The organism is Peribacillus sp. NPDC094092 (genome assembly GCF_050279365.1).
GTDB lineage: Bacteria > Bacillota > Bacilli > Bacillales > DSM-1321 > Peribacillus.
Window position 1 is genome coordinate 343,670 of the sequence record NZ_JBNNUC010000004.1, and the last position, 115,343, is coordinate 459,012.

Sequence of the window (115,343 nt, forward strand, 5' to 3'; positions counted from 1 at the left end):
ATATAGACAGGGAAGAGTAGCTGCAAATAATGCAGTATTTAATGCTCGAAAACTCGGAATACCAAAAGGTGTCCCATTATTTGCGAATGTCGAGCGATTTTTTCAAGTTGATAATGAATGGATTCAAGGTTGGACGGAAGCAATGTTTACAAGTGGATATAAAAGTGGTATTTACAATGATCCAGTGGTAGGTGGTTTTAATAAAGCGTTTTGTAATGCAGCAAAAGAAAATGCAAAGGTAAAAATACAAAATATATTATGGAGTGCTGAACCAGAGTTGGACCCAAGTGGTCCTCGTAATCCCCCAAATTATAAACCGAAGGCCCCTAATTGTGGTGGAAACGTATGGGCTTGGCAATACAGTCGAAAAGTAACACAGTGTCCAATTGATACTAATTTAGCTAACAGCAGCTTAGTAAATATTCTATGGTCATAAAAATACCCCGTTTTTTCAACAGGGTATTTTACATTTCATATTTATCAATTTCACAATACAAAAAAGTAAATGTCGTCACTTCATTCATTCACTCTGCAGTTCAACAAGCGAGCCCGATTGTTGAATAACAATACTGATATCTAGGGAGTTCAGGTGGGAGTTCCGTACTTTCTTCTAAGTGAATTTCAGCACCAGTTCCTCCTTCACCAGTTTCAAATACTTAATGGTCTAGCTGGTCCGTTACTTGAGATGGATATTGTCCTATTTACGGAATACCACTACCTAAATCAAGAGGTTATGATGAATAACAACACTATCTCAATCGAAACTCATATAATAATCTAATCGAAAGCCCGTATAGATGTGGAACCCTTTCTGCCCATAAGTAAATTAAGCAAGCTCTCTGGTCTGGTTGTCACAACTCAACTTGTTTGCAAAACATCGTGATCCATGTATCTTTCTCCGTTTAATTCACTGATCACATTAACACAGACAATCATAGGCACCAGGTGAAGTAAACAACGAACCAGGCTTAGAATGTCTAAACGTACACTAACGATCCGGCATTCAGGGTCATGTAGGTACATATAGATTAAGTGTTATCCAAGCCATTGAAACATCTTAACTTTAATAAAGCAAAAGTAGATTTTTTTTTATAATAACTAGACTTTCAAGCGGAACTTAGTATAAATCGGCTAAGTGTTAAGATCCATATCCCTCTCAAAACTTATGTGTTCGTGATTAAATAATAATCAAGTCGACACCTATTTCCTGTAATCTTTGCAATATGTATCATTCATTGAAAGCTTTCCTTTTAAATTTCTTTAACGATATAACAAAAGAACCTGTTATTGAACAAGATTGTTCGACAGCAGGTTCTTTTTTTAAAGAAATGATCCTTATTAAAATGATATCTTGCTAAAGGTGTTTTCTAAGTCACTAAGAAATTCCCCTAAAGATCTTTTTCATCAATTAGGGGCACCCGTCTTAATTCATCATGGTGATATACCCTTGCCTTTGTGTCCATCCTGGAGTACCCTTCAAAACGCTAATTGCCAACAAAGCCGCCATAAAACTGTCTTGTATTATCATTTATAGTTATCACACCCCACCCCCTAGACTGGGAACTATAACATAAATAACCAAAAATATTCCCGGTTCTTTTTTTACGTTTAAATCACTCTTCTTCGCCTCAGAAATTCATTTACTAAATATGCCGATTGAGGGAAGTGTAACCCTACTTGCCAGGCTCCTATCCCCCTTAATCGATAATCTACAACCAATTGCAGCTTGTGGGCACGGGCTCTCGAGTCTTCGAACCAAACGATATGCCTTGCCCCCGCTTCGTCCCGATAGCTAAAGAAAGGCTGCTGGTCTGGAATGGAATGTTGAATTGGAACTTGATATTTCATAGCTGTCTCAATGGCATTAGAGACGGAAACAGCACGTGCACTTAAAGCCGTTCCATTTGACATCGTCCAGTCATATCCGTAACGTGGAACACCAAGTATAATTTTATTCCCTCTCATAAATTTTTGAGCATACTCGATGGTTTTCCTTACTTCTTGGATAGGAGCGACAGGACCCGGCGGACCGCTCGCCTCATGCCAGTCATAGGCCATGATAAAAACAAAGTCAACAGCAGACCCAATGCCTCCGTAATCATATCCCTTTAACCAAGGGATGTCATCACTTGTTTTCGCTGGGATGGCTACAGAAGTATAATATCCTTCAGGCTTTAATCGATCTCGTATAGCTCGCAAGAATCCACTATATAAATCTCTTTCTCCTTCACGGATTCTTTCAAAGTCAATATTCACCCCGGCATAATTTTTTGTCTTCACCAAATTGTAAATATTATTAATAACTCGTTCCCTTATCTCCGGATTATTTAATATTTGCCTTGTTAATTCAGGACTGAATCCAGTCTCGGTTAAATTTGTAATCACTGCAAGCGGGGCAACGTTATTTTCCCATGATAGATTGATAAGTTGTTGATCATCAAGTGTACTTAAACTTCCATCTCCAAGGATATGATATTCAAATATACCAAAATAGGTATTAATAGAAGCAAAGCCTTCAACATTGGCGATATTTTTTTCAGGGCTAGAAGGCGTGATATAACTCAGGTTCTCTGCTTCATACTTAAGTCGGGGCGGCAAATAGATATTCATGCCAACCATCAATAAATCGGAGTGTAATCCATTATATAACCGAATCGTTTCAATAGGGAGGAAGGCCATTTGAGAAATGGAGTATAGCGAATCTCCAGGTTGTACAATATATACATCTGTCGTAATGAGCAAATCCTGTCCTGGTACTAATCGATCTGTTTTTAAGCCGTTCATGATTCTTATACTATCCATAGTAATTCGGTATTTTGTCGCGATGGAATATAAGGTGTCTCCCGTTTTAACAATGTAAATAAACATATGGCACCTCTTTCATCTTTCTTTATCTCAAATTAAAAACCTCATAATTCCCTCCTTATGTCTTTAAGAAAATCACAAAAGAATGACCATTCACTTTATAACAAAAATTATATGCAGATGTTTTTTTAAAAATGATAATAAGCAGCTTTCGGAAGCAATTCACAGAAAAGTTCTTTTGGATCTAGCCATCGGTTTAAAAAAGTATAATTATGGACAACAACAATGGAAATGACTTTTCGCAAACACGCTATTAATACATAAAAAAATATTGAAAGAAACCTAATTAACTAGGCTAATAATTGGAATTCGCTTCTTGATCAAGCGAATACAAATTTATTAATTTGGGGAAAATATGTCTGTCTTATATTTACTTGTTGAAGGAGGAATACAAAATGACTGATCTCTATTCCCGTATTTCGAAGGAGGATGCCGCCGTTCTTTTTGTTGACCATCAGACCGGCCTTATCTCTGGACTCGTGCGTGACTACGGTGTTGATGAGTTTAAGAACAATGTCCTGGCTCTGGCTAATACTGCCAAATTTTTCAATCTCCCCGTTATTCTTACCACGAGCTTCGAGAATGGCCCGAACGGTCCAATAATGCAGGAGCTCGTCGATCTCTTCCCAAATGCGCCAAAGATCTCTCGTCCAGGGCAAATTAATGCCTGGGACAACGAGGATTTTGTCAAGGCTATCGAAGCGACTGGCAAGAAGCAACTTATCATTGCCGGTGTGGTTACTGATGTCTGCGTTGCTTTCCCAGCACTTTCGGCATTGAAAGCGGGTTATGAAGCATTTGTCGTTACCGATGCTTCCGGAACATTCAGCCAACAGGTTGCGAACGCCGCGCTGATGCGAATGGCACATGCTGGCGCGCAACTTATGAACTGGTTTAGCGTGGCGTCCGAATTACAACGCGATTGGCGTAACGATAGCGAAGGTTTTGGCGCTTTACTTGCCAGCCAACTTCCGGGCTATCAAAATGTAATCGGGAGTTATAAGGGAGCTCAGAACGATCTTAACAAGTAGAAAAATTAAATTCTCAATTTTTTCATATGACACTAAAAAAGCTGGCCGGTAAGGTTACCGGTTAGCACTTCCAATTCTATTGCCTTTTTACAGATTTCGAAATCATTACTTTAAGTTTTGCTGCACTTGCTACATCCTCCACTTTTTTGCCCTTCTGCCCAACTGTTACGGATTGCCGTAAGGGTTTCTATCAGCCCCAAAGAAAGATTGGTCTATGAAGGCTGGTGCAAATCCATCACACATTCAATAGATTTTATCTATATCATTAGCAATGTTGTAATTGCGAAGAAAATACTAGAAGGAATAAAAATCACTATAAACTTAGTATTAAATCTGACAATAAAAAAAGTACGATTATTTTTAATGAAAAGCTCTTTTTTCTTGCTAAGTATGTGAGAACCGGGAGAGACAGTAACAAAGAAGTTCGACAGCCATTTCTTGGACTCTTCAACATCGCTTTAAAATCGATATTCTGAGTTTGGAAGAAAACATATGTGAAGCCTATGTGTTAAAGATCAAGAATAGCAAAAAACTCGTCAGATCAACCAGTTATTCACAATAAATTATTGTACTTAGCATCCGAATTTTCTCCCGATAATGACTGCAGAAAACTCCCGAATTGCCGCTGGTCCAAGGCCAGCTGACTAAATTCAGCATATATATAAGTGAACAATTAACATCAAAGATAAGCTACTCATCCACTCGCTCCTTTAGAGTGGGTTTTTAATAAACGAATCGCACATTTATAAACCACCAAAATGGTGGATTTCTTATACTTCTAACACGGAAATCAGAGATAAATTAAATGTTATTAACAATGTCACCAGGGGGCTCAACCGCAATAACATCATTTATCTTGCGGGTTTCTTTATTCAAAGCATTCAATTCTTTGTAGTTTCAACTTCAGCTTTTCTGCAACTTTTTTATATTTCACTTAAAAAACAAAAGATGATGAATTACTTGAAAACCGACTATGACGAATATATTTGTTAAGTAAAAAGGCCAAATAAAGCAAAAACTATTCAAAAAAAGATAAGAGCATATAAGTGCTCTTACCTCCCTTAAATTTTTCCCTGCTATTCTTCCTTGCTTGCTGCCATATTCATGTTCGCTTCGACATTCTCCTGACTGATGGTTGTAAATGGTAAACTCCTCTTGCCAGAGAAGTTCTCAAGCAAGTCTTTAACATCAATTCCCGAAGATGCCTTTAATGACTCCTGCAATGTGGCCATTAAATCCGTTGCATACCCAGTCACCTTATTGGCCCCGCCATTCGCACCGCTTCCACCTGTATCCACTACAGTAATTTTGTCGATATTACTAAGCGGACTTGCCACTTGTTTGGCATACTCCGGAAGCATTTTCAAGATCATATCCATGACGGCTGCCTGGCCGAACTGTTCAAATGCTTCGGCAATCTTCTGCTTGGCTTCTGCCTCTGCCACCCCTTTTAACCGGATGATTTCCGCTTCTGTCGTACCCTGTGCCCTTTGTGCGTCCGCTTTAGCAAGACCATCCATACGAACACGTTCCGCTTCCGCCTTCGCCATGGCTTCGATTTTATACTTATCGGCATCCGCTTCCGTTATTTGTTTCATTTTATTTGCGGAAGCCGCCTGCTCTACCGCATAACGGTCGGCATCCGCCTTTTTCTTCACTTCTGAATCATATTGCTTTTCACGGCGAAGGATTTCTTTTTCCTCCAGCTCAATTTGCTTTTGCCGTTCGATGATCCTGATTTGCATTTCCTGTTCGGTTACATCCTGTTTGGAGCGGGCTGTTTCCAGATCATAAGCTTGGTCAGCACGGGCTTTGGCAATATCCTGCTCGCGACGGAATTCCGCAACCTTCAGCTTGTTGATTTTCTCGGCTTCGGCTATTTCGGTTGCCCTTTCAAGTTCGGCACGCTGTGCCTCCTTCGAAGCTTCGGCGCGCTTGATTCGCGTTTCTTTCTCTGCTTCTGCGGTAGCTATATCGGCATCCCTCTTCACTTGTGCAATCCTTGGCTTACCAAGGGATTCAAGGTACCCATTTTTGTCCCGAACATCTTTAATGGTGAATGATACGATGATGAGCCCCATTTTAGCTAAATCCTGTGAGGCTACCCTTTGTACTTCCTGGGAAAACTTTTCGCGGTTTTTATAAATTTCCTCGACTGTCATCGACCCAAGGATGGAACGAAGATGTCCTTCCAAAACTTCCCGCGCTTCCTGTTCACGGTCATCTTTGGATTTACCAAGGAATTGCTCCGCCGCTGTGGCAATATCGGTGATTGAACCGCCAATCTTGATTATCGATACACCATCAGCCATGACTGGCACACCCTGTTCTGTGTATACTTCAGGAGTTGAAACCTCAAGTTTGCTTGACAACAAGCTCAATGGTTCTGCTTGCTGGAACACCGGCAGAACGAAGGCGCCTCCGCCTCGAACAATCTTGATTTTATTTCCTGATTCGTCGGTGTGAACATTTTTGTTTCCCAAGTAGCTTCCGGTCACGATCAATGCCTCATCAGGACCGGCCGTGCGGTATTTCGTAATAAAGACAGCAATAAGTGCGATAAGTAAAAATGCAACAATGGCGACGACAACCCAAATCAAATTAAACATAAACTACCCCCTACCTTTTTTTAATCCTGATGGGGCAATACATAGACAACCCCATTTTTAACTTCGATGATCAAGACTTTTGTATCCGAAACAATTCCTTCATTTTTATAACTGGCTGCAGTTTTTGCAATGCTTCCACTGATGCTTTCAATCAGGACTTCCCCAAATCCGTCAACCGGGATTGATGTCAGAACTCTGCCGACCCTCCCCCTCAAATCATTGTCATGAAATGTCAAACTTTCTTCCGCTGATGAGATGGGAAGCAAAACAAATACATTCAGTAAAGTGACGATGGTAAATGAAATGATCAGGGAAATGCCTGCAGTCAATCCAGCATGTAGTCCTGAAAGGGATTCAAGCAAAAAACCACTCGCAAAAAACACGGTCAAAAAGCTAAAAATGAGTGTAGGGTTAAATATATCCGGTAATTCAAGGCCGGAAAATATATCATTAAACAAGATAAATAAGAATGTTAGCCCCCCGAATATAATTAATCCATATAAATAGACTGTTTCTAATGGAACCCCAAATAACTCCATCTCTTTCATCCTTTAAATTCGATTTTTCCAAGCCGCTTACTATTTTAAGGGCCCGGGATAAGCGTTTTACCAACATTGATAGTCTATAGTTATAATCCCCTCCATTAACTTCGCTTACCATTCATACGAATGATGCATTAAAAAAGTTTCATTTATTTTCCAAGTTTTGAATTTTACTCTTATTTTTTACAAACATTGTCGTCTAATAAATCATTAATGAATTAAAATCCAGAATATCATTGACAGTGTTTAGTTAACATATTAAAATTCTTTATATGTTAACTCGCCATATAAATAGGTTTACATTAGGGGGAAGCACAATGAATGAACGTCATGAGAAGATAAGAATGATGATGATTACAGCTTTATTTGCAGCAATTATAGGAATACTTGCCCAAATTACAATTCCACTGCCCTTGGTCCCGATTACAGGACAAACTCTTGCGGTTGGACTGGCAGCAACGATACTCGGTTCACGTTATGGAACTTCTTCCGTTTTATTATACTTGTTCATAGGGGCAGCGGGAGTGCCCGTATTCGCTGAAATGTCTGGAGGATTAGCTAAGATATTCGGTCCGACAGGCGGTTATTTATTATCCTATATCCCAACAGTATATATTACGGGTCTGATATTGGAAAAAACCCGTTTCTCGGTTGCAATGGCTTTCCTTGCAAATACAATCGGGATGATAATTACTTTGGTCATCGGTACGGTTTGGTTAAAATATATGAGTTCATTATCTTGGCCAGTGGCATTTGCCAGCGGTTTTGCTCCATTTATAATCGTAGGCGTTTTAAAGGCATTCCTTGCATCATGGCTTGGCATTACAATCCGTTCAAGGTTAGCTTCGGCTAATATGCTGCCCAAAAAAAATGCACCACTTTCCCAATGATGGGTAAATGAAAGAGAGGGTACCGCTTGTGGTACCCTCTCTTTCATTTATATTCAACTTCCCGAAAACATGCCCAAAAAAAAGACTCTTAAATAAGAATCTTTTTTGCAAGTATTTATTGCGGTCCTATCCCCATAAGTCCGAATATGAATAGCAAATGTATAGTATCCCCTTTGCTAACCGTAACCATTTTACTATAGGAACAGTAATTTGACAACTATTGAGGACAACATGAACTAGCTGAGCCTTTATGATGAATATAGTAACGACTTTAGTTACTTATTATTCACTTTATATTCTTTTTTTGTACCATCTTCGAAAACGACCTCTAAATCAAATTCTTGATAGCCATCTTTCAAATTAAAAGCTTTTGTCACTTCTTGAATGACTTCCTCCTCTGATGAATCTTTGTTGAATGTCAATTTCTCTAGAATCGGGGTCAATTCTTTCATGGCTTCATCACCGTGTACTTCATGTTTGTTTTGTTTGTCCTCAATCGAAGCTTCTGTTTGAGCTCCCATGGTATCATATTCAGCTTCGTATTCGTTATCATTGCCTGTATAATCCACTTCCAATTGAAAATCCTTATAAGTGAAAGGCAGTTTTTCATTATTATCCGTTTCTGTTTCAGGATTATTTTCCGCTTGATTTTCATTTTCCTGTACCGGCGGATTTTTCACTTCATCGTTTTCTTCTCCGCATCCAGCCAAAACAAGCATAGCGGCAAAAGGCACTGATAATATTTTGATTGATCCTCTCATTGTTTTTTCCTCCTCTAGTCTGTATACCTTATTTATTTCCTAATAGAGGTCAATTGAAACTCCAGAATCCCTCACATACACCAATTCGACCAAGTGATCATAGTGGAAGGACATAAAACAATACCGCAAAAAAGTGTGTGACAGATCCCCCAAGCACGAATACATGCCAAACCGCGTGATGAAACGGAAAACCGCGCCAAACATAAAATATGGCTCCAAACGTATAAAGCAATCCACCTGCAATCAGTAACTGGATACCAGCTGAAGGCATCGTTGCTGTAAGTGGTCCCCAAACGATAACTATCATCCACCCCATTGCAATATAGAGAATCGTCGAAAGGAAGAGGAATTTTTTCACATAGAAAGCTTTGAAGACGACCCCGATTATGGCAACTCCCCAAATTATACCCAGCAGTGTCCAGCCTAGTGACCCTTGGATCACAAGAAGCATGATGGGGGTGTATGTCCCTGCAATGAAAATATAGATGGCCGAATGATCAAAGATTTCAAATATATCCTTTGTTTTGCCCTCTGGAAAACTATGCACTAAAGTGGAAGAGAGGTATAAAAGTAGCATGGAAACACCATAAATGACTGAAATGACTATATGCCAAGCCGATCCTGTTTGGGCTGAGAATATGATTAAAAACACTAGTGCTGCAATACTTAACAAAACGCCGACACCATGGGTTATCGCATTGACCACTTCTTCTTTTTTTGTATAAACATGTGTATTAGCCATGTTACAGCTCCTTATTTCCGGATTAGTTTTTGTATTCACTAAGTATACATCAGATTCTCCAAGCAATATAGAAAAGTGAATATTAACTTGATTAACACCTCTTAATTAGATTACCATCTAATTAGATGACAATCTAATTAAAGGAGGGATAAAATTGCAATTAGAAAAATTGGTCGCTTTCCATAAAACGATTGGTGATGTAACAAGGATTAGAATTATATCCATTCTGGCAAATGGTCCAAAACACGGACAGGCACTTGCCGGAATATTAAAATTGACAGCCCCGACCATCTCACACCATTTAACTAAATTGAAGGACATTAATTTAGTGAAGGATCGAAGGGAAAAAAATACGGTATATTATTTTTTGAATGAAGATGTCCTGAAGCAGTATTCGTCTGCATTACCTAAAATGGTTTCAACTAAGGGGGATTCCAATAAAATGGATAATCAAAAGATGAATTTTGAACACAAAAAGATCCTTGAAAACTTTTTGATGCCAGATGGTCGATTAAAAACCATACCTGCACAGAGAAAAAAGAAAATGATCGTTCTTCATCATATAGCCAGCCTTTTGGAAAAGGGACGTAAATATCCAGAAAAAGAATTGAATGAATTCATCCAGTCTTTCCATGATGATTATGCAACAATAAGGCGTGAACTCATTATCGGGAGTATCATGTACCGTGAAAACAGCATTTATGAATTGAATCCCCGCGAGATGTGGGCTGATATCGTTTAACGGAAGGTCTCAAAAATAAAAAACCGGCCTCCTATTTGGAAAGCCGGTTGTGGTGGTATAGTTTATATGGCAAAATGATGGCCGCCGATAATTTTTATTACTTCTAATTGTTTCATCCATTCGCTGTCCGAAATACTAGGATTCCAAAAATACAGGGCATCATTTGTATACCCATGAATCGCCAATGCTTCATTGACAGCTTTCTTGGCATCTTCTCCTGCCGGTTTATTTATACTGCCATCACCAACAGGCGAGAATTGGTTTTTTTGATAAATTACTTCCCGTACCGTATCAGGAAATTCATCGCTATCAAGGCGATTCAACACAACTCCTGCCACCTCGACCTTACCTCTGTATGGCTCCCCTTTAGCTTCTGCATGCACAAGCCTTGCTAATAATTCTTTATCTTTTTCATTCATTACATGTGGAATAATCAATGTTTTACCGGGCTCGGCAACATTATTTACATTATGATTTACTTCTTTCAACTTTCCGATTGGAACTCCGTGCTGCTTCGCAATATCCCATATCGATTCACCTTGTTTAATGACATGTTTGGTTGCTCCATCCGAAGCTTTACTGGTCGTTCCCTTAGGAAAAGTTATCCCAAGTATGATGACACTTAGAGTCATTATCATGGTTATTATAACTGATAATTTCATCCTGTAACCTCCTCGTTAAGCATCTTCCTAGGATAACAGACCATTTGGGAGAAAACAGTGCTAAATTTTTTCCAAGGAAATGAAGGAAAAATTTTCACGGGTCTATTAACTTCGAAATTTTAATGATTCCCATTCTTCCCGTATCATTCCCATCCTGATTGAATCATAATAATAACCATCATGATAACGGCATTTTCTCATCCTTCCCTCTACTTGCATGCCTACCTTTTCTCCAACTACGATCATGCGTTCATTACCGGACCATGTCGTAAGCCCAACCCGCTGAATCTCCATTTTTTCGAATAAATAGCCTATGAATAACCTTAACGCTTCTGTTCCATAACCGCCATTCCAATACTTTGGCTCAAATATCGTAATTCCAATTTCAAGCCAACGTGAAGGTTCATGTTCCCAGTAATATACAATAGATCCTATTATTTGATCGTTTTTTTCCATTAATAGCTCAGAGTAAGCCCCCATTTTTTCATCATAGGTCCTGTGCTTCGCTTCTTTATCGATATACGTTTGGAAATCAATGAGTTCAAGAGGATGATAAGGTGCATCCCACTTTTTCCATTCTGGATCGGCTTCTCCAAATTTGAGGCTCCATAAACGTTTTAAATCGGCTTGTTTTACATTCCTCAATATTACTTTTCTTCCTTCAATCCAAACATCGTCCAATCCGCTTCCTCCCACTTCAACCTTGCCGTACTTTCCATTTTATTTGTCGACACATAATTTAATAAAATATTGCCTTTCTCTGGGACCATCGAATTCACAAAAATATACACCTTGCCAAGTACCAAGGATCAAGCTCCCTTTATGGATGATCACCTGCTGTGAAGAACCAACCGTACTTGATTTTAAATGGGCTGCCGTGTTTCCTTCCATATGTAAATCCAATGTATGATTCCATGGGTATTGCTCATCCAGTCTTCTTAGCATATCCTTTTTGACATCAGGATCGGCATTTTCATTAATCGTGATCCCTGCTGTCGTATGTGGACAATATATAAGAGCTATCCCCTCTTGAACTCCATTTTCCTGGATGAATGCCTGTATTTCAGTCGTAACATCAATCATATCATCCCTTTTCGTCGTTTTTAAGGTATTTTTCTTCAGCATGTACGTTCACTCCTTTTGTTCGTTTTAATACTCCTTTACCCCTAAACCTTACATTCATGCGTTCAAAAACGGTTCAAGAATTAAAACATTAGAAAATTTCATCGTCGATACTCACCTATTCTTAATGATTTTTTTCTGTGAAATTGGATATATAAGCAGTTATTGGCGAGGTGGCAAGCTGAGCTTCATTATTTAGTCAATCAATCATTACCAATTAGCATCCCCCAAAAATACCGAGGATCGATCAAAATATGCCGGAACGGAGGATCATTTCATATATTTATCCGATTCCTTCGGCAACCGGATCCGAAATTTTGGAATGGAAATGATAAAAAGCGGGTCCATTAATCGGACCCGCTTTTGTATGTGCATCATTTTTGTTTCTTTTTCCAAAATCCCAATATTAAAGCGGTAATGAGAGCTCCTATTAAAATCGCCAGCAAATAGCGGAAAGGATGGTTGACTAGGGGGATGACAAATATTCCTCCATGTGGTGCTGGTAAAGTTACACTAAAAGCCATTGACAGGGCACCAGCCGTCGCTGCCCCAACAACACTGCTGACGATTACACGCAATGGATCTGCCGCGGCAAACGGAATGGCTCCTTCTGTAATGAACGAAGCACCCATGAAGTAATTAGTGAATCCTGATTTCCTTTCCATTTCAGTGAATTTGCTTTTAAAGAATGTAGTTGCAAATGCGATTCCAAGAGGAGGAACCATTCCACCAGCCATTACAGCTGCATGCGGTCCGAAACTTTGAGCTTCAATCGCTGCAAGTCCAAAAGTGAATGCCGCTTTATTTAAGGGGCCACCCATATCCACAGCCATCATCCCCCCTAGAATCAATCCAAGGAATATTGCGTTCGTACCAGATAAACCTTGCAGCCAATTGGTCAGGCCCATGTTAATAGCGGTTACTGGTTCATTTACGAGAAATATCATGATAAACCCTGTAATTAACATACCGAATACAGGATAGAGTAAAACCGGTTTAATGCCATCAAGTGTTTGCGGTAAACCGGAAAACAATTTTCTTAAAAGTAAGACGACATAACCTGCAAGGAAACCGGCGATCAGTCCGCCAAGAAAACCGGCATTAGCCTGTGCTGCCAATAATCCCCCTACCATACCAGGAGCAAAACCCGGACGGTCGGCAATACTTGAAGCAATGAATCCAGCCAGGACAGGGACAAGTAAGAAGAAGGCCCCATTTCCCCCGCCAATATCACTTAATGCTTTAGCAATGGGATTATAATCCGGATTTGCCGGATCGGCTGCCTCGATTCCAAAAAAGAAAGAAAGCGCAATCAAGATTCCGCCGCCGACGACAAATGGAAGCATATTACTTACACCATTCATTAGGTGCTTGTAAATCCCCAATCCTCCTTTTGCTGAATCACCTTCATCACTTTTATCGTTACCTGCTCCTTTGTATATAGGGGCATCCTGATTCAAGGCTCTGGTTAACAGCTCCTCGGTCTTGCGGATACCATGGGCCACAGGGACAATTATGACATGTTTTCCATTAAAACGATCCATTTCCACCTGCTTATCAGCTGCAACGATTATCGCATCCGCCTCATCAATATCTGCGGCGGTTAAGCCATTTTTGATTCCCGTGGAACCATTTGTTTCGACTTTGAAATCGATTCCCATTTCCTTAGCTTTAGCCTTTAGGGCATCTGCAGCCATATAAGTATGGGCAATTCCTGTTGGGCAAGCTGTAACGGCAAGGATTTTACCCTTTTTATTGTTTCCACTCGCATCATTACTTGATTGCTGCCCTACTTTTTCTTCTTCATTGGTGTCCATTTCTTTTTGATTGATTATCTGCAACACTTCCTCACCAGTAGAAGCAGCAATCAATTGGGCTCTGAATTTATCATCCATCAGTAATGAAGAAAGCCGGGAAAGGGTTTCCAAGTGATCTGCATTCGCTCCTTCACTTGCTGCAATCATAAAGAACAAATGAGCTGGCTGCCCATCAAGCGATTCATAATCCACGCCACTGACAGATTTGCCGAAACAGATGGCAGGTACCCTTACAGCACTTGTTTTTGCGTGTGGAATGGCTATCCCTTCACCAATCCCTGTTGTGCTTTGCTCTTCACGTTTTAAGATGGCAGCTTTGAAACCCTCCACATCGTTTAACCTGTCTGCCTCGGCCAGCTTACCTGATAGTTCATCAATGACTGCTTGCTTTGTAACGCTTTGCAGATCGATGATGATTGTATCCAATTTTAACAAGTCTGTAATTTTCATAGAGTCAGCCTCCTGTTAGATGATTGATAGCAATTTGCGGTAATAACTCTTCCATTTTATCCAATGTACCGAGATCGGATGAAAAGGCTGTAGCACTACCTGCTGCAAGACTGAAGCGGAAAGCAGATAGAATATCCCCAGTACTTTCATATGTCCCGATGAAACCTGCGACCATGGAATCACCGGCACCGACTGAATTGATGACGTTCCCTTTTGGAACATTCGCGGAATATGACTCTCCACCGGAGCAAAGCACGGCCCCCTGTCCCGCCATTGAAACAATAACGTTTTGTGCTCCTGCTTCAACCAATTTAGCGCCATATTCCCTAGCATCATCAACCGTTCTTATTTCGGTTGAAAAAAGCTCACCCAGTTCATGGTGATTTGGTTTTATTAAAAATGGCCGGTGTGGGAGGACATTCAGTAATTCCTTGCCACTCGTATCCACAACCACTTTAATGCCGTTACGGGAACAAGACCTTGCCATGGCTTCATATACATCCGAAGGAACGCTTGCAGGGATGCTTCCTGATAAAATGATGATATCAGTATTATTCAACTGCTCGATCTGACTAAATAATTGTTGATAATTCCCTTTTGAAATGGTTGGCCCTTGGCTATTTATTTCTGTCTCCATCCCCGTTTTCAATTTAACATTTATTCTTGTATCTCCAGCTATCTCTGTAAAGTCCGTGAAAATTTCTTCTTGTCTTAAAAACCTTTTTACAAATTCACCAGTTTGTCCACCGATGAATCCTAACGCTGTCGTACTATTTCCCAGCCTTTTAAGCACTCGGGAAACATTGATCCCTTTCCCTCCAGGGAATTTTGCATCATAACTGGTTCGATTCACCTTGCCCATTTGAAAACTCTCTACCTCGACCAGGTAATCGATGGATGGGTTCAGTGTCACTGTATAAATCATTAAATGGTCACGACCTTTATCTTTGGATTTTTATGGAGTTGAGCAATGGCCTCTTCATCATTGCTGTCAGTAAGGATTATGGCATCGCTTACATCTGCCACCTTAGCGAAAGTAGCTTCATTCAGTTTTGAACTGTCAGCAAGCACATATGTCTCGTTAGAAAGACGTAATGCCGTCTTCTTCAGCAGAGCTTCTTCCGGGTCAGGTGTTGTGAAACCCAGGTCTGGATGGATGCCGTTCATCCCCAAGAAACATTTATCAAAACGGTATTCATTCAAAAACTGTACAGCATTGCTTCCAATAACGGCGTTTGTTGAAAATTTTATCGTTCCGCCCACTAATACTGTTTTGATTTCCATTTCGATGAGTTTTGGAATATGCATAAGACCATTCGTGAGCACCGTTATATTTTTATCCTTTAAATATGGAATCATTTCCGCAGTTGTCGTGCCTGCATCAAGATATATACAATCATTTTTCTCTATGAATGAAGTCGCCAGCTTGGCAATAAGTTGTTTTTCAGCTCTTGCTTTGTATTGCTTTTCCATGGTTGTTGGTTCAAGGCCTTTTCTTTGAAGTAAAGAGGCCCCGCCATGTACGCGTTTTAAGAGCTTCATTTCTTCGAGTTGCACTAAATCTCTCCGAATGGTCGACTCCGAGGCTTGTAAATGATCTACAAGCTCTTGCAGCTTTACCGTTCCTTGTTCTTTAAGGATCGATAGTATGAACTGGTGCCTTTCAGTTGTCAACAATTCGCCCACCTCACTTTAATATCATCATCATATATGAAAACGGAGTAATAATCAATCAAAAACATTTAAAAATAATCAAATCCATTCAAAAATACTTTCAAAAACATTCATTTAGTTTGAGGTGACCTTTCTTGAATCCATTATCTTTTTTTCTATGAAAATACCCTTCCAGATCTTAACAAAAAAAACCCCATGTCATGATGACATGGGGGTTCGAATGATTTTATTAGCCTTGAAGTAAAAGTTGTTCTGGATCTTCCAGCATATCTTTGATAGCCACTAAGAAACCAACAGCTTCTTTTCCATCAACGATACGGTGATCATAAGATAATGCAAGGTACATCATTGGTCTGTTTTCGATTTGATCTCTAACAGCGATTGGACGAGTCTTGATTGTATGCATGCCCAAGATTCCAACTTGAGGGGCATTCAAGATTGGTGTAGATAATAGGGAACCGAAAGTACCACCGTTTGTGATAGTAAAAGTACCACCTGATAAATCTGAAAGTCCCAGTTTGTTGTTACGCGCTTTAACAGCTAAATCCGAAATGTTCTTCTCGATTTCAGCAAAACTTTTGCGGTCAGCATCCCTTACTACCGGAACGACAAGACCTTCATCAGTGGATACAGCTACACCGATATCATAGAAGTTCTTTTTCAGGATATGGTCGCCTTGGATTTCAGCATTCAATAACGGATATTTTTTCAGTGCGCCAATGACCGCTTTAGTGAAGAATGACATGAAACCAAGTTTAACATCATTTGTTTTCACGAAAGAATCCTTATGGCGGCTACGCAATTCCATGACTGCAGAAAGATCGACTTCGTTAAAAGTAGTAAGCATGGCTGCTTCGGATTGTACTTGAACTAGACGTTTGGCAATGGTTTGACGACGGCGTGTCATCTTAACCACTTCAATGCGGTCATCATTCACTTCAACAGGAGCTGCTGCTTTTTTAGCTGCAGGAGCTTGTTTAGGTGCTGCTGCAGGTGCTGCCGGAGCATTGCTTGCTGCTTCTACGTCTTGTACACGTACACGGCCTAGTGGATCGGCTACAGGCACTTGAGTCAAGTCAATTCCTTTTTCGCGAGCCAATTTTCTTGCAGCTGGTGATGCAATAACTTGTTGAGTGGATGATGCTTCCTTCGCTTCTGCTTTCGGAGCTTCTTTTGCAGGAGCCGCTTGTTCTGTCTTAGCTGGTTCTGCTTTAGCTTCCTCAACCTTAGGAGCTTCTGCTTTTGGAGCCGCTGCAGCAGATCCATTTTCATCAACGATGGCGATAGCCTGTCCAACTTGGACAGTATCGCCTTCTTCTGCTAAATGTTCCGAAAGTGTACCGGTATAATCTGAAATGATTTCTACGTTCACTTTATCCGTTTCAAGTTCAAGGACATATTCTCCTTTTTCAACGTGATCACCGGGTTGTTTTAACCATTGCGCAATAGATCCTTCAGAAATTGATTCTGCTAATTCAGGTACTTTTACTTCAGCCATTTTATTTCTCCCCCTCATTATTGCGTGTAATTGCTTGAGTCATAATCCGTTGTTGTTCATTTTTATGGACAAGTGGATCTCCCTCAGCCGGGCTTGATCTGCGCTTCCTTCCTATATATGTTACTGAAAGATTGCCAGGAGCCGCTGCATTTAGGCGTGGTTCAACAAATGTCCAAGCACCCATGTTTTTAGGTTCTTCTTGTGCCCAGAAGATTTCTTTAAGATTTGTATATTTTTTCAGGGCTTCTTGAACTCCAGTGAATGGGAATGGATAAATTTCTTCGATACTGATGATTTGCAACCAATCTGTATTTTTTTCAGTTGCCGCTTTTTCACGAAGTTCAACCGCCAATTTACCTGTTGCAAAAACAATGCGTTCAACCGATTTAGGTTTTTTGCCCAAAGCTTTGGTTTCTACGAATGATTCAAAAGAGCCTTCACTGAATTCTTCAGCTGTAGAAGCCATCACTTGATTACGAAGCATACTCTTCGGTGTCATGATGACAAGCGGACGTACTTGTTCTTGATCCAAAATCTTAGCTTGTCTTCTAAGGATATGGAAGTATTGAGCTGCCGAGCTTAAGTTGGCAACTGTCCAGTTGTTTTCAGCCGCTAATTGAAGGAAACGCTCAAGGCGTGCACTTGAGTGCTCTGGTCCTTGTCCTTCATAACCGTGTGGAAGCAGCATGACAAGACCTGATTTTTGACCCCATTTTGCACGGCCTGCCGCGATGAATTGGTCAAAGATGACTTGTGCTGTATTAGCGAAGTCACCGAATTGTCCTTCCCATAAAACAAGTGTCTCAGGTGCAAAAACATTATAACCATATTCATAAGCCAGAACTGCCGTTTCAGTAAGCGGGCTGTTATGAACAGCGAATGATGCTTTGGCAGATTCTAGTGTGTGAAGTGGTGAATATGTTTTTCCGTTAACACTATCATGTAACATGATATTACGTTGTGCGAATGTTCCACGCTCTGAATCTTGTCCAGTCAAACGGATTGGCGTGCCGTCACTCAATATGGATGCAAATGCCAATGTCTCAGCATGAGCCCAATCGATTTTTCCGTCAGCACCAAAGGAATCCAAGCGACGTGATAAGATCTTTCCTAATTTTTTATTAGGAGTGAATCCTTCAGGCCACTTAACCAGTTCTTCGTTTATTGTAACAAGTTCTTGTTTCGAAACTGCCGTATCAATGGCTGGAAGTCCTTTTTCAATAATCCCAGGAGGATTACATTCTTTAGAAGCTTCCGGTTTATTTCCGGAAATTTTCGCATATGCATCCGCAAGCCTTGTATCCACTTGCTCACCAATCGCTTTAACTTCAGCTTCAGTGAACGCGCCAGATTGAATCAGTTTTTTTCCATAAAGTTCTTTAACGGTTGGGTGCTTATGAATTAATGCATACATTTCAGGTTGAGTCACCAATGGCTCATCCATTTCGTTATGGCCGAAACGTCTGTAACCGATTAGGTCGATCAAGAAATCCTTATTGTATTTTTCACGATATAGGTTAGCAAGGTTCACGGCAGCCATACATGCTTCCGGATCATCTGCATTCACATGCACGATCGGCACTTCAAAGCCTTTGGCCAAATCACTAGCATATAATGTTGACCGTGAATCTTCACTTTCCGTTGTAAACCCGATCATGTTATTGGCGATGATATGGATGGCGCCTCCAACTTGATAACCGCGTAAACGGCTTAAGTTAAACGTTTCAGGTACAATTCCTTCACCCGGGAATGCTGCATCACCATGAATCAGGATTGCAAGAGATTTGGAAATGTCCTGAACCGGGAATCCTTTTTCTGAACGGTCTTCTTGTGCCGCACGAGAATACCCTTCCACGATTGGACCGACTACTTCCAAGTGACTTGGGTTATTGGCAAGTGTAATCCTTGCTTTTTGTATATTTGATTTAGTTATCTGTTTATCCAGACCTAAATGGTATTTAACATCACCGGTCCATCCATTGTTAATGCCTGTTGAACCTTCGGAAGGAACCAAATCTTTATTCGGTGAATGTTGGAATTCAGAGAAAATGACCTCATATGGCTTTCCTAATACATGTGCAAGCACATTCAAACGTCCTCGGTGAGCCATGGCAATATTCACATTCCCAGTTCCGTTTTGAACAGTTTGTGAAATCATTTCATCTAAAATCGGAACCAAAGCATCCAGTCCTTCAATAGAGAAACGTTTTTGCCCTACATATGTGCGGTGAAGGAATTTCTCGAAACCTTCGACTTCATTCAATCGTTTAAGTAATAGTTCCCTTTTCTCTTTAGTCACTTCCGGGAACATGTTTCCGGATTCGACCATATCAGTAAGCCATTGCTTTTCATCCAAGTCATTAACATGGTGAAATTCAAAGGCTATCGTTTTTGTATAGAGTTGTTTTAGGTATTGTACGGCTTCGTAACCGTCTTTCACGTCTTCAGGTGATTCCGGGCAAATAAAGTCAGCCGGTATTTTCCTTAAATCATCTGCAGTCAGGCCATATTTTTCAAAGTGAATTTGTTCAGTGTCAAGAGCTTCTTCTTTTAAAGGATAAATATTTGCAGCAAGATGTCCGTAATGACGGATATTTTCAGCTAACGTTACTGCAGACATAATTTTCTTCATTGGAAGAACTTCTCCAGCTTGTACAGTTGGTGCACTTCCAACCGTTGTTTCTGCCGATACATCGAATGAAGGAGGACCTGCTACTTCAAAAAAGTTTTTCAGTTCCGGATCCACTTCTTCCGGGTTGGCTAGAAATAGATCGTATTGCTCCATGACATACCCAAGGTTTGGACCTGAAAAAGCTTTCCAGTGGTCTAATACCTTAGAATCATTGATGGTCATTTTGTAAACCCCCAAATTTTTCTCATAATTTTTTTCATTACGTTTTATCCATCCCCAAATTTCTTTCTTCTAAATTTTCCCCAAATATATGATATATATAAGATATATAATAAATAACTTTGGTCATTGAATAATAAAATTTTAAAGGATAAAACGTTTTCAGATGTTATATTAACATGTTTTTGTCGAAATATCCAAAGGTTAAACAACTTTATGCAACCTTTTTGAAACTATATTTCTGTTTAATTCGTCAAAATACGCTTTTAATAGACTTTTTTGCTCATTTAAGTCTTTTTTTCGCTAAAAAAAGATTTTTGTATTTTTGTATAATGATTATTTTTCAGGTAAATTTAACTAGTATGAAAGCCCTTTCAGCTCAATCAAACTTCCAAGCTGTTAAACTTAGATTGCCATATTGAAAGCTCCTGTGCAGGAGAGATGCGTTTTTTTTGTCATCCCCTGCCCCCATTGCGATGACCAATGGAATGAAATGCTCTCTGGAAGGCACGGCCTCTGTGCTATAAGGTGCGATCTTTTCATACTCAAACAAGGATTGCAAATCCCATTTCAAGATTTTCTCTTCGACCCAGTTCTCAAACTCGATTGCCCATCCTTCTGCAACATGCATATCCTCCTGTATTTGGGTGAAATTATGGACAATTCCACCGCTCCCGATGATCAGGACATTACTTTCCTTTAATTCCCTCAATGTTTTCCCGATTTCATACTGCTTGTCCAATGGCAGCGCAGGACAAATGGACATAGATACGGTCGGAATGCCAGCATCGGGATACATGATATGCAAAAGCCCCCATGATCCATGATCCAGGGGGCGCCTTTCATCAAGTTCCCCCAATACACCTATCCTGGACAATAAGGTTAAAATTCGATCCGACAGCTCAAGGCATCCCCTAGCAGGATAAGTTATCTGAAATATTTCTTCAGGATACCCTGCAAAATCATAAATGACTTCGTGCTTCCCTACTGCTGAAATCATTTGATCTTCACTTTCCCAATGTGCTGACAAAATAACGATGGCAGCAGGTTTCTTCATAGTTTGCATATAATCCTTCAAAAAAGAAGTGTAGCCATTCTTTTCCAAGGCTAGTAGCGGTGTTCCATGTGATAAAAACAATGATGGCATCATAGAAACGATAAATCCTTTCACATTGTAATCTCAATACCCTATACCTTAATTTACTATAGATAAACATTGTGTTCATCAATTAAATTGCAATTTCGGGGTTGTCTCATCAATAGTATCAAAGGTATACCCTTCTTTTTTAAGAAATTCAATTATATCAGGCAATGCTTTCACTGTATTCTTCATACTATTGATATCATGCAATAAGATATTAACATGCTTTTGATTTTTCGTCCCTTTTTGCACAGCCGTAATGATTTGTTGTTCACTTATTGACGGACTGAAGCCATCTGTCGAGTCAATGGACCAATCAAAGTAAATATACCCTTTTTCCTTCAGTTGTTGAAGGATTCCATTAATGATGGGTTTCGTTGCAGCCTGATGACGCAGTCGATTATTTGAGCCGCCAGGAAGGCGCACAATACGGCTTTTTATCCCATACTCCTTTTGCAGCATGGTTTCAAGCCTATTCAAATCTTGAAAGAAACTCTCAGTAGATCGATAAACGATGGAATAATCATGTGTATAAGAATGAAGGGCAATCGCATGACCCCGAGAAACCATTTCCTGATAACTTTCCTTTGCGTATGGTTCATCATTCCCTTTAACGAAAAATGTGGCCTTAACATGATAGCGGTCCAAAATATCCAAGATCTTCATGGTATTCAAAGATGGTCCATCATCGAAAGTCAAATAAGCGATTTTCTGATTTTCCTTACTTTTTAGAAGCGGTGTCATCTCTTCAGGAACCATTGCATGTACTTGAATGTTCTGGACTTCCGCAACCAACAAAATAATAATGAAAGAACCCGCCATGGAAAGAAATAATTTCATGATATTCTTCATAGGTGCTGCATCCCCTTCCTTTTGACCATTAAGATGTACCAATTAAGGGGTTTCATGCACAATAAGACAGCGGTAAAAAATACCGCTGCCTTAATTAAATGAGTTATCGATCGACATTAAAGTAACGGGCTTCAGGGTGTGCAAAAACAATGGCTGACACGGAAGCCTCTGGTTCCATCATGAATCCTTCTGTCAATTCCACGCCAATATCCTGAGGTTGTAACAGGCGGAATAGCTTCGCCTGGTCTTCCAGATTAGGACAAGCAGGATAACCAAATGAAAACCTTTGCCCGGTGTACTTAGCGGCAAACCGCTCTTTCATGGACATTTCAATCGGATCGCTTATACCTAAATCATCCCGCATTAATTGATGAATTCTTTCCGCAAAACCTTCAGCAGTTTCGAGAGCTAGTGATTGAAGGGCGTGATTTTTCAAGAAATCACCTTCAAGTTTTAGTTTTTCTGCCCATTTTCTGATCCCTTTTCCGGCAGTGACCAGGAAGAAACCAACATAATCCATTTGCCCGGAGGAGATTGGTTTCGCAAAGTCCGCTAAACAAAGATGCGGGTTCGTATCTTGCCGGGGGAAGTCGAAAGTTTCCAAAACCTCATTATGATTGTCCGGGTTGTATACCAATAGCTTATTTCCTTCACTTTGAGCAGGGAAAAATTGATAAACCGCATGCAAGCCATAATCCGGTTCCGTCTTTAGGAATTCAATCAATTCATCAACGAGATCATTAAGCTGCACCGCTTTTTCATTCCCTTGCTTAAGCAATTCGGAAACTTTACCTTTTAACCCCAAATGATGACCAATCAGCATTTGCCTATTAATATACGGTTGGATGACATCCAATGGATAGTTTTTCAAGACGTGACGCTTGATGTCACGCGGTTTTTGAACAGGAGCATCGCTTAAAGGGGCAGCCGCGGACTGCTTCCGAACAGGTTTTTCTATCGTGGCAGCAATGGCGGCATTCGCTTTCGCTCTTTCTCGTTTCTCGACTAACTCTTCCAAGTACACCAATTTTTTGTCAGAGTCATGTAAAATATTCGTTACAGCCAAACCATCCATCGCATCTTTGGAATATAAAACCGGCCCTTCGTATTCAGGTGATATTTTAAAATCGGTGAATTTACGGGATAATGCTGCCCCTCCAACTAAAATTGGGGTATCTATTCCCGCTTGCCTTAAATCCTGTGCTGTTAAAACCATTTGCTGTGCAGATTTGACAAGTAACCCAGATAGGCCAATGATGGTTGGCTCATGTTTTCGAACCTCTTCTATGATTTGCTGCGGTGCGACTTTTATTCCCAAGTCAATCACTTCATAGCCATTATTGGATAGGATGATATCCACTAGGTTTTTCCCGATATCATGCACATCTCCCTTTACAGTCGCCAAAAGGATCTTCCCTTTCTTAGCACTATCTTCAGAGCTTTCCATTAGCGGTTCAAGGTGGGATACAGCGGCCTTCATCGCTTCGGCACTCTGAAGCACCTCTGCGACAATAAGTTGGTTGTCATTAAACAGTCTCCCCACCTCACTCATGCCATCCATCAATGGTCCATTGATGATTTCCAATGGGGTATCACCGCGCTCAATCGCTTCATTTAAATCATCGACCAATCCTTCTTTCGTTCCTTCGATAATATAGTTCCCTAAACGTTCATCCAATGGCAGGATCACACCATTATCCTTCTTCTCCGCTTTTTTCCCACGATAAAACTCGGTAAAAATCGCTAAAGTTTCGGTTGATGTCTCAAACAGGAGTGCCTCGGCCAATTTCACTTCCTCTTCAGGTATCATAGCGAAACGTTCAAGTTTTTCTGTATTCACGATAGCATAATCGAGACCCGCTTTTGTACAATGGTAGAGGAAAACTGCATTCAATATTTCCCTTCCCCTCGCTGGCAGACCGAATGAAACGTTAGAAATGCCAAGTATCGTTAGGCATTCCGGAAACTTTTCTTTAATCGCCTTTATGCCATTCACCGTTTCCAATGCAGATCCAATATATTGTTCATCCCCTGTGCCTACAGGAAATACAAGCGGATCAAAAATGATGTCACTTTTGTTTAGTCCATACTTATTAACGAGCAAATCCACAGAACGTGTAGCCACTTCCAATTTCCGTACAGCATCGACGGCCATCCCTGTTTCATCAATGGTTCCTACGACAACGGCAGCACCATATTGATGGACTAAGGGTACTATTTTTTCAAAGCGTTCTTCACCATCTTCTAGGTTAATGGAATTAATGATCGATTTTCCTTGTGAATGTTTCAGTGCTTGTTCAAGTACGGCTTCATCCGTAGTATCGATGACCAGCGGGACTTTCACTTTTTTGACGACCTCTTCCACAAATTCCTTCATATCACCAAGCTCATCCCCATCAGGATCAGCAAGACAGATATCAATGACATGGGCGCCTTTTTTTACCTGGGTACGTGCAATTTCGGCAGCTGGCTCGTAATGCTTGCCGCGTATCAACTCCTTGAATTTTCGGGAACCGATAACATTCGTTCTTTCACCTACGAATAATGGCCGCATTGAATCATCATAAATGAGCGGCTCTATGCCCGATACGGCATGACCATGGGCAGTTTCCGTAATTGTACGGGGCTTCATTCCTTCGAGGACCCTGGAAAGTTCTTTAATATGTTCTGGTGTCGTCCCACAACATCCGCCAATGATATTGACCCATCCCTTTTCAGCAAATTGCTTCATCTTCTCTGCCAGGGAAGTAGGTGACTCATGATAGTGGCCTTCTTCATCAGGGAGCCCCGCATTTGGATAACAGCTGATGGCACTATTTGATATATCTGCAAGTGTCCTGATATGGTCTATCATGAATTCCGGCCCTGTTGCACAATTAAGGCCGACGGCGACGGGTTTCATATGTTCAACCGATAAATAAAAAGCTTCTATGGATTGGCCAGCAAGTGTAGTGCCCATCGGTTCGATTGTTCCTGATATGATGACAGGCACATCCTTTCCTGATTTAGCGAAGGCTGCTTTGATTCCAGAAAAGGCTGCCTTGACATTAAGCATATCCTGACAGGTTTCCACCAATAGCAAGTCTACCCCGCCATCCAAGAGGCCCAGTGCCTGTTCTTCATAAGAATCGGTTAAAATATCAAAAGTCGTTCCGCCCGTTACGGAAAGCGTTTTAGTAGTTGGGCCCATCGAGCCGGCTACATACCTTGGCCATTTATCATTGGAGTACTTTTCACAAGCTTTAACGGCAAGCTCAGCTGAAATCTTATTTAGCTTGTAAGCGATAGTGCTTATTTGGTATTCCTCAAGAACGATGCTGGTCGCTCCGAAGGTATTTGTTTCAATGATGTCTGCACCCGCTGCTAAATATTTTTCATGAATGGATTGGATGATTTCCGGTTGCGTCAATGATAAATACTCATTGCAGCCCTCGAATTGTTCCCCGCCAAAATCATCCGCCGTCAAATTCTCCGCTTGAAGCATGGTTCCCATCGCCCCATCAAGTAGGAGAATCTTAGAATTTAACTGATCTTGAATCGCTTTTTTATTCATGTACTGCCACCTCAGATGTATGTTTACTATCGACTTTTCTAATATATTTCGTAAGTTCCGCCGTCATTTCATACCGAAGGAACGGAGTGATTAAATATATGCCCTTGAATTTTTCCCTTGCCGCGTCCACTAGTTCTCGCGCAATATTCACTCCTTCAATCCTTGACTTTACAGGATCATCCCCCGCTAACGCCATGGCCCTTCTAACATTATCAGGCAATTTGATGCCCGGGATCTCATTATGGATGAATTCGGCGTTCCTGGTGCTTGTCAAAGGCATGATACCGATGAAAATTGGGGTTTCTAAATGTTTTGTGGCTTCATATACTTCCTCGATCTGATCAACGGAATAGATTGGCTGTGTCAAGAAGGATTGAGCACCGCAGGCAATCTTCTTTTCCATTCTCTGTACGGCTTTATCCAGATATTTCACATTGGGATTAAACGCTGCCGCAATTTTGAAATTTGCCCTTTGGCCCAAACTTTGACCGGAATAGGAAAGACCTTCATTAAATTGTTTGACCATGCTTATTAGGTCAAAGGAAGATAAATCATAAACCGAAGTGGCCCCCGGAAAATCCCCAATTTTCGAAGGGTCTCCGGTGATGATCAATATTTCGTTCAGCCCCACCGTCTGCAGGCCCATTAAATGCGACTGCAGGCCAATCAAATTTCGATCACGGCATGTTATATGCACCATCGGCTCTATATTCAATTGATTCTTCAGTAAATTAGCAAGTGCATCATTCGATATCCTTGGTGAGGCGAGCGAATTATCCGCTAATGTAATGGAATCGACCCCGGCTTTTTTCAAAGCCTCGGCACCAGTCATGAAGCTCTCTATACCTAACTTTTTCGGTGGATCAAGTTCAACTAGAATCGTCCTTTCAGTTTTGGCCTTTTCGAACAGGGGACGTTCCAATTCTCTATCATTCACTTCAATTATTTCTATTTCACGGGATTTCGTGAATTTCTCTTTCACAGGAGCCAAACTTCCAATCGCATTCTTTACGGCTTGAATATGCAGCGGAGTCGTTCCACAGCACCCTCCTATGATTGCGGCACCCTGCTCACGAAGTTCTAGGGCACTTGAACCGAAGTACTCCGGCACAGCCTTATAGACGAGCCTTCCATCCACATAATCCGGGAGGCTGGCATTTGGGTAGATGGCAATTGATGCGTGCTTTGGCAAACTCACTTCTTCCAAGGCCCGAATCATATGATGTGGACCGAGACGGCAATTCACCCCAACCACATCCGCACCCAATTGCTCAAGTTTTAGAAAGGCTTCATTTAAATGGATTCCATTTTGGAGATTTCCCAGTTCATGCATCGAAACATTTGCGATGATCGGCAGTCCAGTTTCATTTTTTACGATTTGCAGGACGGTTTCCAGTTCTTCCAGGTCATAAAATGTTTCCAATAGAATCCCATCAGGGTTTTCCATCAAAAGACTGTATAGCTGTTCCCGAAAACCCCGTTTTATCTCTTCCATGCTTAAGTCCGATTTCCTGATGCTGCGTTGTGCCCCGATGGTACCGAAGACGTATGCCTTTCCTTTCGCCGCTTTTTTAGCAAGAATGACTCCCTGGCGATTGATTCTGCTTACCTCATCCTCAAGTCCATACCGTTTCAATTTATTGAAATTGGCTCCGTATGTATTCGATTGAAGGATATCTGCACCAGCTTCCAGATAGGCACGGTGGATGGATTCTATTTGATTTGGGTCCGTGCAGTTTAATTCCTCATAACATTGATCGATGCCATTTGAATACAATAAGGTCCCCATTGCCCCTTCCCCAACCAGTATTCTTTCTTTCACGTCTTTACGAAAATTCATCATTACATCCTCTCTCAAAAACAATCCTGTTTTTGTCGTATTCTATGAGTATGAGAGAAAAGGAAAAAAACCTTCTCAAAGAAGAAGGTTTTTTGAAACATTCTCCTCATCTATCAAGCTCTGCTTGCTGGATTTAGCACCTTTGCCTAAGCTGGTTGCTGAGGTTTCTTCGGGCCAGTCCCTCCACCTCTCTCGATAAGATCCATTTATATAATTTTCACAAGATTTCAAAATTTGATTATACTTAATTTACATTAATAATCTGTCAATTTCAATACCTGATCGACATTTTTTTCACTTTTGCAAAAATCATTCAATCTTTTGCAGCTTGAACCCTCTTCAAGATCCTTTGTTTCCAGTCTTCCGCTAACGAGTCTAGTGTAAGTAAAGCCTTTGCGCCTTCCAGCCCATCTCGTTTATGAAGGATTACCTCTGCTGCATAATGAACTGAAATCTTTTCTTGCAAACGATCTATCAGCACAATCTCGTTTTGTTTATTTATCGTTCCTTCTTGAAGTACTCTTGCAAAATAACCAGTGAAACTCGTTTTCAACACGAGTTCCAAAAACTTAGGTTCTTGATTGAAGTGGGAAATGGTCGAACAAGGTATCCTCCCCTGGTTAATTTGTACAATCACTTCGCCTATTTGATAAATATCGCCGATATACGTTGTTTCTTCCCTCATCCCCGCTATGGTTAAATTTTCACCGAATGCAGGGATTTCCAGCTTTTTAGAGAATTTTTCATTCCATAATGTATAATGCTCAATGGGGTAAAAGCACAAAGCGCGATCAGGACCTCCATGGAACTTTACATTACCTACCCCATCACCAATTATACCTGATTTAGTCACTGTCACATTATCCTGTGCTTGTTTATCCATTGCTGAAAAGATATCGATATTCGAAAAAATTTCATGCTTTGGCTTCCCGGCATGAAGTGCTTTGATTTTCCCATTTTCCATTTTGCATCTTCCATTCTTATTTAATTTATACCATCCTGTATGTATAAATTATACTAAAAATCCATTTTATTCTGTAGTTTTTTATAAGGATATGAAAATGCAATAGCCATATGCGCAGTTAAGTGGGCAAAATATCATTGATTTCCAGAAAAATTCATAGGGTTGTTTCAGTAATTTTGTTGCTATTTCAGAATTAAATATGGTAGAATATGAACACAATATATAGTCGAAAACTACAACCGTTCGCCTATATGTTGATTTTCACGATTGAATTCCTCATTGTCGCTCTTTAGGGAGCGAATTTTTTTGCCTTCATTTTCAACCATCATTTTCTTATAAATCCATTCTGCCCCTTACATCGTGATCCACTTACATATTTGCATTTTCCTTACCTATGTATTTCATTTGCTGTTCATTCACTATCATTACCTTATTTGAAGGCAAATCCCTTGCTAAAACAAGCAGAAAGCCGAGCGACATCATTCGTCTTCCGCTCAGCTTCCTGTTTAAGCTTGTTTCTTTTTTTTCGGTGCCACTTTCTTTCGGGTCGTCTTTTTCATTTCCGGTTCATCATGTTTCGTACGGTCAATGGATGCCTGTAAGGCCTCCATTAAATCGGTTACATTGTTGGAAACTGGTTCTTTTGTTTTGGCTGCAATCGTCGTCTGCCCAGCTTTCTTTGATTCAATCAATTCAAGTAACGCGGTTCGATAGTCATCGGTGTATTTTGTCGGATCGAATGTAGTCGTTAATTGATCTATCAGTAATACGGCAGTATCGATTTCTTTTTTTACAATGGTATCATTGGCAGGGATATTCGGAACATCTGCTGTGGAGCGGACTTCATCCGGATAATGAATCGTTTCCATCACCAAGGTATTATCAACGACGCGGATTACCGCCATTTGTTCTTTAGAGCGAATGATGATTTTCGCTAACCCTACCTTATTCGACTCCTTGAGGGCCTGCCTCAAAAGGGAATAAGCTTTTATCCCTCCGTCATTAGGGGACATGTAATAACTCCGGTTAAAATAAATGGGATCTATTTCTTCGATTTTAACGAAATCCACGATTTCCACGGCTTTTTCTTCGTTTTGTTTTTTCAGTTGTTCTAGTTCATTGTCATCCAATACAACGTACTTTCCCTTTGTATACTCAAAAGCGCGGACTATATCATCCTTCCCCACTTCTTTCTGGCATACCGGACAAACCTTTTCATATTTAATCGGTGAATGACATTCCTTATGCAACGTCCTCAAAGAAATATCCTTATCCTCCGTTGCAGCATGAAGTTTGATCGGAATGTTCACCAAACCGAATGATATGCTCCCCTTCCACATCGTATGCATATTCGTCACCTCATAACTTATTTTTAAAAGAGAAGAACAATTTTATTATTCCCCTTTGATCAAAAAAAACCGAAAAAACAATTGCCAACTCTAACACTTCGCTTTTTTGGCAAAATAATGTTAATCAATTATTTGCGGAGGTAAATACAAAAATGAAACCGATGCTGCCAACCTATTACCCCGAAGCCCCCAACTCCAAGGATTGGCGTTATGAAGTCAAATATGACGGGTTTAGGGCTATTTTAACGATAGACTCCGATACAATAAGCATTTCGAGCCGGAATGAAAAGGAATTATCACCACAATTCCCGGAAATCACTGCTTACATCAAAGCTCTGGACCTGGAAGATTATCTTCCGCTTCAGTTAGATGGAGAATTGGTCTGGCTTACCAATCAGGCGAAAGCCGATTTTTTTCAAATACAGTGGCGAGGCCGTCTTGGGAAACAATCCTTAATTTCAGAAAAAGCCCGTATTTCCCCTTGCCGGTTCATAGCGTTTGACCTTCTTAGCATCAGAGGAAGAAATGTAGGAGCTAAACCTATGGAAGAACGAAGGGAATTGATGTTGAATATGGGGGGGAATTTTGGCTTTCCTATGCCCCCTGATCCCAATGATAAGGCATTGATACAATTAATAGAGAGTTTTGACGTATTGGATACTGCCTTGAATAAGGTCATCCTATTAGATGGCGAAGGGGTTGTCGCCAAGGAAATTCGTGGTACTTGGCAAGAAGGGAAACGTACTACCTCATGGATCAAGGTGAAAAATTGGAAGACCGTTGCCTGTTTCATTACAGCCTTGCACAAAGAAAATGGTTACGTTTCCCTCGCAGTTTTCAAAGAAGGTGCCGTAATCAAAATCGGTAGTGTTAAAAATGGACTGAGTGCTCAAGATAAAAGGATATTGCATGAACTGATCAAACAAAATGCATCAGACGAAGACGCACAATTTTTTTATATCCATCCATCCATTTGCATCGAAGTTCAATTTTTACATGTGTATGAGGAAAATGAATTACGTGAGCCACAGTTTTCACAATGGCTTTTACAAACGGCTCCCGAAGAATGTACTTGGGAGAAATTCGTGCTAGGTCAATATACATTTCCAGATACTGTACAAATAACTTCCAGGGATAAACCGCTTTGGATAACAGGAGATGAAAAGGTGGTAAAAGTTGAATACCTTCATTATTTACGGGAGGTTTCAGCTTTCTTCCTACCCTTCTTGAAGGATAAACTGCTTACGACGATCCGCTATCCTCATGGCACTTTGGATAAAGAAAGGTTTTTCCAGAAAAACAAACCTGATTATGCCCCGACCTTTATAAAAACGTTCATTAATGAGGATATCGAGTATATGCTATGTAACGATATTGAAACGCTTCTTTGGTTTGGCAATCAACTTGCATTGGAATTCCATGCTCCATTTCAGAAAGCGGGTAAAACACGACCAGACGAAATCGTCCTGGACTTGGATCCCCCTTCCATCGAATTTTTCTCCTTAGCGATTAAGGCCGCACAGGAAATAAAAAAGGTGATGGAATCATTAAGGATAAAAGCTTTTGTAAAAACTTCAGGTAACAAAGGACTGCAAATTCACATCCCACTGCCTGAAGACAGATTTACTTATCAGGAGACACGCATATTCACTGACTTTCTCGGTGACTACTTATCAAGTTCCAACCCTAATGAATTTACAACGGAAAGAATGAAAATAAATCGGCATAATCGGCTATATTTGGACTTTGTGCAGCATAGTGAAGGAAAAACCATCATCCTTCCTTATTCCCCGCGGGGAAATTCTTTCGCCGGTGTGGCCACTCCTTTGTTTTGGGAGGAAGTGGACGAAAGTCTCCAGTTAAAGGACTTTACGATTGAAACCATACCAAGCAGAATAAAAAGGGAAGGGTGTGCATTTATGGATTACAGAATGGTCGATAACGGACCAGCCTTTTTGGAAGTATTGTCGTTCCTAAAACAAAAAAAGCCCAACAACTGATTGGTCTTAGGGCGTATAAAATGATCGTGGATTCCCTCTCCAGGGTACTTCGCTTTCCCCTGGCGTTCTTTGCGCCTGTTGGGTCTTCCTGGGACCTAAGCAGGTGTCCCGTGACTTCACTGGAGGTTTTTTAATGAGAAAACTGCAGGCAACCTCGCTTTTCTTCGAGTTTGCCTGCAGTCTGATAATTTCTTTATACTTTTGTTTTCAAATAACTTTGAACTTCATCCTGAAGCTTGGAATATAAGCTTGTTTCCAATTCAAAATCCTCTTTCTCAAGAATTTTAAATTTTTCAGGCTGATCTAAGTCTATTTCAAACAATACTTTGAATTCATAGGTTGCGTTCCCGATTAAATCAATTGAATACTTTTGGCTTTCTTCATCATGGTGGACCACGCATTTAACTTTTCCGCCGTTATTGTAGACGGATATTTCACTTTCCAACGCGTTTAAACCAACAGAGCATGTCACTAGGCTTGAAGCAGACATCGCCGTTCCACATGCATTCGTGAAGCCTACCCCCCGTTCGAATGTCCGCACATAAATGCTCCCGGGTTCCAGCTCTTTCACAAAGCTGACATTGACACCATCAGGGAAAAGCTCATTCGGTTGATTGACCTTTGTTGAAAGTTCGTCCTGCAAATCACTTCGCAAAACATCGCTATCGACGAGTGTGATCAAATGTGGATTAGGAACCGCCAACGCCGAAAATAATAGAGTATCATGAAGTTCCGGCAATAATTCGTTTTGCAATTGTTCTTTAGCCAATACAAGAGGCAGATCCTTCACATTGAAACTTACCGGGGAAATTTCCACCTTGAAAGTCGGAATTCCCTCATAAATATCTTCCGTTTTTTCCACGAGTAGATTTGCCTTCATGGTTTCCACGATCATTTTATCGAGCCCTAGAACGTCGTTCGCATAACGTGCAACACAGCGAAGTCCATTGCCGCACATCGACGCTTCCGATCCATCTGCATTAAAGACACGCATCCGGCAATCAGCATGTTCACTTTTCATTACGAACAAAATACCATCCGCCCCAAGCCTCTCCCTATTGCATAGTGCCTTCGCGAAATTTTTCCGCTCTTCTTCTGTAAACGTCAGGGTCGTAGTCAATTCATCAACGATTAAGAAATCATTTCCTGAACCATGGCTTTTTAAACCTTCAATAATCATCCTGTCACATCCTCTAATATGCTGCTTGTCATTTATCAATTTTTTAATATTCTATATCATAGCATTTTCAAGATGGATGTGTCATCGCGTAAATCACAATAAATCCATTTTTTCCGTCGAAAAAACCAATAAGAAGAGCGGTTGGAATAAGAATTAACTCATTCCAACCGCTCTTTTTAATTATTAACCGATCATACCAATGATGAAATAGACGATAAACATTCCGGCACTTACATACATCGGGGCTGATACGTCTCTCGCTTTTCCTGTTACAAGCTTCAAGAATGGGTACAGGATGAAACCGAATGCCATTCCATCTGCAATACTGTAAGTGAAAGGAATGATCGTGATGATCATGATTGCAGGTATGCTCTCGGTTAAATCGCTGAAATCCAGCTCTTTTATATTTCCTAGCATCAAAATGCCAATGATAATTAAGATGGGGGCAATGGCGCTATCAGGGATTACTTTAATCACCGGTATAAATAGAAGTGATAGTATGAATAGCACGCCTGTCACCACTGAAGTAAAACCAGTTCTGCCTCCTGATGCGATTCCAGCTGCCGTTTCAACTGTAGCAACGGTAGGACTCGAACCGAATATGCCGGAAAACAGAACGGACACACTTGTCGCCTGCAGCGACTTTTTATAGGCATCCTGGCGGTTTATGCTATCTACATGCCCGTGTACAAGGCCAATATTTTCAAAAACAAGAACCATCGTCATTGCAAACACACTTATCCAGAATTCAATCCGGTTCGCTTCCAAGAACGACAATGAAAAGAAGAGATCACTGTAAGAAGCTGTGTCAATGCCTGAAAAATGGATTTTTGATAGTTGAACCGTCCCGAACCAATATGCAATGAGGCTGCCTGCCAGGATGATAATCATGAAATTACCGGGGACATTCTTGATGAACAGAGTGATTGCGAGCAAAAAGGTCAATACCGTTGCACACACCGCTGGATCGCTTAAATCTCCCAGTGCGACGATAGATGATGAACCTCGCGTGATTATTCCGCCCTTCTCGAGACCGATTAGCATCAAGAATAAGCCAAGACCGACAGATATGGCTTCTTTTATCGACCTTGGAATCGAATCACTGATTAACTTAGAGTATTTTGTAAAAGCGATGACTACAAAAATAACCCCTGAGATAAATACAGCACCAAGTGCCGATTGCCAAGATAGACCCATTCCTTGAACCATCGTATAAGCAAATAGGGCATTTACGCCCATTCCTGGAACGAGGAGGATTGGGACATTCGCCCAAAGTCCTATCATGACACAGCTTAAAGCAGATAAAAGAATCGTCGCAATCACTGCACCATTAATTGGAATGCCCGCTTCCGATAAAATCAGGGAATTCACGATGAGAATATAGACTATTGTAAAATAGCCGACCACTCCAGCAAGGATTTCACGTTTTCCATTCGTTCCATATTCGGAAAAATGAAAAAACGTTTCCAAGTTTAATTTCTTCATGTTGTATCCTTATTAAATTTGTCCCTCGCCCACCCGTTTGTATTAGTGACAAACTACACTTGGCGATTTTAACAAAAAAAAGGATAAAAATAAATAGTATTGATCAAAATTTGAAAAAAACTGTCGGAAATAATCCCGACAGCCCCGTTGAATATATTATTTTTGTCCTTCCGCATACCCATCGACTACCAATTCCAGCTTCCCTGTATCAGGGGAAATGATAAGACCATGTACGGGAATATTTTTTGGGATCAAAGGGTGCCCTTTAATCACTTCCACACTTTTCTTGCAACTTTCATAAACATCATCAAATCCGCGAAGCCAACTCCGAATATCTATTCCTGAAGCTCCAAGGGTATCTATGGTGCTCTGTGGAATATCACGTTCGAGCATCTTCCCTACTACAGAATCAGCATCGACTGATGCCATCCCGCAGTCATGGTGAGGAATGACCAATACTTCATCCGCCTTCAGCTCATAAACGGCAACAAGGATACTCCTCATGACACTACCGAATGGATGGGAGACGATTGCCCCTGCAGTCTTCAGGATTTTGACATCGCCATTTTTGACATTCAAGGATTTTGGCAATAGTTCGACGAGCCGAGTGTCCATACAGCTTATGATGACCATGCGTTTTTCAGGGAACTTATCAGTTCTATACTTAACATACTCACCTTTTTCAACAAACTGTTCATTAAAATCTAGAATCTCATTAAGTAAAGTCATATTTACCACCTTTTTAATTTTGTATTTAATCTATGTATTCCACTATGATTATATCAAATATTTAAAGGATTTGCTAAAGGGTAACCCTGGTCAATTTGAACGATGATTTAGCGTGGCTGCACAGAACCCAAAAACGATGATTTTAGGAATTTCATCAACATTTGATGAAAAAGAAAGTATGGGTGTATTTGTCTTGAATCGTTTTCCCCATTCCAAAGGCATCCAGCCTTCTTGGTATGAAACGATCTTCCCCCCTTCTTTTGTGGCAATCTCGAATGAATTCACACTTCCCGGCGTTTCAATGGGCATCCATTCCGTACCATCTTCCTTATATATCATTCCGTTAATCTTCACGAATGACCGATTCTCTTGATACGATCCAATGATGCCGCCCTGTTCGTCCATGATCGTCATTTTATTGAAAAGTCCCATTTTGATATGGTACTTAGCCAGCAAACGTCCCTCATGGTCCACCAGTTCATACCGCTTGGCCAGGAGCATCGACAAGAAATTGGGGATCATCCACATGAACCACTTCATATTCAAATCCCTTACTTCGCCAATTAGAGACCCATCCGGCGCAAAGAGAAGAAGGCGCAATGTGGGTGCTGGCATAAAAGTCAATAAAACATGTTCATTTTTGAATAATCCAGCATTTGTCCCGATATGTTCATCAGGCAATTCCTTCATTCTATTTTCATATATACGATGACTGACAAATTGGGCAATGCTAAAGAAAATAAAAGGAAACGTTATCAATAATATATTGCCCGGTATCATTTTAAAAATATGGCAAATGAAAAATAAAATGGCCAAAAGAAGTGATATCCAAGATGCATGAAAATTTGAATTGCTCGTTTTCTGATAATATTCACGTATATTCATATCCCTCTCTGCTCCTCACTCCTTACAAGAAAAATTGCCGCATTAAAAGTAAATTTATTAGCAGTATCATAAGACGCCCGGCATCCGCTTCTTAAAAGTGCATTGAAGTAGTTATCATAATACTTTATTCGATTTAATGTGATCTATTCCCTTTTTAATGCAGGGCAATTCCCAACTTGGTTCATATAAAAAAGGACTCCGAATTGAACGGAATCCTTTTGCATCATTACTACAATATCCTGAAAACCAACGGGAACCTATAATCCGTTCCTTCATAAGCCCTAACGGCAGCAATGATGGTGAATACGACTAAAGCTATCCCGATAACCGGCAATAGCAAGAACCCAACCAATACTATAGTGAGTATCCCTGCAACTATTGAATATACGGTGTAGGAAATGAAAAAATTCAGGTATTCCCTTCCGTGATAATCCACAAATTGTGACGAATCCTTTTTCAATAACCAAATCACCAAAGGACCGATAAATGCTGTAAAAAAACTGATCACATAAATAAGGGCAGCAAACACTCTTTCATCTTTAGTAGGCATAGTGTCTTCTCCTCCTTTCTCATATGAATAAATACGAATCAAATGCAAAATAGTTTCATTTTTCCTCTCATTATATTCGAAAAAGGTAAAATAGGACTGCCTTTTCTTCATAAAAACCAGTTGGCAATACATATGACAAAAAATCCGAATATGTTCATCCGTCTTGTGCATACAGTTTAATTAATGGATGTCCCATACCTTCTAGAATGGAGTGATGTTTTTTTGCTAAACGAATTTCAAGCCTTCATCCTAGGGATCATTCAAGGCCTGACTGAGTTTTTACCTATTTCAAGCACTGGGCATTTATATTTAGGACGGCATATTTTCCATCTTGACGAAGCAGGCATTTTTCTGGATACCATGCTCCATATCGGAACCTTACTGGCGTTATTGGTCGTCTATAAGAATGACATTATTGCCATTTTGAAAAAACCCTTCTCCAAAATGACTCTGCTTCTCATTGCCGGGACAATCCCAGCAGTGATTGCCGGCATTTTACTCGGGGATTGGTTTGATGGCCTTTCAAAAACAGGCGTGACGATAGGCTGGGAGTTTTTAGCGACCGGGCTGATTTTATGGGTGGCGGACGGAGTAAGAAAAGGCGGCAAATCCCTTAATGAAATTTCGATTAAAGATGCCTTGATCATCGGTACCTTCCAAGCTGCTGCCATCATGCCTGCCCTTTCGCGTTCCGGCCTGACGATAGCCGCTGGACTATTCTGCAGGTTGGATAGGGCCACTGCAGCCTATTTTTCCTTTTTGCTATCAATTCCTGCCATAACCGGGGGCATCGTATTTCAGATGAAACCGATTTTCACAGGAGAAGTTGAACGGCTGCCACTCACTGCGCTATTCGTCGGAACCCTTGCCGCAGCAATCTTTGGTTATATAGCCGTTGTATGGATGATCGACTTCTTAAAAAAGCGTTCACTGAAAATATTCTCCATTTATGTATGGGCCCTCGGCGCAATCATTTTGTTCATGCAATTCACAGGTGAATTTTAAAGAAAAAAGCAGGCGAAAAAAACAGTTTTTCTTGGAAAAATGCATACGTTTGCCTTTCAAATTCACCCTTGTTGAAAAAGTTGAAATTTGACGAAAAAAAAAGGCAAAAAACCTATTCCCAAACCGTTTTTTTTTTAGTATTATACCTTCGTAAGGTTCTTTTGATTTGCATATTTTCTGACAATAAAAATAGGGAAGGCAAATGGTGCGCCACCGGTTTCCGGTTCTAGTGGGTTCGATTCCCACCCCGAAATTTTTTGATGAGCGACTTAAAAAATTTCGAGGGTGGGCAGCGACTACGCATAAGAACTGCCCTCAAACGGAGGGACGGAAATGTTAAAAAAGAGAGATTTCACAGATTGTTTTTCTCTTTATGAACAAATGACGCATCCAGATGTCTTCCCTTTCGTGCGCCATAAGGTAGATTCATATGAAGAATATGTTTTCATTACTAAGCAAACGATCGAAGCCGAAGATGCTGGGCAACTCATTTCACGAACAATCTTGGATGAATGGGAAAATCCCATCGGTTGTATTTCTTTATACGATATTGAAAATGGTGCAGGTTTCTTAGGCACATGGCTTGGCAAGCCTTATCATGGAAAAGGGTATAATGCCATTGCAAAAGACGCTTTCTTTAAAGAGCTTTTTTTCGAGCTCGGTTTGGAAACGGTCTTCATGCGTATTCGCAAAAAAAATATCCGCTCTATAAAAGCCGCAGAAAAGCTTCCCTATGCCGTCAATGCCAACGAAACAAGAAAATCCCTTTATGATCAGATCAATCATGAAGGAGATATCTACGATTTGTATGAAATCCCTAAAGATTTATACACCTTTCATATCCTTAGACAGCATGATGATGACGAACAGCAGTTACTTGAAGCATAGAGTGAAGAACTTTTCAACAATGACTTTGTTTATATTTTCATATTATGGCCGGAGCTTCCAAACCTGGAAAGCTCTTTTTTCCATTTTCACAGGATGTTTAAGATAGATTGCTGCAAATCCCTATTCTTTTTAGGGATATTTTTTTATAATGAATACAATTGACCAAATTAACAATTTATTCAAAGTGTCATTGAAAGGACTTAATCATGAAAAAAACATTTGCTTTTATCGTGCAGCTCATCTTCCTGCTCATCATTTGCAAGGTCGGCTATTATTTAGCCAATTTACTTCATTTACCCATACCAGGCAACGTCATCGGCATGATTCTTTTATTCGGCTTATTACAGACGAAGATTATAAAGGTCGAGTGGATTGAACTTACATCAGGTTTTTTGGTAAAGCACCTAGCCTTTTTCTTCATTCCCATTTCAATCAGTTTAATGACCATGGGATGGCTATTCATTGAATTCGGTTTGCCATTGGCACTTACATTGGGAGTCAGCCTGATATTTGGATTCATCGTTTCAGCTTGGACCGTTCAGAAGCTATCCCATAGAGGAGAGGTTAAGCAACATGACAGCGTTCATCACAACTTATAGCATCTTGATAACCATCCTTGCCTATTTCATTGGAAGGAAAATATATGCTAAACATCCATCACCTTTTACGACGCCCGTATTTTTCAGTACGGTTACAATTATTCTCGTACTGTTGATCAGCGGTTTGGATTTCGAAGATTATTCGCCAGGAAAAGACATCATCACCTATTTCCTGGGACCAGCTACCGTAGCTTTGGCCGTACCGCTTTATAAAAATAGAAATATAATCGTTAAATATGCATTGCCTGCAATTGGCGGGATGATTTTTGGTCTTCTGGTCACATTGACGATTGCCATCGCCATCGCTAAAACATTTTCACTTCCGCAATTCATAATTCAAGGATTGGCGGTTAAATCTATTACAGTGCCCATTGCCGTAGAAATCACCGAGCTTTATGGCGGAAATTCCAATATATCAGCAGCTTTCGTCATTTTAACTGGCGTATTGGGTACGATGATCGCTCCAAAAATGATGGATAAACTGAACATTACGATGCCCTTCGCACGAGGTATCGCTTATGGTACGATCGCGCATGGTCTGGGAACGGCTCAAGCCGCCCAGGAAAGTGAGTTTACCGGGGCCGTCGCAGGTGCGGCAATGGCTATCGCAGGTATTCTTATTTCCTGTTTCTTTCCTTTTATAAGTAATTTCCTATAAAAAGAACCGCAACGTCAACGACGTTGCGGTTCTTTTTATGATTTATTTTTTTGCAAATCGTCGTATAAACGCCTTAGAATATAGGTTTTATACAGCTCCAGCTTTTTTTTCTCAATTGGATGATGGCTAATCCCTGCGGCTTTCAGCTGCTGAATGAACCATCCTTTTGAATATTCATAAGCCATACTACCCCCTCCTCTGTTCGAAAAAGATATGCTACAAAGAGGGGAATGATACTTATTTTTTTGCACCCATTACTTTAAGTAGTAATTCATACATTTCAGCTGCCGTTTTGAATGGGCGTTTTTGCCGCATTTTCTCCTGATATTCACCCGATTGTTTCACTAAATCCGATAATGTAGCATTAAAAATCCTGTCATTTAGCTCTTCTTCTTGGATGACTTTACAAAAACCCTGTTTTTCAAAGCTTGACGCATTCAAGATTTGATCTCCACGGGATGCATTGGCACTTAGTGGGATAAGCAACATCGGCTTTTGCAATGCAAGGAATTCAAAAATTGAATTTGAACCTGCCCTTGACACAACAACATCAGCAGCAGCCAAAAGATCGAATAATTCTTCGTGTACGAATTCAAAAGGAGCATATCCCCTTTGTTTCAATTCCGGTTTCACATTTCCCTTCCCGCAAATGTGAATAATCTGATAATCCTTTAATAAGGCATCAAGGTTATCTGTAATTAAATTATTGATTTTAACGGCTCCAAGGCTTCCGCCCATAACGAGTAACACCGGTTTGTTATTCGTGAATCCACAAAACGCCTTTCCAGCAGAAGCGTTTCCCGTAAAAATCCCATCTCGCAATACAGCCCCAAGATACATGGCCTTCTCTTTCGGAAGATCCTTTTCCGTTTCCTGGAAGGTAGTGAAAATTTTCGATGCAAGCGGCATGGCAATTTTATTAGCCAGACCAGGCGTATAATCCGATTCATGGATCGCAATCGGTATTCCCAGCATCCTGCCTGCCAAAACGACTGGAACCGAAACGAATCCACCCTTAGAAAAAATGAAATCCGGCTTGGTCTTTTTTAATATTTTACGTGCATCAAAAATCCCTTTTAAAACCCGGAAAGGGTCTTTCATATTTTCAACAGAGAGATATCGTCGGAATTTCCCTACGGAAATCGTTTCATAGCGTACTTCGGGAAATTCCGTTTCGATGATATTTTTTTCAATGCCTTTTTTTGAACCAATATAAGTAACATCCCAATCATGCTTTAAAAATTCCGGGATGATTGCTGCATTAACAGATACATGACCGGCAGAGCCGCCTCCGGTAAATACTATTTTCTTAGTCAATATTTCCACCTTCCAAACTTAAAAAATCACTTTGCATCCATATTACCATATATCCTTGCTATTAATAACTTGAAAAAGTATTCAGTGAATCGCAAAATTCCCATGATGAATGTAATCATCGAATATTTTTCCTTTTTCAGCATGAATATATTATAATCTTAGTATTCTACAATACTACAAGATACATTGGAGGAGTAATACATTGCAAGAAGTTTCTGAATCACTCGATCAATTTGATGGAATCGAAGCCTGGACCAAATTAGGAATTTCCATTGGCATTTTTCTAATCTTCATTTTGCTTCGGAAAGTATTTACTACATATATATTCAAGTTCTTTCTACGAATTGCCGAAAAACGCAAAGTGGAATTTGCCGCCAACTTAATGCTCGCTATAGAACAACCTGTAAGGTGGTTAATCGTTTTGATCGGTGTCATTATATCCATGCACTATTTTCCGATCGACACACCTTCGATTGAATTCAGATCGAAAATATACAGATCGTTTTTTGTATTCTTATTCTTTTGGACGATTTTTAATATCAGTTCAAGCTTTACTATATTATTTCCGAAACTGGTAAGTAAATTCGGTCTTGAAGTCGATCAAATCGTCCTGCCGTTCTTTACGAAAATCATAAAATTAATCATCATTGCTTTTGGTGCCTCCATCATTGCGGAAGAATGGGGATTTAATGTCGATGGATTTGTTGCAGGGCTTGGTTTGGGTGGATTGGCTTTCGCTCTTGCCGCTAAAGATACCGTCAGCAATTTCTTTGGGGGTATCGTCATCGTTACCGAAAAACCTTTTACCATAGGAGATTGGGTGAAAACTCCAAGTGTGGAGGGAACCATCGAAGACATCACTTTCCGAAGCACCAAAGTTCGGACTTTTGCCCAAGCTTTAGTTACAGTCCCAAATGCGACCCTTTCGAATGAGCCGATCATCAACTGGTCCAAGATGGGAAAAAGACAGATTGCCTTTCATTTGGGTGTGAATGTCACGACACCAAAAGAAAAATTGGAAAATGTCATCAAAGGCATTGAAAAGATGCTCATTGATCATCCTGAAGTACATCCGGAAACGATTTTGGTTAAATTTGATGAGTTCAGTCATTCCGGTTTCAACCTTTACCTTTATTTCTTCACGAAAGCGACTGACTTTGGAGGATATTTATCTATCAAAGAAGATGTGAACTTTAAAATAATGGGGATATTGGAACAGGAAGATGTCCAAATTGCCATTCCTTCACAGGCATTCATTCTGCAAAAAGACTCAAATATGGAAGCCATGAATGATTTTGAATCCATGCGCGACTGACAAAAAGACTTGCCCAAAACGGCAAGTCTTTTTTAGCTTCAAATAAAAACTCTTAAACCAGCACATGCTTATATGATATAATTCTTTCATTGTGTTGAAAATTCCAAATATTGATATTGAGGTACTTTGATGAATCAGACTTATTCAAAATCACAAAAGATCCGCCTGTTATTTTATATATTGATACCTATCCTGATCACCCAAATCAGCATGTATGCCATGACCTTTTTTGATGTGATGATGTCGGGGCAATACAGCACGCAGGACGTTGCTGGCGTCTCCATCGGCAGTTCCCTATGGACACCCGTGTATACGGGGCTGAGCGGGATATTGATTGCCTTGACGCCGGTGGTTTCACAGCTGGTAGGTTCCAGGCAGTCTAAATCCGTTTCCTTTTCCGTGATGCAGGCCATTTATTTAGCAGTCGCTTTAGCCATGATCATTTTAATCATTGGGGCGTTTTCTTTGAATCCCGTATTGAATGCCATGGACCTTGAAGATGGTGTCCGCATTGTGGCTCATGATTATTTGATCGCCCTTTCACTCGGTATCATCCCTTTATTCGTTTATAATGCGTTGAGGGCTTTCATCGATGCTCTGGGACAGACTAGGATTTCCATGATCATCACCTTATGTGCACTCCCGGTAAACGTACTTTTTAACTACCTGTTAATATACGGGAAGTTTGGATTCCCTGAACTTGGCGGTGTCGGTTCGGGTTACGCCACTGCCATTACGTATTGGTTAATCGCCCTTGTAGCCATCCTTGTTGTGATTAAAATCAACCCATTTTCGACATATGAGGTTTTCAGTGAATTTTTCCGGGTTTCCTGGAAAGAATGGAAGGCCTTATTATTGATTGGGGTACCCATCGGACTGGCTATTTTTTTTGAAACAAGCATTTTTTCGGCCGTAACCCTTTTGATGAGTAAATTCGATACCGTGACAATTGCATCGCATCAGATTGCCATGAATTTTGCGTCACTGCTTTATATGATCCCGCTAAGCATATCCATGGCATTGACGATCGTCATTGGATTTGAAATTGGTGCAGCCCGTTATAAAGATGCCAAAGAGTATAGCTGGATTGGCATTTCGATGGCATTGACGATGTCGCTCGTTTTGTCGACCATCCTATTCCTCTTCCGCGAACCTGTGGCCTCTTTATACACAAAAGACCATGAGGTAATGATGCTGACATCACATTTCTTGATATATGCCATCTTCTTTCAGATATCGGATGCCCTGCAGGCACCTATCCAAGGGATTTTGCGTGGGTATAAAGATGTAAATGTCACATTTGCGATGTCACTTGTCTCCTACTGGATTCTCGGGCTTCCGATTGGCTATTTCTTTGCAAAATATACGGATATGGGGGCCTTTGGGTATTGGATCGGCTTAATTTCCGGCTTGGCTCTTGGAGCTATAGGCTTGGCGGTTCGTTTACGTTTCATACAGCAAGTGAAATATAAAAAAATGACGTAAAAAAAGAGTGAGGCTGGATCATACCGGCCTCACCCTTTTTTCATTCTGAATTCAAACACTAAACCACTAGGCTTTATATATTTTCCCAAGAACATCCTTACCTCCTGTTACCGGTATGATGCTGCCGGTAATGAAATCTGATTTTTCATCACAAAGGAACGAGATGACCCTTGCTATATCTTCCCCTGTACCTGGCCTGCCGACTGGAACCGTATCATCCTTTTCCGCTCTCGCGGCCCTAATTTCCCCCTCTTTCCAGTCACCTATGATATCACCGGGACAGACCATATTCACGGTGATGCCATATGTAGCTTCTTCGACAGCTAAAGTTCTTGTCAAGGAGGTCAAGCCGCTCTTTGCAGCAGCAAAAACAGATCGATAGATCCAACCTGGTGCAGTTTCACACCGTTCAAACCCTAACGTAATGACTCTACCCCAGTTTCTACTGCGCATATGTGGAATAAGTTCCTTCGCAAAATAGAAAAAACCATTTAAATTCCCATCCAAGATGTACTTCCATTCATCACTGCCATATTCAGTCATGGGCTTACGGTCATGCATATATGGCCCTGCGTTATGAATGAAAATATCAACATGGCCAAATGTCTCCGAAATCTTTTGCAAAATATTCAGGCAATCCTCCTCGCTTGACGAGTCACCTTGAATCGCAATTGCCTTAACATGGTACTTATCCTGTAATTCATCCACTAATGCTAAAGCTGCCTTTTTACTTTTTCGATAAGTAATGATAATGGACATTCCATTATCCGCGAGTGAAAATGCCATCCTTTTGCCGATTCCGGTTGCTCCACCAGTAATAAAAGCTACTTTTTCATCCACAGGCTTTACCCTCTTTATCTAATGGATTTTACTTAATTATACATAAGTTTATTCTATTTTCTATAATTTAGTAATTATAAAAAAGAACCTATGGGCTTTAGCTGCATAAAATATAATAAATAAACCTGTCAGACTAAAAGCAGGAGAGAGGAATTCAAAATGTTTCCCTGGAATTCACTTTTTTCTTTTAAGAATAACCCGAACCAGAAGGACTTCATGAAAAATATGCAGCAAAGTGATGTACAATCGTTCATCGAAAAAGTATTTTCACAAGTCATCCCTGACAATATGCAAGGCATGATGAACCAAAATGATGGCGGCTCACAAATAGTAAATGCCAGATCTGAACATCCTTTGCATGCCGAAGTATTTGAAACCCACTTATATGTTTTCGTAAGGATTCCCATAGAAGATGAATCTTGGCTAAAAAAAATGAAACTTTACCATACATCTAACCAATCCATCATCGAGGGGATTCCTGGAGAATCAGATCGGCATGTCATTACACTCCCCGCACTTGTTAAGAAAAAAGGGGCATCGGCCCAATATAAAGAATCAACATTGGAAATACGTCTTCAGAAAAGTTTCAATACCCAGTATTCAGAAATCGATGTATCCGAGATATAAGTTGCAACACACCGGGACCTCGCTGATAATAAGGTGCGGTTCCTGTTATTTTCATGGTGACAACCTTTTTTAGATTTCGATGTATCTTATTACATGGAATGACCCATTCTTGCAAAAAAAAAGCGCACCCCATGTTTATGGGATGCACTTTTCTATTAAACTATTATTTTCCGATGAATTGTTGAGTCCAGTAGTTACCAGATTCTACGTAACCTACTCCGATATGAGTAAAGCTAGGGTTCATGATGTTTTCACGGTGTCCTTGGCTATTCATCCAAGCTTGTACCACTTCTTCTGGTGTTTGTTGACCTTGTGCGATGTTTTCGCCAGCTGTTTTATAGCTGATTCCGAATTGTTTCATCATATCGAATGGTGAGCCGTAAGTTGGGCTATTGTGATCAAAGTAGTTTTTATCTTTCATGTCTTGAGACTTGATACGTGCAACTTTGCTCAACTCATTGTCGATTTTAAGAGCTGACAAACCTTGTTTTGCACGTTCTGCATTAGTTAATTTAACAACTTGTTGTTCAAAAGCACTTAATTGAGAGCTTGTCTCTTGTTTTTCTTCAGTTGATTTATTAGGTGTTACTGGTTTTGCTTCAGGTTTTGCTTGGTTCGTTGTTCCAGCTTCTTGCTGAACTGGTTTTTGAGCTGGTTTTTGAGCTGGTTTTTGAGCTGGTTTTTGAACCGGTTTTTGAGCTGGCGCTTGAACTGGCGTTTGTTGTGCTTGCGCTGCAGGTAAAGTGATATTGTATTTAGCTAGGTATTGGTTAAGGACCTTTTGCATGTCCTCTTTATTAGTAGAATTAAAAGTTACTTGTTTAACAGTATCACAGTTGGCTGCTTCAGCTTGGTTAGCTCCTACTCCTGTGAATATAATAGCTGCAGCCGCTGCTGCTGACATAAACATTTTCTTTTTCATTCGTATTTCCTCCTGTGATGTTCATTTTTTGTTGTGCTTTGCTTCTGGAATTATCATAACATGCATTTTTTGTAACAAAGGCTCCAACAATTTCCACCAAATTAACAGGATGCGAATGAAAATATATTTAAGATCCAAGTTTCAGAGAAAACTAGCAAAAATGCTTTAACTATCTATGTTTCTGCCAGCAGTATAAATACTCATATTTTCCCAGTAATTTCTTGTCAATGGTAGTTACATAGAACTATTTCCATTGAATACTAATAATTTTAAATTGACATATCATTTCCAACCTGATTTTTATGACGTTCTTTACTTTTATGTTACAAATTTTTCGGTTTAACTTCGACATTTCGTCATTTCCCCTATCATCTTGAACAATTTCCCAAATAAAAAAAACAATCCGGTTTTAAACCCGAATTGTTTTGATTTCTATGATACATTCATCATTTCATTTCTTCATTTCTTCATCATTCATCTCGTCCATTTCCTTTTTTTCGCCATTTTGTTCAGGAGGGCTTGGTTTGCCTATTATGAATTCTTTCTTTGGCATGTTGTGCATATCCCTTGCCGTTACATGGGCATATACATAGTAAGTTCCTTCTTCATCAAATTTCTTTTCCAATTCATATAGTCCGTTCCCTTTATGTTTCACGGCGATCTTGTCATGTTCATCGCTATTCGTAAGCCAAATTTCAAAACTGACATCATCTGCATCTGTCACGGCTTCGTCCCCATATGTTACTTTTGCCTGAAATTTCACAGGCTCATTCACTTTACCCTGAATTGGATCGACAGCTAAATCGACATTTAACATTTTCGGAATTTCCTCTTCCTTACCGCATCCGGCCAAAAAAATTAACGCCATGCAAAATAACATGATTTTTTTCATTTTTGAACGTATCCCCTTTTTATGAATTCCATTCTTCTTTTATAATCGGTAGGATGACCCTGACTTTTGTTCCCCTTTTTTCCTTGCTTTCTATTTCGATTTTACCATTTTGTAATTCCACCAATTTTTTGACGATGGACAGTCCAAGCCCTGACCCGCCATCAAAACGGCTGCGTGCTTTGTTCACTCGGTAAAAACGATTCATGATATATGGCAGATCCTCTTCCGGAATCCCGTTACCCGTATCAGTAACCAGCAGTTCGCAATCATCTTTATGCTGAATTAGGGTGATATGGATCGCCCCCCCGAGGTCCGTGTACTGAATGGCATTATCAATAATGTTATGCAGGATCTGTTCCATCCTTCCTTCATCCCCCAAAATAATCGGGTCTGGATCCAGATTTAACTGCAAGTCCAATTGCTTTTCTTTTATTATCGGTTCATATTTCACTAGTACGTCTTCAATGAATTGCGCATAGGCAATCGGGCTTTTGTTTAACAAGAATGGATCACTATCCATTTTTGTTAAGTCCATCAGATCTCCGACAAGCCCCTGCAGCCTAAGAGCCTCCCTTGAAATGAGTTGAAGGTATTTCCTTTGCTCTTCATCATTTTTCACGACATCATCCAATATGGCCTGTGTGTAGCCCTTTACGTAACTAAGCGGGGTTCTGAGCTCATGTGCAACATTTTCAAGAAATTCCTTTTTTCTTTCTTCTTCCATTTGGATGGAATTGGCCATATCATTAAAGGCCGTTGCCAGTTTCCCTATTTCATCATGACTCCTTACCTCGACCTGTATGTCATAATTCCCCTCTGAGACAAGATGGGCTGCAGTCTCGATTTCCTTAATCGGACTGACTAGCTTTTTCAACCATTTCGTCGTAAACAAAATCGCGACAATCAAAAATAATAGAACTGCCACCAGCCATTTTGCGGCAAATTCCTTAAATAAAACCGTAATGGAATCTACAGGAATATATGTATAGATGATACCTTCGAGCCGATTTTCGTCAATCAGGGGTATGATCGCCGCTACGATGTTCTTTTCAAACCTTTTCTCATATCCCTCTTTTTCAACGGCTTTCCCATCTAAAAGCATTTGCCGTTCTTCTTCAGAAATAAGGGTGTCATAATTGATTTCAAAAGGCAGACAGGCACTCAATTCCCTGGGATTGTTGACGACAAAGACTTCGCTGTCATTCTTGCTGTTAAACCATTCAACTTTTTCCTTGAAATCTTCGCTGATTTCACCGCCGGAGTAATCCGCCCCTAGCAATGACGCTTCATTGACTAAATCTGTTTTTAGCTTCTCCACATATAGATTTTTATAATAATATTGAGAAAGTGAATAAGCGAACAGCACGGATAGGATGATGGCGGTGATGATGGTGAGCCATAATTTAAAAGAGAGGGTCCGCCATTTATTGATCATTTCTTTTCCTCTATCTTATAACCGATTCCCCATACGGTTTGAATGTAATCGGCCGCTCGTAATTTCATTCGTAACGTTTTGATATGGGTATCCACTGTACGTAAAGATCCTCCATACTCCCCGCTCCATACATTTTCAAGCAGCTGTTCTCGACTGAGTGCCTGGCTTTTATGACGCATGAGGAATAAAAGCAATTCGAATTCCTTCAAAGTTAAATTGATTGGCTTCCCTTCGACCAAAACCGTTCTGGATTGTAAATTCAAGCTAATTTTACCGAACCGGACATGGTTTTGACTCTCTTCATTCAATGATAATTTCCCTGTCCTCCGCAATACTGCTTCGACCCTCGCGACCAATTCTCCCGGATTGAATGGTTTGACGATATAATCGTCGCCGCCAAGCTTCAGCCCTTTCACCTTATCCCATTCTTCACCTTTCGCACTGACAAATATCACAGGGATCTCCCATTTTTCTCGAATTTCTTCACAAACGGAGAAACCATCCATACCTGGCATCATGATATCCAAAAGGATTAAATCCACTTCCTCTGTTTCAACCATACTAATAGCTTCTTTTCCATTAGCAGCTTGAAGGCATCGATAACCTGAGTTCAGCAAATACATTTCAACTAGATTTCGCATATCCTCCTCATCATCCACGACTAAAATGGTGTAAACATGCATGTCATCTACTCCCTCAACATCAATTGGAACGGACCTTCGCCGACTTTGATCGTTTTTTTAACATCGACTGTTTCAGCATCCATTACATACACTTCATCACTATCATATCCCGCCACGACCACATCTTCGTTGAAGTTCAGCATTTCAAAGGGGTTAACGCCGACCACTTTGCTTTTCACCACTTCATATTGATCATTCAATTTATATAAGGAACTTGTACCATGACTAAGGACAAATATGCCTTCAGCATTCTCAAGGAACTTTATCGGCATGGTTGGTGCCTTCAGCTTATTCTTCAACTCTCCCGTTTTTGCCGAATAAATATATAGATCTTCTTCCACTTTGTCCCCATCGCCGTGTCCTCCGATCCATATTTCATCCTTTTCTTCCCTTAATAATGTGCCTGTGCTGGAACTATGTATGGGAAATTCAAAATCGACCTTTTTCGTTTCAAGATTTATCACCGAACATTTGGTATCTCCAAAATTAATTACATATAAACGATTCGCTTGCTTTCCTTGAAGAACGGTCAGCGGGCTTTTACCAACCTTGACAATATCCTGTTTCTCCCCATCTTTATTTAAAAAGTAAATGGAGTGATTCGATTGGTTGACCGCCACGATGCTCTTTCCATCACGTAACAACTGCATATTAACGATCCCTTTGCCGATATCCCAACTGTTTATCAGTTTTCCTGCTGATAAAGAGTACACTTGGACTTTCTCCATCTCTTTTCCATAAAGCAGGATCGTATCTTTATCTGCCAGGAGCAGGGCTCCGGTAAATGGTTCTGAAATATCCCATTTTGCAAATGGATGATAATTTTCATTTATGAAAGTCAGTGAGGTATCCTTGATATTGACCGTCGCCAGGAAAGATTCACTTTTATTGATTTTTGTAAATGCATTACCGCTGTTGCACCCAGTAAGCAGTACGATGGCAAGAAAAAGCCCAATGCCCCACTTCATATTCTAAGCTCCTTATTCATTAAATATCTATTTTTAAAAGATTTTAACAATGATTTGTGAAAAAAGTATGAAGCCGAAAAGAATATTTGCTAACAAGCATCCGTAACATAATCGGTAATCATAATCTTTCCAATTCAGTGATATAGGCCATGACGATCGCATTTTTCATTTCTTCCGAAAGCGAAGATTCCATCACCCTTTTAATAGATAGGTAAAATTTCTCCAATACTGGTTTTCGGGCACGGGGATGGGCATTTTCATCCAAAAGCTCACGGCGGATGAGTTCTTGCATCACTTCCCTTCCACCTCCATCGGTCACCTTACGATTGTTCCATATGCTTAAATAAGCCACGAGTAATTCTTCTTGCCTGACATTTTCTTTCATAGTATCCCTTCCATCCATTACTAATTTATACATATTAATGTTCAAGATTGTAAAGACTATCTTAATAATACGATTACGCTTTTTAAAATTCAAAAAAAGGAGTGAGTACAATGTCTCAAGTATACCGCTGTCCGAATTGCCGGACAAATAAATCTCGCTTCAATCTCATTCAGCAAGTAGCAACCCCCATTAAAAAGGATCCGCAGTCAGGTGAAATTATTGAACAATATTCGAACGATTCCCTTCAGCCATTCCATCTAGCATATAATGGTCCTGAAGTTAGGGTTCAATGTGCTGCTTGCGGGTTAATAGAAGACGAAAAGACATTTGCCGCCTTTGGAATGCAACAATAAAAATGGTCAGACCCTTAAATGGGTCTGACCATTTTTTCAATCTTTTCCTACTGACATTTTAGCCCGGTCTATGGCGATTGGAATGGCTTTACCATCCTCATATCCTTCATCCAATAATGCATTGGCGATTTCTATAGCCTTTTCCCTTACATCTTTATCTAGATTCTTCATCGAGTTTGGGTAATCGTTATTATTCCATGGCACTAATACCGCCTCCTTGATAAAAAAGTCTCCTTTTTATGTTTCCCTTCTTTAATGGGCGGTAAACTTTTATCGGGAAGCCCTCAATTCCAAAGCTTTCAACTGACCGATCAACATTTCCTTATCCAACTTTTCCCCGATCACGACGATATTCAATGGCATTTTCATCATTTCATTCATATACATCGGCATACCGTATGAGTATTGGAATAAATGGGGGTATTGTGAATGTGTAAAAGAAATGTATCCTTTCATCCGATAGACCGTTTCCGGCAGACCCCTAAGCCATTCTTCAAAGTCGGTTTGTGCCACGGCACCTTCAAATGTATGAACGACTGCAGTTAATTGCAAATGGTCATGTACATCAAGCTTTTGATGACCATTATGCCGTTTTCTTTGCATCTGCTGCAATGATGCCAAGGATACGGCTGCATACTCCGTCAATAAACATACAGCATCGGGATTCAGCGCCTGTATCGTATATATCAGCTGTGCGGCCTCCATCTCACTTACTAAATCCGCTTTATTCATTAAAATGAAATCGGCATGGTGGATTTGCTCGGCAAGCAACTGTCGAAGCTGCGGAGACAGTTCCTCCCGATCGCGCCACCTTAATAAATCGACGACAGTGATAATCCCTTTATACTCCAGCCTTCTGGCGAAAATCGGCGACATGATGCCATCCAATACTTCAACTGGATGAGCTGCGCCCGTCGTTTCAATATAAACCGCATCCAGTTCATTTTCCGTTAGCAATTCATGAAGCTGAACCTCCAGTTTATCTTGGATTGTGCAGCAAATGCACCCGTCAAACAGCTCCTTAAGAGGCACTCCATCACCTATGAGTCCGCTGTCAACCGATACACTGCCGAGCTCATTTAAAAGCACGGCCACTTTTCTACCCGCTTCACTTTCCTGCTTTAAAATATTTCGAAGAAGCGTCGTTTTCCCGCTGCCGAGAAAGCCGCCCAATATGTATACTTCGGTTGTTTTCATTCTTATCTGCTCCTATGATCCGGTTAAATTCGATTCCGTTAAATTTTATCATACTTATCTTACTAAAGCACTTGCCGGATCGACATAAAAAAACCAGCCTTTAAGCTGGTTTCAGACATAGACAAAATTGAAGAAAAGCGAGGCCCACTGCAGTTTTTTATTAAAAACGTCCAGTCGATTTCAGAAATCCGCTCCCTTTACGCCGGATGTCTGACAAGCCTCATCAAAGCAAGCGCCTGCGGGGTTCGGCTAGCCAGTTTATTCGGCAGGAGTGTCGCAAATTTCTTCAATCCATTAAGGATAATCTGGTCTTGTTTTTTTAAAACATGGCACGGGATGAGATCATTCCGACTTCCCTTTTGTCGACAAATTGAGTCCAGCCGTAAGCTGTTTTTCAACAATGATTCATGCTTGAACTTCGTCTTTTTCGTAAATCGGCACCCATCCAGCCGCTGTAACGAAAATACGGACAGCAACAGTTTTCCTGTCTTCTGCAAGCGTGAAATAATGTCTTGTTGATTCTGGTACACTAATTAGATCTCCTGGATTAAGGCGCACATCAAACCACTGTTTATCTTTGCCCTCAATGGCAAAAATACTCGTTCCGCCTGCTATGAATCGCACTTCATCATCTTCATGGTGATGTTCCTGCTTAAAGTTTTCAAGCATTTGATCCAAGTTCGGATTGGCATCGGATAAGGTGATGATATCATGCGCTTTGTAGCCTCTTCTTTCGGAGATTTCCGCTATCTCTGATTGGAATGCTACGAGGATTTCCTCCTTTTCTGCATCTGTCAGATCGTATTTTTCGACAAGATGGGCCGGTAATTTGGAAATGTCCCATTGCTCATAAATAACCCCTTGTGTTTCTAAAAATCCTTTTACCTGTTCTTCGTTTTCAATAACCTCGTTTGTTTCATGTAATCTGATCGTCGCCATCATTCATTCCTCCTCTATGAGTGTTTATCTTACAGAACCTGCAAACGCCTTTTGTTGATTAAGCAACAGTTGATATTGAAATAAAAACTCACACGCTTCGAGTATTCTCTTTGCTTCCAGTCCGCTTCTACCCCAAACCGTAATGCCATGATTGCGGATCAGCACGGCGCCAGAGTCTTCTTCTACATGTGGCTTGAACTTCTCGGATAACAGCGGAATGTCAGCATGATTATATATGATTGGAATCCGAAGTTCCGAATCTTCCTCCCACCGACCAGTCGCTTTAATGATTTCATGATTACGAAAGGAAACTTGGCCTTCATCTCCGTACAATTCGGATATCACATTATTTTCGACTGTATGGACATGGAGTACACAGTTCGCATTGGTTTTCCGGTAAATGATTGTATGAAGTAAAGTTTCGGCCGATGGCTTTAGGTTCGTTTCTTCTACTGGTTTTCCTTTTAAATCCACCAGTAAAAAATCCGAATCCGATTGCTTCCTTTTATCCTTACCGCTTGCCGTAATATAAAAGAAAGGGCTTTTGGGCTCCCGAATGGATAAGTTCCCGCTAGTTCCCATAAACCAATCCCTTTCGGCCAGTTCAGCTTTAATTTCTGCCAGATCCTGCCATTGTTTAGTATGATTGTTCATGCTTTAACACCTCCTGCTGCTTTAAAATGTCTATTACATCAAAAAATGTTTCAAATCCTTGATGTGGAATTCCTTCCCTAACGCATTTTTCAAGCAGTATGTCACGGGCTATGACAAAATCGGCTTGTTTTGCTGCTTCAAAATCCGTTACTGAATCTCCAATAACGAATTTAAACTCTCCCTCACCCGCAATTTCCCTCATAATGGATGGCTTGCAGCAACCGCAATCATTCGTACATTGATCATCACAAACATGTGGCCATTCAATATAGATCTTTTCCTTATCAAAAAATGCATGGTTACAATAAACGGACTCAATTGGCAAGATATCATTTAAAAGCGGTGCAATAAAAAAATCCATGCCCCCGCTTACAATATATAAAGGGATGTTGGCTTGTTTCGTATACTCAACGAATTCAAAAAACCCTGGGCGAATGCCTGCCGTCTTTCTTACATATTGGATGATGTCATCCTTCAAGCCGCTATCAAGCAGGGAAAACATATCCCCTACTCCTGAAGATATACTGATTTTTTGCTGAAGGACACCGTCTTTCAACGCTTCCCATTCCGGAGGGGCAAATCTCTTCATGATGGAAATGATATTATCCGTGTTGGTGACTGTTCCGTCAAAATCACAAAAGATGATCGGTTTCATTATTTCTTATAGGCCTCCCCATAACACAAGAGCTTTTTTTAGTGTTTCTTCCTCAGCCGCTGCTTCAGTTAGGTCCTTTCCTGCTAGAACGGCGTCCACAGCAGAACGGAAAGCCTTGGCCCCGCCCTCTGCTCCATCAGGGTGCCCGTGAATTCCACCTCCGGCATTTATCACACTATCGATCCCAAAATCCTTGATTAGGTCCGGAACCATGCCTGGATGAATGCCAGCAGAAGGAACAGGGAAAGCTTTTTTCCAAGAAAGTTCATCTTTTGTCAGAGCTTCAGCAATCGCCAAGGTCTCCTTTTTTTCAAGTGCGACATTTCCATAAGGTGATGGGAACAAGGATAAATCCGCACCTGATAACCTTACTAATTTACCAAGCAATAATGAATAGCCGATCCCATAAAATGCTGAAGATGCCAATGCCCCGCTATATGCGGGGTGCGCCATGATCGGCAGCTTGATACGATCATGCTCACTCAAGGCCTGCAATACATCCAGACCATATGTATGAACGTTGAACAATAAAGCATCTGCCCCTGCTTCAGCCGCCTGCTCTGCCTTATCCAATAATTCAAATGTTTTCCCTGATAGATTGACAGCATATAAAGTTCGGTGGCCAGTGGTTTCATGGACTTCATTCAATATTCTTTTTCCCGTTTTTATTCTATCGAAAAATGGAGTCAGTTCCTGGTCGAAGAGGATCTCATCATCTTTAACTAGGTCAACACCTCCTAATGCTTGCTGCCTCAGTTGCTCATTATGGAATGTTAGGTCTCTTCCTAAAACACCTTTAAAGATGCTCATCACGAGGGGCCGGTCAAAAACGCCAACCTTTTCCCTTATGCCCCCAATGCCAAATTGCGGCCCTGGAAAGGCTTTTTGAATATCACCGATAAAATCCAAGTCGATAAGTTTGATTTCTCCGTCCAATGAAAGTTTTCCGAAAACCGTCGTGAGGATCGCAGGTAAATCATTGGAGAAATTCCCTGCCGGATAGGCAATTTTAATAAGCGCACGGTATACTTTACGATTAAAGTAGCTGTTTGCCCTCTCCTCTTCAGATAGCGGTGTCACCGATACGACGCGTCCCTTATGTTTCTCCAGTTGTTTCTGGACCAAATGGGGCAGGTCCGTCCATGTCCCGACAGTCAATCCTAAGGCAATGCTCTCTGCTTTTTTCTCATGATTTCCATTAAAGTCATGAATTAAATAAGTAGCGACTATCTCGCTCATTTGATCACTCCTATATCACGTTGGTAAACTCTCGATGTCATTGACCTGAAAAATGGTCTCAAAATGGCAAAAGCCCCTTCATAAAGAAGAGGCTTAAAAAAGCCATCTTCTTATCTCCCAGCCATTGGCTGCAAGAATTAGCACCGTGCCTTGTGGATTTCAAGAAAATCCGGCGAAGAATTCCGCCCCATTTTACAATGGAATTACGGTCGGTTGCTGGGCTTCATAGGGCTAGTCCCTCCACCTGCTCAAAATAAGAAAACGCTGATATATAAATTTGATCCTAGTATCGAAAGATTAAGAATTTATTTTGTATTCTGACAGGTAATCCCTACTTTGTCAATAAGTTTTAACTATTTAAGGGTGAATTAATGGAATATCCCATTGTCTTTAAAATAATTCTAATGTACTTATCCGTTTCACAGCCTCTTTCAGCCTTTCTTCCGAAGTCAGCAGCCCTGCCCTGACGTACCCTTCGCCAAATTCACCAAATCCATTCCCTGCGGCAACAGCAACGTGGGCATGCGTTAATAAATAATCTGCAAAACTCTCGGACGTAAAACCTTCAGGTACCTTGAGCCAGGCAAAAAACGAAGCCGAAGGAGCCTTGACATCCCAGCCGATTGCCCTCAATCCCTCAATGAAAACATTCCTTCGTCCCTCGTACATCTGCACTAACTGTTCTACACAGCTCTGCGAGTCAAGTAAAGCGCTTGCCGCAGCTTCTTGTATCGCCGGGAATAGACTCACATAAAGATGGTCTTGTAATAGTTCAAGAGCTTCTATTACACTCTTATTCCCCACTGCAAAACCGACTCTCCACCCCGCCATATTATATGTTTTCGATAGTGTGTATATTTCTATTCCTACATCCTTCGCTCCCTCCGCCTGGAGAAAGCTTATCGGTTTTTTACCGTCAAATCCAATCGCCCCATATGCGAAATCGTGGACCACACAAATGGAATGCTCTTTTGCGAAGGAGACGGTTTCATCAAAGAAACTTTCAGTTGCAGAAGCACCTGTTGGATTATTCGGATAGTTCAAGAACATCATTTTGGCTTTATCAAGCACTTCTTTATGTATGTCATTGTATTTCGGAAGGAAATCATTTTCTTCTGTCAGAGGCATGAGTTCGGGCTTAGCCTGGGCTAAAACAACACCGGAAAGATAATCCGGATAGCCGGGATCTGGAACAAGGATCGTATCACCCGGATTCAATAAACACTGCGGCAGTTCAACAAGGCCTGCCTTCCCCCCGAAGAGAATCGCCACTTCACTTTTCGGATCCAGCTTTACACCGTATTCACGTTCATAAAAGACGGCGGCGGCATCTTTTAAATATTGATGACCCCGGAATGGCGAATATTTATGATTAATCGTTTTTTCAGCGGCAGACTGCAAACTTTTAACGATATGTTCTGGCGTCGGCTGATCAGGGTTTCCCTGGCCTAAATTAATGACATCATGACCTTGCTCCGTGATCGCATTGACTTTTGCGACTAGTGAAGCAAAAAACTGCTTGGGCAGGTCCTTAAGCTGGCCGGATTTTTCGAATTGCACCATTTATACACCTTCTCTGAAATTTCTTGAAATTCTAGTCACAAATGATATATGTTTATCCTAGTCTTGTAAAGCATTTTTTACATATGGGGGGTTAATCGATGAAGTGGAAAATAGCTTGTATTCAAATGGATATAGCCTTCGGGCAACCAGATATCAATTTTCAGGTTGCAGAACAATGGATGGAAAAAGCAGCACGGTTGGAACCCGATATCGTCATTTTACCGGAACTTTGGACAACAGGATACGACTTGACCAGGTTAAATGAGATTGCTGATCAGGAGGCAGTAAAAACGATTGAATTCTTTAAAACACAGGCACAGAAACACCAGATTCACATCATAGGCGGTTCCATCGCGAAAAAGACAAGCAAGGGAATCTATAACACGATGATCATCATCGATAAACACGGAAATCTCATTAAAGAATATGATAAGCTTCACTTATTTCAGTTAATGGATGAACATCATTTTCTTCAGCCAGGAGAAAAAGATGGTTTATTTACTCTTGATGAAAAAATATGTGCTGGATTCATTTGTTATGACATCCGTTTCCCTGAATGGCAACGAGCACATACCGTCCAAGGCGCCGAAGTTCTATTCGTAACGGCGGAATGGCCAAAGCCGAGACTCGATCACTGGAGAGCCTTATTGATTAGCCGTGCCATCGAGAACCAAGCCTATGTTGTAGCCGTTAATCGCTCAGGTTCGGATGTCAATAATACATTTGCCGGCCATTCCTTGATTATTGATCCGTGGGGGAATATCATTAGTGAAGCCGGAGAAGGAAACGAACTTTTGACAGGCACCTTGGACTTCAATAAAGTTACGGAATCCCGTAACAAAATACCCGTATTCGAAGATCGCCGTCCTGATTTTTATTAATTTACCCATTGACAAACTATTTAAAAGGTTGTTATTATTTTCCCGAAGATTAAAATTTCAGAAAACATTTACTCTTATCAAGAGCAGGCTGAGGGATAAAGGCCCTATGAAGCCCAGCAACCGACTGTAATACCATTGTGAAATGGGGCGGATTCACCGCCGGATTATTAAATCCACAGAGCACGGTGCTAATTCCACCAGAATTTATTTTCTGGAAGATAAGAGGTCCGAAGCCAAAACTTCTGCCTCTTTCTATATGAAAGAGGCTTTTTTATTCTCATTTTGAATCTGGAGGGGAAAAGAATGACTCAAAACCATTCAAATTTTAAGAGATTGACAAACGAAACAGCTATAACCCTTGCAAAAAAACTTGGGTTGGTAAATGCGGATGCAAGTTTAAATTGTAAAGAAATCGGCGATGGAAATTTAAATTATGTTTTTCATATTACAGACACGCACACAAAAAAAGGAATAATCATCAAACAAGCGGTCCCTTATGCCAAGGTACTTGGTGAAAGCTGGCCGCTGACATTGAAAAGGGCAGCCATTGAAGCGAATGCGCTGATTCATTTCAGAAGTTATTGCCCCAAATTCGTACCGCAAGTCTATTATTCGGATGAACAGCTTGCGATCACAGTCATGGAGGATTTATCTCACCTGAAAATCGTCAGAACAGGATTGATCGATGGCGATTCATATCCATTGCTTTCACAGCATATTGGTGAGTATGTTGCGAAGACGGCTTTTTATACATCCGATTATCATTTAGAACCATCTGCGAAAAAGGAAGTGGCCCGACATTTCACGAATCCCGAACTGTGCAAAATCACTGAGGTCTTTATTTTCACGGATCCATTTTTTGAGGAACTCCCGGGAGATTTCGAGGTGGAATTGACTGATGCAGCCAAAAATATATGGAATGACCAAGAAGTGATACTTGAGGTCGCTAAGCTGAAACAAAGCTTTGAAACCGAGCAGGAAGCCTTGCTTCATGGAGATTTACATACTGGAAGTATATTTGCAAGTGAAACTGAAACAAAGGTTATTGATCCGGAGTTCGCTTTTTATGGGCCAGTTGGTTTTGACCTTGGTCAATACACCGCTAACCTTCTCTTCCAGGCAGTCACACGCAATGGAACTGGAAAGGAAGAGATTTTCACACACCTTCATGAATTTTGGAATGCTTTTGAAGAAACTTATACCGAATTATGGGAAGGACAAAATAAAAGCCCATTCCGCCATGTGAAAGGGTATCTGCCTTATTTACTGACAAAATTCAAAAAAGATGCTTTTGGTTTTGCCGGCTGTGAACTGATTCGGCGAACCATTGGCCTTTCCCATGTTGCTGATTTAAACGTCATTGAACATAAAGAAACAAGGATCGCTGCGAAAACGGCAACATTGGAAATTGGTGCATTTTTAATTAAAAAACGGGAAGAATTGGATGTTCCAGCTGTCATTGAAGCGTTGAAGCAACGTACACTGCCATCTTATTCAGCCATTTAAAAGGAGACCTGACATGACTACACTAGCACCCTTACCATATTCGGTACAATGGGATGATACCCACATTACATTATTAAATCAACAAGCACTTCCTTCCATAACTGAATTTATTGAACTTCATTCAGTTGATGATGTATATGACAGCATTTTGACATTAAAAGTTCGCGGTGCCCCAGCAATTGGACTGACGGCAGCATTTGGTGTGGCACTTGGTGCCAAACAGGAAACAACCGCTGAATTAGGGGATTTCAAGAAAAATGTAACGAAGCATATTGAAAAACTCGCTTCTTCACGACCAACTGCAGTCAACCTTTTTTGGGCGTTAAGGAGGATGGAAAACACCTTGCATGCTGCGCAAAGCATTTCAGCTGCAAAGGAAGCACTTGTATCGGAGGCTAAAGCCATCTTTGCTGAAGATGAAGAAATGTGCAGGAAAATCGGGGAACATGGTTTATCGTTATTCACTAGAGGAGATTCCATTCTCACCCATTGCAACGCTGGGGGAATCGCCACAGCTCGGTATGGTACAGCCTTGGCTCCCTTCCACCTGGCTAAAGAAAGGGACTTTCCGCTAAAAGTTTACGCATGTGAAACAAGGCCTGTCCTGCAAGGCGCGCGTTTGACGGCTTGGGAATTGATGCAAGCGGGGGTCGATGTCACCTTGATTTCAGATAATATGGCTGCACATACGATTCACCAGAAACGAATAAATGGAATTATCGTCGGGGCCGACAGGATTGCGGCTAATGGAGATACAGCCAATAAAATCGGGACATTTGGGTTGGCCATATTAGCCAAGCACTTTGGCATCCCCTTTTATGTGGCCGCACCATCAAGCACATTCGACCTTTCTATCGAATCCGGCACATCCATCCCGATCGAAGAACGGGATGGAGCGGAAATCACCTTCATTCAAGGTGCGAGGATCGCTCCGGAAAACGTGAAGACTTTCAATCCAGCCTTTGACGTTACACCGAATCACCTTATTACGAGCATCATTACCGAAAACGGCATCATAACACCGGATTTCATTAAAAACATTCCGCATTTTGTTAATTGATCCAGGTACCTTTATTGGTGATATAAAACGAGAAGGGTTTCATATCCCTCTCGTTTTTAATGGTGTTCATGATTATTCTTCCGAGGTCTATAATACAATAATTCAAGTGAATTCAACCTATTCACTTAATATAAGATTGTTTTCAATAATAGTTCTTATTATTTTGAAAAGAACTCCTGAAGTGCCTTTTTATTTTTAGTGTAATCTATTTCCAAAACGGCTCCGGATTGGGGATTTATTTCTTCTTTAAAGCTTCCTTCCACCGGAACCCTTAAGGTTTCGACGGTGTCCGGTGTATGGAAGACGGCATTTGGAATCATTTCCATTATAGTTTTCAGTCCAATATCTGTATCCAAGTAAGAGAGACCTTGTTCGATGATACTAGGAAGGGCTGCCACCCCTTCGAAGGATGAGATTTGATTGATGAACGCTGTTTTTAGTTGAACCATTACTTCTTGTTGACGCTCAACCCTTCCAAAATCACTTTCATCGTCATGCCTAAAACGGACATATTTCAATATTTCCTCACCATGTAAAATATTTTTGCCAACACTTGCTTGAATGCTCATATCATCAATGATTTGCTGATCCACATTCACCGCTATCCCCTCAGGGGCTAGTAAATCGACCATCTTCACAAATCCCTGGAAGTCGATTACCGCTACATGATCGACCTTGATATCGAAGTTCTCCTCTATGGTTTTCTTAAGGAGTTCCCTTCCACCATAATAATAAGCTGCATTTATTTTGTTATATCCTGATTTATTCCCGGGGATTTTCACATAACTATCACGCATGATGGAAGCCAGCTTCAGTTTCTCCTGCTCTGGAAAGTATTTGGCCAGGATAATGGCATCTGATCGAGATTTTTTCTCTCCCCTTGTATCAACACCAATGAACAAAAACGTTTTCACGCTTTCCTGGTCCTCTTCTTTGGTTAGTTTTTTTTCCGTACCTGCATTTCCATTTTGTTTGGGTAAAGGGGCATAGGTGCAGCCTGCCAGAATCAAGATCAATAGATATATGAAAAATACCTTTACTTTCATTACCTCACCTCATCGGAAAATTACCCCTATTCTCTGTCTAATTTTGGAATTTTATGCATTTGACGAAAAAAAAGCCTGCCAACGTTAATCGCTGACAAGCTTTTCGGGAAAATCAATTATTTAAGTTCTTTCTTTAATACCTCTACCGCCTTTTTCACTTGAGTGTCGTTTTTAAGGATTTTCTCCCGGATGACCTGCATTAATTTCACGGTAGTATCATCTTTTATTGTCCCTGTTTCTTTGATTTTTTGTTCCTTCTGGAACGCCATGACCGCATTTGTGGTTGCTTCATCAAAGAATCCATCTATCTTGCCTGGATCATGACCTGCTTCCTTCAGCATTTCTTCAGCCGCTTTCACTTCACTCGAAGAATCGGATGCTTTCAATTCCTTATCAGGCGAAATATACGGAAGGTTGGCATAATCAGGAAGCTTCACATTAATATCCGGCTTGATGCCTTTTTTATGAATCCAATTTCCTTCAGGAGTCAACCATTTTGCTGCCGTATATTTAAAGTTAGATCCATCTTCAAAGTCTTGGGCAGTCTGCACGGTCCCTTTCCCAAATGACTTGACACCAATCAATGGAATGTCCGCAGACTCACTGACAGCAGCTGCAACGATTTCAGAGGCACTGGCACTTCCATCATCAATCAACACGACAACCGGGATTTTCAGTTCTCCATCATTCTTCGATTTATAGACATCTTTTTTCCCGCTGCGATCCTCAACTTGAAGGACCACTTTCCCATTAGGTATGAACAGGCTTGCCATGTCTATTGCTTGATCAAGAAGTCCCCCTGGGTTTCCGCGCAAATCCAATACAAGACCCTTCATATCCTTCTTCGACATTTCTTCAAGCGCCGTATTCAGCTCTTGGACTGTATGTTCGGAAAAACTGGTCACTTGAATTTTTGCAACTCCATCATCAAGCATTTCCGCATATACCGTTTCAATCGGAATTGTATCCCTTTTAATGGTGAGCTCAATAGGTTCCGGCTCACCAGCTCTTGAGATGGATAGATCCACTTTCGTTCCCTTTTCGCCCCTGATTTTCAGGACAGCTTCAGAAGAGCTTAGTCCTTCAACACTTTTACCATCCACACTTAAAATGATATCATTCGGTTTTACCCCTGCTTTTTCTGCTGGGGACCCTTTTATCGGTGAGACGACCATGATTTGTCCATCCTGCTCCTGAATCTCGGCACCGATTCCTTCAAAGGATGAAGAGATGCTCTCATGGAAACTCGATGCTTCCTTTTTATCCATATAAGCAGAGTAGGGATCATCCAATGATTTGATCATTCCATTAATTGCCCCGTCAACCAGCTTTTCTTGATCAATCTCTTCATAATAGTTATCTTTTATCGTATCGTATGTAGAATACAGCTTTTCAAATTCCGAATGTTTATCCGGTGCTAATGACTCTACTTTTTCATCTCCAAAGGTCAAGGCTATTGTAGTAATCCCTGCAGTTAGAAATATGACTAAGAAAATCCCCATAATGAACGTAAACTTCTTTATTTTAATGAATTTCCCTGCCTCTTTTGGCTGTTTTTGATTTTCTTCTTCCACTGAAGCCTCACCACTTTCATTCTTCATGACGATATAAACGATTTCATTCCTATTTTATCAGCTTTCATGCCAATCGAAAAATAATAGTTATCAAAAATAACAACTTATGACCATATGTATTTTTTTTCCGTTTCGCAAACGTTAATATAGAGATGGCTCAAAGGGCAGAAGCCAACTCCCGACATTACAAAAATACGGATACCAAGAAATAACTGACCCTGTATCCCAACTGTCATTATACAGCATCACTTATTCCTGGTAACCCGCCTGACTTTTACATCCAATTATCAATCCTTGATAGCTGCTTCCAATGCCACCTCAACCATTTCGTTAAAAGTTGACTGGCGCTCATCCGAGGTCGTTTCCTCACCGGTTAAAATGTGATCGGAAATGGTTAACACAGATAATGCTTGACGGCCAAATTTAGCGGCAAGCGTGTATAGGGCAGCTGATTCCATTTCTATTGCAAGTATTTGGTATTTTGCCCATTTTTCCAATTCACTATTATCGTTATAAAACTGATCGGCCGTAAATACATTACCGACCTTTAATTGCAAGCCCTTAGCCGTACCAGCGTCATAAGCTTTTCTTAGTAATTCGAAATCTGCGGTGGGGGCAAAGTCCACCCCACCGAAAGTCATGCGGTTCATTTGGGAATCGGTGGAAGCACTCATGGCAAGGATCACATCCCTGACTTTTACATCTTTTTGAATCGCTCCTGCAGTTCCCACACGAATCAGCTTCTGGACATTATAGCTATTCATCAATTCATTCACGTAAATGGAAATGGATGGAACGCCCATGCCTGTACCTTGTACGGAAATTCGTTTCCCTTTATATGTCCCTGTATATCCAAACATGTTTCGAACTTCATTGTAAAGTTTAGCATCCTCTAAAAATGTTTCAGCAATATATTTTGCACGCAACGGGTCCCCTGGTAGTAGGACCGTTTCCGCAATTTCATTTTCTTTTGCACCAATATGTACGCTCATACGACTATGTCCTCCTTAACTTGTGGTTGAAATGATATTCAAAAACTACTATACCATATCAACCACAAGTTAGGAAAATTGAACCTTACCCTAGAACTTGAAAAACTGGAAATCACGCAAAGACTATTGGCACCCGCCGCTCTAAACCGCAAACAAAACGGCGGAGGTCCGCCGTCTTTTTTTTTCGTTAATAAAATTAAAGGAAAAGGAAGCTGCTAACCGTCTTATGACAGGTTACTCATCGATTTCTTCATCAATTATGCATTTTTCAAGAAGATATTCGAATGTGATGTCAGCAAGATCTTCAACTTCAGCTTCTGTTGGAAGATAGCCCCGTCTTATCAATTCTTGAAAAAAGAATTCCGCTATCTCTTCTGTATCAATAAAAACCTCAATTTCTCGCAAATCATCGCCCCCTTATTTAAAGGTCTATGAATGTGTAGAGACAAATATACCAGTAAGGCATCCCATAATGGAAAATCATATGAAGGGCCTATAGTTATCATGGTCCATTTCTGTTCAATTTGAATGGAGGCTTCTATAGGTAATTTGGAAATTTCCCTTTAAAAGTTTGGGATACAGTTCACTTCGTTTGCTTCTTTTTATGATCTGGATATATTTCCTCTGCCGCTTTTTCAATTTTCGCAAGGGCAATCTTCATGATATGGCGGTATTCATCATCGCCAAAGTGTTCGTAGAGCTTACAATAGTCATTATATAAATCCAACAGTCCATCAATCATTTCCTTTTTTTCATTTTTTGTCATTGTCATATCTCGCTCACCTTTACCAGGGTTGTTTTGTTTAGCAATGATAGCAAGCTCATTTTTCTTTTTAGGAAGTAGCAGACCCAACTTTTTTATAATTCCATCTGCACGTTTAGCATCGGCTATCAAAGTAAGTTCTTCTTCATGCGCTTCAAGCCATTCACCATCCGAGATTCTTGATAACTCATAGATTACATCCTCCCAGGCATTTTCCTTATAGCGCCAAATTTCCGTTCGATAGCCGATAATCTTGAAATAATCCTGTTCATATCCATCCACTTGGACCAAGTCACCTAATAAATATTTATATTCAATATCGATTTGTTCTTTTGGATAAAGGATTTCTCCTTCATATTCATTTATCGATTGCAATGTTTTTTCGATATAAAGACCTTCACTATAGTTCACTTCATACACATAAGCACCATCGAGAAATTTTACATCGGTTATATTCCCGACTGTCCCATACATAGTTATTACGACTGTATCGCCTAATTTAAATTTTGGCTGTTTTTTTTTGCCCATAAGAGACATCCCCCAATATGGTCCTTATCGTTTGATTAGTAAATTATATGCACAAACAAACATGGAGGTTAATGGAAATGAGAGGGCATTTTGCTCATTTAACTAAGTAACCGGCCCATTTATTAAAGGGCATTACAACCAACCAAAAACCGCCTCATTTAATGAGACGGTTCGTGGTGGGGATGTAGAGAGTCACTTTCGTTCCTTCATCAAGTACGCTCTCCATTTGGAATTCCCCTTTTAATTCCTCCATTATCTGGATGCACGTCGCCACACCTAATCCGTTACCATCCGGTTTGGTAGTAAAAAAGGGCATACCGATATTTTTTAAATCATCGAGACTTATGCCTTTTCCATCATCGCTAATCACTAATTTTACATTTTGGGACTCGGAAGTCTGTTGCAGTTCAATCTGCCCCCTTGCTTCGATGGCTTCACAAGAATTATTCAAGACATTCAAGAGAACCTGCCGTAACCGGTTTCTGTCTGAATAAACAAAGACGGATTGTGTCACTCCATTGATTAATCTTACATGATAACTCGGATTTGAAGGGGTATAGGTATCTAAAATTTCTTCAAGGAAATCCTTTAAATCGAATTTTTCCCATTCCAATTGATGCGGTTTTGCCAAATCAAGAAGTTGTGTCACGAATTCATTGACCCGATCCACTTCATGAAGCATGACATCACTATATTTTTGTATTAATGTTGTATCATGATCCTGGCTCTTCAATAATTGGAAAAAGCCCTTTATAGTCGTCAACGGGTTCCTGATTTCATGGGCAACACCGGCAGCAAGCTGGCCAACATATTTCAATTTTTCTGTTCGGACGATTTCCTTCTCACGGTCTTCTATCGTTTCCATCATTCGTAGAAAGGCAAGGTTCAATTTTTCCATTTCCTCGAAGCTTCTTTTGTCGGAAATGATGAATTCCTTTCCTCCTATGAAATCCTCTGTCGCTTCGACAAGTTCTTGAACTGGCCTTACGAGGGTCTTTGTTAGAAAATAGACAGCCAGAATGATAGAAACAAAAACGATGCTGTAGATTGTCAGGTACCGTGTTAATAGGTCATTCAAAGGTTGAAACACCTGTTTCTTATCAGCACCCACAACAACAAACCATTTATTCTCCGTTTCGGCAATCGTATGAACAGGCTGGATGGAATAAATTTTTTCCCCATTCTCCGAACTGTACAAATCATCCGATAATGAAGCTTCCATCAGCTTACCTTTCGTTAATCCCATTTCTTTCAAGGCAGAATCCTGCATGAAGCCATGCGGGTCTTTTTTCGAAATCATGATGCCTTCTTGATTGATCATGAAAAAGTTCACCGGGTATTTATCGCTAATTTCAGTAGCCTTTTTCGCCATCATCTCCCAAAGACCTTCCAATCGGAAAGCTGGAGATACGATTCCGATCATCTTCCCATCATCATCATATACCGGCGCACTTAGAACCATTATGGGTTCTGAGAAAGCCCGGGTTTTATAAACGTCTGAAAGGAATTCATGACCTTCTATGGCCTCTTTGAACCATTTTCTATTCGCAAGGTTATCTCCGATCATTTTATTTGATGTATCTGCAATGACATTGCCTTCCATATCCAAATGCAAGACACCGTAATAATTTCCTTTTGCATCGATAAACTTTTTTAGTTCATCTGACTTCTCTTCTCTTGAATGGCCAGGATTGATGATTACCGAATTTGCACTCATAAACTTCACATCACTGATCCGTTCGTTCAAATAGCTATATGTTTCATTTACAATATTCAGTGAACCTGCATTCAGGGCATTTTTTGCTTCCTTCTCCAGAAGGGACCGTTGCGATCCATAGGATATGATTCCCAATATCAGAAGAGGAACACTTGCAATAAGTAAAGAAAAAAGCAAAATTCGGGTTTGAAGGCTTTTAAGCATCCTTCCGATCCTCCCTATTCCTGATCTCCCGATAGGAGCCCTTCTTCTATTTGGACATACTGTTCCCACGCTTGATCGAATACTGACATACTTTCGAGATAGTCTGCATTCAATTCTAAATAACTGCTCAGTTCATTATAATTTGTCGATTGTTTTGGGAAACCATGATCCTCATAGGCATGATTGGCAAATTTAGTGATTGCATCAATTTCCTTCGGCTGTCGAAATTTCATTAAATATAAAAAAAATGGTCTCATGATGTCGAGCCCCCCTAAAATAACTATGATTTCTGCTTTAATATATCGGAAACTTTCGCTTCCGTCCACTTTTTTAAAAATCAATTTGGTTTTTCTTCCTCATTTTAAGAAATCCACGTTTTTTCAACACAAAATGCATTCGTTTTATTATGGAATTAATGCCCAGTTCACTTAATAAACGCGCTAAGCATGTTCTGCCATGATGCTTGAAAAAAAGGATGGGGGAATTTCTTTAAAACCTTATTATCCTATTTACCCGCAGGCTTTCATTTTGCAAAAAGGAAAATCCCTCAGTTATTTTATTTTGCTAGAACCCTCTGCTACTTTAATATGCAAAAAGAACTTAGTTATTGTCATATAAATTAAAAAGCAAGTACAGAATAATCATCTCTACTTGCCTTTCAATTGAACTCGGTTTGTTAGTTTTTCTATTTTATTTATTGCATTTATTTGCTGTGAAAATCCAGTCTTTTCACTATCGCCTTACACCTACCCATTTTCCCCAATGATATTTTAGTATGAAGAACATATAACTCACGAGTAGGATTTTTACGGTGAAGTTCTTGACATTGCTTCTGGAGAAATAGGAAATTTCTTTTTGGTACTATTCCCCTTGCATTTCGCTTGTTTCTGTCACTAAAGAATTAGAATTCCCTCCGTTAGAAAGAATCTTTTTACTTTTACCCCTCATTAGTTAGAGTAGCTAATATTGAATTCTCATTGGGTTGGAAATAACCGTAAAGGTAATTGCAAAAGCTGTACCCCTTAAATGAAGATCGCTTTTTAAAATTGGAATTTATCAGCAGTAAAATTGTGATAGGGCATTATAAGCTTTTCCCTATACTTAGCTTATTGTTCCTATTTCAACTTCCATTACCCATCATACGCCTTCTGTTTCCCAGGCTGTTTCATTCATATCAATAACTCCAACCCCAGATCATACATAGTATTGTACCGATAACAGTAATTAGAGCTAGGAATATAGCGCAATATAGAGTCATAAAAATTGATTTGCCATCATCAGTTTCACGAGCATGCATAAACACAACTAGTTGAACAGCTGCTTGTATGAATGCTGTCAATATAAAAATCGTCATTCCTGTTGCTTTTGACATATTGAAGAAGTAAACCAACAGTGCTACAACCGTTAAAATCAATGAAAATACAAAACCCCATACTTGTTTAGCCGGGAATAATTCCTTCATGTTTATGTCATTCCTTTCAAGTAGATAAAGGTGAAGATAAAAATCCAAACGATATCCAAGAAATGCCAGTAAAGAGAAAAAATGAAGGATTTATTGGCTGTTTCAGGTGTCAATCCACGTTTTTTCACTTGAAGGATAATAAATAACCCCCAGAAAAGTCCTAATGTAACATGTGCTCCATGTGTCCCTAATGTTGTAAAAAGCACCGATGTAAATGCACTAGTTTGCAGTGTAGCTCCTTCGCGATAATAGGTAATGAACTCAGTAATTTCAAAACCCAAGAATCCTAATCCAAGAAGAAGAGTGATCACGAAGAATGTCAACATGGCTTTCTTGTTGCCAAGTCGCATGGCATGAATTCCAAGCCCGATGACAAAACTGCTTGTTAAGAGCAAGAAAGTTTCAGCAAGTACTGGAGTGATTTCAAAAATTTCCGCTCCAGTAGGACCGATACCAGTACGATCAACTAATGTAAAATAAGATGCAAAGAGTGTTGCAAAAAGCATAATTTCGGCTCCAAGGAAAATCCAGAAGCCTAAAATATTTAGCCGATTTTGTTCCGTACTATATTCAAGAGGTTGCGAGTGATCTATTTCCATTTATTTACACCCCCGAATTTTGCTTCTGTCTCTTTAATTTCTTCTACAGAAATGTAATGCCCATGATCTATTTCGAATGAACGATGAGCCATGCAAACAAAAATACCGAGTAACCCAATAATCGCAAGAAACCAAATGCTGAATACTAATGCAAATCCAAAGACAAAGAAGATACAGGACATGATAAACGGTACGCCGCTGTTATTGGGCATATGAATTTTTTCATAGTCACCCTTGAATAATTCATGACCTTTATATTTTGCATCCCAAAATGTCTCCCTTGAGTTCACTTGTGGAATAATAGCAAAGTTATATTCTGGTACTGGATTATGAGTAGCCCATTCAAGGGAACGTGCATCCCACGGATCATCACCAACATCTTTTGGAGCATGGCGAATGCTATAGTAAATCGTATATACGATTAATACAAAGCTGATTGCCATTAAAATGGCCCCGATAAACGAAATCATATTCAATGGTCCAAATCCAGTCGATTCAGAGTATGTGTATATACGGCGTGCTTGACCATCTAAACCAGTGATATACATAGGGAAGAATGCTAAGCAAAAACCAATGGTTAGAAACCAGAACGCCCATTTCCCAATCCTTTCATTCAACATGAAACCAAACATTTTCGGCCAGTAGTAAGTTCCGGCACCAAGCACAGCAAATACTACACCCGGAATAATGACATTGTGGAAGTGAGCTACTAAAAACATTGTATTATGGTATTGATAATCCGCCGCTGACATCGCAAGCATGACCCCAGTAACTCCACCGATTGTAAAAAGAGGTATGAAACCTATTGAATAAAGCATAGGTACGGTAAATCTTATCCGACCTTTCCACATCGTGAACAACCAGTTAAAGATCTTGATTCCAGTCGGAATAGCAATTACCATCGTTGTAATCGAGAAAATACTATTAACATATGCTGCTTGCCCCATTGTAAAGAAATGGTGCGTCCAAACGAAGAATGAATAGATGGAAATAAATACCATTGAAGCAACCATTGATCGATAGCCATATAGGTTACGCCGTGAAAAGGTTGGGATAATCTCACTAAAAAGACCAAATGCAGGCAGGATTAAGATATATACTTCAGGATGTCCCCAAACCCAGAACAGGTTAGCCCAAAGCATATCCATACCGCCATCAGTCATTGTGAAAAACTTGGTTGCGAATAGTCGATCCATTGTTCCCATGATCAGCGCCACTGTTAATACAGGGAATGCAAAAATGATAATAACGCTTGTGACTAAAGAAGACCATGTAAACATTGGCATTTTCATTAATGTCATACCGGGTGCTCTCATTTTAAGAATAGTCGTCAAAAAGTTAATCCCCGTCATTAATGTACCTATTCCGGCTATCTGAATGCCAATCATATAATAATTCGTTCCAACATGCGGGCTAAATTCATTACCTGCAAGCGGGAAATAAGATGTCCAACCTGCATCAGGCGAACCACCAATTACAAAAGAGATGTTGAATAGCATGGCACCCATAAAAAATAACCAGAAACTAATGGCATTTAGACGTGGGAATGCTACATCTCGGGCTCCAATTTGTAATGGCACTACGAAATTCATTAAGGCCATAATGTACGGCATCGCCATAAAGAGAATCATCACAACCCCGTGTGTTGAAAAAATTTCATTATAGTGCTGTGAATCTAATAATTTGTTATCCGGTACGGCAAGTTGCGCACGCATCATCATTGCATCTACCCCACCACGAAATAGCATCAACAAAGCAGATATTAGATACATAATACCTATTCTTTTATGATCGACTGTTGTTAGCCAGCCACTCCATAAATAAAACCATTTTTTAAAGTGGGTTATACCAACAATGATCAAGAGAACAGTAACACCAATGGCCACCATTGATGAGTATATGACGGGGCTGGGGTTAGGTATAAGAAATCTAGAGAAAAAACCCATACTTTTGTGTTTCCTTTCTGAAAATATTTTTCTTGGGATGGACTAAGAAATTATTCATGATTGTGTGGTGATTTTTCTTTACTGTTACTTGACTTATGATCATGCTCCATATGTTCACCTTTTGAATTCGCGTTAGGGTCACTTGAACCATGATGATGTCCGGCATTTTCACCTTCTGGAGGCGGTGAGAAGTCTAAATGAGTTCCAGTAAACGTTAACTGCCCCTCATGACCCGGTTTTAATAATTCATTGAATCTTACTTCAGTAATAGGTTTCGCAGTTTCTTTAACTTCCTTTACCCATTCATCAAACTTATCTTGAGACATCGCTTCGACGTGGAACGTATTTTCAGCGAATCCTTTCCCACTAAAGTTTGCATTTCGTCCCATCATTTCCAGTGATTCGTCCGCTGCTAAGTGTAATGTGGTCACCATGTTAGACATGGCATATTTTTGACCGCCAAGTTGTGGAATCCAGAAACTTGTGATAGGCCCGAATGAATAAAGTTTAAATTCAAGTGGCCGATTTGTTGGAATATACAAGTAGTTTACTGTCTCGATATCGTTTTCTGGATAACTAAAATGCCACTTCCAGTCAGATGACGAAGCGTAAATAACTAATGGATCTTGACCTTTGTACCCTTCCGGAGTAGCTTCCACTTTATTGTTGGTAATTACAGAAACAACGGAGAAGAAAATGACGATTAAAATTGGCACCCCAACAATAATCGCTTCAACAACATGATTCCCTTCAATGTAGGGTGGTTCATAATCTTTAGGTAGTTTAGAGTCACGGTATTTCGTTAACACAAAGACTAAAATAGCACAAACAACAATTACTATAACCGCCATGATCGCAATTGACAGCCAAATCACATTGGCTTGCGTTTGGGCTTGAGGTCCTTTGGGATCTAAGACCGCTAATGATTCACAGCCAGAAAGCACATTGACCATGGTAGAAAGAATAGCTAATAAAACCCATTTTATTTTCATATAAGTATCCTTTCTTTAAGATTTTATTTCTAAGTTATCCACAAAAGATGAAGCTATCCCAAAAAATGCTTATTAAGAATGGTAATTTATCACAAATGCACTTTTAAATGGCATGATTATGTATGAATTCATTTGGGGAATGTGCAGAGAAACATGTAATCTAACTAACTACTTGTTTTGAAAAAATATGTGAAGAGATACTGCATTGATCTTTTTATTCCTAGTGGTCAAAGTAAGGGGGGTGAAGATGAATATTTAAAATGGTGGCAATAGTCCTTAATAGGTGTTGGCTGCACTATTGGTCCTGGATTTTTTCTTGGATCGGCCAAGTATAAAAATAAATGGCCCTTCAATTGTCCTGTTCTTTACGACATGCCACACCGATCTTAATTTTGTTCAATTGGTCTTTTCATTTAATATTTTTTTGTCAATAAAATCAGTTGTTTTACAGTGCTTTTTCATCTATCCTAATACCAGTGAATAAATTTATAAAAACCTCTACAACAGAGGCTTCCAAAATAATATATCTCAATTAACCGCTTGCTTCCTTCAGAATTCCGCGTCACCACGGAAAGCAACCGCTAATACTGTTCAAGATGTGCACCCTATTGGCAGGGCGCACAGAAAAACCTCATCAAAAAAAGTAGATGAGGCAACTTCCATTTATTTTGTTATTTCCCAAAATCAAAATAATTCCGCTTTAACAACCGCTTCATCTTCAATAACTCGTCATACGTCGTCTGTTTCCCTAACTGTTTAGTATCAATTAAAAACAGCTGGTCTTCAATCTCGTTAGTCGTTTCATCACTTTGAAAAAAAGCATCGCAACTCTCACAATGAGATGAAGGGGTTTCCGTAATTTCAACCGCCCTCGAACCATCCGGCAGTTCCCAATATACAGTCCCCTTTACTGATGCAAGCTTCCCTTTCCCACACCATGGACACGTCTCCATGCTATTCATCCCCCTTTTGAGTGCCCTTTTTTTGCTGTGCCTGGAATTTCTTTTCTTTTAACAGATCTCGCTTTTCACGTTGGTTTTTCAACGAAGCATGCTCTGGGTTGGTCACGTAATTTTCCCGTCTATTCATTCGCTTCAGCCCTTCAGGCACTAAATTGAATTGTTTGTCGTTCATTAAACCCGATACACCTATATCTGAATGTTTTTCTTCCATATCAGGATATACCCCTTTGAAATAATCATCTGCAAGCCCTGGTGTATATTGTTCAGGTTCAGGATATGTGGTTATCACACCTTCAAAATTGCGCAGCACCGTTTTTGTTGGAGATTGCGAAAGGATATAATTCGGCTGCAGTGTGATCTTCCCTCCCCCTCCTGGAGCATCGACGACGAAGGTAGGTACAGCATAACCGGATGTATGGCCACGGAGCCCCTCGATGATTTCAATCCCTTTTGAAATTGGCGCCCTGAAATGACCGATGCCTTCCGAGAGATCGCACTGATAAATATAGTAAGGTCGGACACGAATCTTAACAAGATCATGCATCAGCTTTTTCATGATCGCGACACTGTCATTTATCCCCGCTAAAATAACTGCCTGGTTGCCCACGGGCACACCTGCGTCGGTAAGCATCTCACATGCTTTCTTTGACTCCTCTGTAATTTCTATTGAGGTATTGAAATGTGTATTCAGCCAAACCGGATGATATTTTTTTAAAATGGCACATAAACCTTCAGTGATTCTTTGAGGAAATACAACCGGAGCCCGCGTACCTATCCTGATTATTTCAACATGTGGAATTTCCCTTAAGTTCTTGAGGATATATTCAAGGATCGTATCATTAATCAATAATCCGTCCCCGCCGGAAATAAGGACATCGCGAACTGCCGGCGTGTCACGTATATAACCGATTGCAGCATCCAATTGTTTTTTCGGCACTCCCATGCCAATTTGGCCTGAAAAACGTCTTCGCGTACAATAACGGCAGTACATTGAGCATTGATTCGTCACCAAAAAAAGAACGCGATCCGGATATCTATGGGTCAACCCCGGTACTGGGGAGTCCTCATCTTCATGAAGGGGGTCTTCCATGTCATATTTGGTTTTATGCATTTCTTCCGAGATAGGCACCGATTGCATTCTGATAGGACACCTTGGGTCATCTTTATTCATTAACGAAGCATAGTATGGGGTGATATTCAATGGGATGGTTTTTGTGGAAATCCTCACACCTTCCTCTTCATCCGGAGTCAAGTTTATCACTTTTTTCAAATCATCGACGGTTCGGATCGTATTCGTAAGCTGCCAAAGCCAATTGTTCCATTGTTCTTCGGTTACATCTTTCCATAGCTCTATATCTTTCCAATTGCGATCTGGCTTATATAAGTCAAATAACATGGTTATACCTCCTGAGTTATGATAGTAGTATTAAATGCAAGAAGGGTGCCAAAATGACCCAAAAATTCGAATGCATATAAAAAAAACCGGACTGCTATGCATCCGGATTTTTTCATTCAAATATGTTTTTTTATTTTGTATTGCAAAGTCTGTCTTGGAATTTGCAATAGTTTCGATGCCTGGAAAACGTTACCGTTCGTTTTGAGAAGGGCCTGGGTAATCAATTTTGTTTCCATCTCAATCATGGCTTCACGAAGCGGAAGGATTTTTTCTGTTGGGGTGGGCTTTTTTAAAAATTGGGGCAAATCTTCAAGATTCAAAACATCATTATCCGAATGGTTCATCATGAATTCTACCGTATGTTTAAGCTCCCTTACGTTTCCAGGCCAATGATATTGCCGAAAAAAAGCCTTAGTATTCTCATCCATGCCTTTGATCGACCGTCCTAATTTACTGTTAAATATGGATATGAAATGTTCAGAAAGAAGCTCTATATCATCAATCCGCTCACTTAACGGAGGCAGCTCATAGCTCAATACGTTCAAACGGTAAAATAAATCCGGCCTTAACTTGTTTTCCGATACCGCCTTTTTCGGATCCATATTCATCGCTGCCATGATCCTGACATCCACCTGTACACTTCTTGTGCCGCCTATCCTCCTGATGAACCCATCTTCTAGCACACGCAGAAGCTTTGCCTGCAAGTCAATCGGCATCGATTGCAATTCATCCAAAAACAAGGTTCCGCCGTTGGCTAATTCAAACAACCCCTGACGTTCCACAGCACCAGTGTAGCTTCCTTTTGCCGTACCGAAAAGAAGCGATTCCAATAAACTTTCTGGTAGGGCAGCACAATTTTGTGCGATGAAAGATTCTTTACCGCGGCTCGAATCACGGTGGATGCTTTGGACAAAAAGCTCTTTCCCTACACCGCTTTCCCCATAAACCAATACTGATGAAGAGGAGCGGGCAGCCTTTTTCCCTTGTGATATCAAACCTTTAAATACAGTATCATTTGTCAGGATGTCCGTGAAAGTATACAATCCTCCGTTTGCAGGCGTTTTCCTTTCAGGACTTTTGATCGTCTTGAGCGAGCTTTCCAGATCAGCTAACCTTTCAGATAATTGCTTCAAGCTTGAATAATCCTTGGCAATTTCTATTGCACCTATCAAAAACCCTTCAACATATATGGGGAGCGTCGTATTTAGCGTCTCAATGATTCGCCCATGTGCATTTACATACGATTGACTATAGTTATAGATTGGTTTTTCAGATTTAATGACCCTGAGTAAAGTCGATGATTTGTGATTCAAAGAAGGAAAGGCTTCAAGCAGCGGTTTCCCAAGCACCTCACTTATTTTCATCCCATCATGATTGGCCGCCACCCCGTTATAAAAGATGGTCCGTCCTTCTGGATCTATGACATGAATCCCTTCATCAATGGTTTCTAATATCGCTTCCAACACTTCGCTCGTATTAAAGAATTCGCTTGGCAAGCTATCCCTCCTAATAGACCTTCTTGCTAAATGTATATGAGGAAATGCCAAAAACTTGTCATCAACCGCCTAAAAATGAGCATTCAAGTAAAATTTTTCACCCAAAGGTTCATATCTTCCAGTTTATCGAAGATATAACAATTATTGGCCAATCGCCCGCGGTACGAGTATCCATGCTGATGCAATGCAGCATTCATGCCGAATGAGAGCGACCGGGCAATCGAATAGATACAATAAATTCCATGTGATATAAGATAGTCTTCAAGCGACGAGATCAAGTGTTTCATCAAGCCGTACTGCCGATGTTCCGGCAATGTCGCACAATCGGTGATTTCTGCATTATGGTAAAAGGAATTAATTTCTGCGGAAGCAGCACTGACGATCCTCTCTTCATGGACATAAATATAAAAAACCGTTCCCATTTCCATGCACTTTTTCACATAAGCCGGATCATTCATCGGTGTGGGATACACTTCGAAAACCTTACCATACAATTGTGCAAGCTGAAGGGCATCGGTAACTTCAGCTTTACGGCCTTGATAGGCTGACGGCGGATCATCTAGTCCGGATTTTGCCGGCAGACTCTGAACATCGGCAAGGATTTCATCTTCCTTTTTCCATTCTGCACTGTTGCGCCTTTCATTCCGGCAATATTTAACTAGGAAGAAACAATCGCTTCCCAAGAAGAACTTATCGATGCTTCCTTCATATAGAAAGCCTTGAGCAAGCAATGCCATAACGTTTTCCCTGCGTGACTTGAAGATGATTTTTTCTGCTGATGCTCCTTTAGCCGCCTTCAAAGATTCCTCCACACATTCTTGAAAATGACCTAGATAATCATCAACCCTGATTCGCTTATTAAAATGGTCGATCGTAATATGTATGGTGCAGCTTGGCTTTTGAATTTTTTTTTCAATGATTCCTGCCTCCATTTGCCCCGCTCCTCTCACATCTTCGAAAATTATTGCGAAAGGCCTGACCCTTCCTGGAATCAGACCTTGGGAAAAATGATTATTCCTGGTCCACCCCACACCATTCAATAATGGTCAATGCGATGATTTCCGCAGCCTCCATCATTTTATCCACCTCTATAAATTCGTTCGAATCATGGGCCATTTTCGTTTCCCCTGGTCCAAACACAACTACGGGGGTAGAGCCCACCGATGAAAGATACCCTCCATCCGTCGCCCAAGGGGATGCTTCGACAAGCGGTTCTTCCCCTATCACTTTTTCATAGTACGTGCTAATTGTCTTCATAAGCGGGTGATTTAATTCGAGTTTGCCAGGCAGCCATCTGGCCCCAAACCATTCCAATTCAATAGGATTTTCTTTGAACCATGCATCACTCCGGTTTAAAGCATCTATTCGTTCCTTGAGCGATTTTTGTGCTTCTTCCATGGTTTCTGTCGGGGCGATGCCGAATCTACCTTCTAGAACGGCTGTATCCGGCACGGAGGAAGGCCAATTCCCGCTTTGAATGCTACCTATGTTGATCGGAATGGGGATAGGGACATTTTTATAGAGTGAATGACGGAGTGACTCATTCCTTTCTTGTTCAAGCATCTTGATTTCTTTCATTACACCACCCGCTTTATCTATTGCACTGACTCCTTCATACCTTGTGCCTCCATGTGCAGACTTTCCTTTTATTCTCAGTCGAAACCACATCGAACCCTGCTGTAAAGGGAATAGTTTCATATTTGTCGGCTCCGGAATGATTGCACCATCAGCTTTGTACCCCCGTAAGACTGCTGCAAGTGTGCCGGCACCACCGCTTTCTTCTTCAATCACGCTCTGGAATATCACATCTCCCTTCAATTGGATTCCAGATTCGACAATCGCTTCAATAGCCAGCAATAAAGATACATTGCCGCCTTTCATATCCGTCGTTCCCCGCCCGAAAACTTTCCCGTCCATCAACTTGCCGCTATACGGATCATCGTGCCATGCTGCATGATCTCCTTCAGGAACTACATCAATATGTCCATTTAAAATAAGGGATTTCCCATTGCCTGTTCCTCTTTTAATAGCCACAAGGTTCGGATTACCTTTAAAATCCCTGCGGTCGCAATAAAAATGGGGATGTTTTCTTAATTGTTCATCCCCGATTTCCCAAAGATCTATTTCTAGTCCAAGTTGTCTGCACTTCTCGACCACTATGGCTTGTGCACTTCCTTCTTGCCCCCTTTTGCTCGGTTCCTGAACCAGTTTTTGCAAAAGCTGAACCCCATTCATCCGATGTTCATTCAACCATGTTCTTATTTTTTCCTCATACATATCCATTCTCCTCTCTCATTCTTTTAAAATATGGATGTTTTCGGAAACGGTAAACGGGGCTTCGGTCCGATTCCTGATTTCCTGAATGCTGGACGTATCAAATACATCAGTTAATAGGAGGCCCTCGGAAGTTACAGAAAACACGCCTAATTCGGTGATGATCATATGTACGCATTTCTTGGCAGTTAATGGCAACGTACATTTTTTGACTAATTTAGACATGCCCGCTTTATCGTTATGTTCCATCAAAACAATGACCTTTTTTGCCTTCGCAGCCAGTTCCATAGCACCGCCCATCCCTGGCACCCGCTTTCCCGGGACAATCCAATTAGCGAGATCCCCTGCTTGACTTACTTGGAGGGCCCCTAGAATCGTGATATCCACCCTGCCTCGCCGTATCATCCCAAATGCAACTGTGCTGTCGCAGTAAGAAGCCCCGGCTCTAATGGTGATCGGAAGCCCCCCAGCATTGCAAAGATGCGCATCTTCCTTCCCCATTTCAGGAGTACTGCCAATTCCCACAAGGCCATTTTCGGCATGAAACATAACCTTATGATCATTCAATAGATGATTCGGTACAAGTGATGGAATGCCAATTCCCAAATTGACCAGCATCCCATCACTTATTTCCGCTGCTGCGCGTTTTGCGATTCTGTTCCTATCTCCGGTTCCCAAACCCATTTCCAATCGACTCCTTTTGATGGAATGATATAATCAACAAAGGCACCGGGTACAATGATGTCCTCTGGATCCAAAGTGCCAAGCGGAACGATTTGCTTGGCTTCGACGATAGTGATTTGACCGGCCGCAGCAACGATTGGATTCGTGTTCCTGGCACTTTTATCAAATATCAGATTTCCATAAGGATCTGCCTTTTCAGCGTAAACAATGGCGATATCCGCAGTTAATGCCGGTTCCACCAGATAATTTTTCTTTCCTAGCTTTACGGTTTGCTTGCCGTTCCGGACGATATCTGCCTCAATTCCAATATCAGTCAATATCCCGCCGAGTCCCATCCCCCCGGCCCGGATGCGTTCGACAAGTGTCCCTTGCGGAGAGAACTCCACTTCGAGTTCTCCATTGTTCATTAATTTTCCGGCATTTGGATTGGAACCGATATGGGAAACAATGACTTTTTTTGCACGGCGTTGGGTGACCAGTTTTCCGATTCCGATATCGGGGAAACCTGTATCGTTCCCAATCAAGGTTAAATCCTTAATACCCGATTCCAAAATCAGATTGATCAGTCCCGGAGGCGTCCCTATGCCACCGAATCCCCCAAACAGGATGGACTGTTTATCTTTAAAGTGATGGCGGACATCCTCCAAACGACAAATCTTCTGGAACGTATTTTCCACCACTACGACTCACTTCCTTGTTGAGATGGCCTTTTACCTATCGATTCATTAAATTGCCAAAAGGTTATATCGACCCTCATTAACAATTCAGCACACTCCTCTTCCGATATCGTTAACGGCGGGGAGATGATGATCGCTGATCCTGTTACACCGTCAAGTCCTGCAGTTGCGGGATAAAGAAGTATTCCATTCCTCATTCCCAATTCAATGATTTCATTCGTCACGTCTGCCTCCTTCGGAAATGTGGCCTTCGTTGCTTTATCTTGGACAAATTCGATGCCTATCAATAAACCTCTCCCGCGTATATCACCGATAAAGGAATACTTCCTTGCCAACTTTTTCAGGCCCCTAATCAGGTAATTCCCTCTGTCGGCTGATTTTTCGACAAGTTCATTCCTTTCGACATATTCTAAAACGGCCAAAGATACCGCACACGATAACGGATTTGCACTTAGAGTGTGGCCACCTATAATTGACTTCGAGCCTTTCATTATGGGCTCCATCACGTTTTTGGTCATTACTGCGGCCGCTATCGGTGTATACCCCCCGCTCATACCTTTACCAAATGTTACGATATCAGGCTCCACATCCCAATATTCGGAAGCAAGCATCTTACCGGTACGTCCAAATCCGGTCATTACTTCATCCGCAATGAATAAAATATCATTCTCTTCGCAGATTTTCTTGAGTTTTCGAAAATAACCATCTGGGGGAACAATGGCCCCTCCGGCTGCGCCGATAACAGGTTCTGCAATGAAAGCCGCTATATTTTCACTGCCAATACGCCGGATTGATGCTTCCAATTCCGAAGCACAGGACATTCCGCACGTATGTGGATCAAGTTGAAGTGGACATCGGTAACAATAGGGAGGAGAAACAGAAGGATATGATTCAAGCATAGGAGTAAATCTTTCCCGGCGAATCGGATGACCAGACATTGAAAGAGCTCCCATCGTAATGCCATGGTAGCTCATCCATCTCGATATGATTTTCTGTTTCTTTGGCTTTCCTTTTTCCTGCCAATGCTGAATGGCAATTTTCAATGCCGTTTCAGTCGCTTCGGAGCCGCTGTTGACAAAAAAGCTGTATGTCAATTCCCCTTTGGTCATTTCTGCAATTTTTTCGGCAAGTATCTCTGCAGCATCGCTGGTAAATTGGGAACGATATACAAATGAAACCTGTTTAGCCTGTTTTACCATCGCTTCAATGATTTCCTGTACCCCATGCCCTATATTGGCTGTAACAGCACCGGAAGATGCATCAAGGTATTGCTTTCCATCTTTGTCGTATAAAAACACTCCCTGACCATGACTGATAGTCGGGTAGGCTCCTCCCAGCACCGGTTTGATCAATGAAGACTGCTCCATAAGCCCACACACTCCTTCTCTTTAAAAACAAAAGCAATATAGTAAAGTGTATGTCCAGATGAAAGCAATCTTGCTAAAGAAATTGGCATAAGCAGTTAAGGATAAATTTCTTGCTTTCATGGGTGATCGTCCAAAAAAGGCGAAAAAAAAAGTGTATCCGCGAGAGATACACTTTTTTCTTACAATGCGCTATTTAGTTTTTCTTCACGAATTGACTCCAAAAAACTTTCATCCTTTAAAACAGCCAGCACATTTTTATAAAATGCAGTTTTATCGATAACTGAAGTATGCACATATTCATACTCTTTTAAAGACGGATGACGTAAAACATTTTTCATGCAGGAATGACAAACTTTTTTAGTTCCTAACTTATAATAGTTCAAGTTACTTGCATCCCCATTAGAAGTATCTTCGTTACATACGAAACATGTATGGCTCACACGGCCTTTTTTATTATACTCGGCCAAAGCCCCTTCTAAACGAATGGATGCTGGAATTGTTAATAACACATAATCACCTTTTCTATTTTAAATCTCTTAGTATTATATCAGAAAAATAAAGAATTTGAACTATTAGACTCATATTCCCTGATAATGCTTGTAAAATAGGACTATTTCCAGAGCTGACAAGAGGAAAGACTCCTAAAATTCACCCTAATGCAAATATAATCATACATATCCCGAACAGATTAAAACACCGTCCACTTTTGAACGGCGTCTTCAAACTGTGTCATGGATTGATCTGGATCGTCGCTTTTCCGTTCTCCACCTTCATTACTGCCTTTGAACCGACCGGCACCGTTACAAATGGATGAACATGACCAAAGTTGGCATTAGCGATCACGGGTATGCCATTTATCTCCTTTTTGGCAGCAATGATTTCCTGCAACGCATATTCAGTCATGCCTGAATCCTTTTGGAAACGGCCGATGACGATTCCTTTAATCCCACTTGCACCTGGCTGATGGAGCAAGGATTGTAAATCCCGGTCAAAACTGAATGGATGGCTTTCTTCGTCATCTTCTATGAAAAGGATACTGTCCTTTAAAGATGGCATGTATTCTGTACCTTGTAATAGATTGAGTGTACAAAGATTTCCCCCAATGATCGTCCCATCAGCTTCACCTTCCTGAATGACCATGTATCCAGCATTCGGGTGAAAAGTGCGGTCATCCTGTTCTAAATGCCAAGAATCATCACTCCACGTTTCACTTGGGTCAAGATAAAAGCCTTCACTTTCCATTAAAGCCTTTTTAAAATATTCCATCGTATATTCCAGACCAGCCTTCATCCCGAACGTCGAGAAATGAGGACCTGTATATGTAGTTAAGCCTGTCTTATTATATATGGCCAATAAAATTGCGGTTATATCACTATACCCCATCAGCACTTTTGGATTTTCCTTAATCAAATCATAGTCGATATACCGTAACAATTGGTTAGCGTTATATCCCCCGATGGCTGTAAAAATCCCCTTCACATTCGGATCCCTGAACGCATCATGCAGATCCTCGATCCGGTCTTCGATCGAATTCGAGAAAAAGTCATCATGGAACAAAGCCGTTTCACCATATGTCACTTTAAAACCAAGCTCAGTCAATCTTTCTTCTGCCAATCTTCGTTGTTCCCCTTTGACGATCGCCAAGCTTCTTGAAGGAGCGATTACGCGAATTTCGTCCCCTGCTTGTAAACGGGAAGGTTTCATATCTTTATCCCCCTAAATTAATTACATTCTTTCGTTATTTTAGCAGAAATGGTGAACAAAGAAAAACCTAGACCCTTAATGCCTTTCACACAACCTATTTTCCCTTCCAGATTGGCCTGATTCCCCCATCAATGGCATCCTATCGTCATTTCCCGTCTTGCCATATTCAAGATGGAAATAGGAATGGTTATGTATCTCCTGTCCCATTTGGATTACATGTTTTTTCAGTCAGGCACCTGGAGTCTAAAAGGTCCACCGACACCCCACCCATTTCTTTACATAAAGAAAAGACCAGCTTTCAACTGGTCTTTGGGTTATTGTCTTAGCAGCAGAATGAAGCACCGATGATAATCAATAGAATGAACAAGACAACGATTAATGCGAAGCCTGATCCAAATCCGCAGCAACCGCCGCCGAATCCACCGCCGCCATATCCACATCCACCATAACCGAACCCTGGTCCTGCAGCATTTCCACCATATCCGTACATTAAGTTTCACTCCTTTTAGAATTCTGATTTCTCTTTACACCTTACCATATGTCAATACGCCCGCCTCGGTCTGTGCATTTGCCTATTTTTCTGGATTTAAGAAAAAACTTAAATCAACACCATCTTCACCGCTCTTCATTCAATGTCTGAAATACCACGATTAACCATGAAATATGTCAAAAAAACGTTTTATATTTATTGTGTTACTTCAAAATTGGGATATAATAAGGAAAAAAAACAATTCTTAGCCTTTTTATGCTATCTCATACCTACATGGATACATTAAAGGCAATACGGGGGAACATAATTGAAAACGAACGCAAAATCCTTCATCCCTTTCGCTGCAATCGCCACAATCCTTCTAATCAGCTATATCCTTCAAAAAGTCCCTAAAACATATGGATCAGATGATTCGATAAATGTTTATCAAAAATTCCAATCAGGCCAGCCCATTCAGTATCTCGTCATTGGCGACAGTATCGGAAGAGGATCCGGAGCTGAAAATCCTAATCTAACATGGTTCAAACAGTTAGAAAATAAGATGAATGACGCCGATGATATTCGTTTACACGGCGACTATGTGGTCCAAAGCGGATCCACCGCTTTTGAAGGCCTGTTCAAGCTTTCCCAAAGAAGGGAGCATGATCATAAAGATCTGATTTTTTTCGTTTTTGGTGAAAATGACCGCAAATATATGAATGTCGATGATTTTACCATGACATATGAGGCGTTAATGAGGAAGGCAAAACGTCTCCATCCTAATGCTGAACTATTCACAATTACAGAGAGTTCCTTGAAATATGAGGAATTTGCAACAGCCATCGGACTTTTATCAAAACATTACGGGGCAACGAATGTGGATATGCGACCAATATTCAAAAGTTCAGGATATACGGAAAAACAGCTGACCAGGGATTTGGTTCATCCAAATGGGCTTGGTTATAAATTATATGCTGATGCCATCTATGATCGGTTCCTGGATAACATCAAACGGGAAAAGGCTGTAGCCGGCCTTCCATCTAAGCTGCATGCCCGTTCTGGATTTGAATTATCGGAAATTGACCACTATGAAAAAATGAGCGGTTTCCGTCCAAGGGGCGGCTATTTCACTAGTAGTGAAAAGGGCAGTGTGATTGAATATACCTTCAATGGAAGTATGCTTGGTGTGAAACTGCTTAGAAGTCCTGATGGCGGGGAAGTGAATGTATGGATCGACGGAAATGAAGTCACGACTTTGAATACATGGTGGCCATTTGCCCGTGAAAGATATTTATTTGTCACGAATGGACTTCGTCCCGGTGCACATACTGTCCGTTTTGAGGTGACTGGCAGGACTAAAGCAATGGAACTTACCACCATTCCATATGTCCGGATCGCATCAATCATCACGGATTGAATCCCAACTGAAATTAAAATAACCCCCTATCAATTTCTGATAGGGGGTTTTCCAATCAATCAAAAAGCTTTTTGTATTCTCCGTATCCTTCTTTTTCAAGATCTTGGAGCGGGATGAATCTTAATGATGCAGAATTGATGCAATAGCGTAATCCCGAAGGTCCCGGACCATCATTGAAAACATGACCCAGATGGGAATCGGCCGTTTTTGAGCGAACTTCGATCCTTCTCATACCATAACTCGTATCGAGGTTTTCCACCACTTCCTCTTCTTTAAGCGGTTTAGTGAAGCTTGGCCAACCGCAGCCTGAATCGAACTTTTCCTTTGAAGTGAAAAGAGGATTGCCTGAAACGATATCCACATACAATCCTTCCTCCTTCAAGTTCCAATATTCATTGTTAAAGGCTGGTTCCGTTCCATTATTTTGCGTGACTTCATATTGAATCGGAGTGAGTTTCTTTTTTAATTCTTCTTTACTTTTCATTTCTTTCCCCCCAATGATGTTGTATGAATGCTTTGCGTCCTGAGCCGATCGAATACCTTTCATAATGTTCAGGTTGCTTTTTATAATAGTGCTGGTGGTATGTCTCAGCTGGATAAAACGTTTTGGCTGGTATTACCGGAGTTACAATCGGTCCAGAAAATATCCCGCTCGCCTGCAGCTTGGCCTTGGATGCTTCTGCAATTTCCCGTTGGTTTTCGTCATGATAAAAAATGGCCGTTTGATATGAACTTCCACGGTCATAAAATTGCCCGCCAGCATCTGTCGGGTCAATTTGCTTCCAAAACAACTCGATTATCTTCTCATATGGATATACACTTGGATCAAAGGTGATCTGAACGGCCTCATAATGTCCCGTGGTTTCAGAACAAACCTCTTTGTATGTGGGATTTTCCGTAGTCCCGCCTGTATAGCCAGAGATAACGGATTCGATGCCAGGCTGTTCATCGAACGGTTTCACCATGCACCAAAAACATCCACCCGCGAATGTTGCTTTCTCTAATTGCTTTGTCAAATGAAAATCCTCCTTTTTTACAAACAATCCATTGAATGCATTTTAACGCTTTTAATTTACCCTGTAAAATAATATGCCGACCGAACCATTTACTATTATGATCCATTCCCTTTTTAAAAAGGAGACACTTGCCCGAGCATATAAACATAAGATAAGACCATAATGGGAAAATGAGAGGTGTTGGAAATGAGCGATTTACTATCGTCTTATAATAAAAACAGCGATCCGCAATTGCATGATTATTATTACCATAAGCAATTGAAAAGTCTCGAAAAAACAACACAACAATGGGGATTTGAACAAAAGGATGTCCTTTTGCATGCACATGTCCGCTTTTTACATGCTGCCCCAACAGCTCCCTCATTAGATGTTTATGTAAATAGTATGCTTATCCTCAAAAGCTTCTCATATAAAGAGAACAATGGTTATTTACCACTGCCTCCTGGCAAGTGCCAATTGGAGATTTACCGCAGCGGGCAAAGCACCTTACCTCTCTTAAGCGGTAAATTGGTTTTCGAAAGCGGGTGTGCCTATACCATTGCCCTAGCACCTATCCAGGCTAATGAAACGTTGAAGATGTTACCTTTCGAGGATGATCCATTTGTTCCTCCTAATGAAGCAAAGGTTCGATTCGTACAGCTTTCAGTTGATTTACTCCCTGTGGATATTGCCGTCAAAGATGGAGATGTCGTTTTTGATCAACTCCATTTCAGGAAAGCAAGCGAATATCTTAATATTCATCCCATGATAGTAGACTTCGAAGTGAGGATCGCTGGAACAAAAGAGATCGCACTCCCTTTGCCAAACAAGGCTTTCCAAGATAATACTCCCTCAACCATTTATATAATCGGATCGAATCGGGAATCATCCACACTAGAAACATTGACGCTCTCTCCATAAGCGGATAAAAAACCAGGATGCATCGATATATTTAGATAACAAAACATAGGATAGTTAGTCTATAAAGGGCGAATCATCCTTTTTTCATGATTCACAAAATGAATAACATTAAAAAATATGGATAAAAGCCGTTAAAATGGAAATAATAAGGTAACTTGCTAACTTGTTCCTTCTAGGAGGGAGGGCTGTTATTTAATTTTATTAATAAGTTTTTTATACTGTAAATCACCATAGCCTATTGTTGGGAAGTGGATAAATAACCTGTTAATCAATTGTGATTCAGGCAGGCTTTTATTTTTAGATATATAATTTGTTACTGGATTATCTTCATTTAACATTACTAAATACATGTCTATTGCCTGATACATTACTGGCCATACTTCAATTGATGTCTTTTTATGATTGAATAATACATCTTCATATACAGTTAAATAGCTGCCTAATCTAAGTTCAGTTTGCCTTACTATATTTTCATCCTCTCTAAAACTGTTCAAGAACACTCTACCGCTATAATTGGCCTGTTCAAGGTAAGCAAGGATTGTAAGAAGGTTCATTTGGCAAAACATATCGTCACCAAACCACAAAACGATGCATTCATAATCTTTGTTAAATAGATTATTTAATGGATCAATTACCTTATCGATATAATTCTCAACTAATTCATGGTGACCTATCGCCCTTGTTTTTATAAATTCCTCATTAAAAATGCTCTTGGTAGTGGCATTTACACACATTGCTTCGTTAAATGGAGCATAGTCTGTATTTCTCAATATTTTTTTATTTTTAAATTCATCATACATGGCTTGGCCATTCAATATATGGAGTACATATTCGTCAAACAACTCTCCGTGTTGGTTTTGTATCTGATCACCCTCGATTTTTCTCGAAAAATCCATTCTGCACCACCCTATTTTTTATGAATAGTGAGCTTATTGAATGATTGAACGGCATCTGTTAAGTGGAAATTCTCTAAAGTCTGTTCTTACCTTTTAATTTATCCCAGATATTGATAAGTAATCTATATAATCATCAAAGTTTTAGGTTTTATCAACCCAAAAAAAAGAACCACGCATTTTAGACATAACTAACATGCGTGGTCCTTTTTATCATCTTATATACAACACATCTAACCTGGTCTTTGATGCATTTATCGCTATCACTGTAAGGATGATGGAATGGTCAATAAAAATGAAATGTCATCATTTTCAAGGTCAAATTCTTTCGCCTTCACCCTAATATCACTTTTCAGTTCCATATCCTGTAATGACACATAAATACTTTCGTCATTGGGACTGATGCTGACCCAATCCGGCATGTTATAACGCTCATTTATTAAATTCATTACATATGAAACAGGAAGGTTCATTTTTCCGACTGCAATTGATTTTTGCTTTAAGATCAAATCCCCATTTTTTTGGGCAATTGGTTCAAAAGTCAATTTCATTTCCACTTCACGGTTGAAGAATGGCATCTTTCCATATAACTCGACTTCATCCGTTAGATACACTTCATAGTGTATGGATCCCGTCAGCCCCTCTTTATCCAGATACTGGTTGATTAATCTTGTCAAATCTTCCCGATTCGTGTGAACTTGAAATTGGATATCTTCTTCATGGCTTACTTTGGGTATCATCTCTTTATCTTTAGTCGGCAGATTAACTAAAATCGTTACAAACAGGATGACCAGGATGTTTAGGGCTAATAGGGAAATAAACAAAGTCTTCCATTTGACATTTGTCATTCTTGGTCATCATCTCCTTTGGCACTAGCTTCCAATGTGTCCTTTCCGATAGTGGTAATATCCATATCATTATAGATTCTTGTCGCGATTAATTCATATCCGCGGTCATTTGGGTGAAAATAATCCTCGGCATACAGCAAATCTTCTTCCGAATTTTCGAAAATGTCTGCTATATCAATAAAATAGGCTGAATCATATTCTTCGATAATCTCTTTCCCGCTTTCATTCCAATCATTCATGATCATATCAAGTTCATAAAAATCTCCGAACCATTTGGAAAATGGATTATAGACGCCCACAAGATAAATTTGCGCATGATCATTTTCGGAACGAACCTTATCAAGTATCTGCCTTAATCTTTTTTCATACCCTATTTTTGCCGAATCAAACTGATTCAGTTCCAAGTCCGAGAAATTCTGTTTAAAGACCTTCATGATATCATTTCCACCGATTGTGACGACAATCGAATCAGCTTGCTTTATGTCTTCTTTAATCCTAGCTTTATCCAGTCTTTTCAATAGTTGGTCGGTCCTATTTCCACGTATTCCATGATTAATCATCTCAACGGAAGTAATCGATGGCTCTTTTTCCAGCTTATTTTGTAAATAAGGCAGATACCCGCCATTATCTTTACTGTCACCGACACCTTGAGTCAAGGAATCGCCAATCGATACGATCTTCACAGGGTCGGGAAAAAAGCTGGCAGGAATGGTTTCCTTTTTACTCAGCTCAACTATGCTTTTCTGCTGAACAGATGGCTGATTTGAGGCCGTTTCACTTTGGCCGCAGCCTGAGATCCAAACTAGGCATATGAAAAGACAGGTGATTCTGTACCTCATGGCCCTCACCTTCCTACCCATATATTATATCATGCAGAAAACGAATGATTGCAAACAATATACCTTCAATTTCATTGTACTTTTAGCTTGAGCATTCCTTCCTATACAATATGAAAAATGCAGTGAATTAAAGCTAGTCCTATAAAAATTAGCATGTACTGAGCATGCAAAATCATTCTTCACTTCCGTTGTTTCTTCAAACAAATTGCCATATTTTCACCATCGCTAAAGCTTAAATGAATTCAGTATAAAATGATGGATGAAAACAGAAAGAACAGGTCATTCAACCTGTTCAATAATTCTGTAAAATTTTAATATGCTTAATGATTTCATCAAAGGGAATATCTTGCAGACCTGTATAATCCATGATGATCTTTCCTTCTTGATCAATGAGGAAAAAGCTGGTACCATGAATCACTTGATCTTCTGCTTCAGGTTTTTTAACGATCGTTTTAAAGTTATCCAATGCAAACTGCTCGATTTCTTCCTGACCATAACCGGTCAGAAAGTGCCAATTGCCGTAATCCACATTAAACTGGTCGCCAAACCCTTTTAAAACTTCAGGTTTGTCAATTTCCGGGTCCACGGAAAATGAAACGAACTCAACATCCGTTATCCCTTCATCCTTCAATTGCTGCTGCAGCTTCGTCATATTCGAAGTCATGGGGAGACAGACGGTCTCGCAACTTGTGAATATAAAATCCGCTACCCAAACCTTTCCTTTAAGATCGCTTTTTGAGAAAGGTTTACCCTCCTGATCTATGTAACTGAAATCTTCCAGGTCCCAATTTTTAGCATCAGGTACACCATTGGAACCGCATGCTGTCAACAGCAAAAAAATTGATGCCCCCATAGCTGCCATAAGCAAATGCAGCTTTCTCATCCCTACCCCGTCCTTTATGTATAAAATATTCTGTTACTTCATTTATTCTAACAGACCATTCGTAATGAGGACAGCAACTATTTCTACGAATTAAAGACAATTGTAAAAGTAATAAAACTCCGCCAGATGCAGTTTCAATGGTTCATCCGTATCAGTCCCAATAATACATGATTGCCATGGCGCCTTCACCTGTATGGGTGCTGACAACGGCCGTTGTTGCTTCTATCTTTATATCTTGATAACCTGTTAAATCAGCAATGGCCTGGCGGACCTTATCCGCTATTTCAAGACCATTCGCATGTACAAAACCAATGCCTCTAATTTTTTTGCCCTGTGTATCTTCTTTGAATTTCTTGATGATGAACTTCACGACCTGTGACTGGCTCCTGGCTTTGGATACAGGATTCAGTACGCCATCATCCAGAAGTGCAATCGGCTTTATGTGCAGCAATGAACCGATAAAAGCAGAAACTTTGCCAATCCTTCCACCCTTAACGAGGTTATCAAGGGTTTCTATGACAATGATTAAACTTGATTGCTTTTTAATATGTTCCAATCGTTCAATTATCTCAGCTACAGATTTCCCTTCCTTCGCCATCTTCGCTGCCTCGATCACCTGAAATGACATCGCTTTTGAGATGAATTTCGAGTCAAGAACTGTAACCTTCGCTTCAGACATGCTAGCTGCGCTTTCCGCCGAGCGAACTGTGCCGCTCATGCCACCAGTCATATGTATGGAAATAATCTCGCAGCCGTCTTTTCCGAGTTCATCATATACCTCCACAAAGGTGCCTACAGCTGGTTGTGAGCTTTTGGGCAGTTCTTTTGACTGGTTCATCCTTTTCAGGAATTCTTCTTGTTCGATTTCAACCTTATCCAAAAAAGTCTCCCCATCTATACAGATTGATAACGGGACCATTTTTATATCATAAAAGTTCAGTTCCTCTGGTGTCATATCTACTGTCGAGTCTGTTACTATTTTTACTTTATTCATCATTACACATCCCTAAATTAACATATCTATTGTATTATACCTATACAAGGTACGCATTCAAACTAAAGGTTTCTTTTTCACGTGAAGTGATACTTTCTTTAGTAATGATTACACAAAAAAAGACCGTTCCATGAGCTAACCTGAACACATGCCGATTCATTCGATATTGCATGGCATTGTGTCATCTCTTTTAACGGAGAAGTTAGCTATGGAATAGTCCGCATTAAGCATTATTGAGTAAACTTTCAAAAAAAAGCTTGTTATAAACGGGCCATTTGAGTACGGATGCTAAATAATGCTTAAATGAGTAATTTTCTTTATGATCTTTATTGGCAAAAACCTTCTTAACAAACACTTCCAAACGCACGGTCAACATAAAAAAATTCGGATCACTAGGCAGTAAGACAGGTATTTCTGAAATTGTGACCTTATGTCCAAAACAATCTTTGAATTCCAAGCATTTGAACATCAAAATATCAATCCTCATTTTTAACCGATTGCTTACATTATACACAATAAATCCAAAAGTATAAATATTCAAATGTGTAAAAAAACAGATAAATCAGATTGACTTTCATAAAAAAAAGACCCATAAGGGCAAAATGCCATTATGGGCTTTTTCTTATATACCTTCCTCATAGGTGTCTTCCCGTAAGCTTTCACGTTTCACCCTTCGTTTATAGACGACTTTTGATAACGAAATACTGATTTCGTATAATAATAGCAATGGAACCATCACCATAAAGTCTGACATAAAGTCAGGCGGCGTAATCGATATCGCTATGACAACCAATACAAAGTATGCATACTTCCTTAACTTTTGAAGCACATAAGGATTTATTATGCCAAGGGAAGTCAAAAACATGGTAACGACAGGAAGCTCGAATAAAACAGCAAAAGGTATCGTCATATTAAATACGAATGAAAAGTACTTATCCGCTGTAAAACTGGTTATGAACATCCCATCGCCCAGTTCAATCAAAAATTGAAGAATGGTCGGGAAGATGACGAAATAACCGAAAGCAAGCCCTCCGATAAAAAGCAGGAAAAGTGCTGGAATATAGGCAAGGGTAGCCCTTACTTCATTTGGCATCAAAGCGGGTTTGACGAATAACCAGATTTGCAGAGCAATTACAGGTATGGTTGCCGCAATGGCTACGACACCTGAAAGCATAAAGTAAATCCAGATAATATCACTCGGTCCCAAAACCATCAGGTCAAAATCGAGATCTTTCACGAACCAATTATAAATCTCCTCAACATAAATAAAACTGGCGATAAAAAAGATCAAAAAAGCAACAGCAGTAATGATGAGCCGTTTTCTCAATTCATCGAGATGATCGATGATATTTAATTCTTTATCTTCCAAAGTTGATCACGCCTTCATCTGAAAATCCGTATCTTTGTTCCAGCATAAAGGCGCAAGACGATTGCATCTTACGCCCAGCATTCAATCATTCATGATTTTTTTGTTGTAGCTTCTTATCTTCTTCATAATCACCTTTTGTTAAATCACTCGTGGACTTTTTAAACTCACGAAGTGTTTGCCCAAAAGCACGTCCGATTTCTGGAAGTTTCTTCGGACCAAAGATAATTAAAGCCAATATTAAGATGAGAATTAGACCAGGCACTCCAATGTTCGACATGGATACATCCCCTTTGGTGTTGTAATTAGACCTACTTCGATTATAATACCATTTCCAACCATTTGAAAGGGAACTGACAATTCGTCATAGAATGGTAACAATTATCGACAGTATGCCCATATACGACTGGACAGGCAGAATAAAATGTAAAAACATAGGTATTATTCTATCCTAATTTAACATTTAATCCATGATTAAATCAATAAGTGAAATAAATTACTGTCCTTATTTACCTCCACGAAAGAGAATCCTTTCTTGTTCATCCTCTGAATAAGCCCTTCATAATCATTTTTATCTTTTAGTTCTATACCAACAAGGGCAGGCCCGCTTTCTTTATTATTTTTCTTCGTATATTCAAAACGGCTTATATCGTCATTCGGTCCTAACACCTCATCAAGGAATTCCCTTAAAGCTCCTGCACGTTGTGGGAAATTCACGATAAAATAATAAAGCAGCCCTTCATATAATAAGGATTTCTCCTTAATTTCCTGCATACGCCCAATGTCGTTATTCCCTCCGCTGACCATGCATACAACCGTTTTGCCTTTGATTTGTTCTTTGTATAAATCCAACGCGGCTACAGATATGGCCCCTGCCGGTTCGGCGACAATCGCATGCTGATTATATAAATCAAGAATGGTCGTGCAGATTTGGCCCGAAGGTACGACAACGATATCTTCCAGGTTTTCCTTACAAATCTGATATGTCAACTGTCCCACACACTTGACAGCTGCCCCGTCAACGAATGTATCTATGTTTTCTAGTTCAGAAACCTTTCCTTCCTTGAAGGAGTATTCCATCGAAGCGGCACCTTGCGGCTCAACTCCAATGCATTTCGTATTTGGGGAAACCGAATTGAAATAACTCGATACTCCGGCCATTAAACCGCCACCGCCCATTGCGGCAAATACATAGTCGATTCCATCTTCACAATCATTCAGGATTTCTACAGCCGTTGTACCCTGCCCTGCGATGACCTTTTCATCGTCAAATGGATGGATAAAGGAACGCTCTTCTTTTTCACAGCATTCCATCGCCATGGCAAATGCATCATCGAAAGTATCCCCGACTAGGACGATTTCCACATTATCCCTTCCGAATAACTGCACTTGATCGACTTTTTGCCTTGGAGTTGTAGCAGGCATATAGATTTTCCCATGGATACCTAATTGGCTGCAGGAAAAAGCTACGCCTTGTGCATGGTTTCCTGCACTTGCACAAACGACTCCATTCTTCGTCTCTTCCTCGGTCAGGCTTTTCATTTTATAGTAAGCCCCTCTTAATTTAAAGGAACGTACGTGTTGTAGGTCCTCGCGTTTTAAATAAACATTACAATCATATTTTTCAGAGAGCCTCTGATTTTTTTGTAAAGGAGTATGCAAAACGATTTCTTTCAGTTCTCTATAGGCAATTAGAATATCTTCCAATTGAATCCCCCTATTCTTAGATGCAGTCTGATTCATAACAATCCCTCATTTCCTTCCTTAATGAATTCAATCATTATAGCACTTTACTGTTATTAATGTAATTGATTTTTCTAAAAATTCTTGCTTTTGTTCGTTCCATACCAAAAAAATCCGATTATGGTCTTTTTCCCATAATCGGATTCGCACTTTATTTTTTTTGTAGAATAATAAAATCATGTGCATAACGATTCTTTTCATCGATGCTGCCTAGGTGTGAGGAAATTTTATCCCATTGATTTTCATCAATCACGGGAAAGAAAGTATCACCTTCAAAGGTTTCATGAATTTCCGTTATATACAGGTGATCGGTAACAGGAAGGATTTCCTTGAAGATTTCGGCTCCGCCAATAACGAAAACTTCCTCATCACGGTTATCTGCATACGTTTTGATTTCGGCAATATCATGTAAAACTACGCAGCCTTCCGCTTTAAAATCCTGATTGCGGGTAACGATGACATTTTCCCGGCCAGGCAGGACCCTGCCGATCGATTCAAATGTTTTTCTGCCCATGACGATCGGATGTCCCATCGTCACTTTTTTAAAATACTGCAAATCTGCCGGTAAATGCCATGGCAGTTCATTGTTCTTACCTATCACACGATTTTGATCCATAGCCACTATCAACGATATCATATGCTAACCTCACCTTTTATATGGGGATGGGCTTCGTAATTTTCCAAAACGAAGTCCTCGAAGCTAAAGTCAAAGATATTTTTCACATCTGGATTGATTTTCATGATTGGCAATGGTTTGGGATCACGCGTCAACTGCAGTTCCACTTGTTCAAGGTGGTTAGAGTAGATGTGGACATCCCCGAAAGTATGTACAAATTCGCCAACTTCCAAATCACACACCTGGGCGATCATCATCGTTAAGAGCGCGTATGAAGCTATATTAAAAGGAACACCTAAAAAGACGTCCGCTGAACGTTGGTATAGCTGGCATGAAAGTTTTCCATCAGCGACATAGAATTGAAAGAAAGCATGGCAAGGCGGCAAGGCCATTTCGTCCAGTTCCCCAACATTCCAAGCACTGACTATCAACCTTCTTGAATTTGGATTCGTTTTTATTTGTTCGATCAATTCACTGATTTGGTCGATTTGCCTTCCATCAGCCGTTCCCCAAGAACGCCATTGATGACCATAAATCGGACCTAATTCCCCATTTTCATCCGCCCATTCATTCCAAATCCGCACACTGTTTTCCTGAAGGTAGCCAACGTTTGTATCTCCCTTCAAAAACCATAATAATTCATGGATAATCGCTTTTAAACTAACTTTTTTCGTTGTAAGTACAGGGAATCCATCTTTTAAATTGAATCTCATTTGATATCCGAAGGTGCTGATCGTTCCTGTTCCCGTACGATCACCTTTTTGCGTTCCATTTTCAAGTACATGCTTACATAAATCTAAATATTGCTTCATGATAAACCACCTTTTCTACATTCATTCTCCTTATTTTAACGTATTATTGCCCAATGTTTAATCTAATTGTTTAATAAAATTATAAGTCTCGGGCGCTTTTAGTCTAAGCAATTGATTTTGTTCATTGTTCACATAAAACATGGCAAACGTTTCTGCAAAGTATTCCTCAGGGTAATTGGAAAAATACGTCTGTCCAGGAAACAGCCCATCCACTTCCTTACCCCAAATCTTCAAATAATCCATGTCTTCACGGATTCCATCAAACACTATATTATCAATTGAATGCCCCAGCTCATGAAGCTCCAAATTAACGGAGCCATGGCCCTTGCCCTTGTCACTTGCCCCGATTTTAACCAATACCGTATGTGATCCGCCCATACCGGGCACATCATCCCATGTTGTTTCTTTATTCAAATAACCACGCGGCGTTTTCCCCTTTAATTTGGCCGCGGATTGATTTTCCGTAATATCACCATCAAATAGTTTGATCCTCACACCACTTTCAGCAGTTTTCACTAATAGGGAATGAGGCAGTTTATTAATGGTGCCAGCAATTTTGAGTGCTTCCCTTTCATCGAATTCCTCTTCCGGAAATAAAAATATCCTTTGCATTTCTTTATTCCCCTTAAAAAGTTCAGACTGTCTTAGAAGATTATCTTTGTTTAAATTACGCCATTTTACCCCTTCATCCTTCGCTAACGTATAGGAGAGCATTGAGAGTAAAAAGACAAATAATGCAAGTATGGATAACCATTTCTTTCTTTTCACACTATTCTCCCCCTTCTTCTTCTCATTATCGTTAAGAAAATATAAGTAAATGACAATCTATAAACCTTACATACTATTATATTAGTATAACATATTGACCTAGCGTAAAAAATCTATGTTTTTTTGGTATTTTGGGTTGTACATTCATTCGGGGAAGAACAATTGATCCAGTCTTTTCATATATCAACAATATATAATCGTAAAAGGTTTAAGGTGATCACATGGAAACCAACAATAAAAAAGCCATCTTGGATGAACACCGTGAACTTGCTGAAGAAGTCCTTGATATCTACAGTTTAAAAGTGTTCATCATTCTCGATCTTTTTCTGTTCTCCATTTTCTTTGGCATACTGCTGCATCCGTTAATGTCTTCTCCTTGGCTTACCTTTTTATTGCCTTTACTTTTTTTCACTACATTTACCGGCCTTCTTCAGTTACTTGATATTTTCCTAAAAAAAAGCTGACATCAAAGATGTCAGCTTTAGACTGTATACGTATTCGAAGAAAAGGCATTCTACCTACAATAATTCCCCAAAAGAATTTCCAGTTGTTTTCAGATATCCCCTTCCTTTCCGCCGACTGTCTTCCAAGCTTCAACAAAGCAAGCTTCCAAGGGTTCTCGGCTACCCAGTTATTCTACAGGATTGTCGCAAATTTCTTCAATCTATTTAGGGTTTCATCCGAATAATCATGTAAAAAAACAAGTAGGATAATCAAGTGTCCAATAAAAACATGTTCAGGATGAGACCGAACCTCTTTTGCCGACAAACAGCCGACATCATTTTTGATGTAAGCTGTTTGTAATTGTGTTCAACCATGTTCCTTGAGCTTTTTCCCTTTCTTCAAATGAAATACGATCGTGGTGCCGAAAATCAGCAAAATAAAGGCAAAAAAGATCGAAGACGGGATTTCGATCCCTGCAACGGCAATTAGCATTTTTATAGCAATGAATCCGATAAGGACATATGCGGCAGTTTCCAATTCAGGAACCTTATCTATCAATTTTAGAAATAACCCTGCCACTCCCCGCATCATCAAAACACCAATCATCCCGCCTGTCAATAGGACCCAGACTTTTTCACTCACCCCGAATGCGGCCAAGACACTATCGACGGAAAATGCTATATCCATCAATTCCACTGCTGCAACCGTTCCCCATAATGTACCAAACATCCGGATCAATAAGCTGTTTTTACTCATTCCCTGGATATCTTCATCAATCCCAGCTTGTTTCTTTCTTTTATTCCTAAAGTATTTAAACGAGAGCCAGCCGAGGTAGGCTGCTCCAATCACCTTCACCCACCAAAGCTTAATGAGGAAAACACCGATTCCTATCGCAATGAATCTAAAAGCGTAAGCACCTAATAAACCATAAAAAAGGGCTTTTTTCCGTTGTTTTTCAGGAAGGTGCCTGACCATTACAGCTAATACAAGAGCATTATCCGCTGATAGTAATCCTTCCATTAATACGAGCGTTCCAATCAATCCCCAGCTCACCGGGTCGGATAAAACCTCCACCCACATATGCCAATCAAAAAATTGGGCATACGTTTGCATGATGTTATTAAATAACTCTGACATGATAAAGACTCCTCTGCTACTATAACAGCAAAATTAGAAAACCTTTTAAAATAACATTGTTCCCCGTTATAATAAAAACTCTACTTTTATTTGAACACAAAATAAATACGTTGCAGTACAACGTATCATTCGATGCTTATTAGAAATTCATTTTCATTTCATCATACTCTTACATTTAAATAAAATCAACGAGACCAACCACTAGGATAGCCTTTGTTTACTCGTCCACTCTGGCGGCGTATTTTTATCCCAATATATTTTCCCGATATTATAATGGGTGGCAAATGAATCATGATGGGTATGATAGTGAAAATCGAACCAATACCCTTCCAGTGGAGGATTTTCCTGCCTGACATGGAATCTAATGATATCCTTTCCGCTCATTGAATCATAAATATGAAATATCTTCTCGGCCCTGCCTGCACTAGGCTGCTCAGTGATGGTTAATTGCTGCAATTTTTCATCTGGAAATTGTGCAGCCATTTCTGTAATCGCTTCTTCCATTTTTGGTAATATGGCCATTTTGAACTCATCACCAATTTTAGGATTGATCTTTTCGCCAAATTTCATAAATGCGTTTTCCTCTGCCTTATTCAGAATTCCCGATAAAAATTCTTCCCGGTTGAATTCTGCCTCAAGTTCAGTTGAATTCTGCGAAGGAAGATAGGCTACCCCCTCTTCCTCCACTATTCCTTTTTTAGTATTCTTTAACGAATCGGCTTCCGCAAGCCACGCCAGATCGGAAGGAGTGACAAGACCAAACGTCAAAACGGATACTAAAATGACGAGACTTTTCCTGAACCAAACCGCTGCTTTCAACTCACACTCCCCCTCCTTTTTTGTATTGTCTTTATATTTAGTATACTTTTATTTATTGGTAATTACGAATATATAGTTACCCATGTTTTAAAAATAAAAAAAAAGGATAAATACCTATATAAACCTTATGAGCCCGAACTTTCTCATTAAATATCAACAATTTTACATATTAATGAAGGATTTTGACGATTTTTGGAGAACTTAATTAGATTCAAGTCTTATTAAGGAGGGTCTTATATGGCTACGACTGCCATGGTGGCTTTATGTCTTGTAACATTAGCATTTTTCGTATATTTATCATTTGCTGATTAAGAATAAATAAATACCTACGAAAAATCTCCTTGTCATTCGTCTACAATGACAAGGTTTTCTTTTCTTTCAATCATAAGCCTTACCTTTTGGCAGATAAAAGGAGGAATCATTTTGGAAAACAACTATGAACTCATTAAAGATAAGGATTACAAAAGGGAAACAGATAAGGGGAACGCCGGAATGGTCGTTACAGCTCATCCTGTAGCCACTTCCATTGGGGAAAAAATATTACGTGAAGGTGGAAATGCGGTCGATGCTGCGGTTGCCATCCAATTTGCCCTAAATGTTGTGGAACCCATGATGACTGGTATAGGAGGTAGTGGTTTCCTTATGGTATATAACGCTAAGGATAAGGAAACGAAAATATACGATGGTCATGTAAGGGCACCTAAAGCCGCTCATCGAGACATGTTTCTTGATGATAAAGGGGAGGTCATCCCATTTAAAGAAAGATCAATCAAAGCTACAGCGGTTGGGATTCCTGGAATACTGAAAGCCATGGATGAAGCACTCAACGAACATGGGAGCAAGCCATTAGCTGACCTCATCGAGCCATCCATTGAATTTGCAGAAAAAGGAGTTCCCGTCAATTGGGTTCTTTGCGATGCTCTTAAAAATTTTGAATATCGATTGGGTGATGAAGCGCGTAAGTTCTTCATGCCAAATGGTAAAGCGTATCAAGATGGCGATCTGCTCATAAAAGAAAAACTGGCGAATACCTATCGGATATTACAACGTGAGGGCATTTCCGCTTTTTATGAAGGTGAAATCGGAGAGGGCATCATTTCCTGCATACAGGAACTTGGAGGGTTCATGGAGCTTTCAGATTTAAAGGACTATAAAGCTACAATCGATGTACCCATGTATGGGACTTATAAAGATTATCTAATTGCATCATCGAATGCCCCAAGTGCAGGCGGATTCACGGTCATCCAAATCCTGAAAATATTGGAGAGCTTCCATATAGAACAATATGATGTCCGTTCTTGGGAAAAATATTATTTAATAGCAGAAGCTATGCGACTGGCATTTACAGATAAAAAGGCATTTCTCGCTGATCCTGAATTTGCCGAATTGCCATTGGCGGGTCTCATGCATGATGATTATATAGCTAAACGCCGCTCATTCATTAATTTCAAAACAAGAAATAATGCAATTGACTTCGGAAACCCTTGGATTTATGATTCCGTGAAACAAAGGGAAGTCATTCCGCAGCCTTATGAAGAAGATATCAGTGAAACGACACACTTCACTGTCCGTGACAGATGGGGTAATATCGCAGCATGCACATCTACAGTGGAACATCCATTCGGATCAGGGATCATGGTTTCCGATTATGGTTTCATGCTGAATAACGAGCTGACTGATTTCGATTCCATTCCAGGCGGCATGAATGAAGTTCAGCCCAATAAGCGCCCTGTCAGCTGTAAAAGCCCTACCATCATCTTTAAAGACGGTGAGCCGATTCTGACGTTAGGTTCACCTGGTGGACCGACCATCATCAGTTCAGTCGTACAAACAATCATTAATGTACTCGATTTAAAAATGGATTTGAAAGCAGCCATCGAGGAACCAAGAATTTTCACTCCAATGGGCCCGCATATTGAATGGGAGCCTGGAATGGATATGGCTAGCAAAGGCCACTTGGAAGCGATGGGCTTCGCCTTTAATGATGTCCCCCATTCTATAGGGAATGTCCAAGCGATTCAAATCAACCCCGATGGCTCGAACTATGGTGCTGCAGATTCTAGTCGAGAAGGCTGTGCCATGGGTCTTGATGAAACAGATTATACATCGTGATCACTGGATTGAATGAAGCCAAAATGGAATTTGGATGTTTTTCTCCTTATTACCTCAAATCCAAATTCCTCAAAGCGGGTGCTGCGAAAATGGTCTTTCAACACGACTCTCTTGCTTGCAACCCGCTTGGCTTCCTTCATTATGTCGACAGATAAATCCTTACCTACCGCAAAATGAGTCAGTCCCCTGATTCCATTCGATTCCTGAATCGTTTCTTCAAACATGGGATCGAAATATACAACATCAAAATGATTATCCGGAAATGTTTTCAAAATTTCGTAATGATCACCGTGCATGACCTCAACTCTTCGCATCGCAAAAATCATCTTTTCTTCTGCTTGCTCCCATGTCTTCACCCCATGGTCCACGAGCAAGGCCAAGTATTGATTTCCTTCCAATGCGACAACCTTTCCATTTTCACCCACTGCGAAACTTGCGACTATCGCATCCGAGCCCAGACCCATGGTACAATCAAGCACAGTGTTCCCTTCATTTATATCTCCGGCAATGAGAAATGGGTCACTCTCTCCGCGCATTATTCTTTTTATACGGATCATCGCTAGGTTCGGGTGAAAAAAGAATGGTTCTTTTTCCTGGTATCGGTATAACTCCATCCGTTTTTTACCAAAAACAAGGCAATCATCTTCATTCTGTTCCGCTTGGATATCTCTGACAGATTTTTTTCTTCTGGCTATAAAGGGGATTTGTAATTCTTCAGCTAGCCTTTTGGCTAATATCATCGTTTCTTTATCGGCTTTTCCTACTGTTGTGACAAACATGTATCCTACCCCTTCATACTCTCTAAAATTTGAAAAGAATGCCCTGTTTCCAGGGCATTCCGTTTCATCACTTATTTACTTGACTGAACGCCGCCAATAAATTTTCCATGATAGCTTCCATTGGCTGACCTTCTATATCATGGCGTGGAATGAAATGTACGACTTCTTTGCCCTTTAAAAGAGCCATGGATGGTGAAGAAGGTTCTATTCCATCGAAGTATTCCCGCATTTTAGCTGTCGCTTCCTTATCTTGTCCGGCAAATACAGTTACCAAATGATCTGGCTTAGTGTCTGCTTGGAGTACGGCTTGAGTGGCAGCTGGACGGGCTAACCCGGCAGCACAGCCGCAAACTGAATTCACGACCACAAGTGTTGTACCCTCTACCGATTCCATAAAGCTTTCAACCGCTTCAGCGGATTCCAACTCACCAAAACCTGCTTGCACCAGTTCCGCGCGCATTGGTTTCACCATTTGTTTCATATATTCATCATATGCCATCGACATAAAAAAACCTCCTTGGTTACAATTCTTCAATTAGTATAATCATACTATATTCCTTAGCGCATATGCAAAAATGACGCTTAAAGCTTTGTAAAATTTCAATGTTCACTAAAAAAACATGGAGTCAGAATCCACTTTCATTCTGCCCCCATGTTGTAATTTTCTTTTTACCTTAAACTTTCATCACGCCGCCTGAGCTGGCATTCGTCACAAGTTTGGAATAACGTGCTAAATAGCCTGTCCTGACTTTTGACTCGAAGCCTTTCCAATTAGCTTTGCGTTTTTCAAATTCTTCATCGGAAATTTCCAATTGGATTTTACGATTATTCAAATCCAGTTCGATGATATCTCCATCTTCAACAAAGGCAATCGGGCCTCCCTCAGCTGCTTCAGGGGATATATGACCAATGCTGATGCCTCGGGATGCGCCTGAAAAGCGGCCATCCGTGATTAAACCGACTTTCGCTCCAAGTCCCCTTCCGACGATTTGGGAAGTGGGTGCCAACATTTCCGGCATACCCGGCCCTCCTTTTGGCCCTTCGTAACGAATGACCACTACATTCCCCTCTTTTACTTTTCCAGTAATGATTCCTGAAAGTGCATCTTCCTGGGAATCGAAACAAATGGCAGGACCCCTGTGGTAGCCACCAACTGATTCGTCAACCGCCCCTACTTTTACGATGGAGCCTTGAGGAGCAAGGTTACCAAATAATACCGCAAGCCCGCCACGCTCAGAATGCGGATTATCTAACGGATGGATTACATCCTTGTCCAATATTTCACAACCGGCAACATTTTCGCGGAGCGTCTTACCTGAGACGGAAAGGCAATCCCCATTAAAGGCACCTGGTTTTTTGAGTAACTCATTAATGACGGCACTTACACCACCGGCATTATGTACATCCTCAATATGATAATCGGAGGCCGGTGCGATTTTCGCTAGATGCGGTACCCGGTTAGCTATTTCATTTATGCGTTCCATAGGATATTCAAAACCTGCTTCATGTGCCAATGCAAGTGTATGAAGAACAGTGTTGGTCGAACCGCCCATCGCCATATCCAATGCAAAGGCATTATCAATTGCATCAATCGTTACGATATCACGAGGCTTAATATCTTGTTTGATTAACTCCATCAATTGTTTTGCCGATTTCTTAACGAATTCCTTACGTTCCTCGGCTACCGCCAAAATCGTACCATTTCCCGGAAGCGCAATTCCTAAGCCTTCTGCCAGGCAGTTCATGGAGTTTGCCGTGAACATTCCTGAACAAGAACCGCAAGTAGGGCAGGCAACTTGCTCGATTTCCTGCAAATCTTCTTCATTGATATTACCTGCTTGATAAGCGCCCACACCTTCAAAAACGGATGTTAAAGAAAGGGATTTACCGTTTTTGTCTTTTCCTGCTTTCATGGGTCCGCCGCTTACGAATATTGTTGGAATATTGACACGAAGTGCTGCCATCATCATTCCCGGAGTTATTTTGTCACAGTTTGGAATGCAAACCATGCCGTCAAACCAATGTGCTGATACAACAGTTTCCACGGAATCCGCGATGATTTCACGACTTGGCAAAGAATAGCGCATACCAATATGACCCATTGCAATTCCATCGTCTACCCCAATCGTATTAAATTCAAAAGGAACACCGCCAGCTTCGCGAATCGCTTCCTTCACTATTTTCCCGAATTCCTGAAGGTGGACATGACCTGGAACGATATCGATGTATGAATTACAAACCGCGATGAACGGTTTACCGAAATCTTCTTCTTTAACCCCTGCTGCCCGCAACAGACTTCTATGTGGAGCTCGATCGACCCCTTTTGTAATCATGTCACTTCTCATATTTGATGTAGACATTTGTTGTACCCCCAATTTCCACTAAAATGATTCAATATAATATAATTTTTAGTATACTCTAAAAATTCTAACATATTTACATACAAATGCAACCATTCAATACAAAATATCTACAAAAATCATTTTACTAAAATAATAGAGTGCAAATTCATATCTCAAAAACTTCCTAATGAGGAGAAATTAGACACTTTGAAGGTTTTGAACTGCAACCTAGGAGAACATTCGACAAATGACTTGACAATCCGCTTCAAAAATAAAAAGGCATGCAGATTAAATTATCCGCATGCCTTTTGCTTGTAACCATAGATTCCATAAAGTTATTCCCATTAAATCTCACTTGTCATTCGCTTGTCTTGATTCCGTCATTTGTTTCCAAACCGAACCTTTTGCTTCTTCCCCATTTTCTATACGGTCAATGGCCATCTTAACCTGCAGGGCCACTTCGAATTCAGGATCCTGTTCCGCTTGCTTAAGATAAGGGAGGGTCGTTTCATTTCCCACTTCATATAAAAACATCGCCGCCCTCCATCTAACCAATTTATTTTTATCCGAAAGTGATTGAGACATTTCTCCCATCGCTTCTTCAAAGCCTAGATCGGATAAACAATCCCCAGCCGTACGTCTTACGGCTGCACTTTTATCTTTCAATGCTTTATACAAGCTCGGAAGCACTTTTCTATCTTCGATCATTCCCAAGTATACAACCGCGAGCCTTCGAATGGAGACCTTACTATCCGAGAGTGCCATGTCCAATACGGGTATATCATCAATCGTGGGATCTTCCATTTGTTCTAATGCCTGATAACGCTTTTCCCAGCTTTCATCATTCAGCATTTCTGCAGTCAGTTTAATTTTTGGCCGTTTCAAAATTGTTTCCTTCGTATCCACCATCTCTTTTGCAGCGGCTACCAGCCGATTAATTCGTTCTTCCGGGTAAGCTGCAATCAACTCATCGGATACTTCCTTCACGATATCTTCCATATCCCCATATCTTACGCCATAATCCTTCCATTTTCGAAGCAGGACTACATTGTCATCTTCTTTTTGGGCAGCGGAAATGCCCTTTATGAAATAATCCGGTAAGGCAAAACGTTTTTCTTGTTGGCTATCACTTGCTTTAATTTGCATCGGAATGCCCTTGAATTGTTGAATGGCAACAGTAACTTCACCGTAATGCTCATTTAATGCCGTTTGTTGATTTTGTTCTTCGGTTTTTTCCCCGAAAACCTGACGGATTTGGACCAAGATATCTTTCCAATCATATTTCGCATTTCGCTCAACGGCTAAGAAGTCCGCAACATGATATACCCCTTTCACTCCCTCGATCGTAAATAAATCTTTAATCAGCTGGGGTGCTTGGTCAGCTTGATCTTTCTTATAATTATTGCTTTTACCGGCTAATAATTCTTCAGTTAAATTGATTTTCATTGTATTCGGACTTGGTGTAGGTTCTATCGATTTGATTTTCAATGCATTTCTCTCCTTTTACAAGACGTTTCCATGTACTAGATATTATCACATCGGCAACAGATTCTCATGCAATTGAGATTGGCTAAAAAAAGACCGGTCCAGGTTTACTCCCTTGGACCGATCTTTTCGCTCATTCCTCTTCCAATTTTTCCGCTAAATACGTCCATCTTTCCATCAAATGGTCTAATTTATCCGTTAGTTCTTTTTCTTCTTCAAGCAGCAGGCGGACTTTTTCAAAATCGCTTCCCGCTGCCGACATTTCTGATGTTATGTCTTTTAGGCGCAGCTCGACCCTTTCCATGTTCCCTTCTATCTCTTCCCATTCCTTACTTTCCGCATAAGTTAGTTTTTTCTTTTTCTTTTCGGTCCGGTTCATCTGAGGTTCTGGTGCTTTTACTGGCACGGCCTCTTCAGTCTTTTCTTCCAAGAACTCTGAATAACTGCCATAATAGAAATCAATTTCAGCTTTATTCTTGAAAACAAGAAGCTGATGGCACGTCTTATCCAGGAAATACCTATCATGTGAAACAGTAATGACTACACCTGCAAACGTTTCTAAATAATCCTCCAGAACGGTCAAGGTTTGCGTGTCCAAATCATTTGTCGGTTCATCCAAGAGCAGGACATTAGGTGCCGACATCAAAATGTTAAGAAGGTATAAACGCCTTTTCTCCCCTCCGGACAGCTTGCGAATAGGCGTCCCATGAGAGCCCATTGGAAATAAGAACCTTTCAAGCATCTGCGCAGCCGATATGAAACTGCCATCTTTAAGGGCGATTGAATCCGCCGTTTCCCGAATATACTCGATCATGCGCAAATTCTCATCCATATCGACGCTTTCTTGCGTATAGTACCCTATTTTCACGGTTTGCCCTTTTTCCAGGTTTCCTTCATCTATCGATTCCCGTCCGGCCAGGATATTCAACAAGGTTGATTTTCCACTTCCATTATTACCGACGATCCCAATTCGATCACCCGGTTTGAAGAGGAAGGAAAAATGGCTGATGATGGTTCGATCACCGAAGGATTTAGAAACATCCTGCATCTCGAGTACCTTTTTCCCAAGGCGGGCACCGCTTAATTCCATTTCCAGGTTCTCGGTTTTCTGCTTATCCTTTACACCTGATTCCAATGTTTCGAAGCGTTGGATCCTGGCCTTTTGTTTCGTTGTACGGGCCTTTGCGCCTCTACGGATCCAGGCCAGTTCTTTTTTGAATAGACTTTCCTTTTTCGATCTTTCAGCCGATTCGTTTTCTTCACGAACGGCCTTTGATTCTAAATAATCCGCATAGTTTCCTTTGTATTCGAAAAGCTGCGTTTGGGCAATTTCCCAAATCTTATTGGACACGCGATCAAGGAAATATCGATCATGGGTCACAAATAATACGGACTTTTGATATTTCCCCAAATATTCTTCAAGCCAAGTGATGCTTTCAAAATCGAGATGGTTCGTAGGCTCATCCAAAATCAATAAATCAGGGGTCTCAATCAAGGTTTTTGCCAGGGCCGCACGTTTTTTTTGGCCACCTGACAGTTCACCCAATTTCCTTGAGTGATCAGGAAGACCAAGCTTGGTCAGTATCGTTCTGGCATTGGCGCTTACATCCCATGCACCAAGCGTGTCCATATCCTGTTGCTGCTTTAACAACCGGTCCTGAATTACGCTATTCTGTGGATCTACCTGAAGTTGAACGAGCGTTTTTTCATACTCCTTAATCAACGAAAATACAGCTGTCGAACTTTCATACATATATTCCATGATCGTCAATTTCTCATCAAAATGCGGATCTTGGGATAGATAGGAAATCGTGTAATCATTCGGATGGTCCTTCGTTCCTAAATCACTGTCTTCCAAGCCTGCGATGATATTCAATAATGTCGATTTGCCGGTACCGTTTATACCGACGATCCCGATTTTTTCCCCTTCGGTAATGGAAAAAGTGACATCTTTAAAAAGCAGCTTTTCCCCTTGGGTTTTCATTACATGTTCCATGCTAAAAACTTTCATAATCGTACATCCCATTCCTTATTAAATTCCTCTAAAAATCCAACCATATATTCATGCCTTTCACTTGCTATCTTCTTGGCTGTACAAGTATTGAGCATATCTTGCAAACGCAATAATTTTTCATGAAAGTGATGTATGGATGAGCTTTTGCCACTCCTGTATTCCTTCTTGGTCATGTTTTCCCTTATTGGCAATGAAGGATCATACATAAGTTGTCCCTTTTTTCCGCCAAATGCAAATGTCCTGGCAATGCCAATGGCACCAATTGCATCCAAGCGGTCCGCATCCTGAACAATTTCAGCCTCGATCGAAGGAAGCTTCAACTGCCCTGCACTAAATGAAATTGTATGGATGATCTGTTTGATGGCATCAACACTATCAAGATCCAACTTTATTTCATCAAACCAATCGTCAAGCTTTTCCCAGCCTTCAGCGGCTTCCTGGTTTAGTTTATCATCCGGGATATCATGAAGCAGGGCCGCCAATTCAATGATAAACTCATTTCCTTTTCGTTCTTCTTTTGCAATATGTAAAGCCAGCTTACGAACACGATCGATATGGAACCAATCATGGCCGCTGGCATCAGAATTCAATTGGTCATATACATACTTCTCCGTCAATTCAATCATCTTTTGTTTCATATCACCACTCCATGTCCCTTCTATTTTACCATGGTTCTCAATAATGGTGTGCTTTAATCTTCATTGAACCAACTGATCCCAATCGTCTGTTCACCGGTATGCACGCCGATGGCACTGCCAAGTGGGGATATATGGATCAACACATGAGGAAATTCTTCGGCAATCATCTTTTTCCATCTTTGTGCCTCCTCCAACACTGCACCATATAATATGGTGCATTCTTTTACTTTTCCCGCTTCGACTGATCTGCGAAAGTCAGTGAAGATCTGTTTTTCCGCTTTTTTAAGGTTCCGAGGTTTAGATTTAGTATGAAGCACACCATTTTCGATTGAAATGATGGGTTTAAAGCTCAATAGGCTTCCCAGAATATACTGTGCGTTCGATAACCTGCCGCTGCGATGCAGCTGATCTAAAGAACCGATTAATACATAAGTTTCATGGTTTTCAGCATACATTTTCGTTTTGACGAAAGCCTCATTGATGGAATCGCCATTATCAATATAATGCATGAGCTTTTTCAAGATTAATAGCATTGGAAAGGAAATAAGTAACGTATCAAAAACGTCAACAGGAATCGACACCATTTTTGCTGCCTGCCTGCTCGAGGAAACGGTCCCGCTCAATTCACTTGAAAGATGTACGGCTATGATTCGATCATAGCGTTTTTCAAGCTCCTTATATAACTCTTGGAATCTGCCGACCGAAGGCTGTGACGTAGTGGCGGTGATTTTTTCCTCACCCATCCGCCGGTATAATTCCTCAGGTAATAAGTCGACACCATCTTCATATTCCTTCCCATCAATGATGACGACCATCGGAACGACGTATACATGTTCATTCAATGATAATTCTTCGTCCAGAGTTCCCGTACTATCTGTTACCCATGCTATTCGTTCCATGGTTTCCCCCCTCATTAGTGTCTTCTATATATATTCAACATTCCAACCATCTGTCCCCTTTTGGATGCATATAAATATCTTACCTCATAAAAAAGAGTCCAACTGGAGATTCCGCTGGACTCAATATCATTCTTCATAATAATTTTTTTATATCCTCTTCCATTTCCAGGGGTTTTGTTTTAGGTGCATACCGGCTCACTATATTTCCATTCCGATCAATCAGGAACTTTGTAAAATTCCATTTTATCGATTTGGACCCCATCACTCCAGGAGCATTTTCAGTCAGGTAGCTGAATAAGCGATGGGCTTCCTTACCATTGACATTCACTTTTGCAAACATCGGGAATGTTATACCAAGATTCAATTTGCAGTATGAATCGATTTCCAGATCATCACCCGGCTCTTGATTCAAAAACTGATTACAAGGAAAACCAAGCACGACAACCCCATCCTCTTTATATTGCACATACAGGCTTTGCAAATCATCATACTGTGGCGAAAAACCGCATTTGCTCGCGGTATTCACTATAATCATCACTTTCCCTCTATATTCCTCAAGCGAGATGGTTTCTCCATTGATTTTATTGACTTCAAATTCGTAAATGGACATGTATGATCTCTCCCTTTAGTATGATGATTCATTTTACCGTATTTAAAGGTAGGTTTACCAACTTTTATCCCTTTCCTATCATCCTTGAATCTTAACTGCCTGTATGGATTGGATCAAATACTCCACCATGTCTTCCAAATCATCCATTTGCTCTTCTTTTACAAGCCTTCCAAATGAAACTTTATATATAGAAGAAGAAACGTGTTGCATTTTTTTACTGACCGTATCGCTTGTCGTCACTGTAATGATTCTCTGATCTCCCCAAATTTTTTCCAGATCATTCAACAATTGTTCTTCATTCACTTCATCGAGTTTTTTGGGAAAAGTAATGAAAATATCGACCGTGCAGCCCGTATGCGTATCATCAATAGCTGCATCGAGTAACTCCGAACTTAGGTTCTTAAGTGATGCCTGTAACTCGATGGCACCGCTAATTGAAACAGGTGCGATTGATTTTTTCAATTCCATCTCAATCTTATATGATCTGGACATAGTCGAGAGATTCACTATATCATCACGTTTTATGACCAATATATCTCCAATGAAGTCACGATCGTAAACCGCTCCTTCCAATACCACTTTCATGTTTTCAAATGCTGTAGGATCAAACAATCTCCAAACACCTCTCCAAGTTCATAGTTTATGTATTCATGATGTACCCATTTTACCATTCCCGGAACATTTCCTTCGGGTTTTACAAGAAATTATTAAAATAGCTTTTCTATTCAATAATTTTCTATATAATTAAAATATTATGATTTTTGAAGAAGGAGGCTAATCATGCCAATCAGAATTCCGGAACAACTGCCAGCAAAAGAAATTTTAGAACAGGAAAATATCTTCGTAATGGATGAGGAAAGAGCTACCAATCAAGAAATCCGTCCATTGAATATATTAATTTTAAACCTAATGCCAGAGAAAGAAAAAACGGAGGCCCAGTTACTTCGCTTTCTTGGCAATACTCCCATTCAAGTAAATATATCATTCCTGCGCTTGAGCACACATGAATCAAAAAACACAAGTAAATTTCATTTAGATCAATTTTACAAATCATTTAATGATATCCGCACAAAGAAATATGACGGCTTGATCATTACAGGCGCTCCAGTAGAAAAGCTGGAATTTTCCGACGTTAATTATTGGGAAGAACTGCAAAGCATCATGAACTGGTCAAGTGAAAATGTCACTTCCACCCTACATATTTGTTGGGGGGCACAAGCTGCCCTGTACCATCATTATGGAGTTGGCAAATACGAACTTCCTGAGAAATGCTTCGGGATATACACCCATGAAGTCCTTGAACCGAATGAAAATCTAGTCCGAGGATTCGATGATTATTTTATGGCCCCTCATTCTCGCCATACGGATATTGACTACCAAAAATTAGTTAACCATCCGGAACTGAAGGTTCTCGCACAGTCCGATCAAGCTGGTGTATTGATTGCCGCTTCAGTTGATGGAAAAAGAATTATGGTTACCGGCCATTTCGAGTATGATGCCGATACCCTTGGTGAAGAATACAAGCGCGATAGGGAGCGTGGAATCAATACGCAACTTCCTGAAAATTACTTTCCTGATAACGACCCGACCAAGGTACCACTTCACCGCTGGAAGAGCCATTGCAGCCTGATGTTCTCGAATTGGCTGAACTATTATGTTTACCAATCAACCCCTTATGAGTGGGATTGAAAGGGTAAGAAAAAAGAAGCTTTAACATTTAAGTGAATCGTTTACTGGCAGCCACTTTGCGATTATCATGGGGAAACAACCTGAGTTTCTGACTCAGGTTGTTTTTTTCATGATTCCTTGTTCCCGAAATAAACCTCTTCAAATGGTTGGACTACCACAAATCCTTGACCTTCGAATTTCATTTGAACGGATTCTCCGCTTCCTCTTCCAAAAAACGACTTCAGTGAAACATCCGTTACGAATTCAGGCTGCAATTCCCCTGACCAAGCCACTGTGGCATTCGGGTCCGTGTAGACCGGATTCCCATGTTCCACCATTAAAGTAAGCGGCTCATAATGGGAAGTGAATGCGACCATGCCTCTACCCTCGAGCCTTACGTTGAACAATCCACCCGCCAATAACCCAGCAATGCGCCTCATCATTTTTATATCCAGTTGAATCCCCGGCTCAAATGCAAGTAAATCATTTCCGTTAACACAAATCGATTCACCATCTAACTGTATAATGGAAATCTTCTTTCCTTGATCCGCGACGTATAGCTTTCCGTTTCCAGTCGCTTTCATCAAAGATGCACCCTCACCTGTCAAAGCCTTTTTGAAAAGTTTACCAAGACCATGCTCCAAGATACCTTCCCGCTCGAATTTAATATGGCCGCGATAAGAAACCATCGTCCCCATTTTTGCCCAGATCTGCTGTTCCAAATTAATCTCCAAAATTCGTTCCGTTTCAAGTTCGAATAAACCTTGCCCTTTATCCTGTTGCTTCGTCTTTTCAACGAATTGATCGATTTGATACTTCTCCATCACTGCCCCACCTCTTTTTGTAGGAGGAAAAGCCACATGAACGATACAGCTTGCTTTAACTCCTTTGAAAAATGCCCGAGTTTTGTATAGTCCACCCCCCTCTTTCCAACGCCGGTATCAGCCACTGCCTTCCATCCGGTTTCTAAAGCCATTTTTTCAAATTCCCAAGGCTGCATTGTATTCATGATGACTTTATCTCCTAATAACCGTTGAAAACTGAATTTTTTTCGTGGTTCAGCTGTTGGACCAAGTATACCAAAACAAGCATAACCGCCAGGCTTCATTACCCGTTGAATTTCCTTCATCACCGTTAATGGTTCACCCGTATATTCCAAAGAATTGATGACCATTGCCGCATCCATTTCTTCATCTTTGAATGGAAGATTATAAAAATCCCCTTGCAGGAAAGAAAGGTCTGGTTGCAGAGCGGTTTTCCCCTTTGCAAATTCAATCATCACATTGGATAAATCAACTCCGGTTACTTCAAATCCCGCTTCGGCCAATTTCAAGGAACCAACTCCATCTCCACAGCCAATGTCAGCTACCTTCACTCCCGAAGGTACATATTCAGAAAAGAAAGGAATAATGTTTTTCCGGCTCCCCGTTTCCCACATTTCTTGCGAATTCTTCACCCACATAGGTGCAAAAACATCCCATTCCTTTTTCGATTCTTCATGCCAGGTATGTATATTCATCAGAAATTCCCCTTCCTATCTAGGCAAGTTCCTACTATATTAAAACAATCAGTTTCCCGATTCACAATGCCGGGGCTTCTTTATAGCTATTCTGCTAAAAATTAAAAAATCCTCTTTTATAACTTCGTTCCAATATACACATGATTTTCAAATACATAAAAAAAACTGCCAGCGGCAGCTTATTTTGAATTTTCTTCATTTCTTTTTTGTATCTTTCGTAAATCCTCGACACGGTCAGGAGATTCTTCAAAGAATTCAACCAGGTCTCCAATCCTATCGATGGCATTCCAACTAAGGTGGTGTTCGATCCCCTCTACATCATGATAAATATTTTCTTCCTTGACCCCAATCAACCTTAGCATCTGTTCTAAAAGTTCATGGCGGTATACGAGCCTTTTACCAACTTTCTTCCCATTTGCAGTTAAAACGAGACCCCGGTACTTTTCATATATCAAATATTTTTCCTGATCAAGTTTTTGAACCATTTTTGTAACAGAAGAAGGGTGGACGGAAAGATTTTCGGCAATATCCGAAACTCTTGCATATCCTTTTTCTTCAATAAGTAAATAAATTTGTTCTATGTAATCCTCCATGCTCGGTGTAGGCATTCGGAATCCTCCCATTCAAACGCATATCTAAAAATTTTACTATATAAACGACCCCGAAACAAGAAGACATAAGTCTCAGGGCGCCTTAATGTAGTTACTTCTCAAGTTTGCTTGACGTTTTGTTCTGTCGGAAATGTAAAACTGATTTTCTTTTCAGAGTCGGACCAAGATAAAATGGCATCAAAGGTCTTTTCCCCTTTTTTAAAACCGGTTATCAAATCCGTTTCACCGCTCGCCAATAGCTTTTTTATATTTGCTTGGCTGATTTTCTTATTAAGGATTTTTTTGGAGATAGTGAAGTTACACTTTGTTTTTTGATAACTAACACACCCATAGAATTCCCCTTTATCGACTATCTTAGAACCGCATAGTTTACAGCTGCCCACAGATGCTGAACTTCTCTTTTTAGGGCCGCTCCGTTGAATCGACTCGGTGTCCAGCCCTTGAAAATCCCAGCTTTCCGATGATTCCACCGCATCACTGATAATTTTTGCTGACATCTTTTTAACAGCTTCCATAAATCCGCCAGCTGAAGCCTTCCCTTCACCGATTTCCCTTAAACGCTGTTCCCATTTGGCTGTCATCTCGGGTGAAGCGAGGATTTTCTCCCCTATCGCGGTAATCAGCACTTTTCCTTTATCTGTCGCAAACACCTGGTTTTTTTTTACATTGATGTATTTACGGTCTTTAAGCATGGTAATGATGCCAGCGCGGGTTGCTTCGGTTCCAAGACCCTCGGTTTTCATCAGCACCTTTTCTAACTCTTCATTATCCAGATGCTTTCCGGCAGTCTTCATCAAAGTAATCAACTGACCTTCTGTATAGCGCTTAGGAGGCTGGGTTTTCCCTTCTTTCACCTTTATATTGGCGACCTTTCCAGAATCCCCTTTTGAGACGGACGGCAAAATGATATCATCGTCTTCCTTGTCATTTTGGAAAATCACTTTGCGCCATCCCTCTTGAATCTGCTGCTTTCCTTTAGAAATGAATTCGGCACGCTTATCGACAAGGGTTTTAATGGTGGTGTAATCGAAAATGGCTTTGTCATAATGGGCCGAAATCAAGCGGCGTACCACCAAGTCATAAATATTCCGTTCTTCAGCGGAAAGCCGCTTTGGGTCAGTTACCTGCTCCGTCGGGATGATGGCATAGTGATCAGTCACTTTCTTTTCATTTACAAACCGTTTATTATTCATGATGTTCGGTTGTGGCAAAGGAAACAGCGATTCATATTCCGAAAATCCGCTTAGTTTTTGCAAAATCTCGGGAAATGTTTCAGCTTCCCCCTCCGTCACATAATTGGAATCTGAACGTGGATAAGAAACGATCCCTTTTTGATATAAACTTTGTACTATATCAAGCGTCTGTTTCGGCGAATATTTATAAATCTTGTTCACTGTCGCTTGCAATGATGAGAGATTAAATAACAAAGGCGGCTGAAATTCTTTCCTTTCTGTATCCATTTCAGCTAT

111 protein-coding genes, 3 pseudogenes and 3 riboswitches (2 of these 117 running past the window's edge) are annotated in these 115,343 nt (G+C 40.4%); of the genes and pseudogenes, 22 read left to right on the top strand and 92 right to left on the bottom strand.

Features of this window, described 5'->3' with window-relative positions; all coding sequences use genetic code 11:
* Positions 1 to 436 carry the 3' portion of a glycoside hydrolase domain-containing protein gene (locus ACQKNS_RS20045; protein WP_427645022.1) on the top strand. The gene continues 218 nt to the left of window position 1, outside the view, so 436 of the gene's 654 nt are visible here — the last part of the coding sequence; its start codon lies beyond the left edge, outside the window; the stop codon is at positions 434 to 436.
* Positions 437 to 578: 142 nt separating this feature from the next.
* On the opposite strand, the pseudogene ACQKNS_RS20050 reads toward ACQKNS_RS20045, so the two are convergent.
* Positions 579 to 698, bottom strand: a pseudogene (locus ACQKNS_RS20050) (ring-cleaving dioxygenase); the annotation flags it as partial.
* 910 nt (positions 699 to 1,608) lie between these two features.
* Positions 1,609 to 2,868, bottom strand: a complete 1,260-nt coding sequence (locus ACQKNS_RS20055; RefSeq protein WP_427645023.1) for a glycosyl hydrolase family 18 protein — start codon at positions 2,866 to 2,868, stop codon at positions 1,609 to 1,611.
* Positions 2,869 to 3,260: 392 nt separating this feature from the next.
* Between ACQKNS_RS20055 and ycaC the strand changes: the two genes are divergently transcribed.
* Positions 3,261 to 3,896 (top strand): isochorismate family cysteine hydrolase YcaC, encoded by a 636-nt coding sequence (gene ycaC, locus ACQKNS_RS20060; protein ID WP_427645024.1) that lies wholly within the window; start codon positions 3,261 to 3,263, stop codon positions 3,894 to 3,896.
* Positions 3,897 to 4,972: 1,076 nt separating this feature from the next.
* Here the strand turns inward: ycaC and ACQKNS_RS20065 are convergent.
* Together ACQKNS_RS20065 and ACQKNS_RS20070 are read right to left on the bottom strand one after the other, a co-directional pair.
* Entirely contained in the window at positions 4,973 to 6,505 is a 1,533-nt protein-coding gene (locus ACQKNS_RS20065) for an SPFH domain-containing protein (protein ID WP_427645025.1), read from the bottom strand.
* A 20-nt stretch (positions 6,506 to 6,525) separates the two neighbouring features.
* Positions 6,526 to 7,044 (bottom strand): hypothetical protein, encoded by a 519-nt coding sequence (locus ACQKNS_RS20070; RefSeq protein WP_427645026.1) that lies wholly within the window; start codon positions 7,042 to 7,044, stop codon positions 6,526 to 6,528.
* A gap of 320 nt (positions 7,045 to 7,364) precedes the next feature.
* Between ACQKNS_RS20070 and ACQKNS_RS20075 the strand changes: the two genes are divergently transcribed.
* Positions 7,365 to 7,937, top strand: coding sequence for a biotin transporter BioY (locus ACQKNS_RS20075; RefSeq protein WP_427645027.1), 573 nt, complete (start codon positions 7,365 to 7,367; stop codon positions 7,935 to 7,937).
* 275 nt (positions 7,938 to 8,212) lie between these two features.
* Here ACQKNS_RS20075 and ACQKNS_RS20080 read toward each other — a convergent pair whose 3' ends face one another.
* Positions 8,213 to 8,698: a YusW family protein gene (locus ACQKNS_RS20080; protein WP_427645028.1), complete on the bottom strand. Its 486-nt coding sequence runs from the start codon at positions 8,696 to 8,698 to the stop codon at positions 8,213 to 8,215.
* Between the two features lie 97 nt (positions 8,699 to 8,795).
* Entirely contained in the window at positions 8,796 to 9,440 is a 645-nt protein-coding gene (trhA, locus tag ACQKNS_RS20085) for a PAQR family membrane homeostasis protein TrhA (protein WP_427645029.1), read from the bottom strand.
* Positions 9,441 to 9,594: 154 nt separating this feature from the next.
* Between trhA and ACQKNS_RS20090 the strand changes: the two genes are divergently transcribed.
* Positions 9,595 to 10,182, top strand: coding sequence for a metalloregulator ArsR/SmtB family transcription factor (locus ACQKNS_RS20090; protein WP_427645030.1), 588 nt, complete (start codon positions 9,595 to 9,597; stop codon positions 10,180 to 10,182).
* 62 nt (positions 10,183 to 10,244) lie between these two features.
* On the opposite strand, the gene ACQKNS_RS20095 is transcribed toward ACQKNS_RS20090, so the two are convergent.
* The 14 genes from ACQKNS_RS20095 to ACQKNS_RS20160 all read right to left on the bottom strand — a co-directional run bounded on the left by ACQKNS_RS20095 (position 10,245) and on the right by ACQKNS_RS20160 (position 29,955).
* A complete protein-coding gene (locus ACQKNS_RS20095) occupies positions 10,245 to 10,844 on the bottom strand; it encodes a cell wall hydrolase (RefSeq protein ID WP_427645031.1) in 600 nt (199 codons plus the stop codon).
* A 105-nt stretch (positions 10,845 to 10,949) separates the two neighbouring features.
* Positions 10,950 to 11,525: a GNAT family N-acetyltransferase gene (locus tag ACQKNS_RS20100; protein ID WP_427645032.1), complete on the bottom strand. Its 576-nt coding sequence runs from the start codon at positions 11,523 to 11,525 to the stop codon at positions 10,950 to 10,952.
* A gap of 39 nt (positions 11,526 to 11,564) precedes the next feature.
* Positions 11,565 to 11,969: a secondary thiamine-phosphate synthase enzyme YjbQ gene (locus ACQKNS_RS20105; protein WP_427645033.1), complete on the bottom strand. Its 405-nt coding sequence runs from the start codon at positions 11,967 to 11,969 to the stop codon at positions 11,565 to 11,567.
* Between the two features lie 371 nt (positions 11,970 to 12,340).
* Entirely contained in the window at positions 12,341 to 14,233 is a 1,893-nt protein-coding gene (locus ACQKNS_RS20110) for a PTS fructose transporter subunit IIABC (RefSeq protein WP_427645034.1), read from the bottom strand.
* Between the two features lie 4 nt (positions 14,234 to 14,237).
* Positions 14,238 to 15,158: a 1-phosphofructokinase gene (gene pfkB, locus ACQKNS_RS20115; protein WP_427645035.1), complete on the bottom strand. Its 921-nt coding sequence runs from the start codon at positions 15,156 to 15,158 to the stop codon at positions 14,238 to 14,240.
* Entirely contained in the window at positions 15,158 to 15,910 is a 753-nt protein-coding gene (locus ACQKNS_RS20120; RefSeq protein ID WP_427645036.1) for a DeoR/GlpR family DNA-binding transcription regulator, read from the bottom strand. Before ACQKNS_RS20120 ends, pfkB begins: the two co-directional genes overlap by 1 nt.
* A gap of 226 nt (positions 15,911 to 16,136) precedes the next feature.
* Positions 16,137 to 17,405: a 2-oxoglutarate dehydrogenase complex dihydrolipoyllysine-residue succinyltransferase gene (gene odhB, locus ACQKNS_RS20125; protein ID WP_427645037.1), complete on the bottom strand. Its 1,269-nt coding sequence runs from the start codon at positions 17,403 to 17,405 to the stop codon at positions 16,137 to 16,139.
* A 1-nt stretch (position 17,406) separates the two neighbouring features.
* Complete coding sequence (locus ACQKNS_RS20130; RefSeq protein ID WP_427645038.1) at positions 17,407 to 20,259, bottom strand: 2-oxoglutarate dehydrogenase E1 component; 2,853 nt, start codon at positions 20,257 to 20,259, stop codon at positions 17,407 to 17,409.
* 376 nt (positions 20,260 to 20,635) lie between these two features.
* A complete protein-coding gene (locus ACQKNS_RS20135; RefSeq protein ID WP_427645039.1) occupies positions 20,636 to 21,406 on the bottom strand; it encodes a dioxygenase family protein in 771 nt (256 codons plus the stop codon).
* A 75-nt stretch (positions 21,407 to 21,481) separates the two neighbouring features.
* On the bottom strand, positions 21,482 to 22,249 hold the full coding sequence (locus ACQKNS_RS20140; protein WP_427645040.1) for a polysaccharide deacetylase family protein: 768 nt from the start codon (positions 22,247 to 22,249) through the stop codon (positions 21,482 to 21,484).
* Positions 22,250 to 22,352: 103 nt separating this feature from the next.
* A complete protein-coding gene (gene metH, locus ACQKNS_RS20145) occupies positions 22,353 to 25,802 on the bottom strand; it encodes a methionine synthase (protein WP_427645041.1) in 3,450 nt (1,149 codons plus the stop codon).
* Entirely contained in the window at positions 25,795 to 27,642 is a 1,848-nt protein-coding gene (locus ACQKNS_RS20150; protein ID WP_427645042.1) for a bifunctional homocysteine S-methyltransferase/methylenetetrahydrofolate reductase, read from the bottom strand. The genes metH and ACQKNS_RS20150 overlap by 8 nt, the downstream gene beginning before the upstream one ends.
* A 103-nt stretch (positions 27,643 to 27,745) precedes the next feature.
* A riboswitch (SAM riboswitch) is annotated at positions 27,746 to 27,844 on the bottom strand.
* Between the two features lie 111 nt (positions 27,845 to 27,955).
* A complete protein-coding gene (locus tag ACQKNS_RS20155; RefSeq protein ID WP_427645043.1) occupies positions 27,956 to 28,606 on the bottom strand; it encodes an MOSC domain-containing protein in 651 nt (216 codons plus the stop codon).
* Positions 28,607 to 29,112: 506 nt separating this feature from the next.
* Positions 29,113 to 29,955, bottom strand: coding sequence for a Ku protein (locus ACQKNS_RS20160; RefSeq protein ID WP_427645044.1), 843 nt, complete (start codon positions 29,953 to 29,955; stop codon positions 29,113 to 29,115).
* Between the two features lie 152 nt (positions 29,956 to 30,107).
* Between ACQKNS_RS20160 and ligD the strand changes: the two genes are divergently transcribed.
* Positions 30,108 to 31,955: a DNA ligase D gene (ligD, locus tag ACQKNS_RS20165; protein WP_427645045.1), complete on the top strand. Its 1,848-nt coding sequence runs from the start codon at positions 30,108 to 30,110 to the stop codon at positions 31,953 to 31,955.
* Positions 31,956 to 32,148: 193 nt separating this feature from the next.
* Here the strand turns inward: ligD and dapF are convergent, their stop codons facing one another.
* The 5 genes from dapF to ACQKNS_RS20190 form a co-directional block, all read right to left on the bottom strand.
* Complete coding sequence (gene dapF, locus ACQKNS_RS20170) at positions 32,149 to 33,135, bottom strand: diaminopimelate epimerase (protein ID WP_427645046.1); 987 nt, start codon at positions 33,133 to 33,135, stop codon at positions 32,149 to 32,151.
* 183 nt (positions 33,136 to 33,318) lie between these two features.
* A complete protein-coding gene (locus tag ACQKNS_RS20175) occupies positions 33,319 to 34,620 on the bottom strand; it encodes an NCS2 family permease (protein ID WP_427645047.1) in 1,302 nt (433 codons plus the stop codon).
* A gap of 156 nt (positions 34,621 to 34,776) precedes the next feature.
* Complete coding sequence (locus ACQKNS_RS20180) at positions 34,777 to 35,349, bottom strand: beta-class carbonic anhydrase (RefSeq protein ID WP_427645048.1); 573 nt, start codon at positions 35,347 to 35,349, stop codon at positions 34,777 to 34,779.
* Between the two features lie 90 nt (positions 35,350 to 35,439).
* Positions 35,440 to 36,234, bottom strand: coding sequence for a hypothetical protein (locus ACQKNS_RS20185; RefSeq protein WP_427645049.1), 795 nt, complete (start codon positions 36,232 to 36,234; stop codon positions 35,440 to 35,442).
* Between the two features lie 229 nt (positions 36,235 to 36,463).
* Positions 36,464 to 36,784 (bottom strand): DUF4870 domain-containing protein, encoded by a 321-nt coding sequence (locus ACQKNS_RS20190; RefSeq protein ID WP_076366112.1) that lies wholly within the window; start codon positions 36,782 to 36,784, stop codon positions 36,464 to 36,466.
* A gap of 183 nt (positions 36,785 to 36,967) precedes the next feature.
* Between ACQKNS_RS20190 and ACQKNS_RS20195 the strand changes: the two genes are divergently transcribed.
* The 4 genes from ACQKNS_RS20195 (at position 36,968) to ACQKNS_RS20210 (ending at position 39,934) form a co-directional block, all read left to right on the top strand.
* On the top strand, positions 36,968 to 37,789 hold the full coding sequence (locus ACQKNS_RS20195; RefSeq protein WP_427645050.1) for an undecaprenyl-diphosphate phosphatase: 822 nt from the start codon (positions 36,968 to 36,970) through the stop codon (positions 37,787 to 37,789).
* Between the two features lie 333 nt (positions 37,790 to 38,122).
* Positions 38,123 to 38,677 carry a GNAT family N-acetyltransferase gene (locus tag ACQKNS_RS20200; protein WP_034307447.1) on the top strand — a complete coding sequence of 185 codons (555 nt, stop codon included), beginning with the start codon at positions 38,123 to 38,125 and terminating at the stop codon, positions 38,675 to 38,677.
* A gap of 206 nt (positions 38,678 to 38,883) precedes the next feature.
* On the top strand, positions 38,884 to 39,276 hold the full coding sequence (locus ACQKNS_RS20205; RefSeq protein WP_427645051.1) for a CidA/LrgA family protein: 393 nt from the start codon (positions 38,884 to 38,886) through the stop codon (positions 39,274 to 39,276).
* Positions 39,251 to 39,934: an LrgB family protein gene (locus ACQKNS_RS20210; protein ID WP_427645052.1), complete on the top strand. Its 684-nt coding sequence runs from the start codon at positions 39,251 to 39,253 to the stop codon at positions 39,932 to 39,934. The genes ACQKNS_RS20205 and ACQKNS_RS20210 overlap by 26 nt, the downstream gene beginning before the upstream one ends.
* Positions 39,935 to 39,969: 35 nt before the next feature.
* Here ACQKNS_RS20210 and ACQKNS_RS20215 read toward each other — a convergent pair whose 3' ends face one another.
* Complete coding sequence (locus ACQKNS_RS20215; RefSeq protein WP_427645053.1) at positions 39,970 to 40,119, bottom strand: YflJ family protein; 150 nt, start codon at positions 40,117 to 40,119, stop codon at positions 39,970 to 39,972.
* A gap of 52 nt (positions 40,120 to 40,171) precedes the next feature.
* On the bottom strand, positions 40,172 to 41,260 hold the full coding sequence (locus ACQKNS_RS20220; protein ID WP_427645054.1) for an undecaprenyldiphospho-muramoylpentapeptide beta-N-acetylglucosaminyltransferase: 1,089 nt from the start codon (positions 41,258 to 41,260) through the stop codon (positions 40,172 to 40,174).
* Between the two features lie 193 nt (positions 41,261 to 41,453).
* On the opposite strand from ACQKNS_RS20220, the gene ACQKNS_RS20225 reads away from it, so the two are divergent.
* Together ACQKNS_RS20225 and ACQKNS_RS20230 are read left to right on the top strand one after the other, a co-directional pair.
* Positions 41,454 to 42,566 (top strand): mechanosensitive ion channel family protein, encoded by a 1,113-nt coding sequence (locus ACQKNS_RS20225; protein WP_427645055.1) that lies wholly within the window; start codon positions 41,454 to 41,456, stop codon positions 42,564 to 42,566.
* A 129-nt stretch (positions 42,567 to 42,695) separates the two neighbouring features.
* The gene (locus ACQKNS_RS20230) at positions 42,696 to 44,051 is read left to right on the top strand and encodes an MATE family efflux transporter (RefSeq protein ID WP_427645056.1); all 1,356 of its coding nucleotides are present in this window, start codon (positions 42,696 to 42,698) and stop codon (positions 44,049 to 44,051) included.
* 66 nt (positions 44,052 to 44,117) lie between these two features.
* On the opposite strand, the gene ACQKNS_RS20235 is transcribed toward ACQKNS_RS20230, so the two are convergent.
* Entirely contained in the window at positions 44,118 to 44,891 is a 774-nt protein-coding gene (locus ACQKNS_RS20235) for an SDR family oxidoreductase (protein WP_427645057.1), read from the bottom strand.
* A gap of 216 nt (positions 44,892 to 45,107) precedes the next feature.
* On the opposite strand from ACQKNS_RS20235, the gene ACQKNS_RS20240 reads away from it, so the two are divergent.
* Positions 45,108 to 45,518 (top strand): Hsp20/alpha crystallin family protein, encoded by a 411-nt coding sequence (locus ACQKNS_RS20240; protein WP_427645058.1) that lies wholly within the window; start codon positions 45,108 to 45,110, stop codon positions 45,516 to 45,518.
* 163 nt (positions 45,519 to 45,681) lie between these two features.
* Here the strand turns inward: ACQKNS_RS20240 and ACQKNS_RS20245 are convergent, their stop codons facing one another.
* The 6 genes from ACQKNS_RS20245 to ACQKNS_RS20270 form a co-directional block, all read right to left on the bottom strand.
* Positions 45,682 to 46,440, bottom strand: coding sequence for a CAP domain-containing protein (locus tag ACQKNS_RS20245; RefSeq protein ID WP_427645059.1), 759 nt, complete (start codon positions 46,438 to 46,440; stop codon positions 45,682 to 45,684).
* Between the two features lie 451 nt (positions 46,441 to 46,891).
* Positions 46,892 to 47,332, bottom strand: a complete 441-nt coding sequence (locus ACQKNS_RS20250) for a FixH family protein (RefSeq protein WP_427645060.1) — start codon at positions 47,330 to 47,332, stop codon at positions 46,892 to 46,894.
* A 19-nt stretch (positions 47,333 to 47,351) separates the two neighbouring features.
* Complete coding sequence (locus tag ACQKNS_RS20255; RefSeq protein ID WP_427645061.1) at positions 47,352 to 48,767, bottom strand: sensor histidine kinase; 1,416 nt, start codon at positions 48,765 to 48,767, stop codon at positions 47,352 to 47,354.
* Complete coding sequence (locus ACQKNS_RS20260; RefSeq protein ID WP_427645062.1) at positions 48,764 to 49,450, bottom strand: response regulator transcription factor; 687 nt, start codon at positions 49,448 to 49,450, stop codon at positions 48,764 to 48,766. Before ACQKNS_RS20260 ends, ACQKNS_RS20255 begins: the two co-directional genes overlap by 4 nt.
* Before the next feature lie 5 nt (positions 49,451 to 49,455).
* Complete coding sequence (locus ACQKNS_RS20265; protein ID WP_427645063.1) at positions 49,456 to 50,418, bottom strand: YncE family protein; 963 nt, start codon at positions 50,416 to 50,418, stop codon at positions 49,456 to 49,458.
* Positions 50,419 to 50,536: 118 nt separating this feature from the next.
* Complete coding sequence (locus ACQKNS_RS20270) at positions 50,537 to 50,803, bottom strand: hypothetical protein (protein WP_427645064.1); 267 nt, start codon at positions 50,801 to 50,803, stop codon at positions 50,537 to 50,539.
* 110 nt (positions 50,804 to 50,913) lie between these two features.
* On the opposite strand from ACQKNS_RS20270, the gene ACQKNS_RS20275 reads away from it, so the two are divergent.
* On the top strand, positions 50,914 to 51,156 hold the full coding sequence (locus ACQKNS_RS20275; protein ID WP_076366082.1) for a DNA alkylation repair protein: 243 nt from the start codon (positions 50,914 to 50,916) through the stop codon (positions 51,154 to 51,156).
* A 36-nt stretch (positions 51,157 to 51,192) separates the two neighbouring features.
* On the opposite strand, the gene ACQKNS_RS20280 is transcribed toward ACQKNS_RS20275, so the two are convergent.
* From ACQKNS_RS20280 to ACQKNS_RS20310, 7 genes are all read right to left on the bottom strand, one after another.
* Positions 51,193 to 51,360 (bottom strand): hypothetical protein, encoded by a 168-nt coding sequence (locus ACQKNS_RS20280; RefSeq protein WP_289336307.1) that lies wholly within the window; start codon positions 51,358 to 51,360, stop codon positions 51,193 to 51,195.
* A gap of 66 nt (positions 51,361 to 51,426) precedes the next feature.
* Complete coding sequence (locus ACQKNS_RS20285) at positions 51,427 to 52,353, bottom strand: CobW family GTP-binding protein (RefSeq protein ID WP_427645065.1); 927 nt, start codon at positions 52,351 to 52,353, stop codon at positions 51,427 to 51,429.
* Positions 52,354 to 52,758: 405 nt separating this feature from the next.
* A complete protein-coding gene (locus ACQKNS_RS20290) occupies positions 52,759 to 53,292 on the bottom strand; it encodes a cupin domain-containing protein (RefSeq protein WP_427645066.1) in 534 nt (177 codons plus the stop codon).
* A 24-nt stretch (positions 53,293 to 53,316) separates the two neighbouring features.
* Positions 53,317 to 53,946 carry a methylthioribulose 1-phosphate dehydratase gene (locus tag ACQKNS_RS20295; protein WP_427645067.1) on the bottom strand — a complete coding sequence of 210 codons (630 nt, stop codon included), beginning with the start codon at positions 53,944 to 53,946 and terminating at the stop codon, positions 53,317 to 53,319.
* Entirely contained in the window at positions 53,930 to 54,601 is a 672-nt protein-coding gene (locus ACQKNS_RS20300) for a 2-hydroxy-3-keto-5-methylthiopentenyl-1-phosphate phosphatase (protein ID WP_427645068.1), read from the bottom strand. Before ACQKNS_RS20300 ends, ACQKNS_RS20295 begins: the two co-directional genes overlap by 17 nt.
* A 6-nt stretch (positions 54,602 to 54,607) precedes the next feature.
* A complete protein-coding gene (gene mtnW, locus ACQKNS_RS20305; protein WP_427645069.1) occupies positions 54,608 to 55,840 on the bottom strand; it encodes a 2,3-diketo-5-methylthiopentyl-1-phosphate enolase in 1,233 nt (410 codons plus the stop codon).
* Positions 55,841 to 55,947: 107 nt separating this feature from the next.
* Positions 55,948 to 56,100: riboswitch (SAM riboswitch) on the bottom strand.
* A gap of 130 nt (positions 56,101 to 56,230) precedes the next feature.
* A complete protein-coding gene (locus ACQKNS_RS20310) occupies positions 56,231 to 57,403 on the bottom strand; it encodes a pyridoxal phosphate-dependent aminotransferase (RefSeq protein WP_427645070.1) in 1,173 nt (390 codons plus the stop codon).
* 98 nt (positions 57,404 to 57,501) lie between these two features.
* Between ACQKNS_RS20310 and ACQKNS_RS20315 the strand changes: the two genes are divergently transcribed.
* From ACQKNS_RS20315 to mtnA, 3 genes are all read left to right on the top strand, one after another.
* Positions 57,502 to 58,284 (top strand): carbon-nitrogen family hydrolase, encoded by a 783-nt coding sequence (locus ACQKNS_RS20315; RefSeq protein WP_427645071.1) that lies wholly within the window; start codon positions 57,502 to 57,504, stop codon positions 58,282 to 58,284.
* Positions 58,285 to 58,355: 71 nt separating this feature from the next.
* Positions 58,356 to 58,509, top strand: a riboswitch (SAM riboswitch).
* Positions 58,510 to 58,587: 78 nt separating this feature from the next.
* Positions 58,588 to 59,790 carry an S-methyl-5-thioribose kinase gene (mtnK, locus tag ACQKNS_RS20320; RefSeq protein ID WP_427645072.1) on the top strand — a complete coding sequence of 401 codons (1,203 nt, stop codon included), beginning with the start codon at positions 58,588 to 58,590 and terminating at the stop codon, positions 59,788 to 59,790.
* Between the two features lie 13 nt (positions 59,791 to 59,803).
* Complete coding sequence (mtnA, locus tag ACQKNS_RS20325; protein WP_427645073.1) at positions 59,804 to 60,850, top strand: S-methyl-5-thioribose-1-phosphate isomerase; 1,047 nt, start codon at positions 59,804 to 59,806, stop codon at positions 60,848 to 60,850.
* Positions 60,851 to 61,008: 158 nt separating this feature from the next.
* Here mtnA and ACQKNS_RS20330 read toward each other — a convergent pair whose 3' ends face one another.
* The 11 genes from ACQKNS_RS20330 to qoxA form a co-directional block, all read right to left on the bottom strand.
* Positions 61,009 to 61,896, bottom strand: a complete 888-nt coding sequence (locus ACQKNS_RS20330; protein ID WP_427645074.1) for an LCP family protein — start codon at positions 61,894 to 61,896, stop codon at positions 61,009 to 61,011.
* Between the two features lie 116 nt (positions 61,897 to 62,012).
* A complete protein-coding gene (locus tag ACQKNS_RS20335) occupies positions 62,013 to 63,470 on the bottom strand; it encodes a S41 family peptidase (RefSeq protein WP_427645075.1) in 1,458 nt (485 codons plus the stop codon).
* Positions 63,471 to 63,757: 287 nt separating this feature from the next.
* Entirely contained in the window at positions 63,758 to 64,462 is a 705-nt protein-coding gene (deoD, locus tag ACQKNS_RS20340) for a purine-nucleoside phosphorylase (RefSeq protein WP_076366058.1), read from the bottom strand.
* A gap of 234 nt (positions 64,463 to 64,696) precedes the next feature.
* On the bottom strand, positions 64,697 to 64,867 hold the full coding sequence (locus tag ACQKNS_RS20345) for a YozD family protein (RefSeq protein ID WP_427645076.1): 171 nt from the start codon (positions 64,865 to 64,867) through the stop codon (positions 64,697 to 64,699).
* Between the two features lie 178 nt (positions 64,868 to 65,045).
* The gene (locus tag ACQKNS_RS20350) at positions 65,046 to 65,753 is read right to left on the bottom strand and encodes a hypothetical protein (protein ID WP_230303379.1); all 708 of its coding nucleotides are present in this window, start codon (positions 65,751 to 65,753) and stop codon (positions 65,046 to 65,048) included.
* Between the two features lie 154 nt (positions 65,754 to 65,907).
* Positions 65,908 to 67,674 (bottom strand): ATP-binding protein, encoded by a 1,767-nt coding sequence (locus ACQKNS_RS20355; RefSeq protein ID WP_427645077.1) that lies wholly within the window; start codon positions 67,672 to 67,674, stop codon positions 65,908 to 65,910.
* 14 nt (positions 67,675 to 67,688) lie between these two features.
* On the bottom strand, positions 67,689 to 67,931 hold the full coding sequence (locus ACQKNS_RS20360) for a YozE family protein (protein WP_427645078.1): 243 nt from the start codon (positions 67,929 to 67,931) through the stop codon (positions 67,689 to 67,691).
* A 917-nt stretch (positions 67,932 to 68,848) separates the two neighbouring features.
* Positions 68,849 to 69,136: a cytochrome aa3 quinol oxidase subunit IV gene (gene qoxD, locus ACQKNS_RS20365; protein ID WP_427645079.1), complete on the bottom strand. Its 288-nt coding sequence runs from the start codon at positions 69,134 to 69,136 to the stop codon at positions 68,849 to 68,851.
* A 2-nt stretch (positions 69,137 to 69,138) separates the two neighbouring features.
* A complete protein-coding gene (qoxC, locus tag ACQKNS_RS20370) occupies positions 69,139 to 69,735 on the bottom strand; it encodes a cytochrome aa3 quinol oxidase subunit III (protein ID WP_427645080.1) in 597 nt (198 codons plus the stop codon).
* Positions 69,726 to 71,681: a cytochrome aa3 quinol oxidase subunit I gene (gene qoxB, locus ACQKNS_RS20375; RefSeq protein ID WP_427645081.1), complete on the bottom strand. Its 1,956-nt coding sequence runs from the start codon at positions 71,679 to 71,681 to the stop codon at positions 69,726 to 69,728. The genes qoxC and qoxB overlap by 10 nt, the downstream gene beginning before the upstream one ends.
* A 50-nt stretch (positions 71,682 to 71,731) precedes the next feature.
* Positions 71,732 to 72,673: a cytochrome aa3 quinol oxidase subunit II gene (gene qoxA, locus ACQKNS_RS20380; protein ID WP_427645082.1), complete on the bottom strand. Its 942-nt coding sequence runs from the start codon at positions 72,671 to 72,673 to the stop codon at positions 71,732 to 71,734.
* Positions 72,674 to 72,889: 216 nt separating this feature from the next.
* Between qoxA and ACQKNS_RS20385 the strand changes: the two are divergent.
* A pseudogene (locus tag ACQKNS_RS20385) lies at positions 72,890 to 73,000 on the top strand (hypothetical protein); the annotation flags it as partial.
* Between the two features lie 344 nt (positions 73,001 to 73,344).
* Here ACQKNS_RS20385 and ACQKNS_RS20390 read toward each other — a convergent pair.
* The 11 genes from ACQKNS_RS20390 to ACQKNS_RS20440 form a co-directional block, all read right to left on the bottom strand.
* Positions 73,345 to 73,626, bottom strand: coding sequence for a YokU family protein (locus ACQKNS_RS20390; protein WP_427645083.1), 282 nt, complete (start codon positions 73,624 to 73,626; stop codon positions 73,345 to 73,347).
* A 1-nt stretch (position 73,627) separates the two neighbouring features.
* On the bottom strand, positions 73,628 to 75,031 hold the full coding sequence (gene ablA / locus ACQKNS_RS20395; protein ID WP_427645084.1) for a lysine 2,3-aminomutase: 1,404 nt from the start codon (positions 75,029 to 75,031) through the stop codon (positions 73,628 to 73,630).
* A gap of 116 nt (positions 75,032 to 75,147) precedes the next feature.
* Positions 75,148 to 76,527: a sigma-54 interaction domain-containing protein gene (locus tag ACQKNS_RS20400; RefSeq protein WP_427645085.1), complete on the bottom strand. Its 1,380-nt coding sequence runs from the start codon at positions 76,525 to 76,527 to the stop codon at positions 75,148 to 75,150.
* 83 nt (positions 76,528 to 76,610) lie between these two features.
* Positions 76,611 to 77,459 carry a putative beta-lysine N-acetyltransferase gene (ablB, locus tag ACQKNS_RS20405; protein WP_427645086.1) on the bottom strand — a complete coding sequence of 283 codons (849 nt, stop codon included), beginning with the start codon at positions 77,457 to 77,459 and terminating at the stop codon, positions 76,611 to 76,613.
* Positions 77,460 to 77,538: 79 nt separating this feature from the next.
* Entirely contained in the window at positions 77,539 to 78,810 is a 1,272-nt protein-coding gene (locus ACQKNS_RS20410) for a peptidase (RefSeq protein ID WP_427645087.1), read from the bottom strand.
* 9 nt (positions 78,811 to 78,819) lie between these two features.
* Positions 78,820 to 79,485 carry a 3-oxoacid CoA-transferase subunit B gene (locus tag ACQKNS_RS20415; protein WP_427645089.1) on the bottom strand — a complete coding sequence of 222 codons (666 nt, stop codon included), beginning with the start codon at positions 79,483 to 79,485 and terminating at the stop codon, positions 78,820 to 78,822.
* The gene (locus ACQKNS_RS20420) at positions 79,428 to 80,162 is read right to left on the bottom strand and encodes a CoA transferase subunit A (RefSeq protein WP_427645150.1); all 735 of its coding nucleotides are present in this window, start codon (positions 80,160 to 80,162) and stop codon (positions 79,428 to 79,430) included. The genes ACQKNS_RS20415 and ACQKNS_RS20420 overlap by 58 nt, the downstream gene beginning before the upstream one ends.
* Before the next feature lie 2 nt (positions 80,163 to 80,164).
* On the bottom strand, positions 80,165 to 81,529 hold the full coding sequence (locus ACQKNS_RS20425; protein ID WP_427645090.1) for an aspartate aminotransferase family protein: 1,365 nt from the start codon (positions 81,527 to 81,529) through the stop codon (positions 80,165 to 80,167).
* A 179-nt stretch (positions 81,530 to 81,708) separates the two neighbouring features.
* A complete protein-coding gene (locus tag ACQKNS_RS20430) occupies positions 81,709 to 82,038 on the bottom strand; it encodes a hypothetical protein (protein ID WP_076366028.1) in 330 nt (109 codons plus the stop codon).
* 220 nt (positions 82,039 to 82,258) lie between these two features.
* Positions 82,259 to 83,233 (bottom strand): S66 peptidase family protein, encoded by a 975-nt coding sequence (locus ACQKNS_RS20435; RefSeq protein ID WP_427645091.1) that lies wholly within the window; start codon positions 83,231 to 83,233, stop codon positions 82,259 to 82,261.
* A 322-nt stretch (positions 83,234 to 83,555) separates the two neighbouring features.
* Positions 83,556 to 83,723 (bottom strand): YjcZ family sporulation protein, encoded by a 168-nt coding sequence (locus tag ACQKNS_RS20440; protein ID WP_427645092.1) that lies wholly within the window; start codon positions 83,721 to 83,723, stop codon positions 83,556 to 83,558.
* Between the two features lie 307 nt (positions 83,724 to 84,030).
* On the opposite strand from ACQKNS_RS20440, the gene ACQKNS_RS20445 reads away from it, so the two are divergent.
* On the top strand, positions 84,031 to 85,119 hold the full coding sequence (locus ACQKNS_RS20445) for a GDSL-type esterase/lipase family protein (RefSeq protein WP_427645093.1): 1,089 nt from the start codon (positions 84,031 to 84,033) through the stop codon (positions 85,117 to 85,119).
* A 55-nt stretch (positions 85,120 to 85,174) separates the two neighbouring features.
* Here ACQKNS_RS20445 and msrB read toward each other — a convergent pair whose 3' ends face one another.
* Entirely contained in the window at positions 85,175 to 85,603 is a 429-nt protein-coding gene (msrB, locus tag ACQKNS_RS20450) for a peptide-methionine (R)-S-oxide reductase MsrB (RefSeq protein WP_034307536.1), read from the bottom strand.
* Entirely contained in the window at positions 85,593 to 86,084 is a 492-nt protein-coding gene (gene msrA / locus ACQKNS_RS20455; protein ID WP_427645151.1) for a peptide-methionine (S)-S-oxide reductase MsrA, read from the bottom strand. The genes msrB and msrA overlap by 11 nt, the downstream gene beginning before the upstream one ends.
* A gap of 237 nt (positions 86,085 to 86,321) precedes the next feature.
* On the opposite strand from msrA, the gene ACQKNS_RS20460 reads away from it, so the two are divergent.
* Positions 86,322 to 87,035, top strand: coding sequence for a DUF4397 domain-containing protein (locus ACQKNS_RS20460; protein ID WP_427645094.1), 714 nt, complete (start codon positions 86,322 to 86,324; stop codon positions 87,033 to 87,035).
* Between the two features lie 188 nt (positions 87,036 to 87,223).
* Here ACQKNS_RS20460 and ACQKNS_RS20465 read toward each other — a convergent pair.
* The 12 genes and pseudogenes from ACQKNS_RS20465 to ACQKNS_RS20520 all read right to left on the bottom strand — a co-directional run.
* Positions 87,224 to 87,981 (bottom strand): annotated as a pseudogene (locus ACQKNS_RS20465) (AraC family transcriptional regulator); the annotation flags it as partial.
* Positions 87,982 to 88,191: 210 nt separating this feature from the next.
* Positions 88,192 to 88,776, bottom strand: coding sequence for a YpmS family protein (locus ACQKNS_RS20470; protein WP_427645095.1), 585 nt, complete (start codon positions 88,774 to 88,776; stop codon positions 88,192 to 88,194).
* On the bottom strand, positions 88,773 to 89,615 hold the full coding sequence (locus ACQKNS_RS20475) for an SGNH/GDSL hydrolase family protein (protein ID WP_427645096.1): 843 nt from the start codon (positions 89,613 to 89,615) through the stop codon (positions 88,773 to 88,775). The genes ACQKNS_RS20470 and ACQKNS_RS20475 overlap by 4 nt, the downstream gene beginning before the upstream one ends.
* A 292-nt stretch (positions 89,616 to 89,907) precedes the next feature.
* Positions 89,908 to 90,498 (bottom strand): SCO family protein, encoded by a 591-nt coding sequence (locus tag ACQKNS_RS20480; protein WP_427645097.1) that lies wholly within the window; start codon positions 90,496 to 90,498, stop codon positions 89,908 to 89,910.
* Positions 90,499 to 90,649: 151 nt separating this feature from the next.
* The gene (locus tag ACQKNS_RS20485; RefSeq protein WP_427645098.1) at positions 90,650 to 91,492 is read right to left on the bottom strand and encodes a DegV family protein; all 843 of its coding nucleotides are present in this window, start codon (positions 91,490 to 91,492) and stop codon (positions 90,650 to 90,652) included.
* A gap of 223 nt (positions 91,493 to 91,715) precedes the next feature.
* A complete protein-coding gene (locus tag ACQKNS_RS20490; protein WP_427645099.1) occupies positions 91,716 to 91,979 on the bottom strand; it encodes a DUF2535 family protein in 264 nt (87 codons plus the stop codon).
* A 135-nt stretch (positions 91,980 to 92,114) separates the two neighbouring features.
* Positions 92,115 to 92,861: a twin-arginine translocase subunit TatC gene (gene tatC / locus ACQKNS_RS20495; RefSeq protein WP_427645100.1), complete on the bottom strand. Its 747-nt coding sequence runs from the start codon at positions 92,859 to 92,861 to the stop codon at positions 92,115 to 92,117.
* Between the two features lie 85 nt (positions 92,862 to 92,946).
* Positions 92,947 to 93,138, bottom strand: coding sequence for a twin-arginine translocase TatA/TatE family subunit (gene tatA / locus ACQKNS_RS20500; RefSeq protein WP_034307557.1), 192 nt, complete (start codon positions 93,136 to 93,138; stop codon positions 92,947 to 92,949).
* Between the two features lie 194 nt (positions 93,139 to 93,332).
* The gene (ilvA, locus tag ACQKNS_RS20505; protein ID WP_427645101.1) at positions 93,333 to 94,601 is read right to left on the bottom strand and encodes a threonine ammonia-lyase IlvA; all 1,269 of its coding nucleotides are present in this window, start codon (positions 94,599 to 94,601) and stop codon (positions 93,333 to 93,335) included.
* Positions 94,602 to 94,752: 151 nt separating this feature from the next.
* Positions 94,753 to 95,238: a dihydrofolate reductase gene (locus ACQKNS_RS20510; RefSeq protein ID WP_427645102.1), complete on the bottom strand. Its 486-nt coding sequence runs from the start codon at positions 95,236 to 95,238 to the stop codon at positions 94,753 to 94,755.
* Positions 95,235 to 96,029: a thymidylate synthase gene (locus tag ACQKNS_RS20515; protein ID WP_098369320.1), complete on the bottom strand. Its 795-nt coding sequence runs from the start codon at positions 96,027 to 96,029 to the stop codon at positions 95,235 to 95,237. Before ACQKNS_RS20515 ends, ACQKNS_RS20510 begins: the two co-directional genes overlap by 4 nt.
* A 57-nt stretch (positions 96,030 to 96,086) precedes the next feature.
* A complete protein-coding gene (locus tag ACQKNS_RS20520; RefSeq protein ID WP_427645103.1) occupies positions 96,087 to 96,797 on the bottom strand; it encodes an anthrax toxin lethal factor-related metalloendopeptidase in 711 nt (236 codons plus the stop codon).
* Between the two features lie 221 nt (positions 96,798 to 97,018).
* On the opposite strand from ACQKNS_RS20520, the gene ACQKNS_RS20525 reads away from it, so the two are divergent.
* Positions 97,019 to 97,261 (top strand): hypothetical protein, encoded by a 243-nt coding sequence (locus ACQKNS_RS20525; protein WP_427645104.1) that lies wholly within the window; start codon positions 97,019 to 97,021, stop codon positions 97,259 to 97,261.
* Between the two features lie 346 nt (positions 97,262 to 97,607).
* Here the strand turns inward: ACQKNS_RS20525 and ACQKNS_RS20530 are convergent, their stop codons facing one another.
* Both ACQKNS_RS20530 and ACQKNS_RS20535 read right to left on the bottom strand, forming a co-directional pair.
* The gene (locus tag ACQKNS_RS20530; RefSeq protein WP_427645105.1) at positions 97,608 to 98,378 is read right to left on the bottom strand and encodes a TerC family protein; all 771 of its coding nucleotides are present in this window, start codon (positions 98,376 to 98,378) and stop codon (positions 97,608 to 97,610) included.
* A gap of 201 nt (positions 98,379 to 98,579) precedes the next feature.
* The gene (locus ACQKNS_RS20535) at positions 98,580 to 99,197 is read right to left on the bottom strand and encodes a YpjP family protein (RefSeq protein ID WP_427645106.1); all 618 of its coding nucleotides are present in this window, start codon (positions 99,195 to 99,197) and stop codon (positions 98,580 to 98,582) included.
* Positions 99,198 to 99,620: 423 nt separating this feature from the next.
* On the opposite strand from ACQKNS_RS20535, the gene ggt reads away from it, so the two are divergent.
* Positions 99,621 to 101,309 (top strand): gamma-glutamyltransferase, encoded by a 1,689-nt coding sequence (ggt, locus tag ACQKNS_RS20540; RefSeq protein WP_427645107.1) that lies wholly within the window; start codon positions 99,621 to 99,623, stop codon positions 101,307 to 101,309.
* Here ggt and ACQKNS_RS20545 read toward each other — a convergent pair.
* The 9 genes from ACQKNS_RS20545 to ACQKNS_RS20585 all read right to left on the bottom strand — a co-directional run bounded on the left by ACQKNS_RS20545 (position 101,297) and on the right by ACQKNS_RS20585 (position 110,688).
* Entirely contained in the window at positions 101,297 to 102,088 is a 792-nt protein-coding gene (locus ACQKNS_RS20545; protein ID WP_427645108.1) for a class I SAM-dependent methyltransferase, read from the bottom strand. The two genes, ggt and ACQKNS_RS20545, sit on opposite strands and share 13 nt — an antisense overlap.
* Before the next feature lie 67 nt (positions 102,089 to 102,155).
* Positions 102,156 to 102,593 (bottom strand): BrxA/BrxB family bacilliredoxin, encoded by a 438-nt coding sequence (locus ACQKNS_RS20550; RefSeq protein ID WP_427645109.1) that lies wholly within the window; start codon positions 102,591 to 102,593, stop codon positions 102,156 to 102,158.
* Positions 102,594 to 102,762: 169 nt separating this feature from the next.
* Complete coding sequence (ilvD, locus tag ACQKNS_RS20555) at positions 102,763 to 104,433, bottom strand: dihydroxy-acid dehydratase (protein WP_427645152.1); 1,671 nt, start codon at positions 104,431 to 104,433, stop codon at positions 102,763 to 102,765.
* A 348-nt stretch (positions 104,434 to 104,781) separates the two neighbouring features.
* A complete protein-coding gene (locus ACQKNS_RS20560) occupies positions 104,782 to 105,918 on the bottom strand; it encodes a conserved virulence factor C family protein (protein WP_427645110.1) in 1,137 nt (378 codons plus the stop codon).
* A 130-nt stretch (positions 105,919 to 106,048) separates the two neighbouring features.
* Positions 106,049 to 107,926, bottom strand: coding sequence for an ABC-F family ATP-binding cassette domain-containing protein (locus ACQKNS_RS20565; protein WP_427645111.1), 1,878 nt, complete (start codon positions 107,924 to 107,926; stop codon positions 106,049 to 106,051).
* Complete coding sequence (locus tag ACQKNS_RS20570; protein WP_427645112.1) at positions 107,923 to 108,567, bottom strand: HD domain-containing protein; 645 nt, start codon at positions 108,565 to 108,567, stop codon at positions 107,923 to 107,925. Before ACQKNS_RS20570 ends, ACQKNS_RS20565 begins: the two co-directional genes overlap by 4 nt.
* Positions 108,568 to 108,620: 53 nt before the next feature.
* The gene (locus tag ACQKNS_RS20575) at positions 108,621 to 109,466 is read right to left on the bottom strand and encodes a DegV family protein (protein ID WP_427645113.1); all 846 of its coding nucleotides are present in this window, start codon (positions 109,464 to 109,466) and stop codon (positions 108,621 to 108,623) included.
* Between the two features lie 133 nt (positions 109,467 to 109,599).
* Positions 109,600 to 110,076: a glutathione peroxidase gene (locus ACQKNS_RS20580; protein WP_427645114.1), complete on the bottom strand. Its 477-nt coding sequence runs from the start codon at positions 110,074 to 110,076 to the stop codon at positions 109,600 to 109,602.
* Positions 110,077 to 110,154: 78 nt separating this feature from the next.
* Positions 110,155 to 110,688 carry a hypothetical protein gene (locus ACQKNS_RS20585; protein WP_427645115.1) on the bottom strand — a complete coding sequence of 178 codons (534 nt, stop codon included), beginning with the start codon at positions 110,686 to 110,688 and terminating at the stop codon, positions 110,155 to 110,157.
* A 168-nt stretch (positions 110,689 to 110,856) separates the two neighbouring features.
* Between ACQKNS_RS20585 and metA the strand changes: the two genes are divergently transcribed.
* On the top strand, positions 110,857 to 111,765 hold the full coding sequence (metA, locus tag ACQKNS_RS20590) for a homoserine O-acetyltransferase MetA (protein ID WP_427645116.1): 909 nt from the start codon (positions 110,857 to 110,859) through the stop codon (positions 111,763 to 111,765).
* 107 nt (positions 111,766 to 111,872) lie between these two features.
* On the opposite strand, the gene ACQKNS_RS20595 is transcribed toward metA, so the two are convergent.
* The 4 genes from ACQKNS_RS20595 to ACQKNS_RS20610 form a co-directional block, all read right to left on the bottom strand.
* Entirely contained in the window at positions 111,873 to 112,568 is a 696-nt protein-coding gene (locus tag ACQKNS_RS20595) for an AIM24 family protein (RefSeq protein ID WP_427645117.1), read from the bottom strand.
* Positions 112,568 to 113,263 (bottom strand): class I SAM-dependent methyltransferase, encoded by a 696-nt coding sequence (locus ACQKNS_RS20600; RefSeq protein ID WP_427645118.1) that lies wholly within the window; start codon positions 113,261 to 113,263, stop codon positions 112,568 to 112,570. The genes ACQKNS_RS20595 and ACQKNS_RS20600 overlap by 1 nt, the downstream gene beginning before the upstream one ends.
* A 179-nt stretch (positions 113,264 to 113,442) precedes the next feature.
* On the bottom strand, positions 113,443 to 113,871 hold the full coding sequence (mntR, locus tag ACQKNS_RS20605) for a transcriptional regulator MntR (protein WP_063234342.1): 429 nt from the start codon (positions 113,869 to 113,871) through the stop codon (positions 113,443 to 113,445).
* Positions 113,872 to 113,972: 101 nt separating this feature from the next.
* A protein-coding gene (locus ACQKNS_RS20610; protein ID WP_427645119.1) for a DNA topoisomerase III crosses the window boundary here: on the bottom strand, positions 113,973 to 115,343 show its 3' portion. The gene runs 804 nt beyond the window's last position; only the last 1,371 of its 2,175 coding nucleotides appear in the window; the start codon falls outside the window, past its right edge; its stop codon occupies positions 113,973 to 113,975.

What these genes read in the sequence shown, in the direction of transcription:
- ACQKNS_RS20055 (WP_427645023.1), bottom strand. Translation starts at nt 2,868, where the DNA reads ATGTTTATTTACATTGTTAAAACGGGAGACACCTTATATTCCATCGCG.
- ycaC (WP_427645024.1), top strand. Translation starts at nt 3,261, where the DNA reads ATGACTGATCTCTATTCCCGTATTTCGAAGGAGGATGCCGCCGTTCTT.
- ACQKNS_RS20065 (WP_427645025.1), bottom strand. Translation starts at nt 6,505, where the DNA reads ATGTTTAATTTGATTTGGGTTGTCGTCGCCATTGTTGCATTTTTACTT.
- ACQKNS_RS20070 (WP_427645026.1), bottom strand. Translation starts at nt 7,044, where the DNA reads ATGGAGTTATTTGGGGTTCCATTAGAAACAGTCTATTTATATGGATTA.
- ACQKNS_RS20075 (WP_427645027.1), top strand. Translation starts at nt 7,365, where the DNA reads ATGAATGAACGTCATGAGAAGATAAGAATGATGATGATTACAGCTTTA.
- ACQKNS_RS20080 (WP_427645028.1), bottom strand. Translation starts at nt 8,698, where the DNA reads ATGAGAGGATCAATCAAAATATTATCAGTGCCTTTTGCCGCTATGCTT.
- trhA (WP_427645029.1), bottom strand. Translation starts at nt 9,440, where the DNA reads ATGGCTAATACACATGTTTATACAAAAAAAGAAGAAGTGGTCAATGCG.
- ACQKNS_RS20095 (WP_427645031.1), bottom strand. Translation starts at nt 10,844, where the DNA reads ATGAAATTATCAGTTATAATAACCATGATAATGACTCTAAGTGTCATC.
- ACQKNS_RS20105 (WP_427645033.1), bottom strand. Translation starts at nt 11,969, where the DNA reads ATGCTGAAGAAAAATACCTTAAAAACGACGAAAAGGGATGATATGATT.
- ACQKNS_RS20110 (WP_427645034.1), bottom strand. Translation starts at nt 14,233, where the DNA reads ATGAAAATTACAGACTTGTTAAAATTGGATACAATCATCATCGATCTG.
- pfkB (WP_427645035.1), bottom strand. Translation starts at nt 15,158, where the DNA reads ATGATTTATACAGTGACACTGAACCCATCCATCGATTACCTGGTCGAG.
- odhB (WP_427645037.1), bottom strand. Translation starts at nt 17,405, where the DNA reads ATGGCTGAAGTAAAAGTACCTGAATTAGCAGAATCAATTTCTGAAGGA.
- ACQKNS_RS20130 (WP_427645038.1), bottom strand. Translation starts at nt 20,259, where the DNA reads ATGACCATCAATGATTCTAAGGTATTAGACCACTGGAAAGCTTTTTCA.
- ACQKNS_RS20135 (WP_427645039.1), bottom strand. Translation starts at nt 21,406, where the DNA reads ATGATGCCATCATTGTTTTTATCACATGGAACACCGCTACTAGCCTTG.
- ACQKNS_RS20140 (WP_427645040.1), bottom strand. Translation starts at nt 22,249, where the DNA reads ATGAAGAATATCATGAAATTATTTCTTTCCATGGCGGGTTCTTTCATT.
- metH (WP_427645041.1), bottom strand. Translation starts at nt 25,802, where the DNA reads ATGAATAAAAAAGCGATTCAAGATCAGTTAAATTCTAAGATTCTCCTA.
- ACQKNS_RS20150 (WP_427645042.1), bottom strand. Translation starts at nt 27,642, where the DNA reads ATGAATTTTCGTAAAGACGTGAAAGAAAGAATACTGGTTGGGGAAGGG.
- ACQKNS_RS20155 (WP_427645043.1), bottom strand. Translation starts at nt 28,606, where the DNA reads ATGGAAAATGGGAAAATCAAAGCACTTCATGCCGGGAAGCCAAAGCAT.
- ACQKNS_RS20160 (WP_427645044.1), bottom strand. Translation starts at nt 29,955, where the DNA reads ATGCATACGATGTGGAAGGGGAGCATATCATTCGGTTTGGTGAACATT.
- ligD (WP_427645045.1), top strand. Translation starts at nt 30,108, where the DNA reads ATGAAACCGATGCTGCCAACCTATTACCCCGAAGCCCCCAACTCCAAG.
- dapF (WP_427645046.1), bottom strand. Translation starts at nt 33,135, where the DNA reads ATGATTATTGAAGGTTTAAAAAGCCATGGTTCAGGAAATGATTTCTTA.
- ACQKNS_RS20175 (WP_427645047.1), bottom strand. Translation starts at nt 34,620, where the DNA reads ATGAAGAAATTAAACTTGGAAACGTTTTTTCATTTTTCCGAATATGGA.
- ACQKNS_RS20180 (WP_427645048.1), bottom strand. Translation starts at nt 35,349, where the DNA reads ATGACTTTACTTAATGAGATTCTAGATTTTAATGAACAGTTTGTTGAA.
- ACQKNS_RS20185 (WP_427645049.1), bottom strand. Translation starts at nt 36,234, where the DNA reads ATGAATATACGTGAATATTATCAGAAAACGAGCAATTCAAATTTTCAT.
- ACQKNS_RS20190 (WP_076366112.1), bottom strand. Translation starts at nt 36,784, where the DNA reads ATGCCTACTAAAGATGAAAGAGTGTTTGCTGCCCTTATTTATGTGATC.
- ACQKNS_RS20195 (WP_427645050.1), top strand. Translation starts at nt 36,968, where the DNA reads ATGGATGTCCCATACCTTCTAGAATGGAGTGATGTTTTTTTGCTAAAC.
- ACQKNS_RS20200 (WP_034307447.1), top strand. Translation starts at nt 38,123, where the DNA reads ATGTTAAAAAAGAGAGATTTCACAGATTGTTTTTCTCTTTATGAACAA.
- ACQKNS_RS20205 (WP_427645051.1), top strand. Translation starts at nt 38,884, where the DNA reads ATGAAAAAAACATTTGCTTTTATCGTGCAGCTCATCTTCCTGCTCATC.
- ACQKNS_RS20210 (WP_427645052.1), top strand. Translation starts at nt 39,251, where the DNA reads ATGACAGCGTTCATCACAACTTATAGCATCTTGATAACCATCCTTGCC.
- ACQKNS_RS20215 (WP_427645053.1), bottom strand. Translation starts at nt 40,119, where the DNA reads ATGGCTTATGAATATTCAAAAGGATGGTTCATTCAGCAGCTGAAAGCC.
- ACQKNS_RS20230 (WP_427645056.1), top strand. Translation starts at nt 42,696, where the DNA reads ATGAATCAGACTTATTCAAAATCACAAAAGATCCGCCTGTTATTTTAT.
- ACQKNS_RS20240 (WP_427645058.1), top strand. Translation starts at nt 45,108, where the DNA reads ATGAAAAATATGCAGCAAAGTGATGTACAATCGTTCATCGAAAAAGTA.
- ACQKNS_RS20245 (WP_427645059.1), bottom strand. Translation starts at nt 46,440, where the DNA reads ATGAAAAAGAAAATGTTTATGTCAGCAGCAGCGGCTGCAGCTATTATA.
- ACQKNS_RS20250 (WP_427645060.1), bottom strand. Translation starts at nt 47,332, where the DNA reads ATGAAAAAAATCATGTTATTTTGCATGGCGTTAATTTTTTTGGCCGGA.
- ACQKNS_RS20255 (WP_427645061.1), bottom strand. Translation starts at nt 48,767, where the DNA reads ATGATCAATAAATGGCGGACCCTCTCTTTTAAATTATGGCTCACCATC.
- ACQKNS_RS20260 (WP_427645062.1), bottom strand. Translation starts at nt 49,450, where the DNA reads ATGCATGTTTACACCATTTTAGTCGTGGATGATGAGGAGGATATGCGA.
- ACQKNS_RS20265 (WP_427645063.1), bottom strand. Translation starts at nt 50,418, where the DNA reads ATGAAGTGGGGCATTGGGCTTTTTCTTGCCATCGTACTGCTTACTGGG.
- ACQKNS_RS20270 (WP_427645064.1), bottom strand. Translation starts at nt 50,803, where the DNA reads ATGAAAGAAAATGTCAGGCAAGAAGAATTACTCGTGGCTTATTTAAGC.
- ACQKNS_RS20275 (WP_076366082.1), top strand. Translation starts at nt 50,914, where the DNA reads ATGTCTCAAGTATACCGCTGTCCGAATTGCCGGACAAATAAATCTCGC.
- ACQKNS_RS20285 (WP_427645065.1), bottom strand. Translation starts at nt 52,353, where the DNA reads ATGAAAACAACCGAAGTATACATATTGGGCGGCTTTCTCGGCAGCGGG.
- ACQKNS_RS20290 (WP_427645066.1), bottom strand. Translation starts at nt 53,292, where the DNA reads ATGGCGACGATCAGATTACATGAAACAAACGAGGTTATTGAAAACGAA.
- ACQKNS_RS20295 (WP_427645067.1), bottom strand. Translation starts at nt 53,946, where the DNA reads ATGAACAATCATACTAAACAATGGCAGGATCTGGCAGAAATTAAAGCT.
- ACQKNS_RS20300 (WP_427645068.1), bottom strand. Translation starts at nt 54,601, where the DNA reads ATGAAACCGATCATCTTTTGTGATTTTGACGGAACAGTCACCAACACG.
- mtnW (WP_427645069.1), bottom strand. Translation starts at nt 55,840, where the DNA reads ATGAGCGAGATAGTCGCTACTTATTTAATTCATGACTTTAATGGAAAT.
- ACQKNS_RS20310 (WP_427645070.1), bottom strand. Translation starts at nt 57,403, where the DNA reads ATGGTGCAATTCGAAAAATCCGGCCAGCTTAAGGACCTGCCCAAGCAG.
- ACQKNS_RS20315 (WP_427645071.1), top strand. Translation starts at nt 57,502, where the DNA reads ATGAAGTGGAAAATAGCTTGTATTCAAATGGATATAGCCTTCGGGCAA.
- mtnK (WP_427645072.1), top strand. Translation starts at nt 58,588, where the DNA reads ATGACTCAAAACCATTCAAATTTTAAGAGATTGACAAACGAAACAGCT.
- mtnA (WP_427645073.1), top strand. Translation starts at nt 59,804, where the DNA reads ATGACTACACTAGCACCCTTACCATATTCGGTACAATGGGATGATACC.
- ACQKNS_RS20330 (WP_427645074.1), bottom strand. Translation starts at nt 61,896, where the DNA reads ATGAAAGTAAAGGTATTTTTCATATATCTATTGATCTTGATTCTGGCA.
- deoD (WP_076366058.1), bottom strand. Translation starts at nt 64,462, where the DNA reads ATGAGCGTACATATTGGTGCAAAAGAAAATGAAATTGCGGAAACGGTC.
- ACQKNS_RS20350 (WP_230303379.1), bottom strand. Translation starts at nt 65,753, where the DNA reads ATGGGCAAAAAAAAACAGCCAAAATTTAAATTAGGCGATACAGTCGTA.
- ACQKNS_RS20355 (WP_427645077.1), bottom strand. Translation starts at nt 67,674, where the DNA reads ATGCTTAAAAGCCTTCAAACCCGAATTTTGCTTTTTTCTTTACTTATT.
- ACQKNS_RS20360 (WP_427645078.1), bottom strand. Translation starts at nt 67,931, where the DNA reads ATGAGACCATTTTTTTTATATTTAATGAAATTTCGACAGCCGAAGGAA.
- qoxD (WP_427645079.1), bottom strand. Translation starts at nt 69,136, where the DNA reads ATGAAGGAATTATTCCCGGCTAAACAAGTATGGGGTTTTGTATTTTCA.
- qoxC (WP_427645080.1), bottom strand. Translation starts at nt 69,735, where the DNA reads ATGGAAATAGATCACTCGCAACCTCTTGAATATAGTACGGAACAAAAT.
- qoxB (WP_427645081.1), bottom strand. Translation starts at nt 71,681, where the DNA reads ATGGGTTTTTTCTCTAGATTTCTTATACCTAACCCCAGCCCCGTCATA.
- qoxA (WP_427645082.1), bottom strand. Translation starts at nt 72,673, where the DNA reads ATGAAAATAAAATGGGTTTTATTAGCTATTCTTTCTACCATGGTCAAT.
- ACQKNS_RS20390 (WP_427645083.1), bottom strand. Translation starts at nt 73,626, where the DNA reads ATGGAGACGTGTCCATGGTGTGGGAAAGGGAAGCTTGCATCAGTAAAG.
- ablA (WP_427645084.1), bottom strand. Translation starts at nt 75,031, where the DNA reads ATGTTATTTGACTTATATAAGCCAGATCGCAATTGGAAAGATATAGAG.
- ablB (WP_427645086.1), bottom strand. Translation starts at nt 77,459, where the DNA reads ATGGAGGCAGGAATCATTGAAAAAAAAATTCAAAAGCCAAGCTGCACC.
- ACQKNS_RS20410 (WP_427645087.1), bottom strand. Translation starts at nt 78,810, where the DNA reads ATGGATATGTATGAGGAAAAAATAAGAACATGGTTGAATGAACATCGG.
- ACQKNS_RS20415 (WP_427645089.1), bottom strand. Translation starts at nt 79,485, where the DNA reads ATGGGTTTGGGAACCGGAGATAGGAACAGAATCGCAAAACGCGCAGCA.
- ACQKNS_RS20425 (WP_427645090.1), bottom strand. Translation starts at nt 81,529, where the DNA reads ATGGAGCAGTCTTCATTGATCAAACCGGTGCTGGGAGGAGCCTACCCG.
- ACQKNS_RS20435 (WP_427645091.1), bottom strand. Translation starts at nt 83,233, where the DNA reads ATGAAACCTTCCCGTTTACAAGCAGGGGACGAAATTCGCGTAATCGCT.
- ACQKNS_RS20440 (WP_427645092.1), bottom strand. Translation starts at nt 83,723, where the DNA reads ATGTACGGATATGGTGGAAATGCTGCAGGACCAGGGTTCGGTTATGGT.
- msrB (WP_034307536.1), bottom strand. Translation starts at nt 85,603, where the DNA reads ATGAAAAGTAAAGAAGAATTAAAAAAGAAACTCACTCCGATTCAATAT.
- msrA (WP_427645151.1), bottom strand. Translation starts at nt 86,084, where the DNA reads ATGGTGAAACCGTTCGATGAACAGCCTGGCATCGAATCCGTTATCTCT.
- ACQKNS_RS20460 (WP_427645094.1), top strand. Translation starts at nt 86,322, where the DNA reads ATGAGCGATTTACTATCGTCTTATAATAAAAACAGCGATCCGCAATTG.
- ACQKNS_RS20470 (WP_427645095.1), bottom strand. Translation starts at nt 88,776, where the DNA reads ATGACAAATGTCAAATGGAAGACTTTGTTTATTTCCCTATTAGCCCTA.
- ACQKNS_RS20475 (WP_427645096.1), bottom strand. Translation starts at nt 89,615, where the DNA reads ATGAGGTACAGAATCACCTGTCTTTTCATATGCCTAGTTTGGATCTCA.
- ACQKNS_RS20480 (WP_427645097.1), bottom strand. Translation starts at nt 90,498, where the DNA reads ATGAGAAAGCTGCATTTGCTTATGGCAGCTATGGGGGCATCAATTTTT.
- ACQKNS_RS20485 (WP_427645098.1), bottom strand. Translation starts at nt 91,492, where the DNA reads ATGAATAAAGTAAAAATAGTAACAGACTCGACAGTAGATATGACACCA.
- ACQKNS_RS20490 (WP_427645099.1), bottom strand. Translation starts at nt 91,979, where the DNA reads ATGAGGATTGATATTTTGATGTTCAAATGCTTGGAATTCAAAGATTGT.
- tatA (WP_034307557.1), bottom strand. Translation starts at nt 93,138, where the DNA reads ATGTCGAACATTGGAGTGCCTGGTCTAATTCTCATCTTAATATTGGCT.
- ilvA (WP_427645101.1), bottom strand. Translation starts at nt 94,601, where the DNA reads ATGAATCAGACTGCATCTAAGAATAGGGGGATTCAATTGGAAGATATT.
- ACQKNS_RS20510 (WP_427645102.1), bottom strand. Translation starts at nt 95,238, where the DNA reads ATGATATCGTTGATAGTGGCTATGGATCAAAATCGTGTGATAGGTAAG.
- ACQKNS_RS20515 (WP_098369320.1), bottom strand. Translation starts at nt 96,029, where the DNA reads ATGAAGCAATATTTAGATTTATGTAAGCATGTACTTGAAAATGGAACG.
- ACQKNS_RS20525 (WP_427645104.1), top strand. Translation starts at nt 97,019, where the DNA reads ATGGAAACCAACAATAAAAAAGCCATCTTGGATGAACACCGTGAACTT.
- ACQKNS_RS20530 (WP_427645105.1), bottom strand. Translation starts at nt 98,378, where the DNA reads ATGTCAGAGTTATTTAATAACATCATGCAAACGTATGCCCAATTTTTT.
- ACQKNS_RS20545 (WP_427645108.1), bottom strand. Translation starts at nt 102,088, where the DNA reads ATGTTTGTCACAACAGTAGGAAAAGCCGATAAAGAAACGATGATATTA.
- ACQKNS_RS20550 (WP_427645109.1), bottom strand. Translation starts at nt 102,593, where the DNA reads ATGTCGATGGCATATGATGAATATATGAAACAAATGGTGAAACCAATG.
- ilvD (WP_427645152.1), bottom strand. Translation starts at nt 104,433, where the DNA reads ATGAGAAGTGACATGATTACAAAAGGGGTCGATCGAGCTCCACATAGA.
- ACQKNS_RS20565 (WP_427645111.1), bottom strand. Translation starts at nt 107,926, where the DNA reads ATGAAAGTTTTTAGCATGGAACATGTAATGAAAACCCAAGGGGAAAAG.
- ACQKNS_RS20570 (WP_427645112.1), bottom strand. Translation starts at nt 108,567, where the DNA reads ATGAAACAAAAGATGATTGAATTGACGGAGAAGTATGTATATGACCAA.
- ACQKNS_RS20575 (WP_427645113.1), bottom strand. Translation starts at nt 109,466, where the DNA reads ATGGAACGAATAGCATGGGTAACAGATAGTACGGGAACTCTGGACGAA.
- ACQKNS_RS20580 (WP_427645114.1), bottom strand. Translation starts at nt 110,076, where the DNA reads ATGTCCATTTACGAATTTGAAGTCAATAAAATCAATGGAGAAACCATC.
- metA (WP_427645116.1), top strand. Translation starts at nt 110,857, where the DNA reads ATGCCAATCAGAATTCCGGAACAACTGCCAGCAAAAGAAATTTTAGAA.
- ACQKNS_RS20595 (WP_427645117.1), bottom strand. Translation starts at nt 112,568, where the DNA reads ATGGAGAAGTATCAAATCGATCAATTCGTTGAAAAGACGAAGCAACAG.
- ACQKNS_RS20600 (WP_427645118.1), bottom strand. Translation starts at nt 113,263, where the DNA reads ATGAATATACATACCTGGCATGAAGAATCGAAAAAGGAATGGGATGTT.
- mntR (WP_063234342.1), bottom strand. Translation starts at nt 113,871, where the DNA reads ATGCCTACACCGAGCATGGAGGATTACATAGAACAAATTTATTTACTT.